This is a genomic window from Nitratireductor lacus (assembly GCF_056431025.1).
On the sequence record NZ_JBWKMB010000018.1, the window covers coordinates 1 to 88,949 of the forward strand.

At 61.4% G+C, this 88,949-nt stretch carries 78 protein-coding genes, 1 pseudogene and 1 other annotated feature; of the genes and pseudogenes, 53 read left to right on the plus strand and 26 right to left on the minus strand.

Annotated features, from left to right (window positions below; genetic code table 11):
• Nucleotides 1-734 precede the first annotated feature (734 nt).
• Both AC07E3_RS15755 and AC07E3_RS15760 read left to right on the plus strand, forming a co-directional pair.
• Nucleotides 735-1,457 (plus strand): hypothetical protein, encoded by a 723-nt coding sequence (locus AC07E3_RS15755; protein WP_478363202.1) that lies wholly within the window; start codon nt 735-737, stop codon nt 1,455-1,457.
• A 2-nt stretch (nt 1,458-1,459) separates the two neighbouring features.
• On the plus strand, nt 1,460-2,701 hold the full coding sequence (locus AC07E3_RS15760) for a radical SAM protein (protein ID WP_478363318.1): 1,242 nt from the start codon (nt 1,460-1,462) through the stop codon (nt 2,699-2,701).
• A gap of 147 nt (nt 2,702-2,848) precedes the next feature.
• Here the strand turns inward: AC07E3_RS15760 and AC07E3_RS15765 are convergent, their stop codons facing one another.
• Nucleotides 2,849-3,283 (minus strand): RrF2 family transcriptional regulator, encoded by a 435-nt coding sequence (locus AC07E3_RS15765; protein ID WP_478363204.1) that lies wholly within the window; start codon nt 3,281-3,283, stop codon nt 2,849-2,851.
• An 89-nt stretch (nt 3,284-3,372) separates the two neighbouring features.
• Here AC07E3_RS15765 and AC07E3_RS15770 point away from each other — a divergent pair, with 89 nt between their 5' ends.
• Nucleotides 3,373-4,428, plus strand: coding sequence for an alpha/beta fold hydrolase (locus AC07E3_RS15770; protein WP_478363206.1), 1,056 nt, complete (start codon nt 3,373-3,375; stop codon nt 4,426-4,428).
• A 188-nt stretch (nt 4,429-4,616) separates the two neighbouring features.
• Here the strand turns inward: AC07E3_RS15770 and AC07E3_RS15775 are convergent, their stop codons facing one another.
• Nucleotides 4,617-5,198 (minus strand): SHOCT domain-containing protein, encoded by a 582-nt coding sequence (locus AC07E3_RS15775; protein ID WP_478363208.1) that lies wholly within the window; start codon nt 5,196-5,198, stop codon nt 4,617-4,619.
• A 121-nt stretch (nt 5,199-5,319) separates the two neighbouring features.
• Here AC07E3_RS15775 and AC07E3_RS15780 point away from each other — a divergent pair, with 121 nt between their 5' ends.
• Nucleotides 5,320-5,673 (plus strand): helix-turn-helix domain-containing protein, encoded by a 354-nt coding sequence (locus tag AC07E3_RS15780; RefSeq protein WP_478363210.1) that lies wholly within the window; start codon nt 5,320-5,322, stop codon nt 5,671-5,673.
• A 351-nt stretch (nt 5,674-6,024) separates the two neighbouring features.
• Nucleotides 6,025-6,537: a hypothetical protein gene (locus AC07E3_RS15785; RefSeq protein WP_478363211.1), complete on the plus strand. Its 513-nt coding sequence runs from the start codon at nt 6,025-6,027 to the stop codon at nt 6,535-6,537.
• A gap of 119 nt (nt 6,538-6,656) precedes the next feature.
• Here AC07E3_RS15785 and AC07E3_RS15790 read toward each other — a convergent pair whose 3' ends face one another.
• Nucleotides 6,657-7,187, minus strand: coding sequence for a PRC-barrel domain-containing protein (locus AC07E3_RS15790; protein ID WP_478363213.1), 531 nt, complete (start codon nt 7,185-7,187; stop codon nt 6,657-6,659).
• A gap of 337 nt (nt 7,188-7,524) precedes the next feature.
• Here AC07E3_RS15790 and AC07E3_RS15795 point away from each other — a divergent pair.
• Nucleotides 7,525-8,755: pseudogene (locus AC07E3_RS15795) on the plus strand (IS3 family transposase).
• Nucleotides 7,806-7,922 (plus strand) — a sequence feature (AL1L pseudoknot). Its footprint overlaps the pseudogene before it by 117 nt.
• A 456-nt stretch (nt 8,756-9,211) precedes the next feature.
• On the opposite strand, the gene AC07E3_RS15800 reads toward AC07E3_RS15795, so the two are convergent.
• Nucleotides 9,212-9,493: a DUF3862 domain-containing protein gene (locus tag AC07E3_RS15800; protein ID WP_478363215.1), complete on the minus strand. Its 282-nt coding sequence runs from the start codon at nt 9,491-9,493 to the stop codon at nt 9,212-9,214.
• Between the two features lie 336 nt (nt 9,494-9,829).
• Between AC07E3_RS15800 and AC07E3_RS15805 the strand changes: the two genes are divergently transcribed.
• The 4 genes from AC07E3_RS15805 (at nt 9,830) to AC07E3_RS15820 (ending at nt 13,515) form a co-directional block, all read left to right on the plus strand.
• Complete coding sequence (locus tag AC07E3_RS15805) at nt 9,830-10,342, plus strand: hypothetical protein (RefSeq protein WP_478363217.1); 513 nt, start codon at nt 9,830-9,832, stop codon at nt 10,340-10,342.
• A gap of 525 nt (nt 10,343-10,867) precedes the next feature.
• Nucleotides 10,868-11,491, plus strand: coding sequence for a glutathione S-transferase family protein (locus tag AC07E3_RS15810; protein ID WP_336070611.1), 624 nt, complete (start codon nt 10,868-10,870; stop codon nt 11,489-11,491).
• A gap of 187 nt (nt 11,492-11,678) precedes the next feature.
• Complete coding sequence (locus tag AC07E3_RS15815; RefSeq protein WP_336070609.1) at nt 11,679-12,383, plus strand: GntR family transcriptional regulator; 705 nt, start codon at nt 11,679-11,681, stop codon at nt 12,381-12,383.
• Nucleotides 12,384-12,552: 169 nt separating this feature from the next.
• Nucleotides 12,553-13,515, plus strand: a complete 963-nt coding sequence (locus tag AC07E3_RS15820; protein ID WP_322340082.1) for a dihydrodipicolinate synthase family protein — start codon at nt 12,553-12,555, stop codon at nt 13,513-13,515.
• A 41-nt stretch (nt 13,516-13,556) separates the two neighbouring features.
• On the opposite strand, the gene AC07E3_RS15825 is transcribed toward AC07E3_RS15820, so the two are convergent.
• Entirely contained in the window at nt 13,557-14,585 is a 1,029-nt protein-coding gene (locus tag AC07E3_RS15825) for an Ldh family oxidoreductase (protein ID WP_090329028.1), read from the minus strand.
• Between the two features lie 145 nt (nt 14,586-14,730).
• On the opposite strand from AC07E3_RS15825, the gene AC07E3_RS15830 reads away from it, so the two are divergent.
• The 9 genes from AC07E3_RS15830 (at nt 14,731) to AC07E3_RS15870 (ending at nt 23,197) form a co-directional block, all read left to right on the plus strand.
• Nucleotides 14,731-16,248, plus strand: coding sequence for an aldehyde dehydrogenase (NADP(+)) (locus tag AC07E3_RS15830; protein WP_478363222.1), 1,518 nt, complete (start codon nt 14,731-14,733; stop codon nt 16,246-16,248).
• A gap of 222 nt (nt 16,249-16,470) precedes the next feature.
• Nucleotides 16,471-17,532 carry a TRAP transporter substrate-binding protein DctP gene (gene dctP / locus AC07E3_RS15835; RefSeq protein ID WP_090329030.1) on the plus strand — a complete coding sequence of 354 codons (1,062 nt, stop codon included), beginning with the start codon at nt 16,471-16,473 and terminating at the stop codon, nt 17,530-17,532.
• A gap of 17 nt (nt 17,533-17,549) precedes the next feature.
• A complete protein-coding gene (locus AC07E3_RS15840) occupies nt 17,550-18,071 on the plus strand; it encodes a TRAP transporter small permease subunit (RefSeq protein WP_336070600.1) in 522 nt (173 codons plus the stop codon).
• A gap of 1 nt (nt 18,072) precedes the next feature.
• The gene (locus tag AC07E3_RS15845; RefSeq protein ID WP_478363225.1) at nt 18,073-19,386 is read left to right on the plus strand and encodes a TRAP transporter large permease; all 1,314 of its coding nucleotides are present in this window, start codon (nt 18,073-18,075) and stop codon (nt 19,384-19,386) included.
• Between the two features lie 319 nt (nt 19,387-19,705).
• On the plus strand, nt 19,706-20,218 hold the full coding sequence (locus AC07E3_RS15850) for a RidA family protein (protein WP_336070596.1): 513 nt from the start codon (nt 19,706-19,708) through the stop codon (nt 20,216-20,218).
• Nucleotides 20,205-21,407, plus strand: coding sequence for an aminotransferase class V-fold PLP-dependent enzyme (locus AC07E3_RS15855; RefSeq protein WP_478363228.1), 1,203 nt, complete (start codon nt 20,205-20,207; stop codon nt 21,405-21,407). The genes AC07E3_RS15850 and AC07E3_RS15855 overlap by 14 nt, the downstream gene beginning before the upstream one ends.
• A gap of 53 nt (nt 21,408-21,460) precedes the next feature.
• On the plus strand, nt 21,461-22,249 hold the full coding sequence (locus AC07E3_RS15860; RefSeq protein WP_478363230.1) for an IclR family transcriptional regulator: 789 nt from the start codon (nt 21,461-21,463) through the stop codon (nt 22,247-22,249).
• 55 nt (nt 22,250-22,304) lie between these two features.
• Complete coding sequence (locus tag AC07E3_RS15865; protein ID WP_478363232.1) at nt 22,305-22,628, plus strand: hypothetical protein; 324 nt, start codon at nt 22,305-22,307, stop codon at nt 22,626-22,628.
• 92 nt (nt 22,629-22,720) lie between these two features.
• On the plus strand, nt 22,721-23,197 hold the full coding sequence (locus AC07E3_RS15870; protein WP_478363234.1) for a DUF411 domain-containing protein: 477 nt from the start codon (nt 22,721-22,723) through the stop codon (nt 23,195-23,197).
• Nucleotides 23,198-23,278: 81 nt separating this feature from the next.
• Here the strand turns inward: AC07E3_RS15870 and AC07E3_RS15875 are convergent, their stop codons facing one another.
• Entirely contained in the window at nt 23,279-23,935 is a 657-nt protein-coding gene (locus AC07E3_RS15875) for a response regulator transcription factor (protein ID WP_336070587.1), read from the minus strand.
• A gap of 342 nt (nt 23,936-24,277) precedes the next feature.
• Here AC07E3_RS15875 and AC07E3_RS15880 point away from each other — a divergent pair, with 342 nt between their 5' ends.
• Together AC07E3_RS15880 and AC07E3_RS15885 are read left to right on the plus strand one after the other, a co-directional pair.
• The gene (locus AC07E3_RS15880; protein ID WP_336070585.1) at nt 24,278-26,056 is read left to right on the plus strand and encodes an adenylate/guanylate cyclase domain-containing protein; all 1,779 of its coding nucleotides are present in this window, start codon (nt 24,278-24,280) and stop codon (nt 26,054-26,056) included.
• 60 nt (nt 26,057-26,116) lie between these two features.
• Nucleotides 26,117-30,280, plus strand: a complete 4,164-nt coding sequence (locus tag AC07E3_RS15885; RefSeq protein WP_478363237.1) for a cytochrome P450 — start codon at nt 26,117-26,119, stop codon at nt 30,278-30,280.
• Here the strand turns inward: AC07E3_RS15885 and AC07E3_RS15890 are convergent, their stop codons facing one another.
• Nucleotides 30,281-30,976 carry a Crp/Fnr family transcriptional regulator gene (locus AC07E3_RS15890; protein WP_478363239.1) on the minus strand — a complete coding sequence of 232 codons (696 nt, stop codon included), beginning with the start codon at nt 30,974-30,976 and terminating at the stop codon, nt 30,281-30,283.
• Between the two features lie 392 nt (nt 30,977-31,368).
• Here AC07E3_RS15890 and AC07E3_RS15895 point away from each other — a divergent pair, with 392 nt between their 5' ends.
• The 8 genes from AC07E3_RS15895 to AC07E3_RS15930 all read left to right on the plus strand — a co-directional run bounded on the left by AC07E3_RS15895 (nt 31,369) and on the right by AC07E3_RS15930 (nt 40,800).
• Complete coding sequence (locus tag AC07E3_RS15895; protein ID WP_336070581.1) at nt 31,369-32,955, plus strand: peptide ABC transporter substrate-binding protein; 1,587 nt, start codon at nt 31,369-31,371, stop codon at nt 32,953-32,955.
• 74 nt (nt 32,956-33,029) lie between these two features.
• Nucleotides 33,030-33,947 carry an oligopeptide ABC transporter permease OppB gene (gene oppB / locus AC07E3_RS15900; RefSeq protein WP_336070579.1) on the plus strand — a complete coding sequence of 306 codons (918 nt, stop codon included), beginning with the start codon at nt 33,030-33,032 and terminating at the stop codon, nt 33,945-33,947.
• Nucleotides 33,940-35,082 (plus strand): ABC transporter permease, encoded by a 1,143-nt coding sequence (locus tag AC07E3_RS15905; protein ID WP_336070578.1) that lies wholly within the window; start codon nt 33,940-33,942, stop codon nt 35,080-35,082. Before oppB ends, AC07E3_RS15905 begins: the two co-directional genes overlap by 8 nt.
• A gap of 1 nt (nt 35,083) precedes the next feature.
• Complete coding sequence (locus AC07E3_RS15910; protein ID WP_336070576.1) at nt 35,084-36,724, plus strand: ABC transporter ATP-binding protein; 1,641 nt, start codon at nt 35,084-35,086, stop codon at nt 36,722-36,724.
• A 636-nt stretch (nt 36,725-37,360) separates the two neighbouring features.
• Nucleotides 37,361-38,380 (plus strand): TRAP transporter substrate-binding protein, encoded by a 1,020-nt coding sequence (locus AC07E3_RS15915; protein WP_065816615.1) that lies wholly within the window; start codon nt 37,361-37,363, stop codon nt 38,378-38,380.
• An 83-nt stretch (nt 38,381-38,463) separates the two neighbouring features.
• Complete coding sequence (locus AC07E3_RS15920; protein WP_478363244.1) at nt 38,464-39,054, plus strand: TRAP transporter small permease; 591 nt, start codon at nt 38,464-38,466, stop codon at nt 39,052-39,054.
• Nucleotides 39,055-39,068: 14 nt separating this feature from the next.
• Nucleotides 39,069-40,352 carry a TRAP transporter large permease gene (locus AC07E3_RS15925; protein ID WP_478363246.1) on the plus strand — a complete coding sequence of 428 codons (1,284 nt, stop codon included), beginning with the start codon at nt 39,069-39,071 and terminating at the stop codon, nt 40,350-40,352.
• 10 nt (nt 40,353-40,362) lie between these two features.
• Nucleotides 40,363-40,800 carry a universal stress protein gene (locus AC07E3_RS15930; protein ID WP_478363248.1) on the plus strand — a complete coding sequence of 146 codons (438 nt, stop codon included), beginning with the start codon at nt 40,363-40,365 and terminating at the stop codon, nt 40,798-40,800.
• Between the two features lie 101 nt (nt 40,801-40,901).
• Here AC07E3_RS15930 and AC07E3_RS15935 read toward each other — a convergent pair whose 3' ends face one another.
• Entirely contained in the window at nt 40,902-41,081 is a 180-nt protein-coding gene (locus AC07E3_RS15935) for a hypothetical protein (RefSeq protein WP_336070568.1), read from the minus strand.
• A gap of 162 nt (nt 41,082-41,243) precedes the next feature.
• Here AC07E3_RS15935 and AC07E3_RS15940 point away from each other — a divergent pair, with 162 nt between their 5' ends.
• The gene (locus AC07E3_RS15940; protein ID WP_336070566.1) at nt 41,244-42,164 is read left to right on the plus strand and encodes a LysR family transcriptional regulator; all 921 of its coding nucleotides are present in this window, start codon (nt 41,244-41,246) and stop codon (nt 42,162-42,164) included.
• A gap of 244 nt (nt 42,165-42,408) precedes the next feature.
• Here the strand turns inward: AC07E3_RS15940 and AC07E3_RS15945 are convergent, their stop codons facing one another.
• Genes AC07E3_RS15945 through AC07E3_RS15965 form a run of 5 tightly spaced genes read right to left on the minus strand, consistent with a single transcriptional unit; the run spans nt 42,409 to nt 47,692 of the window.
• On the minus strand, nt 42,409-43,236 hold the full coding sequence (locus tag AC07E3_RS15945; protein ID WP_336070564.1) for an ABC transporter ATP-binding protein: 828 nt from the start codon (nt 43,234-43,236) through the stop codon (nt 42,409-42,411).
• Nucleotides 43,233-44,093: an ABC transporter ATP-binding protein gene (locus AC07E3_RS15950; protein ID WP_336070562.1), complete on the minus strand. Its 861-nt coding sequence runs from the start codon at nt 44,091-44,093 to the stop codon at nt 43,233-43,235. Before AC07E3_RS15950 ends, AC07E3_RS15945 begins: the two co-directional genes overlap by 4 nt.
• A gap of 1 nt (nt 44,094) precedes the next feature.
• The gene (locus AC07E3_RS15955) at nt 44,095-45,030 is read right to left on the minus strand and encodes an ABC transporter permease subunit (RefSeq protein WP_478363253.1); all 936 of its coding nucleotides are present in this window, start codon (nt 45,028-45,030) and stop codon (nt 44,095-44,097) included.
• A 2-nt stretch (nt 45,031-45,032) separates the two neighbouring features.
• Nucleotides 45,033-46,037 (minus strand): ABC transporter permease subunit, encoded by a 1,005-nt coding sequence (locus tag AC07E3_RS15960; RefSeq protein ID WP_336070559.1) that lies wholly within the window; start codon nt 46,035-46,037, stop codon nt 45,033-45,035.
• A 59-nt stretch (nt 46,038-46,096) separates the two neighbouring features.
• Nucleotides 46,097-47,692, minus strand: coding sequence for an ABC transporter substrate-binding protein (locus AC07E3_RS15965; RefSeq protein WP_478363255.1), 1,596 nt, complete (start codon nt 47,690-47,692; stop codon nt 46,097-46,099).
• A 228-nt stretch (nt 47,693-47,920) separates the two neighbouring features.
• Between AC07E3_RS15965 and AC07E3_RS15970 the strand changes: the two genes are divergently transcribed.
• Nucleotides 47,921-48,472: a DUF924 family protein gene (locus AC07E3_RS15970; protein WP_478363257.1), complete on the plus strand. Its 552-nt coding sequence runs from the start codon at nt 47,921-47,923 to the stop codon at nt 48,470-48,472.
• 369 nt (nt 48,473-48,841) lie between these two features.
• A complete protein-coding gene (locus tag AC07E3_RS15975; RefSeq protein ID WP_478363259.1) occupies nt 48,842-50,716 on the plus strand; it encodes a long-chain-fatty-acid--CoA ligase in 1,875 nt (624 codons plus the stop codon).
• 205 nt (nt 50,717-50,921) lie between these two features.
• On the opposite strand, the gene AC07E3_RS15980 is transcribed toward AC07E3_RS15975, so the two are convergent.
• Nucleotides 50,922-51,815 carry a glucosamine kinase nucleotide-binding domain-containing protein gene (locus tag AC07E3_RS15980; protein ID WP_478363261.1) on the minus strand — a complete coding sequence of 298 codons (894 nt, stop codon included), beginning with the start codon at nt 51,813-51,815 and terminating at the stop codon, nt 50,922-50,924.
• Entirely contained in the window at nt 51,812-53,068 is a 1,257-nt protein-coding gene (murA, locus tag AC07E3_RS15985; protein ID WP_478363263.1) for a UDP-N-acetylglucosamine 1-carboxyvinyltransferase, read from the minus strand. Before murA ends, AC07E3_RS15980 begins: the two co-directional genes overlap by 4 nt.
• 165 nt (nt 53,069-53,233) lie before the next feature.
• On the opposite strand from murA, the gene AC07E3_RS15990 reads away from it, so the two are divergent.
• Nucleotides 53,234-54,094 carry a MurR/RpiR family transcriptional regulator gene (locus AC07E3_RS15990; RefSeq protein ID WP_336070548.1) on the plus strand — a complete coding sequence of 287 codons (861 nt, stop codon included), beginning with the start codon at nt 53,234-53,236 and terminating at the stop codon, nt 54,092-54,094.
• Between the two features lie 4 nt (nt 54,095-54,098).
• Here AC07E3_RS15990 and AC07E3_RS15995 read toward each other — a convergent pair whose 3' ends face one another.
• Nucleotides 54,099-55,055 (minus strand): AraC family transcriptional regulator, encoded by a 957-nt coding sequence (locus AC07E3_RS15995; RefSeq protein WP_478363266.1) that lies wholly within the window; start codon nt 55,053-55,055, stop codon nt 54,099-54,101.
• A gap of 198 nt (nt 55,056-55,253) precedes the next feature.
• Between AC07E3_RS15995 and AC07E3_RS16000 the strand changes: the two genes are divergently transcribed.
• The 3 genes from AC07E3_RS16000 to pyrC all read left to right on the plus strand — a co-directional run bounded on the left by AC07E3_RS16000 (nt 55,254) and on the right by pyrC (nt 58,536).
• The gene (locus AC07E3_RS16000; RefSeq protein ID WP_007008783.1) at nt 55,254-55,706 is read left to right on the plus strand and encodes a cupin domain-containing protein; all 453 of its coding nucleotides are present in this window, start codon (nt 55,254-55,256) and stop codon (nt 55,704-55,706) included.
• 143 nt (nt 55,707-55,849) lie between these two features.
• Nucleotides 55,850-57,340 (plus strand): flavin-containing monooxygenase, encoded by a 1,491-nt coding sequence (locus AC07E3_RS16005; RefSeq protein ID WP_478363268.1) that lies wholly within the window; start codon nt 55,850-55,852, stop codon nt 57,338-57,340.
• Nucleotides 57,341-57,483: 143 nt separating this feature from the next.
• Nucleotides 57,484-58,536, plus strand: coding sequence for a dihydroorotase (gene pyrC, locus AC07E3_RS16010; RefSeq protein ID WP_336070541.1), 1,053 nt, complete (start codon nt 57,484-57,486; stop codon nt 58,534-58,536).
• A 2-nt stretch (nt 58,537-58,538) separates the two neighbouring features.
• On the opposite strand, the gene AC07E3_RS16015 is transcribed toward pyrC, so the two are convergent.
• The 6 genes from AC07E3_RS16015 to AC07E3_RS16040 form a co-directional block, all read right to left on the minus strand.
• The gene (locus AC07E3_RS16015) at nt 58,539-58,784 is read right to left on the minus strand and encodes a formate dehydrogenase subunit delta (protein ID WP_478363271.1); all 246 of its coding nucleotides are present in this window, start codon (nt 58,782-58,784) and stop codon (nt 58,539-58,541) included.
• On the minus strand, nt 58,774-59,598 hold the full coding sequence (gene fdhD, locus AC07E3_RS16020; protein ID WP_478363273.1) for a formate dehydrogenase accessory sulfurtransferase FdhD: 825 nt from the start codon (nt 59,596-59,598) through the stop codon (nt 58,774-58,776). The genes AC07E3_RS16015 and fdhD overlap by 11 nt, the downstream gene beginning before the upstream one ends.
• A gap of 206 nt (nt 59,599-59,804) precedes the next feature.
• A complete protein-coding gene (fdhF, locus tag AC07E3_RS16025) occupies nt 59,805-62,693 on the minus strand; it encodes a formate dehydrogenase subunit alpha (RefSeq protein WP_478363275.1) in 2,889 nt (962 codons plus the stop codon).
• A gap of 9 nt (nt 62,694-62,702) precedes the next feature.
• Nucleotides 62,703-64,259, minus strand: coding sequence for a formate dehydrogenase beta subunit (locus tag AC07E3_RS16030; RefSeq protein WP_478363277.1), 1,557 nt, complete (start codon nt 64,257-64,259; stop codon nt 62,703-62,705).
• A complete protein-coding gene (locus tag AC07E3_RS16035) occupies nt 64,256-64,729 on the minus strand; it encodes a formate dehydrogenase subunit gamma (protein ID WP_065816593.1) in 474 nt (157 codons plus the stop codon). The genes AC07E3_RS16030 and AC07E3_RS16035 overlap by 4 nt, the downstream gene beginning before the upstream one ends.
• 94 nt (nt 64,730-64,823) lie before the next feature.
• Nucleotides 64,824-65,723 carry a LysR family transcriptional regulator gene (locus AC07E3_RS16040; RefSeq protein WP_065816592.1) on the minus strand — a complete coding sequence of 300 codons (900 nt, stop codon included), beginning with the start codon at nt 65,721-65,723 and terminating at the stop codon, nt 64,824-64,826.
• Between the two features lie 130 nt (nt 65,724-65,853).
• Between AC07E3_RS16040 and AC07E3_RS16045 the strand changes: the two genes are divergently transcribed.
• On the plus strand, nt 65,854-67,014 hold the full coding sequence (locus AC07E3_RS16045; RefSeq protein ID WP_223005810.1) for an Mrp/NBP35 family ATP-binding protein: 1,161 nt from the start codon (nt 65,854-65,856) through the stop codon (nt 67,012-67,014).
• A 70-nt stretch (nt 67,015-67,084) separates the two neighbouring features.
• Nucleotides 67,085-67,882 carry a 2-(1,2-epoxy-1,2-dihydrophenyl)acetyl-CoA isomerase PaaG gene (gene paaG, locus AC07E3_RS16050; RefSeq protein WP_478363281.1) on the plus strand — a complete coding sequence of 266 codons (798 nt, stop codon included), beginning with the start codon at nt 67,085-67,087 and terminating at the stop codon, nt 67,880-67,882.
• A 43-nt stretch (nt 67,883-67,925) separates the two neighbouring features.
• Here paaG and AC07E3_RS16055 read toward each other — a convergent pair whose 3' ends face one another.
• Nucleotides 67,926-68,402: an SRPBCC family protein gene (locus tag AC07E3_RS16055; RefSeq protein ID WP_336070527.1), complete on the minus strand. Its 477-nt coding sequence runs from the start codon at nt 68,400-68,402 to the stop codon at nt 67,926-67,928.
• Nucleotides 68,403-68,549: 147 nt separating this feature from the next.
• Between AC07E3_RS16055 and chrA the strand changes: the two genes are divergently transcribed.
• Entirely contained in the window at nt 68,550-69,758 is a 1,209-nt protein-coding gene (chrA, locus tag AC07E3_RS16060; protein ID WP_478363284.1) for a chromate efflux transporter, read from the plus strand.
• Nucleotides 69,759-69,770: 12 nt separating this feature from the next.
• Here the strand turns inward: chrA and pdxR are convergent, their stop codons facing one another.
• Entirely contained in the window at nt 69,771-71,264 is a 1,494-nt protein-coding gene (pdxR, locus tag AC07E3_RS16065) for a MocR-like pyridoxine biosynthesis transcription factor PdxR (RefSeq protein ID WP_478363286.1), read from the minus strand.
• Between the two features lie 163 nt (nt 71,265-71,427).
• Between pdxR and pgi the strand changes: the two genes are divergently transcribed.
• The 8 genes from pgi to AC07E3_RS16105 all read left to right on the plus strand — a co-directional run bounded on the left by pgi (nt 71,428) and on the right by AC07E3_RS16105 (nt 81,702).
• Entirely contained in the window at nt 71,428-73,068 is a 1,641-nt protein-coding gene (pgi, locus tag AC07E3_RS16070) for a glucose-6-phosphate isomerase (RefSeq protein WP_478363288.1), read from the plus strand.
• Between the two features lie 215 nt (nt 73,069-73,283).
• Complete coding sequence (murQ, locus tag AC07E3_RS16075) at nt 73,284-74,222, plus strand: N-acetylmuramic acid 6-phosphate etherase (RefSeq protein ID WP_478363290.1); 939 nt, start codon at nt 73,284-73,286, stop codon at nt 74,220-74,222.
• A 67-nt stretch (nt 74,223-74,289) separates the two neighbouring features.
• Nucleotides 74,290-75,813, plus strand: coding sequence for an ABC transporter substrate-binding protein (locus tag AC07E3_RS16080; protein ID WP_478363292.1), 1,524 nt, complete (start codon nt 74,290-74,292; stop codon nt 75,811-75,813).
• 196 nt (nt 75,814-76,009) lie between these two features.
• On the plus strand, nt 76,010-76,969 hold the full coding sequence (locus tag AC07E3_RS16085) for an ABC transporter permease (protein ID WP_478363294.1): 960 nt from the start codon (nt 76,010-76,012) through the stop codon (nt 76,967-76,969).
• Nucleotides 76,969-77,808, plus strand: a complete 840-nt coding sequence (locus AC07E3_RS16090) for an ABC transporter permease (protein ID WP_478363296.1) — start codon at nt 76,969-76,971, stop codon at nt 77,806-77,808. Before AC07E3_RS16085 ends, AC07E3_RS16090 begins: the two co-directional genes overlap by 1 nt.
• Nucleotides 77,805-79,550 (plus strand): ABC transporter ATP-binding protein, encoded by a 1,746-nt coding sequence (locus AC07E3_RS16095; RefSeq protein ID WP_478363298.1) that lies wholly within the window; start codon nt 77,805-77,807, stop codon nt 79,548-79,550. The genes AC07E3_RS16090 and AC07E3_RS16095 overlap by 4 nt, the downstream gene beginning before the upstream one ends.
• Nucleotides 79,551-79,552: 2 nt before the next feature.
• Nucleotides 79,553-80,566: a serine hydrolase domain-containing protein gene (locus AC07E3_RS16100; protein WP_478363300.1), complete on the plus strand. Its 1,014-nt coding sequence runs from the start codon at nt 79,553-79,555 to the stop codon at nt 80,564-80,566.
• A gap of 8 nt (nt 80,567-80,574) precedes the next feature.
• Complete coding sequence (locus AC07E3_RS16105) at nt 80,575-81,702, plus strand: anhydro-N-acetylmuramic acid kinase (RefSeq protein ID WP_478363302.1); 1,128 nt, start codon at nt 80,575-80,577, stop codon at nt 81,700-81,702.
• Here the strand turns inward: AC07E3_RS16105 and AC07E3_RS16110 are convergent.
• The gene (locus AC07E3_RS16110) at nt 81,699-82,136 is read right to left on the minus strand and encodes a GNAT family N-acetyltransferase (RefSeq protein ID WP_478363304.1); all 438 of its coding nucleotides are present in this window, start codon (nt 82,134-82,136) and stop codon (nt 81,699-81,701) included. The genes AC07E3_RS16105 and AC07E3_RS16110 overlap by 4 nt on opposite strands.
• Nucleotides 82,137-82,216: 80 nt before the next feature.
• Entirely contained in the window at nt 82,217-83,113 is an 897-nt protein-coding gene (locus tag AC07E3_RS16115) for a dihydrodipicolinate synthase family protein (RefSeq protein ID WP_478363307.1), read from the minus strand.
• Nucleotides 83,114-83,306: 193 nt separating this feature from the next.
• On the opposite strand from AC07E3_RS16115, the gene AC07E3_RS16120 reads away from it, so the two are divergent.
• The 6 genes from AC07E3_RS16120 to AC07E3_RS16145 all read left to right on the plus strand — a co-directional run bounded on the left by AC07E3_RS16120 (nt 83,307) and on the right by AC07E3_RS16145 (nt 88,572).
• A complete protein-coding gene (locus tag AC07E3_RS16120; protein ID WP_255606427.1) occupies nt 83,307-84,062 on the plus strand; it encodes an FCD domain-containing protein in 756 nt (251 codons plus the stop codon).
• Nucleotides 84,063-84,107: 45 nt separating this feature from the next.
• Nucleotides 84,108-85,070, plus strand: a complete 963-nt coding sequence (locus AC07E3_RS16125; RefSeq protein WP_478363309.1) for a sialic acid TRAP transporter substrate-binding protein SiaP — start codon at nt 84,108-84,110, stop codon at nt 85,068-85,070.
• Between the two features lie 56 nt (nt 85,071-85,126).
• Complete coding sequence (locus AC07E3_RS16130) at nt 85,127-85,606, plus strand: TRAP transporter small permease (RefSeq protein ID WP_478363311.1); 480 nt, start codon at nt 85,127-85,129, stop codon at nt 85,604-85,606.
• Nucleotides 85,603-86,877, plus strand: coding sequence for a TRAP transporter large permease (locus AC07E3_RS16135; protein ID WP_478363313.1), 1,275 nt, complete (start codon nt 85,603-85,605; stop codon nt 86,875-86,877). Before AC07E3_RS16130 ends, AC07E3_RS16135 begins: the two co-directional genes overlap by 4 nt.
• 103 nt (nt 86,878-86,980) lie before the next feature.
• Nucleotides 86,981-87,346 carry a YciI family protein gene (locus AC07E3_RS16140; protein WP_007010531.1) on the plus strand — a complete coding sequence of 122 codons (366 nt, stop codon included), beginning with the start codon at nt 86,981-86,983 and terminating at the stop codon, nt 87,344-87,346.
• A complete protein-coding gene (locus tag AC07E3_RS16145; protein ID WP_478363316.1) occupies nt 87,343-88,572 on the plus strand; it encodes an RNA polymerase sigma factor in 1,230 nt (409 codons plus the stop codon). The genes AC07E3_RS16140 and AC07E3_RS16145 overlap by 4 nt, the downstream gene beginning before the upstream one ends.
• Nucleotides 88,573-88,949 lie beyond the last annotated feature (377 nt).

An 88,949-nucleotide genomic window follows, 5' to 3' on the forward strand; every position in this document is an offset into this window, starting at 1 on the left:
GCTTGAACTCGCGGCTAAACTTCCTTCTCTGCATTCACAAACTCCGGTTTCGTCAAAAACACCTTATCTCGGTGTCCACGAAACCGGCAGCAGGCCAGTGCGATGGGGCAGGCGTGGAAGGGTATCAGTGGCGTTCGGATCGAGCGCCGTCTTGTTGGGCAATCTTTTCCGCTACACAGCTTGGCGGAGCTGGCCAATCCATTCTCCAGTCTGAAGCTTGTCGAGGACCTACCTTCGCCACCTGGTGGAGAAGCCCCAGCCAAAGCCCCATGGCAGTGGCTTATGTTTTGCGACAGCGTTCAGGTGCGTGGTTTAAGCAATGCTCTGTCGCTGCTGCCAAAGGAGCGTAGGCAGCGTTACAAGAAGCATCTCGCTGCTCACGGCAAGCCATGGTGGCAACCAGATCAGATTTGGAGCGATTGGCCGGCTGTCGCCAAAAAACTCCTGGAAGTTTAGTTTGTAGTTAGGGTATGGATTGTCGACCTTATTCCGGCGGAATTTCCCGGAAAATAAGTATCTGAAAACACGTGAAAAATTCTTTGCTTCGACGCATGGGGTGCAGCGTCCAGGCGCATTGGATGCTCTTTTAGGAAAGGGTTGGAGTGGTGCTGTTGTCGGTGCAATTAATTGCACACAGTAAGCGACATTTGTCAGTAGACAGGAAACTAATCCATATACAGTTTGACCCCAGCGTGCTTTACCCGTCGTATTGATGTTCGTATGCGAGGAATGCAGTGATCATCAGCTTGTTCAAGAATTGGTGGCTGACTTGGCGAGAGGTAGCCGGGCATTGGCAGAACCTGCGACACTATTTTAAACCGGCTGTTGTCAAAGCATTCATCGGTTGGTTTGCCCTGGCCCCGATCGCACTAAGCATAATCGAGGATTTTCCCGAAACAGTCCCAATTCAGTTGGGGAAGCAGTCTTACGTCCTACAGTTGGCGCTCCCGTTCAATTGGTATCTGCTTTGGTTCGCTTCACTGGCGTATTTTATCGCATTCGTGACATACCAAATAGCTTGCCCACGCTTCGTTCGTGAGTTTCCTAATTTCGCTGAGTTTCTGAAACAATCCCACTCACCCCGTTTTCTTACCTGGGAGTTGAGCCGCGTCTGGCGAGCAGAACTTGATCGTAAACGCATTGCGCAGCGTCTTATAGAAAAGAAAATTGCGACTAGAGTGGAGGGGCCTGCGCCCAAGCACAATCCCAGTGTGTTGGAACGTGGCACTGTTTTCGTGTTTGAGTGGGATGATGTATTTTGGGAGGTTGTCGCTCACGACGACGATAACGAAAATCGTCAGAGAGAATTATTTTGGGAGATATTCGGCCCTGCCGCGAGATACGGTATGATGCGGCGGAACATTACGTGGGCTGCATTAACCGTTTCGTTTTTTTTGGTATTTATAGTCGTTTTCCAGCAAATCTACTTCGTATTAAAGTTCCTTCTATTCGGCTAAACGTGAGAAATTACAAGTACGCACTAAGCATTACGAGCCAAGTCCCTTTCTGTAGCGTACCTATCCGCCTGGACGCGTTTGACCGCTGCCAGTTCGCGTGCGCCTACTGTTTCGCTAAAGCCAGGGGAGGGGCCAGGGGAATGAGCGCAGCATCAGCTGCATCCCCTACAGCAATTCGAAACCGTTTAAAGCGGGTGGCGGAAAATCAAATCGCAAGCGCACTCGATGAGATGCTTGCCAAAGGGGTTCCGATCCAGTTCGGAGGTATGACCGATCCATTCTCGCCATTGGAGCAAAAGCATGGTGTAGGGCTGAGAATTCTTCAGACCCTGGCCGAGTACGACTATCCTACGCTCATCAGCACCAAAAGCACTCTGCTGCAATCTCCCGTGTACCTAGACGTTCTCAAACGAGGGAACTTTTATGTACGAATTTCTTACACTGGCGCACCAGCCGAGTTGGCGAGACAGCTCGAAAAGCAAGTTCCCGCGCAAGAGGAGCGGTTGCACCTTGTGACTTCTCTTGCAGAGCAAGGAATACCTGTCTCATGCAGACTGCAACCGTTACTGATAGGGGCAGAAGAGGATGCGGTATCTCTGATAAAGAAATTGGGTCAGCGAGGTGCTCGGCACGTTTCCGTGGAATATCTTAAGTGGCCAGTAGAGCACACCGGTCATCATAGCAAGTTGCTCGACCGGCTGCTTCCTGGAATGCGAAGTGCATATCAAAACTTCGGGGCCTCTCGTGTCGGGCGTGAGTATGTACTGCCTGCTGAGATTAAGCTGGCAAATCTGCTCAAAATTCGTGCTGTAACGAAAAACAGCGGGATGCTCTTCGGGTTTGCAGATAATGATCTCTTACACCTGAACGACTTCAGGGCGTGTTGCAACGCCTCAGATATATTCTTGCGTGACGCTCACTTTTTTGACGCCACCATCTTAGGCGCGATAAAACGCGGATTGCCCAATGGAGAAATTCGCTTCTCCGATGTTCACAATAGCTGGTGTCCGGTCAAAAGTATCAATAACTATTTAAACTCCAGGTCGAGGCCAAGCCCGCGTAAAAAAGCGGTAAAGTCTGAATGGGAGGATTACCTTCGCGAAAAATGGAACGGTCCCCCCATCAGAGGTGGGCCCTCATCATTCTGGGGAATTAAGTTGGCTGGCCAGAAAGACCAATCAGGCGACTCGATCTACGTGCCATCCACATCACTGATGGATGTGATGAACTGCACTTCTGATTGAAATGCAGAATGCATGCTGTCGAGTAGCGCACCATAATTAGATAGCAGCGCCCCTTGTGCAATGTAAGCGGTGCCTCTTGCACACTGACGAAACATCTGTTCGCGCCAGGGTCATCGCCTATTCGACAAAGCGCTTGCAGCAATCAGCCTAGTGAGAGGTCCCTGACGCCTCATGTTTGGCATCGTTCGCTATCTGCGCCAGTGTCGTGGCGGCGTACTTCGCAATAAGATGGGCCTCTGCAGCAGCATGCGCGTTTTCCAGCACAGAATTCGATGCGCGCTCGACTGGGCAGGTTGGGTGATCTCGTGAGATGGGAGCGGCGAGGATAGGGCCCTTTGTTAGAGCGAGCTGGACGTCAAGCACAGTGACCTCATCAAGCGATCGGGTCAGTTTCCAACCGCCTCCTCGGCCACCTTCGGACTCGACGATCCCATCGTCGCGGAGTGCTCCAAGCGTGCGGCGCACAACAACAGGATTTGTGTTGAGCATTAACGCAATTCGTTCTGACGTTTCCCTGCCACCGAGTAGTCCCATGTGAACCAGCACATGCAGCATTCTGGCCAGCCGACCGTCGGTCGTCATTCCGCACCTTTCTGCAACAATAATAGTTACGGTATGTTGACATTCGCTCTAAGCGTAACACATATTGTTACGCGATAGAAGGAGCGCAAATGCAACGCCGCCAGTTTCTGATTTTCTCGCCGGTCGTGTTTGCCTTTCCCTCAATCGCCCTGCCAGCAATTCAGGAGGCGTCCGTGAAAGAGACACTTATCAAGACCCGCACGATCAACATGAGCATCCTCGATGCCGGTGAAGGCCTGTTGGTTCTCTTCTGCCACGGTTTCCCTGAGACCAAATACGCATGGCGACACCAGATTGATGCACTCGCAAAAGCTGGTTACCGCGCTGTTGCGCCGGATATGCGAGGCTATGGCAGTTCCGACGCGCCGGAACATACGGATCAATACACGGTATTTCACGCGGTTGGCGACCTGGTGGCACTGCTTGATGCGCTTGGTGAGCAACAGGCCGTCGTCGTCGGTCATGATTGGGGTGCTACAATTGCATGGCAAGCCGCGCTGATGCGGCCAGATCGGTTCCGTGCTGTCGTCGCACTCAGCGTGCCGATGATGGGACAGCCGCCGGTGCCGCCATCGAAGATTTTCCCGCGGACCGAAGATGCACTTTTCTACACGCTGTATTTTCAAGAACCCAAGCTCGCCGATGAGGAGTTTAACCGCGATGTGAGCTTGACTCTCCGCAAGCTCATTTTCGCAGCGAGCGGGGAAGCAGGCCGACGTGAGCCAGGCGACGGAACACCCAATCCATTCGGAATGGTCGCGAAGAGCACCGGGTTGCTGGCGAGCCTCCCAACTCCCGCCAAGCTGCCGGACTGGCTCCCCAGCCGCGAATTCGAACAAATGGTCAGAGCCTTCGAGTTGACAAGCTTCACCGGAGGATTGAACTACTATCGCAACCTTGATCGCAACTGGGAACTGCAGCAAGCCTACGTCGGCCAGCAGGTCCAGGTGCCGGCGCTTTTCATGATCGGCGAACGCGATACTGGCCTCGCCATACCCGGCATGGATCAGATTATTGCTGCAATGCCGAACCTGGTTCCTGGCTTACGAGGCTCCCATGTTCTTCGAGGCGCGGGCCATTGGCTTCAGCAAGAGCGAGCGAAGGAAGTATCGGAGTTAGCGATCAAGTTTCTGGGCGAGCTGTAGACCTCCCGGATCGGATTGCCTCTCGTCTGGCCGAAACTCCCTTTGCTCATCCATGGAAAGCCGATCACAGATCAGCGATGACAGGGCATCGTGGGGGCAGAACACCGCTTACTTGTGCAATTAATTGCACAAGGGATTTCCTCCAGCTTTGTGGTGAACCGGACCCCAGCGCAAAGTCTTGGCAAGCTTCATTGGGCGCATTTCTTCAGCCCACGCGATATCCATTCATTGGGGACTCCGGCTTTGATATGCTCATACTCGTCGCGGACGACAAAGGGACGAGGGTCTGGAAATCCACCTGCGCCCATAGCGGCTCCATTCAAGCCATACACAACTCCGCCGCCGTCATATTGGATTGTCACCATCGGCCTCCCCGTCTCGCTGTCGACAAAGCAGCGAACGATGGCTGACTCAAACCGGTAATAGGGCCAACGTTCCCCGTACTCATCGCGGGACACACGAAATCCAGGCCCATACTCGCTCACATCAAGGAGGTCATTGCTGCCAAGCTGGGTGAGGTCGAGAATCTTCGCCGATGGCTGGACGCTTTCCCCTCTCTTGGAGGTGACATACCCCAATGCCGTCAGCGCAACCAGTAAAGTCACCCACAGCTGCCATTTCGGAGTGGTAGCCTTGTCGGATTTCAAGCGTTGAAAGACCCCCTGCTGCGGTTTGCTGGCTTCTTCCTCCAGAAGTTTCTTGGCAAGCTCATACTCTTCGGCGGAAATCTCTCCGCTGGCTCTCATGCTGCGCAGTTTAACTAAGCTCATGGCACCCTTACTCCGCATTAAGTCCGGTCGGACATTCAAATCCGTATAGTTATCCGTACTCCAGAAAACTTTCGGAGAAGTATCTGTTTAAAGTTGCCAACCCGTATTTCACTACGGGTGAATGGACACCAAGCAGAAACTGGGCCTTCGCCTCCGAGCTATCCGCAAGGAACGGCATCTGACCCAAGAAGAGCTGGCTTCACGAATGGGGCGCTCGGTTGACGCATTGTCAAATATTGAACGTGGGAAAAGCCTGCCGAGCTTCGGTACGATAGAACAGCTTTGCAGGGTCCTCGATGTCCCGCTCAAGACGCTGTTCGACTTTGAAAGCACACCAATGTCGCATCGCAAAACCCAGATGCTCGAGGAACTCCAGACGATCGCACGCGGTTTGACCGAAGCAGACCTACAACTGGCGCTTGATCAGATTAAGGTGCTCAGCCGTCGAAGGGGGATACAGCGATCCAAGGTTTAGCTGAACACACCCCAGTGTTTTTGATGCTCTGGGCCATGGCTTTGCGGCTGCTGCTTTTCCAAGCTTGGTCATCATGATCGGCAGGGGGCGTCAAATCAGGGTCTACAAGGATGGCCTCTCCTCGCGCAGGTAAAGGAATGAGGCTGCCGCGCATCTGTTGGGATCTCCACATGCTCATTCTATCGTATCTCGGTCACGATCATTGGTGAGACGGTGAGCGGCGCCCGTAGATCATACCCTGTTCGCCCCTGCCGGTTTCGCTGGTAGGGGCGTTTTTTGCATTGCGGCAGAATGATGATATCCAGCGGACTGTGATCGATGGCGGCGAGGTACTCAGCTAAGGAACGCTCAATGATCGTTTGGCAGTGGAACATCTTCGGTTCTTCCAATCAGGGTGGGGCAACGTGGACGCACATGCTCACTGTATTTGTGCTGTTGAGCGCGGTGTCTCCGAATACCTTATTGTTCGCGCAGGGCTTGGATAGCGATGAAGCGATCGACACCATCGTCGGGTCGGACGTTAAGACCGAACGGACGCAGGCAAAAGCCGATGCAGCGCGAATTGTGGCGGCGATTTCCAACACGCATGAGAATGCGGAGCGTGTTCGGAAGACATTTAACCTCGACGAATTGGACATCGTTTTCGTACCCGACATTGATGAGGAGAAGACGCCGATAGACGACGCGCTACTGAAACACGAAACTGAAATCGCCGTTTTGCGAGAGTCAATCGAAGGCAGTGCTCTTTTCTATCACGCCGTGGACTCCCGTTCGATCTTGCTGCGCGACATCATTGCGATGGAGTATGGCGACGGTGGTAAGGTAACGATATTTGTGCGCGGAGAGCCCACGGGCCGCAACTGATGACTCAGTCAGCCTTTTATTCGAATAGAGACGTGAATTGCCGACCTACGGACGAAGGCTCGCGTTGCCGCCTGGCGGAGACAACGCGTGTGAACTAGTCTTGGTCGAGTAAAGGCAGGCTATTGCTCTTGCTGAGCTTCAACTTGCTCGGCTCGGGCCTTTTCCTCCGCAGCTTTGATTTCCTCTGCCGTTGCAGGCTTTGGTTCGGCAATATCTGCATCAGCCGGCATTGGCTGGTAAGCTGATCGATCAAAGTCATCCAGGGCTTTCAACGCTTCGGCATTGGTTTCAATGACCAGCCACCGGTTACCGTCCAACTCGGCCCAACTTGCCACATCGTATTGTAGTGCGACTTCTTTCTGGCCGATGCCTAAAAATCCGCCGACGCCAACAATGACTGCATCAACCTCACCATCTTCACTGATCACGAGGTCGTTCACCTTTCCGATGTTCTGCGCATCCTCTCCCTGGCCGCTGTACACGGATTTGCCGATTATGTTAGATGCAAGAAATCCAGATGCACGCACAACCATTTCGACTTCAGGCTGAACCGGAACAGGTTCCGTTGGGGCAGGGTTGGTCGTCTGAGCGATTGAATTGCTCGCCAACAGGCCGACAGCTGCGCTGGTTATCAGCAGTTTCCTGATCATGCTCAATTCTCCTACTGTCATGGGCGTGCCCGGCGGGAATAGATTTGCGGGCAATCGTACCCACCCACTCAACTCAGATGGTCTGGATCGAGTTCCATATAGCCATTCACAACTTGTTCTGGCTCGTCTGGGCAAGAGATTGACGAACCCCTGAAACGAATACCCCGCCTAGCAGTACGGGGGGCAAGGCGGGGCTTCAAAAATGGCGCGTACTCAGAACCAATCGCGCAATGAGGATATTGGCCCTGGCATGGTAAACGATTGATGAACCATCATAAGAATACTGAACCGCGCCGGGTTTGCCGGAGGCTCCAACTCCTGAGTAGGATGGAGCACGATGAGCAAAACGACGAACAAGTTTTCCCTTGAAGTCCGCGAACGGGCGATTCGCCTTGTGCTGGACAATGAAGGCCAGCACGGCTCTCGCTGGCAGGCGATCGTATCAATTGCGGTGAAGATCGGCTGCTCAGCGCACACGCTGTACGAATGGGTCAAGAGATCCGAGGTTGATAGTGGTGCGCGGGCCGGTATCCCGGCGGAAATGGCCGAGAAGATGAAGGCCCTGGAGCGGGAGAACCGTGAGCTTCGTCAGGTCAACGATATCCTGCGCAAGGCATCAGCATATTTTGCCCAGGCGGAGCTCGACCGCCCATTGAAGCGATGATTTCCTTCATCGATGAACATCGCCCGGTGTTCGGGGTCGAGCCGATTTGCAGAGTTCTGCCAATTGCCCCGTCGACTTTTTACGAGAATATCGCCAAGCGGGTGGACGTGGATCGTCTGTCGTCCCGCGCTCGCCGCGATATCGCTCTGAAGATCGAGATACGCCGTGTCTTTGAGGAGAACTTCCGGGTCTATGGTGTGCGCAAGGTCTGGCGGCAATTGCAGCGGGAGGGTTTCGATGTTGCCCGCTGCGCGGTGGCACGGCTTATGAGGGCTATGGGGCTTCAGGGGATCATTCGTGGCAAACCGGTCAAAACGACGTTCCCGGACAAGTCGGCCCCCCAGTCCGCTCGACCGTGTGAACCGCCAATTCAAGGTACCGGCGCCGGACAGGCTCTGGGTTTCGGACTTCACGTATGTTGGCCACTTGGCAGGGCTTCGTCTACGTCGCCTTCGTCATCGACGCATTTGCCCGGCGTATCGTCGGCTGGCGCGTCAGCCGGACGGCGCATGCGACCTTCGTTCTCGATGCCCTGGAGCAGGCGCTTCATGATCGGCGTCCCGCCTACGGCGGCGGCCTCGTGCACCACTCCGACAGGGGAGTTCAATACGTGTCCATTCGCTATTCCGCGCGACTGGCCGAGGCCGGGATCGAACCGTCGGTCGGCAGCGTCGGTGATTCTTATGACAATGCCCTCGCCGAAACGATCAACGGTCTCTTCAAGGCCGAGGTCATTCATCGGCGCGGGCTGTGGCGAAGCTTCGAAGCCGTCGAGTTCGCAACACTCGAATGGGTCGACTGGTTCAATCACCGGCGCTTGCTGGAGCCCATAGGAAACATCCCTCCGGCTGAAGCTGAGGAACAATATTTCGCCATGCTGGATCAAACGGCCGTGGCCGCATAACTTAAACCAAATGGCTCCGGCAAACCCGGCGCGGTTCAATACCGATGGAGAGTGGCTGGCAGCTCAGGGAAGACTTCGGAACTAATCGGTAAAGAAACGGCGTATCAATCATTCCCCTGGCACTATTCACATTCACCTGAACAGCAATTCGAACACGCCATAGATAATGGCGACGGTCGCGAAGGATGTAGCGATGCAGACCAAAAGCAGCGGCCAGTTCATCTTGTGACGCCTCAATTCCGAAAATTCCTGTCTCACTTCTACCCCGTCAAATAAATCGCTACAGCGTAGATCGATGCGATCATTACGACGGCGAACAGTGCGCTGACGAAAACCACCTTCCATTCCCTCGATTTGTAGCCCTCCTGCCGGTTATTACGTGCCGGAAACGAAACATCGGTCTTGAGGGAACGCCGACAGCATTGAATGTATCTTGGATAGAACCCAGGCGTGATCTCATTTCAAGCCGAATTGCGCCTTCTGGATAAGCCTATCGTTCTGGAACATCGCATTCACGTTCCCGCCCAGGCTATTTCCCTCCCACATCATCATGATGGTTTTGAAGCTGCCCATTTCGGAACTGCTCATTTCCTCTCCTTCGCAGCCGAGGACATCTACCGCTTGTCGGTATCTCATCCCCGTTTCGAGGGCATCATACTGGGCCTTTGTGACTGTGCAGTCGGAAGCAAATGCGGGGCTGGATAGGACCGCGAGCAAGAGTGAAATGATGATGCGCATGAGTTCCCCCTCTAATCGTCTTCCTCTGCCAAATCTTTGATTTCGATTTCGCCGGCGTCAAAGCCTCGTTGCTCTCGGGCGGTAATATTTCTGCCCGGTACCTGAAGCGCAAGCCAACCGGTGGCTGGCAGCGCTGCATTCACCAGATCATTATGGGTTGCAGAGGACTGTAACGCATCTCAATTGCGGCCTTCGAATAGCCGCGAATTCTCCGGTCTCCCATTTTTGAAGGCTAATGCAGCAAGGGGCTAGGATCAGTGGCGTCGCACTAGGATATTGATATTAAGTGATAATTTGTCAGGCTTAGATATGTATCCCATGTAGTCGGAGTTCGTTGTGCCAGATAAATCGTCCGAGTTTGAACAGAAGGTGGAGTTCATAGCCAATTTCCTTGGCGACAACTTTTTGAGGGCGGCCAGAGGATTGCGGGAACTGCAGGACGAGCGTCCTGATATCTTCCTGAAGGTCGCCCAACTCGCGGGGCTCAGCAACCGCAAGGCATATGCTCTTGCCCGGATCGCTCGACAGTTTGAGAATGTGCCGGAGCAACGATTGTTCGTCATCGGCTGGACGAAGCTACAGATCATCGGTCGCTACCTGACAGAGAACAATTCTGAGTATCTGCTTCAACTGGCTGAGCAATTCACGGCACACGATCTTGAAGTCCAGTTGCGAGGAGAGACACCGGTCCAGGACGCTCGTGTGGTTCAGCTCTATCTATCGCAAGGTGACTACGCTCGGCTTCGAGAGATGTTGATCTCGTTCGGGGCCATGCCGAGCGGCAATGGGCTTGCGAAGATGGAGGACGCGCTGATGAAGCTGGTAGAGAAAGTCGCGCCGCAGGGTTGATGTCAAGCGCGCGTAAGATGGTCGGCTGCGCGCGCATGTGGCACGCTGGGAGGCGGGAGGTACTCAATTTATGAAGGAGGCCATGATGTGTGGCTGGCGATGCCGAAGTCGGCGACTAAATTCTGAAGGGCGATCCAGACAAGGCATTGAGCTGGACGACGAGCTCCGTCGGGTCCAGCATGACCTGACTGTCATCAAGTGGCTGACAGTATTCTCACTGGGGTTGACGGTAATTCTTCTAGCAGCAGATTTCTAGGGCACAGCCGGCATCTGATGCTTCCATCGGGAACACGAGCGTGGTATACACGTGATTGACTCAGGCTGCGTAAGTGACTGAATTTCTTTATGATGGGTGCCCGAGGATGATCATCCCCTTGGCTCCACCAATTCTCCTCTGAAATTCCGACAGATCGACCGCTCCTTCGGGGCGCCCCTTCGCGCACCTTGATCCGCAGGGAAAATCGGGCAATCGTGCCGGCGGCACCATGCCGCCTGGGGAGCACCGGTTGAACTGGATTGGATGTCATGAGTGATCTGATTGTCTGGACGTATGACTGGGTTCCTGAGGGTCCCCGCGGTTTTGTGCGCGACTTAAGGCTGAGATGGGCATGCGAGGAGGCCGGATTGGCCTACGCCGTTCGCACCGTCCCCTTCAAAGATCGCGGACCGGAACATTTCGCGCACCAGCCCTTCGGTCAGGTTCCGTTTCTGAGTGACGGTGAACTTGAACTGTTCGAGAGCGGCGCATGCCTGCTGCATCTGGCCCGGAAAAGCGAAAAGCTGATGCCGCGCGACCCCGCCGGGGAAGCGCAGACCCTGCAATGGCTGGTTGCCGCGCTCAACTCGGTCGAAATGGTTTCGGTCCCCTGGTGGTTTCTGGAAGTGAGGGGCGCAGAGCAGAATCATCTGACCGGCTGGCTGGAAAGCCGCCTTGGCCATATGGAAAACGTACTCGCTGAACGGGAATGGCTGGCAGCCGACCGTTTCACGGTCGCCGATCTGCTTATGGCTGATGTCCTGCGCATCGCCAAGGTCCGGTCATTCGGTGAGCGCCCGGCAACGGAAGCCTATGTAACGCGGATCACGGACCGGCCCGCTTTTAAAAAAGCCCATGCGGACCAGATGGCGCATTTCGCAAAAGCCGATTGAGCAAAGGGGCGAACCGGTCGGATGGTCGGTCGTCGGCGCAGACTGACGACCGTCGAGCATCTTCTGAGCGGTTTGACCCCGGCCCGGCCCCTGTCCGGTCAAGTACAGCGGACAGACTTCGTGCGCACTTGACGATCACGCCCTTTCATTCCTAACAGTATTTTTCTTGTACACATGAGGATCAGACATGTCCGAAGCCGCCACGCGCAAACCCGCCGAACGCAAGCGCGGTTCCGGCGTACAGTTCGTCTACAACGTGCTGCGTGACGAAATACTGGACCTCGCGCTGGCGCCGGGTACACCGATCGACGAAATCCAGCTTGCGCAGCGTCTTTCCATGTCGCGCACGCCCATTCGTGAGGCGCTGGTGCGTCTGGCCGGTGAGGGGCTGGTCACGACCCTGCCGAACCGTTCGACCGTGGTCGCCAATATCGACTTCCTGAACCTGCACACATTCTTCGATGCGCTGACCTTGATGTATCGCGTGACGACGCGGCTCGCCGCCCTCAATCATCAGGCGGACGATCTCGTCACGATCCGCGCCCGTCAGGCCGAGTTTGCCAAAGCCGTCGAGGAACAGGACGCGCTGGCGATGATCGCCACCAATCGCGAATTCCATGCGGCCATCGCCGCGGCGGCCCGCAACCCCTATTATGAAAGCCTGTTTCTGCGCCTGCTCGATGAGGGGCGCCGGCTGCTTCGGCTTTATTATTCCTCGTTCAACGATCAATTGCCAAAACGCTACGTTGTCGAGCATGAGGACATGATCGCGGCCATTGAGGCGCGCGATGTGGAAAAGGCCGATGCGCTGGCCAATGAACACGCCGACCAGATCGTTGAGCAGATTCGCAACATGATCGCCCGCGACCATCGCCAGAAGATCGCGCTTTAGCATCAAAACCCAGGAAAACGCTCCGCCTCTGAAATACAGCAGTGCTGTTGCGCGAAAATTTGTGTCGACAAAAAAAATACAAGTGATATTTTGCCGATGATCCAAACTGTGAGCGGCCGGCTGCGGATGCATTGCGGCGCACGAGATCAGGCATTTGAAGGAGATCGGCATGACCAATCATATTTTCTCGGGATGCATTCCCGCCCTGATGACCCCCTGCAAGGCTGATCGCAGCCCGGACTTCGATGCGCTGGTGCGCAAGGGCAGGGAGCTGATCGCAGCCGGCATGCGCGCCGTGGTCTATTGCGGTTCCATGGGCGATTGGCCGCTTCTGACTGACGCGCAGCGCATGGAAGGTGTTGCCCGGCTGGTTGAGGCCGGCGTGCCGGTCATCGTCGGCACGGGTGCGGTGAACACGGCAAGCGCCGTGGCCCATGCGGCGCACGCGGCCGAGGTCGGTGCCGAGGGTCTCATGGTCATCCCGCGTGTCCTGTCGCGCGGCAGCTCGCCGGCCGCGCAGCGGAACCACTTCAAGGCCATTCTTTCGGCTGCGCCCGATCTGCCGGCGGTGATCTATAACAGCCCCTATTACGGGTTTGCCACCCGGGCGGACCTCTTCTTCGCCCTGCGTGCCGAGCATCCCAACCTGGTCGGCTTCAAGGAGTTCGGCGGCGCAGCCGATCTGCGCTATGCAGCGGAGAACATCACCAGCGGCGACCCTGACATCAAGCTGATGATCGGTGTCGACACCACGGTCTATCACGGCTTCGTCAACTGCGGCGCCGATGGTGCCATCACCGGCATCGGCAATGTGCTTCCCCGCGAAGTCCTGCATCTCGTCGCGCTGAGCCAGGCCGCTGCGGCCGGTGATGCGGATGCGCGTCAGCGGGCTTCCGAGCTCGATGCAGCGCTTGCAGTGCTCTCCTCTTTCGATGAGGGGGCGGATCTCGTTCTCTACTACAAATACCTTATGGTGCTGAACGGAGACGAGGAATACCGCCTGCACTTCAATGAGACGGATGAACTCTCGGAGAGCCAGCGTGGCTATGCCGAAGCCCAGTACAAATTGTTCCGCGACTGGTACGCGAACTGGAGCAAGCTGCCGGGCGCAGTGGCAAAATACGCAGCTTGACCCTGTGGAAGAGCCCTCCCGGACCGGGAGGGCTCCTGTGTTTAAACGGCGTCGAGCCCTTTTTCGCGCAGGCGCTCGAGCAGCGCCATTTCTTCGGCAGTGAGGCGGATGCCTTCGGCAAGCGCCTTCTCCCGAGCGGCAAACCGGCGCTGAGAGGGCAGTCGCGCGCCCTGGCCGACCATGGCCTCGAACAGGGTCTCGGCTCGCGCCATCGGATCGCCCGCCCGTCCCTGTGCGAAACGGGCCGGGTCGAAGGCGAGGATCAATTCGCCATGGGCCGGTGCCAGAGCGGTGGTGCCGAGCGCTTCCAGCGCTTCCGGGCTCGTCAGATCGCCGATCATCACCCCGGCCAGCAGCTCGATCATGGTCGAGATGGCCGATCCCTTGTGCCCGCCAAACGGTAGCATCGCACCATTGAGCGCGGCTTCCGGGTCTGTCGTGGGTTTTCCGTCCGTGTCGATCGCCCAGCCTTCCGGCAGGGGCTTGCCGGCACGGCGATAAAGCTCGATCTCGCCGCGTGCCGCAACGCTGGTGGCGAAGTCGAACACATAGGGGGTCCTGCCGGGCCGTGGCCACCCAAAGGCGAACGGGTTGGTGCCCAGAAGCGGGCCGCTGCCGCCGGAAGGGGCAACGCTGGCATAGCTCGGGCACATGGCCATCGCGGCAAGCCCATGCGCGGTCAGCGCCTCGATCTCGGGCCAGAGAGCCGAAAAATGTGTGCAGTCGTTGATGACCAGGGCCGCGAGCCCGAACTGCCGGGCCTTTTCGGCCAGCACCGGGGCGCCGAGCTCGAAAGCGGCATTGGCAAAGCCGCCCTTCGCAGCAACGCGCACAATGGCGCTGTCATCGCTGGTCAGTTCAGGCTCGGCATCCGGCACGACCTTGCCGGCCTTGATGGTGCGCAGGCAGCCCTCGACACGGTAGACGCCGTGGGATTTGCAGGCGTCGCGCTCTCCCGCCACGATTGCCCGTGTGAGCGCGCCCGCATGGAGCGGCGACAAGCCTCCCTTGCGCATGATCGCCTCGACAATGTGCTCGAGGTCGCCGATGGCCAGCGTGGTCTCGGTCATAAAATATCCTTTCCTCCGGTTGCCGGGTTGCAATCTTGCATACATTTTGTATGCAGATGGCAGCCTATGCAAGATGCAGGAGTCATAACCCAGCGCTTCCTGCCTGCGCCAGATGATCCGAAACTCAAATTGAAGGAGGGGACCGATGCCCTTCATCCCACACGGAAAGCACCTGATAGCCGGCGAGTGGACCGCTGGCGGCGACACATTCGCATCGTCCCCGGCGCATGGTCCGGCGCATCGCTTTGCGATGGGCACGGTCGACCTCGTGGATCGTGCGGTTCAGGCGGCTGAAGCTGCTTTCGAGGCCTATTCGCGTCGCACGCGTCAGGAACGTGCTGCGTTTTTGGAGGCCATCGCCGATGAGATTGAAGCCCGTGGCGCCGAAATCACCGAGATCGGCACGCAGGAAACCGGTCTCCCCGCCGCGCGTCTCGAAGGAGAGCGCGGCCGCACATCCGGCCAGCTTCGCCTCTTCGCAGCCCACATCCGCAAGGGGGATTATCTCGACCGTCGCCACGACGAGGCTCTGCCGGATCGCCAGCCCGCGCCGAGGCCTGAACTGGTGATGGTGCAGCGTCCAATCGGCCCGGTTGCCGTTTTCGGCGCATCCAATTTCCCGCTCGCATTTTCGACGGCGGGCGGCGATACGGCCGCCGCGCTGGCGGCTGGCTGCCCGGTCGTGGTGAAAGGGCATGAAGCGCATCCGGGAACCGGTGAGATCGTCGCCGAGGCGATCAGGGCAGCCATCGAGAAATGCGGCATGCCGGCTGGCGTGTTCTCGCTCATCCAGGGTGGCGACCGCAGCGTCGGCCAGGCGCTGGTGCTGCACCCGCTGATCAAGGCCGTTGGCTTCACGGGCAGCCTGGCGGGCGGCCGTGCGCTGTTCGACCTGTGTGCGGCACGACCGGAGCCCATTCCGTTTTTCGGCGAACTGGGATCGATCAATCCGATGTTCGTTCTTCCGCACGCTCTCGAAGCGCGGAGCGAGGAGATCGGGCGTGGCTGGGCTACATCCCTGACCATGGGCGCGGGACAGTTCTGCACCAACCCCGGCATTGCGATTGTGATGGATGGCAAGGCAGCCGACCGTTTCGCGGACGCTGCGGCAGACGGGCTGAAGCAGGTGGATGCACAGGTGATGCTGACCGACGGCATCGCGAAGGCGTTCAATGCGGGACGTGATCAGGTTGCGCAAAGCGGTGCGGCGCGCCCGGTGATGGTGGCCGAAGCGGAGGGGCGCAAGGCTTCGCCGGCGCTCTTTGAGACCACGGCAGCGGAGTTCCTTGCAAACCCGCAGCTTCATCACGAGGTCTTTGGCCCGCTCGGACTGGTGGTGCGCGCTGGCACTGCCGAAGAGGTGGAGGCTATCGCCCGCGCTCTGGAAGGGCAGCTGACCGTGACGCTGCACCTCGACGAAGGCGACGTCGCTGCGGCCCGGGCGCTTCGCCCCGTTCTTGAGCGCAAGGCGGGACGGCTGCTCGTCAACGGGTTCCCGACCGGCGTAGAGGTGGTCGATTCCATGGTTCATGGCGGCCCCTATCCGGCCAGCACCAATTTCGGCGCCACCAGCGTCGGGACGCTTTCCATCAGGCGCTTCCTGCGCCCGGTCTGCTACCAGAACATGCCAGCGGCCCTTTTGCCGGAGGATGCGCTGGGCTGACCCCGCGGGACTGTCATTGCAACGATGGCGAGGCGTGGCACACGGCGATGTGTGCCGCGCCTTCTTGTTTCTGGTAGAGCGATCCGACAGTGCGGAAGGGTGCAAAGCCGCTTAAAAAATTTAATTATTTTTTTTGTCGACATGGAGAATTGGAGATGTATAAATTTTGAGTGCATCCCGGACGGGTTCACCGGGTCTAAAAATAACAATGGAGGAGTTGAGATGTTTCTCAGCCTTAAGCGATTGGCCCTTGCAGGGGCCGTGGCGTTTGCGACGTTTGGCGCGCAGGCGCAGGAAGTGACCTGGCGCGTTCCGACGTCTGTGCCAGAGGGGTCGCCTTTCTACGTGAACTTTCTCGAGCGTTTTGCCGACAATGTGGGTCTCCTGACCGATGGTGCTGTCGAAATCCAGCCTTTTGGTGCAGGCATTCTGGTGCCGGCGCTGCAGGTCTATGACGGCGTCAAGGACGGCATTGTCGAAGCAGGTCACTCGACACCGAGCTATCTGGTCAATCAGGATCCGGTGAACGCGATTTTTGCCGGTTTCCCCGGCGGCATGGGCCCCGAAGCCTATTCCACCTGGATCTTTGAAGAGGGCGGCAAGGAAAAGCTCGCCGAGATCCGTGCGGAAGAAGGCCTGAAGTCGCTCGTCGTGGGCATCGGCTCCTCCGAGATCATGGCGCATGCCAACAAGCCGATCAAAAGCGCGGCCGATCTCAAGGGCCTGAAATACCGCACCTCCGGCCCCTGGGCCGAGGTGATGCGCGACTATTTCGACGCGGTGCCGACCGTTGTGCCCCCGGGTGAAATCTACACCCTGCTGGAGCGCAAGGGCGTCGATGCCATCGAATGGGGTCCGCCATCGGGCAACCTGCCGGAGGGCTTCCACGAGGCCGCACCCTATATCGTCGTGCCGGGCGTCCATCAGCCCACCTTCCTCTGGGAAGTCGTGGTCAAGCAGGAAACCTGGGATGCGCTTGACGAGGCGCTCAGGGCGAAGATCGAAGCGGCCGCCGAGCTGACCACGCTTCAGTCGCTGGTCCACTTCTACGATCAGGACATGAAGGCGATGGAGACGCTTCGCGCCAGCAAGGCCGAGGTGATCGAGCTCGATGCTGCCTTCCAGAAAGAGCTATCCGATGCGGGCCGTGACTGGATCAAGAAAACCGCCGAAGCCCAGAAGGCCGAAGGCAAGCCCCGCATGGCCGAAATCCTTGAAGGCTACCTCGCCTATGAGGACCGCTGGGCCGAACAGAGCGGCTATCTGATCCGCAACGAAAAGTAAGCCGGCGGGAGGCGATCTTGAAACATGCTCTTCTCGCGGTCGCGGATCGAATTTCGGCAAGTCTGAACATCGTCGCGCAGGCGATGGTGCTGATCCTGATCGCCTCCATGCTCTACGAAGTGGTGGCGCGCTACATATTCGGCGCGCCAACGCTATGGGCCTTCGACATCGCTTATATGAGCACCGGCGTGCTCTTCGTTCTGGGCGCGGCGCAGGCCCTGCGCGAAGACGCTCATGTGCGGATCGATTTTCTGTCGTCGCGCATGCCCAAACGGGTGCGCGGCGCGATCGATGGCCTGGCCTTTCTTGTCGTCCTTTTTCCGGTCTTCGTGTGGCTTGCATCCATCGCCGGCCAGCGCGCCTGGCGCGCCTGGATGACCGGCGAGGTGGAGCATGTCAGCCCCTGGGCGCCATTGATGTGGCCCTTCTACAGTGCGCTGGCGATCGGGCTTTCCGCGCTGGCGCTCCAGCTCTTCGCCGAAGGGCTGCGGGCTCTCACTGACCCGCGCGACGACGACAGCTTCAAGATCGAGACCTGACATGCTCATTGCAGGACTGATGTTTCCGGCGCTGTTCGCGCTGATCCTTCTGGGATTGCCGATCGCGTTTTCACTCACCATCGTTGCGGTTGGCGCGGGGCTGGCGGCTTTTGGGTCCGTCGCGTTCAACCAGCTCTATGGCTCCTTCTATTCGGCCTCGACGAATTTCATTCTCTCGGCGATCCCGATGTTCATCCTGATGGGTGCGCTGCTCGAACGTTCCGGCATTGCCGAGCGCCTGTTCCGGGTGATGAATCTCTGGCTTTCGCGCCTGCCCGGCGGTCTTGCGCTGGCGACCATCGCCATGGGCGCGATCTTCGCCGCCGCCGCCGGTGTGGTCGGCGCCGTGGAGGTGATGATTGGCATGATGGCCATTCCCGCGATGCAGAAGGCGCGCTACGGCAACACGCTGATTGCCGGCACGATCTGCGCCGGCGGGTCGCTGGGCACGATGATCCCGCCCTCCGTCATTGCCGTCATGTATGCCTCGCTTGCGCAGATGTCGGTGGGCAAGCTTCTGGCGGGCATGATGCTGCCCGGCCTGCTGATGGTTGTGCTGTTTCTGGCCTATATCTTCATCCATGGCCTTCTCTATCCGGCCAAACCGGCTGATGATGATCCGGTCGACGAGCCCGTGGAGCTTGCCGAGAAACTGCGGCTGACGGCCACGGTCCTTCTGCCGGTCGTGCTCCTGATCGTCGCCGTCCTCGGCTCGATCCTGGCGGGCATCGCCTCGCCGACGGAGGCAGCCGCGGTGGGCGCCGCCGGTGCGCTCGCCCTCTGCATCGTCAATCAGCGCTTTTCGATCGCAATGCTGCGGGAATCGCTGGCGATCACCGTGCGGATTTCAGCGATGATCCTTTTGATCGTCGCCGCCGGCACCATGTTCATGGGAGCATTCGCCGCCAATGGCGGGGCGCGGCTGATCCGCGAGGTGATCGACGGTGCCGGGCTCGGCCCCACGGGCATGATCGTGTTCTTCCTGGCGGTGGTCTTCATCCTCGGCTTCGTGCTCGACTGGACAGCCAATGTGCTCATCTGCGTGCCGCTGTTCACACCGTTCATCCGCGCTGCCGGCATTGACCCGGTGTGGTTCGCAACGCTGGTGCTCATAGTCATCCAGACAGGCTATCTGACGCCGCCCATGGCCTCGTCGATCTTCTATCTGAAGTCGATTGCTCCCCCGAACATGACCTATGGCGAGATGTGCCGCGGTGTTCTGCCATTCATTCTGCTGCAGGTTCTGACGCTCCTTCTGGTGGTGGCGTTCCCTGCGCTCGCAACCTGGCTTCCTGAGCGAATCGTCGGCTTCTGACATCCGTTCCGGGCTGTTCGGCCCGTTCCGAAAATAACTGCCCTGTTTGCAGGCGCGTGGAAACACGCGCCTGCTTGACACTGTGCGCGCATCGCTTATCCTTCTTTTATAGAGAATTATATTTCATAATAATGAAATATTCAGGAGAGAACGAATGTCAGGCTCGAAGCCTTGTCCTGCATGAGATGCAGCCGCGTGCATCGGAGTGTCCGGGAAAGTGCGGAGGCTGAAGGCAACCATACCCTGTTCTGCATTTCTCGTCGCGCCCGCCAGTCACCCTGACCGGGCAACAAGACACTCGAACCTTTGGAGTTCCCGCATGAGTTTTTCCGAGCTTGCCAAACGCCCGGAAACGACGCCCTACAATCGTCTCGAGGCACTGGGGATCGTTCTTCCCCCTCCGCCGCCGCCAGTGGCCAATTTCGTGACCCATGTGCAGGAGGGGAGCCTGCTGTTTCTCTCCGGCCAGGGGCCGACAGAGCCCGATGGCAGCCAGCACACCGGCAAGGTCGGCGCCGACGTATCTGCGGAAGAGGCCTACCGGCACGCCCGCCTGACGGGCATCAACCTGATCGCCGTGATGCAGGCCGCGCTCGGGGACCTTTCGCGCGTCAGGCGCGTGGTAAAGCTCCTTGGCATGGTCAATGCCGATCCCGAGTTCGCAGAGCACCCGGCCGTGATAAACGGGTGTTCAGACCTGCTCATCGATGTTTTCGGCGAGCGCGGCGTTCATGCGCGTTCCGCTGTCGGATTCGGGTCGCTGCCGGGCAGGATCACCGTCGAGATCGAAGCTGTTATTGCGATAGAGGACAATGAAAATGCTGCCCAATGACGACATTCGCGCCAGGCTCGGCCTGCGCCCGGTCATCAACGTGTCCGGCACGATGACCTCGCTCGGCGCTTCCATCGTCGTGCCGCAGGCCATCGAAACGGTCGCCTCCGTGCTTGGTCAGTGGACGGAAATGTCCGACCTGCAGCGCATGGCGAGCAGGACCATCGCGCGGCTGACCGGTTCTGAAGCCGGATGTGTCACCGCGTCCTGTTCGGCGGGCATCACGCTCGCGGTTGCCGCCGCCATGACCGGAAGCGATCTTGCGGTCATCGAGCGATTGCCGGACACCAGCGGCCTCCGCAACGAGGTGGTGGTGCAGGCCGGGCATCTGGTGAGCTATGGAGCGCCCATCGATCAGGCGATCCGGCTTTCCGGCGCAAAAGTCGTGCCGGTGGGGCAGGCGACGAGCGCCTATGCCTATCAGCTTGCCGGTGCCATCACCGAGAACACGGCGGCTGCCGTCTATGTGGTGTCGCATCACGTTGTCGAATACGGACAGATCCCACTGGCCAACTTCATCGCCACGGCACACGCAAAAGGCGTTCCGGTGATCGTCGATGCCGCTTCGGAATATGACCTGACGGGCTTTCTGGCCGCTGGCGCCGATGTGGTGCTCTATTCGGGTCACAAGTTCCTTGGCGGACCGACTTCCGGCATCATTGCAGGCAGCAGGGCGCTTGTCCGGGCCGCCTATCTGCAGAACCTCGGCATCGGCCGTGGCATGAAGGTCGGCAAGGAGGGTATAGCGGGCGTCATCGCCGCGCTCGAAGCCTGGGAGAACCGCGATCATGCCGGCATTCGGGCGCGCGAGCGGAAGGCGCTTGATCTTTGGGCAAAGACGCTTCAGGGACGGCCCGGCATTGCTGCGCGCATCACGCCGGACCCGACCGGCAACCCGCTCGATCGCCTGCGGATCGACATCGACCCGAACATCGCACGCATTACGGCGTGGGATCTGGCAGACCGGCTGGCAGCGGGCGATCCTCCGATCATCGTCCGCGATCATGAGGCCGAGCACAACTATCTCTTCCTCGATCCGTGCAACCTGCATCCGGACGAGGAGACCGTTGTTGCCCGCCGCATCGCCGAAGAGCTCGACCATGCCGCAGCCGCGCCGGAGCCGCTGGTGAGTTCTTTTGCCGAGCGTGCCATGCGGCTGGAGGCCGGGCTGCTGAATTGGCCGGACTGAAAGCAGGTGCTATAGACGGCCGGTTGACCAACGGGACAGGCGATACGGTGAATATGCAGCCCACCACGGACGGACCGCGCGAAAAGCGCACGCGAACGAGCGCACTCGACCGAATCCTGCAGATTCTGGATTTTCTCCAGCAGTCCGACCGGCCGGCCACTGCCTATGAGATCGCGCGCGCCGTCGGCGCGCCGGCATCGACCATTTACGGCCTGGTTGAAGACATGGTCGGCAAGGAAATCCTCGACCGGCAGGACAATGGCGCCCTGTGGTTCGGACCGCGCTTCTATCACTACGGCCTGACCTACGCCCGCCGGCTGGACCTGCTCTCCGCAGCCAATCAGGAGATGTTGGATCTGGCGCTTGCGTCCAGAGAGACAGTGCAGATCTGCGGTCGTGACGGCGATCAGATGGTGGTTCTTGCCATGGTCGATGGTCCCGACCATTTTCAGGTTTCATCGCGCGTCGGCTCCCGCACACCGCTCAACTGGTCCGCATCGGGCCGTCTTCTGATCGGTCATCTGCCGGAAGATGAGCGTCAGGCCGTGCTCTCGGCGGCGATCCGCCCGTCACCCACCGGAAATGCGGAAACCGATGTGGCGGCCCTCTCGCAGGCCGCACGCCGGGCCTATAAGGAGGGGCTTTCGATCCAGGCCGGAGAATCGGACTTTTCCGTCGCATGCATCGCAGCCCCCATCATTGATGGAGAAGGGGCCTGCCGGGCGACGATCTCGATCGTGGTTCCCGATCACAAGGTCGATCAGGACGAACCCGACCTGAAAGATCTAGTCCAGAAGAGCGCACGCAGGATCGAGGCGCGGCTTGGGTGGAGGCGCAGATAGCCGCACTGGCGGTCTGCGCTTTTCATGGATTTTCTCCTCGCCGCAGGCTAAAAGCATGGCCATGCGCTCGGCTTTGACCCTTTTGCTGCTGGCTGTCTTCATCCTCGCGGGATCGATTCCCGCGATGCAGGCGGCTGTGGGCGATGGTTCGCCCACCGCGATGGCGCAGTCCGCGGACATGGGACAGATGCGCTGTTGTTCAGGTTCGGATGATGGCGGTGCCTCCGCGTCTTCTGGCTGTGTGATGGACTGTCACTATCTTCCACCGATCCACGCAGTGCTCGTTCAGCCGACACCTGCCCCCCTGACCGAGCCGGCGGGTTACGCGCCCCACCCGCCCCTGGCCTTCGGATTGTTCCGCCCACCGATCGTCTCCTGATCTGTTCCAGATCCGTTTCGAACAACATTCTTGCCTGCCTTGCAGCGTGTCACGCGCAAAGGCGGCGAACCTGGAATCGAAAGTGAAAGACGATGAAGAATCACGCAAACCGAGTAACAGCCGGCGCAGCGCTGGCATTTTTTCTGGCCCCGGGCCTTGCCCATGCCGCTCCGGCCGATACGGCGATCACGGTTTTCAAGACGCCATGGTGCGGCTGCTGCGAGCTGTGGGTCGAGGCCATGAAGGAGGCCGGATACCCGGTCACGACGACCGACCTTGAAGACCTGTCGAGCATCAAGAAACAGGCCAGCGTGCCGGGTGATCTCGAAGCCTGCCACACGGCGGTGGTCGATGGTGAGCGCAAATATGTCCTTGAAGGGCACGTGCCGATTGAGGCTGTCGAAAAACTCCTTGAGGAGCAGCCCGATATCAAGGGTATCGCCGTTCCCGGCATGCCGTCAGGCTCGCTCGGCATGGGATACGACCCGAATGCGCGCTACACGGTCTATTCCTTCGAGGGGGTTTCGGACGAAGCGCCGGCGGTCTTCCTTGAAACCGGCGTGAAATAGCCGGTTCAGCGCCCGATCGTGCATGGCCGTCTCCCGGGGCGGCCATGCGCACAGCGCCCGCCGAAGGCCAGGGTACAAGGGTTACAGAAAGTCGACACCGTTGCTTGTAAAAAGGGCCGACACCTTGTAGGCGGCCTCCGTCCGGTTGGTCGCCTTGAGCTTCTGCATGATGTTCCGGATGTGCACCTTGACCGTGCTCTCGCACATGTTCAGCTCGTAGGCGATGATCTTGTTGGGCTTGCCCTGCCAGATGGCCTCAGCCACCTGAATCTGGCGCGGGGTGAACATTTCGGTGAGGCGCTGGTCATGCGTCGGATCGCTGTTGATGACCTCGCGCATCGCAAAGACGGTACTGGCGGGGACGAATACCCCGCCGGCGAGCGCGAGGTTTATGGCTTCGACACAAACCTCGACACTCACCGACGAAGGTATATAGCCCCGCACGCCATAATCGAGTGCATTGACGATCTGCACCACGTCATCCCGGTCTGCCAGGATGATCAGCGGTGCCGATGCAGAAATCCTGATGGCCTGTCTGATCAGCTCCTCCATGTGGGAATCCGTGATGTTGGCGGATCCCACATGGAGGAGCACAGCGGCCAGTGGAGGATGCCGGTCCGCTTCATTCTGCCATTCTTCGATCGTGCTGCAGGCGACCACATCCCAGGGGGCAGGGTGTGCGGCAAGGCTGCTGCGGAGGCACTCACGTGCCAGGATGCGGTTGTCGACGAGGACCACCGAGCCTTTCTGCGCCTGGAGGCGGCTGGAGTTTCTTCCGATCGAGCTGCGGCGGGCCCCTTCTGGCGGCACACCCGGTCCGTGGGAGGATGCGGTACAAACTGATAAGGCCGTCATGTCGAAACCCGCTGTTTTTCGTCGAGATTGCTCTGCTAACGGGCACCAGACTAATCGTGACAGCATGTGGCTTCTGTGAAATTGGCTACACTCCATGTTCCGGGCGATATGCAGCCGCATAAGAAACCGCAAATATGCCGGCAAACCGGTTCATGCTCTTCATGGTTGCCCGATCCGGTGTGCGGGGATACGCTGGGGTCATTGAGGGGCACCAACTGAAAAACAATGTCCGAGGGGCAATACACCCGACAGGTCACGACCATCGCTTCAATCGATGCAGTCGGATTTTCCCGGCTGATGGGGATCGATGACGAGTTCGCGGTGGCCGCGTTCGAAGAGCGGCGGTCAATCATCGCCGAAAGCTGCGACGCTGCAGGCGGGCGCACATTCGGTGCTGCCGGGGACAGCATCATGGCGGAGTTCGGCACGCCCATCGACGCGTTGCGCGCCGCCTTCGACTTTCAGCAGCGCATCGTCGATCTGAATGGTCGTGTGCCCGGCGACCGCCGCATGCCGTTCCGGGTCGGCATCAACACCGGCAATGTGATCGTTCGCGGCGCGAGCCTTTATGGGGATGACGTCAACATCGCCGCGCGTATCCAGGAGCTAGCTCCCACGGACGGGCTGGCGATCTCGGAAACGACCTGGAACCATGTCAGGGACAAGGTTGCTGCCAGCTTCACCGACCTCGGAGAGCGGCAACTCAAGAACATCGCGCTTCCGGTCCGCATTTTTGTGGCAAACCGGGGTGATGACGAGCGCGCAGAAGCAGTCCCGCGACGCGCTGCCGATCCCGCAGCCCCTCCGGCAGTTGCCGTGCTCCCGTTCCAGAACGAGGCGGGCGCACAGGAATTCGACTATGTCGCCGATGGTGTCGCCGAAGACATAATCCAGGGTCTGTGCAGCACGCGCTGGCTGCCGGTGATCGCGCGGGAATCGAGCTTCCAGTTCCGTGACAAGGCGCTCGGCCCGCGTATGACCGGCAGCGCGCTTGGCGCGCGCTATCTTGTCGATGGCAGGCTTGCACGCGGAAGCGGTTATTTCGATCTTGTCATCACGCTGACCGACGCTGCCAATGAGCGGCTGGTATGGTCGCGTGGCTTTCGCCGCCCGCTCGACGAAGTATCGCTGGTCAATGACGAGATCGGCGGTCAGATCGTTTCCATGCTGGAAAAAGAGGTGGAGCGCGTCGAGCAGGCGCGTACCTTTCAGGTGCCGTGGGAAAGCCTCGAGACATGGCAGCTCGTGCGGCGCGCCCGCTGGCACATGCAGCGTCGCACGCGTGAGGACACCATGCTGGCGCTCGACTGTCTCGAGGAAGCGCGCCGGAAAGCGCCCAACGCCAGCGCGGTGCTCAATGAACTGGCGTGGTGGTATTTCTGGCGCGGCTGGCTGCAGGCGGGTGCGGGTGACGATCTCGACAGGGTGACGGACTTCTCGCGCAAATCGCTTCTGATGGACAGCCAGGATGCCCGGCCCCACGCGCATCTTGGCGCCGTGGCGATCATGCGAGGGCAGCCGAAGGCGGCTATCGAGCACCTGCACGAGGCACTGCAGATCAATCCCAGCTTCGCCTTTGCCCATTCGGCGATGGGCAGCGCGCATCTGTTGCTCGGAGATGCGGCAACGGCCATTCCGATGTTCAGGACGGCACGGCGGCTGAGCCCGTTTGACATTTACGGATTCCACAATCTCGGGGAACTCGCTGCCGCCTGCTGTTTCGACCGGCGCTGGGACGACGCCATTGCAGCGGCGGAGGCGTCGCTCGACCTGTCGCCACGCTATTTCTACGCGCGCTTTCTCAAGATCGGGGCACTGGCGCGCAGTGATCGCATGGAAGAGGCGCGCCGGGAGAAGGCGCTCTTCCACGCCTATCATCCCGATTTCTCGCTTGAACGCGTTGCATGGATCCCGTTTGCGGAGAAATCCGCCACAGCGTTTCTCATTGATGGTTTCAACCTCGCCGATCAGGACGGAGGTGCGATCGAATTCGGCCCTGCGTGAACTGCTTCACACACGTTCCGCGCATTCACGCGTAGGCCTTTGCCGTCCGAGGGGAACGCAATGGCGACGACAAAGTATTTCGACGGAGTGCGCGAGGCGCAGCGCACCCAGGGGCCGGTGGCCGACATGCCGCCGTTCGATATCGAGCGGATTCGTGCGAAGGGCTGGCGCGCGAAACTCACCAGCTACGTTCTGGAGAACCCGCGCTGGGCGCTCGGCCTGTTGCGGCGATTTCATCCCGTACTCAAACTCGGCGGTTTCGTTCTCGTTACGCGCAGCGAGGACGTACGCGAGGTACTGGAGCGGCAGGACGTGTTCCAGACCCCCTACGGCCTGGAAATGGCAGAGATCGCCGGCGGAACCAACTTCATTCTCGGCATGCAGGACGGGCCGGACTACCGGCGTATGAAGTCGACCGTGTTGTCCGCTTTCCCCGTAGACGAGGTGGAAAGCTTGGCGCGCCCGCTCGCGGCACGGCACGCCGAGCTTATCATGCGCCGCGCTGCGCCCCGTTTCGATGCGGTGGATGCGCTTTTGCGTGTTGTTCCGGTGCGCATCTGCCGTGATTATTTCGGTATTCTGATCGATGATGAGGACGCGTTCTCCGACTGGGCCAATGCCCTGAGCGGGCTGTTCTTCGCCGATCCCGGCGCGGACCCGGTGACGCGGGAACTGGCGGTGGTTGCCGCAGACCGTGTACGGCGTGCAATCGACCGTTCCATCGCGGCGGTGCGCGAGGGGGCGGTGGGCGGCTCCACGCCGCTTGGCCGCCTCGTCGGGATGCTCGACGCGGAAGACCCGCAGGTCAGCCTCGGCGATATCCATGCCATCATGCTGGGCATGATTGCCGGCTTCACGCCGACCAATCTTCTGGCGAGCGGCAATTGCCTTGATGTCGTGCTTTCCAAACCCGAGGCGCGGCGGGCGGTGGAAGAGGCAATCGCAGCCGGCGACAATGCGCGTCTCGAACGCGCCATCCTTGAGGCAATGCGCTTCAAGCCCATCTGGGTCGGCCCGTTCCGTTACACGGCGCGCGATGCGGTGATCGCCAAAGGGACGCGGCGGGAGCGGAAGATCAAGGCTGGCACAACGGTGATGCCGGCGACACTCTCGGCCATGTTCGACCCCGCGGCGGTGCGCGAACCGGAGCGCTTCGACATGGAGCGGCCCGCGCGGGACTACATGGTGTTCGGTCACGGCATTCACCAGTGCATCGGTGCGGCGATAGCCCGGATTCAGATTGCCGAGTGCTTTCGCGCGCTGTTCTCAAAGCCCGGGCTGCAGCGTGCCGGCGGGAAAGACGGGCGCCTGAAGCGGCTCGGAGCCTATCCCGAAAGCCTCATGGTCTGTTTTGATCCGGCCCCGCTTTCAAGGACGGTCGAACACACCATGGTGACGGCGGTGATCCCCTGCGCCAGGGATACACCGATGGATGCCTTGCGCGCGAAAGTCGACGCGCTCGGCAATCCGGCGGGCGAGGCAATGAAGAGCGCGCTGGACGAAAGCGGCGTGATTCACTTCGCCAGCATCGCCGTGATCGACGGGCAGGGCGATGAGGCGGCGAGGAGCGCCGGCCATCTGGTCATTGAACTGTCGGGCGACGGCACGAAGGACGATGTCGTGGATGCCTTTGTGAACGCCACCGAACCCGTGTTGCGCGATCTCCTTGCCATGGCATGCGGAACGACCGGGCACCGGCCTGCCGGCGTGCTCATCCGTGAGCGCGCGCTGGATATCTCTCCGACCTTCGGCAGCGATGCCGGGCTCGTGTTCTCGGGCACGCCCGGTCATTCGGTCCGGCGCATCCGGGCAGAGGCGGAACTGGAGGAGGCCGCGCGTGCGGAAATCGCAGCGGCGCCTGACGGTGCCGAGGCTGGTGCAATTCTTGATCGGGTAAGGCAGAAGCTCACGGGCGAAGGGCGCTTCGACTGGGCATTCGAGCCCGCCGAAACGCTTCTGGAAAAGCCGGCAGGCAGTGTTGCCAGCGCGGTGAAGCGAACATTGCGCGCGCCGAAGGTTCTGATGACGGTCACCGTCACGCTCCTGATCTGCCTTGCCATCACCTATTCGCTGGTGTTCGGCTATGCACCCGGCTTCTTTCGCAATCTGCTGATCGTCGGCACATCCATCGTGCTCACCCTGATCGGTGTCACCATGCTGCTTGCCTTCATGGGCGGGCTTCTGATCCTCTATCTGCGGCACCTTGAAAAACGCGATGTTCCGAGCGACCGGAACGCGGACCTGGCGCGTCTGGAAGAGATCGCAAAGCGCGAGAACCACCTGGCGCAAAATCATCTTACGGCCGTATCGACGCTGAAGGGAGGCTGGCTGAGGCGTCTTTCGCTCCGGCTCTCCTTCTACCTGATCTCGATCATGGCGCGGCAGGTGTTCCGGCCCGGATATCTCGCCGACATCAACACGATCCACTTCGCCCGCTGGGTGCTCCTGCCGGCAACGAAACAGCTTGTCTTCCTGAGCAATTACGGTGGCAGCTGGGAGAGTTATCTGGAGGATTTCATCACCAAGGCCCATGCCGGCCTGACCGGGGTCTGGAGCAATACGGCAGGCTTTCCGAAAACGCGCATGCTGTTCCGTGACGGGGCGACCGATGGCGACCGTTTCAAGCGCTGGGCGCGGGCACAGCAGGTGCCGACGCTCTTCTGGTATGCGGCCTATCCCGGCCTCACCACCAGCCGCATCCGCATCAATTCGCTGATCCGCAGTGGGATAGCGAAAGCGGAAACCGAAAGCGAAGCGCGCGACTGGCTGCGGCTCTTCGGTTCGCAACCGCGCCCGCGCGATACACTTGAAACCGAAGAGATCCAGTCGATCTTCTTCGGCCCCCTTGGCCCGCTCGCGAAAGCGGAAATGCTCGCCTTCCATATCCCGGCGGACCTGCCGCGCGCTGCGCGGCGGGAGTGGTTGGCATTTTTGCTGGAACGCACCAGTTTCGGCAATCAGCTTCCGCCCGAGCGGGCCATGATCACCCTTCTTGGGCCGGGTGGACTGAGACGGCTGGGCCTGGGGGAGCGCCCGGGCGATGACCGTCTGGACGGATTTCCGGCCGCCTTTCGGCAGGGCATGGCGACTGAGGCGCGCAGCCGCGTTCTCGACGATATCGGCAAGAGCGCGCCGGAGCGCTGGGTCTGGGGCTCGCAGGAGAAGCCGGTCGATGTGGCTGTCGTCTGCTATGCGGGCAGCTATGAAACGCTCGATACGGACATCCAGTCCCTGCTGCATGCAACGGACAGGGCCGGCGTGCAGCGCGTTGCGCAGCTCCCCCTCGAGATCAGGAGAGAGGGCAGGCACGCGGTCGAGCATTTCGGGTTCGCCGACGGCATATCCCAGCCCATCGTGCGTGGCACGCCGCGTGCAAACGGGAGCACATCGTCCATGCATCTCATAGCACCTGGCGAGTTCGTGCTTGGCTATCCGGATGAGAACGGGTTCTATCCGCCCTCTCCGACCGTCGCCGAAGCCGAGGACAGCGAGGGCATACTCCCGGCGCTGGAGACTGGAGATGAAGCGCCGCTCTTCGGCAGGAAGGCGACCATGCGCGATCTCGGGCGCAATGGCAGTTTCATGGTGATCCGCCAGCTCGAGCAGCATGTTTCGACCTTCAACGCCTATTGCCGGCATGCGGCCGAGGCGCTGCGCACCGAGACGGGCAACGCCGCGGTCGATTCGAAGTGGATTGCGGCCAAGATGGTCGGGCGCTGGCAAGACGGCACCTCGCTGGTGCGCAATCCCAATGGCCGCCCGGACCGTGAACCCGACAACGACTTCACCTTCGCCACCGAAGATCCGCAGGGGCTCCATTGCCCGCTTGGCTCCCATGTGCGCCGCTCGAACCCCAGAGACTCGCTGGGTGACGATCCCGAAACCCAGCTCAGGATCAACAACCGCCACCGCATCCTGCGCTGCGGCCGCACCTATAAAAACGGTCAGGAAGCGGGGCTGCTCTTCATGTGTCTCAATGCCGATATCGAGCGGCAGTACGAGTTCATGCAGCAGAGCTGGGTGTCGTCATCCTTCTTTCAGGGGCTGACGGACGAGAAGGATCCGACCATCGGCGCCAATGAAGGCAAGGGGCGTTTTTCCATTCCGATGGACGAGGGGCGGCTGGTGCTCCGTGATCTGCCAGGCTTCGTGACCACGCGCGGCGGCGGCTATTTCTTTATGCCGAGCCGGTCGAGCCTGCGTTATCTCCTGTCCAGATTGTGATCAATCGTCGTCCAGATGGACGATCTCCTGAAGGCCCGCCTGCGAGACCAGCCTGATGGCGCCGCGCCTGATGGCAATCAGGTCTTCGTTGCGCCAGGCATTGAGCATCTTGTTCACGGATTCGCGCGTTGCGCCGAGAAAGGCGGCGAGCTCGGACTGGGAAATCCTGATCCAGCCGCCCTCGTCGGCGAGCCTGTCGCCGAGCAGGAGAAGGCGTTTGGCAAGCCGTGCCTCCACCTTGAGCAGCGCCTGGTCATTGCGTTCATTGCTGATCCAGCGCAGGCGTGCGCACAGGAGTTCGATCATCGTCAGCGCCAGCGAGGCATCTTCTGCGAGCTTTCGCATCAGCTGCGCTCGGCTCAGCGACACCAGTTCGCAATCGGTCAGGCAGATGGCGCTTGCCGTCCGTGCTCCACCGTCGAGCGCGCCGATCTCGCCGATGAGGCTGCGCGAAAGCTCGATATTGGCGACGAGCTTGCGGCCGCTGATGGAATAGGTGGAAATCTCCACCGTCCCCGATACGACGCCGTAGATACGGTCTGCCGGGTCTTCATGCATGAAGAGATAGTCGCCTGCCCTGTAGCGCTCGGGGCGGCAGTGGCTGAACAGCGTCTCGAAGTGCGTCGGACACAGATTGGCCGCCTCCCTGGGCGGCGTGCTCTCCCGTGCGATTTGCGGTGTGTCCGAGTTTTCCAAGAGATCCCACGCAGGCTTGCGATTGTTATGCTTGATAATGATTTGCGTTGCCGCGTCCGTCAACGCAGCACGCATGCGCCGCGAGGCCCGGCTGGCGTCCTTCTGCACCTGCAAGCCCGCCGTGGGGACGCGGCGTGCGATGCACTCTATGCATACACACCGTTGGGTGGCCGACCGTCGGGATACCCTGATGCTTCGGGTGGATTGCCTCGGCTTTTAGGTAATTTTGTTTCTAAGGATAGTGCATCCTCGCGGGGATTGTTGCGCATTTCTTGCAACCTTTGGGAAATGCACCCAAAAGCGTTTGACGTATACGGCATTTCGTTGCCAAATGCCGCCTCTCTCATCCTTTGGTTGGATGACAAGCAAGCAAGAAAATGGGAGTGCGGGAAATGTTGAAATCCCTGGTACGGCCGCTGCTCGCGGGCACAATTCTGGTGTCGTCGGTGATGGCAGCCTCTGCCGTTACATATGTGCGCGGCAATGATGGCGATCCGGAAACGCTGGACCAGCACAAGACGTCGCTGGTGGCTGAAGCCCACCTGATGCGCGATCTCTACGAAGGCCTGGTTGTCTATGATGCCAGCGCCAAGATTATTCCAGGCGTGGCCGAGGAATGGAGCGTTTCCGACGACGGAACGGTCTACACCTTCAACCTGCGCGAAGACGCGAAATGGTCGAATGGTGACCCGGTGGTGGCCGAGGATTTTGTCTTCTCCCTGCGCCGCATCATGGCGCCGGACACGGGCGCGAAATACGCAAACATTCTCTACCCGATCAAGAACGCAGAGGCGATCAACAAGGGTGAGATGGAGCCCGATCAGATGGGTGTGAAGGCGGTCGACGACCGCACGCTCGAAATCACGCTCGAGCAGCCGACCCCGTTCTTCCTTGAGCTTCTCACGCACCAGACCGGCCTGCCGGTGAACCCGAAGGCTGTCGAGGCGCATGGCACGGATTTCGTGCAGCCCGAGAACATCGTCACCAACGGCGCCTATAAGCTCGTTTCCTTCACGCCGGGCGACAAGATCGTCATGGAGAAGAACGAGAACTTCCATGATGCCGACAGCGTTCAGATTGACCGCATCGAATATATTCCGTTCGAGGACCGCGCCACCTGTGTGCGCCGTTTCGAAGCGGGAGAGGTTATGAGCTGCTCCGATCTGCCGACCGAGCAGATCAAGTCCATGAAGGAGCGCCTGGGCGATCAGGTCCGCATTTCGCCCTATCTCGGCACCTATTACTACTCGCTCAACATGAAGCGCGAAGTGATGTCGGATCCGAAGGTGCGTCAGGCGCTTGCCATGGTCATCGACCGCGAGTTCCTGGGCGACGAGATCTGGGCCGGCGCGATGCTGCCCGCCTATTCGCTGGTTCCGCCCGGCATCGGCAACTATGAGGGCGGCGGTTCGCAGGCTGACTGGGCGGACATGTCCCTGCTCGACCGCGAAGACAAGGCCATCGAACTCATGAAGGAAGCAGGCTACGGTCCGGACAACCCGGTCACGGTCGAGCTTGCCTACAACAACTCCGAGAACCACAAGAACACGGCGACCGCGATTGCCGACATGTGGAAGCCGCTCGGCGTCAATGTCGAATTCAATGTCCGCGACCTGTCCGCTCACTATGCGAACCTGCGCGACCAGAAGGACTTCGACGTGGCGCGCGCCGGCTGGATCGGCGACTACTCCGACCCGCAGAACTTCCTGTTCCTGGTCGAGAGCGACAACACCGGCTTCAACTACGCCCAGTATGAGAACCCGGACTATGACGCACTGATGGACAAGGCCGCCGCCGAGACCGATCTGGTCAAGCGCGCCGAGATCCTGCGTGAAGCCGAAGCGATGTTCATGGCAGACATGCCCTACATCCCGCTTCTCTTCTACTCGTCCCTGTCTCTGGTGTCGCCCAAGCTCAAGGGCTGGGAAGACAACATCCAGAACGTCCATGGGACGCGCTTCATGAGCATCAGCGAATAACAACAGCGTTCGATATCCCCGTCCGGTCCTTCAGAGGGCCGGGCGGCATCGAACCGACATGAGAGTTGGTAGCGATGCTCGGTTATGCCGTGCGCCGTCTTCTCGGCGCGATTCCGACCCTGTTCCTGATTGTCACTTTCGCCTTCTTCCTGATGCGTGTGGCGCCGGGCGGTCCCTTCGACCGCGAGCGCACGCTGGAAGCGAAGGTCCTGGAAAACCTGAACCGTGTTTTCCACCTCGATAAGCCTGTCTGGGAACAGTATTTCTATTATCTCGGCAATCTCGCCCGTGGCGATCTGGGGCCGAGTTTCATCTATCGCGATTTCTCCGTTCAGCAACTGCTCGGCAATGGCCTGCCCGTGTCCATCCAGCTCGGAGGCATGGCCCTGCTCGTCGCGCTGCTGATCGGCTGCGTGCTCGGCAGTATCGCCGCGCTGCGCCAGAATTCATGGATCGACTATTCGGTCATCGCGGTTGCCACATTCGGCATCACCGTGCCGAACTTTGTGGTCGCCCCGCTTCTGTCGCTCATTTTCGGCGTGTGGCTCAGCCTGTTGCCGGCCGGCGGCTGGAACAGTCCTGAATCCATGGTGCTTCCCGTCATCACGCTCGCCCTGCCGCAGGTGGCCATCATCGCCCGCCTGATACGCGGCTCCATGATCGAGGCGCTTCGCTCCGACCATGTGCGCACCGCGCGTGCCTATGGCCTGCCGACGCGCATGATCGTGGTCGTTCATGCGCTGCGGGCGGCCTGTCTGCCGGTGATTTCCTATCTGGGGCCTGCCGCAGCCGCGCTTCTGACCGGTTCCGTGGTGGTGGAAACCATCTTCGGCCTGCCGGGCATCGGCCGTTACTTCGTTCAGGGCGCCCTGAACCGCGATTACACGCTGGTCATGGGCACCGTCATCATCATCGCCGTCTTCGTGGTGGTCTTCAATCTGATCGTCGACCTCCTCTATGCGGCGCTGGATCCGAGAGTGCGTTATGACTGACATCGCCACCGGCCAACTGCCGCCCGAGGGCGAGCTGCCGACCACCAGGAGCCGCTCGCTCTGGGAAACGGCCTTCATGCGGCTGCGCAGAAACCGCGCCGCCATGGCCAGCCTGTTCATCCTCATCCTGTTCGTGTTTGCGGGCATTTTCGGCCCCATGCTGGCGCCGCATCCCTATGCGCGCGTCTATTCGGACTTCGTCAAGGTGCCGGCCAGCCTCGAGCCCTATCCGCGTCAGGCGGAGATCGTGCCGCTGGCCGAATCCGCACTGTCGCGGGCGCGGCTTGAAACCAGTTCCATCGAGCTTGATGGCAACACGCTGCGCATCGAAGCAACATCCAGCCGCGAGATCGATCCGCGCGTGACGCGCTATCTCGACCGTTCGGATCTGTTCTCGAACGCACGCGTGGTCGAGCAGGCGGGCGACAACAAGTCGATCGTCATGGAGGCGGACGTCCAGCGTCTGCGCTTTATCTTCGGCACGGATGCGAATGGGCGCGACCTGTTCGCACGCGTGCTGATCTCGATCCGCATATCGCTGATGATCGGGGCGCTCGCCACCGGCGTGGCGCTGCTGATCGGCGTGATCTACGGGGCCACCGCCGGCTTCCTGGGCGGGCGTGTCGACAACATCATGATGCGCATCGTCGACATATTGTACTCGCTGCCCTTCACCTTCTTCGCCATTCTTCTCGTGGTGTTCTTCGGACGAAACGTTGTCCTGATGTTCATTGCCGTCGGCGCGGTCGAGTGGCTGGACATGGCGCGCATTGTGCGTGGGCAGACCATCGCGCTGAGAAGGCGTGAGTTCGTGCAGGCGGCCGAGGCGCTGGGCGTGGGCTCTCGTGGCATCCTGAAGCGCCACATCATCCCCAACACGCTCGGCCCGGTGATCATCTACATGACGCTGCTGGTGCCCAAGGTCATTCTTCTGGAGAGCTTCCTCTCCTTCCTCGGCCTTGGCGTGCAGGAGCCGCTCACCAGTCTGGGTGTGCTGATCTCCGAAGGCGCGCGCAACATGCGCGGGGCGGCCTATATGCTGCTCTATCCGTCGCTGGCGCTGACTGCGCTCCTGTTTGCGCTCAACTTCCTGGGCGATGGCCTGCGCGATGCGCTCGATCCGAAGGACCGGTGACATGATGAAGCAGAACGAGGAACGCATCTTCGATATCCGCGACATCCGCGTCACCTTCGACACGCCCGATGGCGCAGTCGAAGCGGTGCGTGGCGTGGACATGCATGTGAACGCCGGCGAAACGGTCGCTGTGGTGGGCGAATCGGGCTCTGGCAAGAGCCAGATCATGATGGCGTCGATGGGGCTTCTCGCCAACAATGGCACGGTCTCCGGTTCCGTCACCTATCGCGGGCAGGAACTCATCGGCCTGCCGCGCGCGAAGCTCAACAGGATCCGTGGCGCCAAGATCACCATGATCTTCCAGGAGCCGATGACCTCGCTCGATCCGCTCTACACGATCGAGCGGCAGATATGCGAGCCGATCCGGGTTCATGGCGGGCTTTCAGCAGGGGCGGCGCGCCAGCGCGCGCTGGAGCTTCTTAAACTCGTCCACATTCCCGATCCCGAACGCCGGCTGAAATCCTATCCGCACGAGCTTTCGGGCGGTCAGCGCCAGCGCGTGATGATCGCCATGGCACTCGCCAACGATCCGGATCTGCTGATCGCCGATGAGCCGACAACCGCACTTGACGTGACCATCCAGGCCGAGATTCTCGGCCTGCTGGCCGAACTGCAGAAGAAGCTCGGCATGGCCATCCTCTTCATCACCCACGATCTCGGCATCGTCGAGGCCTTTGCCGACCGCGTCTATGTGATGCAGAACGGGCTCGTGGTGGAGACCGGCGGGACGGAAGACATTTTCCAGCGACCGCAGAAGGATTACACGAAAATGCTGCTGGCCGCCGAACCGGAGGGCCACAAGCCGCCGGTGGGCGATGATCAGCCGATCCTGCTCGATGCCAGGGATATGCGCGTGACCTTCACCATCAAGGGCGGCTTCCTGTCCGGTCCGGGCTACGAAGTGAAGGCGGTGCAGAATGTCGGGCTGACATTGCGGGCCGGCCAGACCATCGGCATCGTCGGCGAATCGGGCTCGGGCAAGTCCACGCTCGGCCGGGCGCTTCTGCAGCTTCTGCCGTCCGAGGGGCGGGTGGTTTATCAGGGCACGTCCATTCAGGGGTTTGACCGCGCGGCCATGCGACCGTTCCGGCGCAATCTGCAGATGGTGTTTCAGGACCCCTATGGTTCGCTCAGCCCCCGCATGACCGTGGGCGAGATCATCACCGAGGGGCTTCTGGTGCATGAGCCGAGCCTGTCCGGGCGCGAGCGCGACAGGCGCGCCATTCAGGCGCTGGAAGAGGTTGGGCTCGATCCATCCATGCGCAACCGCTTCCCGCACGAGTTTTCAGGCGGTCAGCGCCAGCGCATCGCCATCGCCCGCGCGGTGATCCTCAAGCCCACCGTGATCGTGCTCGATGAGCCAACCTCGGCACTCGACCGGTCAGTGCAGAAGCAGATTATCACCCTGCTCAGGCGCATCCAGGAGAGCCACAACCTGTCCTTCATCTTCATCAGTCACGACCTGGCTGTTGTGAAGGCGCTTTCCGACTATGCGATCGTGATGCGATCCGGGAAGGTCGTGGAGGAAGGGCCGACCAGCGAGGTCTTCGATAATCCACAGAGCGATTACACGAAGGACCTGATGGAAGCAGCCTTCAATCTTCGGGAAGTCTTGAACCGGCAGGCGGCTGCCCGCGTCTAGAGCATTTTTGCAGTCAGGTAGAATCACCTGACGTCCGCATACATGCGGAAAAACAGACAGATAGAGCGGAGCGGCGTTTCGGTGAAACGCTCTAGTATTTGAGCCGGATTGTCCACGCCTTTGCGGGCAATCCGGCGGTTCTTTCCCCACGTTTCCTTGCAGTGGAAAACAATAAGTTTCGCCATGCGTGGAACTTTGTTGGTCGCTGCTCGTTTTGACCATGGAAACAATCGATTTAACAATCGATTGACTCTGCCGCGCGTCTGTTTCACGCTGGCCGGGTCGAACGACGACAGGGAGCAGGGAGGGGCGTTTGAACGCACTCCAAATGATCGGCTTGAACGTTGGGACCACACCGGCGCGGTGTGGTCGCTTGCGTGCGTTGTGCCGACACCGGGCGATCATCGCTCCGGATCTGGCGAGTGCCAGTTCGTTCCCCCTGCTTCTCGGGCGCAGCAAGAAGCGGCGTCGCAAGTTCCCGGCAAAAGCACGTCTACGCGGTATCGCGACAGTGCCTGGCTGGTTCCCGGCCAGCTGACGACGCTCATTTAAGAACGTCTGCCCGTGCCGCAGCGTCGGCGGGGGATTGAGTATTTTTTGCCTGACCAGTTTGTTAAAAGACCAGAGGAGAACAGAATGCGTTCCATCAAATCCCGCTTAATGGCAGGTCTCGCCAGCACCGCGATTGTGCTGGCCGGTGCCGTCGCAGCTCAGGCGGAGACCTGGAAATACGCCTTCGAAGAAGCGATGACGGACGTTCAGGGCGTTTACGCCCAGAAGTTCAAGGAAGAGGTCGAGGCCAATTCGGACCACGAGATTCAGCTCTTCCCGTTCGGCACGCTGGGCGAATCCGCTGACATCATGGAGCAGGCGCAGGCCGGCATCCTGCAGTTCGTCGACCAGTCGCCCGGCTTCACCGGCGCGCTTATCCCCGAGGCGCAGGTCTTCTTCGTTCCCTACCTGCTTCCGGCCAAATCGGAAGACCTGGGTGAGTTCTTCCGCAACTCCAAGGCCATCAACGAGATGTTCCCGGAGCTCTATGCAGAGCAGGGCCTCGAGCTTCTCAAGATGTTCCCCGAGGGCGAAGTGGTGATGAACACCAAGGACCCGGTGGAGAAGCCAGAAGACCTCAACGAGGTGAAGTTCCGCGTCATGACCAATCCGCTTCTGGTGGAGAGCTACAAGGCATTCGGCGCGACGCCGACGCCGCTTCCCTGGGGCGAGGTCTATGGCGGTCTCCAGACCAACATCATTCAGGGACAGGAAAACCCGCTCTTCTGGGTCGAGTCCACGAAGATGTATGAGGTGACCGGCGCCATCACGCTCACCGGCCACAACAACTTCACCACCGCCGTGATGGCCAACAAAGACTTCTATGATGGCCTCAGCGACGAGGACAAGAAGGTCGTTCAGGACGCTGCCGATGCGGCATTCGAGCATATTCTCGAATACCAGAAGGGTCTGAGCGAAGAGTCGCTCGCCAAGATCAAGGAAGCCAAGCCCGAGATGACGATCAGCGACCTCACCGAAGAGCAGCGCGCTCCCTTCAAGGAAGCGGCCGCCCAGGTGGAAGCCAAGTTCATCGAGATGACCGGTGACAGCGGCAAGAAGATCCTTGACCAGATGAAGGAAGACCTGAAGGCGGCGACACAATAATCCGCTGCCTTGAGCAATAATAAGCTGGGCCCTGCGACCTTTTCCGGTCGCGGGGTTCCGTCATCTCATTGAGGGGAATGAAGATGGGCAGTGAAGACCAGAAATCTGAACCGCACAGCGAACACTACGAATCCACACTGCCCGGCGTGATCGGCATGTTCGACAATGCCATCAGTCGCATAGAATCGGTCATGCTTGCGCTCGGCGTTATGCTCATGGCGATCAACACGATCGCCAATGTGGTCAGCCGCGCCATCGGCAGCACGATCTTCTTTTCCGAGGAGCTCAACCGCATCCTCATCATCCTGATCACCTTCGCCGGCATCGGCTATGCCGCGCGTCACGGCCGTCACATCCGCATGTCGGCGCTCTACGACGCCTTGCCGGCAAAGACGCGCAAGGTGCTGATGATTGTCATCACGGTGATCACCGCGCTCACCATGTTCGCGCTCTGCTATTTCGCCATCGGCTACATCGCCAAGGTGGCCAAGTCCGGCCGGGTTCTTTCGGCCATGCAGATCCCGGTCTACTGGATCTACCTCTGGGTCCCCGTCGGGTTCTTCATCACCGGTGTGCAATATGCCCTCACCGCACTGAAGAACGTCGTCCAGAAAGACATCTATCTCTCCACCCATGTTCTGGAGGGGTATGAGGAAGATGAAATCGAGATCTGAGCGGGGCCACGACCATGACACTCAAAATTTCCACCATCATGATCGTGCTGCTGCTGTTCGGCTTCCCGATGATGATTCCGCTCATCCTGGGCGCGGCCTACGGCTTTTACGGTCTTTTCGGCGGTTTCGACCGTATGGACTTCATGGTTCAGCAGATGCTGGCGGGCATTCGCCCGGCCTCGTTGATCGCCGTGCCCATGTTCATTCTCGCCGCCGATATCATGACGCGCGGCCAGTCCGCCGACCGGCTGATCGATATGGTCATGAAGTTCATCGGCCACATCAAGGGTGGCCTCGCAGTCTCCGCCGCTACCGCCTGTACGCTGTTCGGTGCGGTGTCGGGCTCTACCCAGGCCACGGTGGTCGCCGTCGGCTCGCCGCTGCGCCCGCGCATGCTCAAGGCCGGCTATAACGATTCCTTCGTTCTGGCGCTGATCATCAACGCCAGTGACATCGCCTTTCTGATCCCGCCTTCCATCGGCATGATCATCTATGGCGTCGTCTCAAAGACCTCGATTGCCGAGCTCTTCATCGCCGGCATCGGGCCGGGGCTTCTGCTGCTGGTTCTCTTTTCCGCCTATTGCATCGTCTATGCGATCGTGAAGGGCGTGCCGACCGAGCCGAAAGCGCCCTGGGGCGAGCGCGTGGCAGCCGTGCGCGCGGCCATCTGGCCGCTGTTCTTTCCGGTCATCATCGTTGGCGGCATCTATGGCGGCATTGTCAGCCCCACCGAGGCGGCGGCCATCTGCGTGGCCTATGCGCTGTTCCTGGAACTGGTGATCTTCCGCTCGCTGAGCCTGGCCGACATCTACAAGATCTCCAAGTCCACCGGCCTCATCACCGCCGTGGTGTTCATTCTCGTCGCTGCCGGCACGGCCTTCTCCTGGGTGATCTCCTTCGCGCAGATCCCGCAGCAGATTCTCGGCGCCATCGGCATTGATGAAATGGGCCCGAAAATGGTGCTCGCCGTCATCTCGATCGCCTTCTTCGTCGGCTGCATGTTCGTCGATCCGATCGTGGTCATCCTCGTGCTGGTGCCGATCTTCGCGCCGGTGGTGGATGCGGTCGGTCTCGACAAGGTTCTGGTCGGCACGATCATCACGCTGCAGGTGGCCATCGGCTCCGCCACACCGCCATTCGGGTGTGACATCTTCACGGCAATCGCCATCTTCAAGCGACCATACATGGATGTGATACGGGGCATTCCGCCCTTCACGCTCATCCTGCTTGGTGTTTCGGCAGCACTGATCTTCTTCCCGCAGATCGCCCTGTTCCTGCCCAGCCTGGCATTCGATTAGGAGGCGCCCAATGTTCAAAAGGATACTCGTCCCGGTCGATGGTTCGGAAAATTCACTGAAGGCGCTTGAGATGGGCGTCAAGATGCAGAAGACCACTGGCGCCGAACTCATGATGCTGACTGTATTCCGGCATCACAGCCTGCTTGAGGCGTCCATGTCCATGGTGCGGCCCGACGATCCGCAGAACCTAGACGATGTCATGCGTGAGCACGCCAGGGAAATCGCCGATGCCGCCAAGAAGGCGGCAGTGGAAATGGGCGCCGAAAGCCCACGTGCTTTCGTGAAGAACGGCCAGCCGGCACGCACCATCGTGAAGTTCGCCAAGGAGCGTGAGGCAGATCTGATCGTGCTCGGCAGCCGAGGTCTGGGAGATCTGGAAGGCTATCTTCTTGGCAGCGTGTCCCACAAGGTCACCAGCCTCGCCAATTGCCCGGTCATGGTGGTGTGATCGAAGCGAAAGTCCAGATGCAATAAGGGCCGGATCCGCTTTCGGGCCCGGCCCTTATCTTTGGTGTTCCAGAAGCGTTTCGGCGCTCTTTCCTGGCAGGGTCAAACCGGGTCCGCTCCACCAATAGGCGGCGTGCCGGTCGGCTTGCGCCAGATGTGCCCGATCCGCGTACCAATTGCGGTCAGGGCGTGCTTCAGCGCCGTGGAACGGGCCTTGTTCGCCTGCCGCGCATAGCGCTGCAATTCAGGGCTGGAACCAACGCCCACCGTGTAGTGCGACATCAGAACCTCCTTGAGAGGGTTGGCAATGTAGAGAGTCTGCTGCGATGTGCTGCCGGTCTTGATCGGTCAACCCATCGCTACAGTTCCTATTTGGGGTCTACGGCCGCTTTACACAATAGAAATTATTCTTCCCGTTGTGTGCGTTTATGTTACGCTAAAGCGATGAGGCATCGCCTGCCCAATCTCAACGCCGTCAGGGCATTCGACGCGGCGGCCCGTCACCAGAGCTTTTCGCGCGCCGCTGCCGAGCTCGGCGTCACCCATGCGTCGGTCAGCCGATACATCAAGAATCTCGAAGCCGAGCTCGGCATGCCATTGTTCGAGCGCCGACACCGGCAGGTGGCACTCACACCAGGTGGCGCGCGCTACGCGGAGATTGTCGCCGATGCGCTGATGCTCATTTCGCTCGACACGGGCACGCGCGCAACGCGCAACGCAAAGGGGCGCGTGGTTCTGGAGTCAGATTCCGACCTGGCTGCACTCTGGCTCATGCCGTTGCTGACCGATGAGGTGCTGGAGGACCTTGGCATCGAGCTCGAACTGCGCTCCTATCCCGAGCCGCCGCGAACCATCGCGCCCGACACGGACCTTGCCCTCACCTGGGGCCGGCTCGATGTGCCGGGTTACTCGCGCGAACCTTTTCTGGATTTCACGATCTTCCCCGTCTGCGCGCCGGAGCGCGCCGAGCATGTGCGAAGCCGCGGCCTGATCGCCAACAAGCTGATCTACGACCGCGGCGTGAACACGTGGGACGAGCTCCTGCGGCGGCAGGGCACGAACCTCAGCGCCGCATCGGGCCATCTCATCTTTCACCGCACGCAGCTCTGTCTTGAGGCGGCTGCGCGCGGGCTTGGCGTGGCTCTTGGCGATGACGTCTCGGCGGCCGCCATGCTGCGCGACGGTCGGCTGGTATGTCCGTGCGGCCCCTCCGTCGCCGGGCGCAACAGCTATTACCTGTCCTCCGTATCGCGGGGGCCGGTCAGCCCTTCGGCAATGGCCATGCGCGCATGGCTTCTGGAAAAGGCAGCCGAGCATGTGCAATGGGCGGAAAAGGCCGGTTATGCGCTGCCCAAAGAGGGGTGATGGAACGCGCGCGGGATTGTGAGGCAGCGCAATCGTCATCCCGGCCGCGCGCAGAGAGAGCTGGGACCTATTGAGAGGCGCGGCCGATCTCCATAGAAGGAGCCAATGGTCCAACGCGCGCCCGAAGCGCATCCGGGCCGCGCTTCATGGCATTCTTCCAATAGGTCCCGGATAGCCCTTCGGGCTTCCGGGATGACGCTGCATGGCTTTCAGCGCAGCGCGTTCACGCTACCAGCTGAAAGATCTATGCAGCCTTCTCCGCCAGTCTCTTCCTGATGCTGTCCACGTCGGCGCGCGGCGTCGCGGCGAAGAGCGTGCGCGTGTATTCGTGCTGCGGGTCGGAGAACACCGCATCGCGGGTGCCGTATTCGACCGCCTCACCGAAATACATCACCATCACCTCGTCGGCGATATAGCGCACCACCGAAAGATCGTGGCTGATGAAGACATAGGTGAGCCCGAACTCTTCCTGCAGATCCGCCAGAAGGTTCAGCACCTGCGCCTGCACCGAGAGATCGAGCGCGGAAACCGGCTCGTCCAGCACCAGCAGGCGGGGCCTCAGCATCAGCGCGCGCGCGATGGCGATGCGCTGGCGCTGGCCGCCGGAGAACATGTGCGGATAGCGATTGAAGTGCTCGGCCTGCAGACCGACCTTCAAAAGCATTTCCATGGCGCGTTCGCGCCGCTCCTTCACGGGAACCTTCTCGTTGATGATCAGCGGCTCCATCAGGACGTCGCCGATCTTCTGGCGCGGATTCAGTGAACCATAGGGGTTCTGGAAGACGATCTGCACCTTGCGGCGCATTTCGGGCTCCACACCCTTCTTGCTGATCTCGACCGGTTTCCCGTCGATCAGGAGTTCGCCGGAGGTGGGTGCGTCGATCATCGTCATGATGCGGGCGAGGGTGGATTTCCCGCAGCCCGATTCGCCGACGATGGCCAGCGTTTTGCCCTTCTCAACCTTGAGGTCGATGCCTTTCAGCGCGTTGATGATGCGGCCCTTTCCGAAAAAGCCGCCGCCGATGTGATAGTCGCGCGTGATGCCGCGTGTTTCCAGGACGATCTCGCTCATGGGCGGGCTCCTGTCAGCGGCGCTTCATCGAACACGAAGTCGGAGACGGTCGGCAGGCGGTCGCCTGTCGCGTTCTCCGGCAGGGCCGAAAGCAGCGCCTTGGTATAGGGGTGCTGGGGCTTTTCGAAGAGCGAAAGCACGTCGGCTTCCTCCATCTTCTTGCCCTTGTACTGCACGATCACGCGATCGGCCGTTTCCGCCACCACGCCCATGTCATGGGTGATCATGATCATGCCCATGTTCTTCTCGGCCTGGATCGACACCAGAAGATCGAGAATCTGCTTCTGGATCGTCACGTCGAGCGCGGTTGTCGGCTCGTCGGCGATCAGGAGCTTGGGATTGCAGGCAATCGCCATGGCGATCATCACGCGCTGGCACTGGCCACCCGACATCTGGTGCGGGTAGGCGTTCACCCGGTCCGCCGCGTTGGGCAGGCCCACCGCCTCGAAGAGCTCCACCGTCCGGTCGCGCCGCTGGCGCGCCGAAAGATCGGTGTGCATCTTCAGCGTCTCGTCGATCTGGAAACCGACGGTGAAGCACGGGTTGAGGCTGGCGATTGGCTCCTGGAAGATCATGGCAATGTCCTTGCCGACGATCTTGCGCCGTTCGGATGGCGACAGATTGAGGATGTCGCGGCCCTGAAAGGTCATGGCATCCGCCGTCACCTTGGCGGTCCAGGGCAGAAGCCCCATCACCGCCAGCATGGACACGGATTTGCCCGAGCCCGATTCGCCGACGATGGCCAGAACCTCGCGCGCCTCGACGGACAGCGAAACGCCATCCACCGCGCGCAGCGTGCCGCCCGCCGTCTCGAATTCGACGCTCAGATTGCGGATGTCGAGAAGAGCATCACTCATGTCACGACCTCTTCAGCTTGGGATCGAGCGCATCGCGAAGACCGTCGCCCATCAGGTTGATGGCAAGAACGGTGATCAGGATGGCGAGACCGGGGAAGGTGACGACCCACCACGCACGCAGGATGAACTCGCGCGCTTCGGCCAGCATCGTGCCCCATTCGGGTGTGGGCGGCTGTGCGCCCATGCCGAGGAAGCCAAGCGCCGCCGCATCGAGGATCGCGGTCGAGAAGGAGAGCGCCGCCTGCACGATCAGCGGTGCGGTACAGTTCGGCAGAATGGTCTTGAACATCAGCCTTATGTTGCCCGCGCCGGCAACGCGTGCCGCCGTCACATAGTCGCGCCCCTTCTCCGACATCACGGCAGCGCGCGTGAGGCGCACATAGTGCGGCTGCTGCACGAGGGCGATGGCTATCATCGCGTTGACGAGGCCCGGCCCCAGAATGGCGACCAGAACCAGCGCCAGAAGCAGCGACGGGAAAGCGAGGATGATGTCCATCACGCGCATGATGACCGTGTCCACCACGCCGCGGAAATAACCGGCGATGAGGCCGACCAGAATGCCCACGGAGACGGCGACCGAGACCACCACCACGCCGATGAAGAGCGAGAAGCGCGCGCCGTAGATCAGGCGTGAGAGCACGTCTCGTCCCACCGCATCGGTGCCGAGAATGAACGACCAGTTGCCGCCTTCCTGCCAGACCGGAGGCAGAAGGAAGAAGCCGCGATTCTGCAGGCTCGGACTGTGCGGTGCGATCACGGGCGCCAGAAGCGCGATGACGACGATTGCGAGGAAAACGTAAAGGCCGATCACGGCGCCGCGGTTCTGGCTGAAATAGTACCAGAATTCCGCAAGGCGGGCGCGCCGCGTGACCGCGATGACCGTGCCGCCTTCGAGACCGACGGCGGCATTCGGATCTTTTGTGTTTGTCGAGCTCATGGTCAGTGCCTGATTCTCGGATTGATCAGACCGTAGAGAACGTCCACGATCAGGTTCACGATCATGATGATGGCGGCAATGAGCAGAAGCCCGCCCTGCACCACCGCATAATCGCGCTTGAACACGCTGTCGACCATCCACTTGCCGATGCCCGGCCAGGAGAAGATCGTCTCGGTGAGGATCGCGCCGGCCAGAAGCACGCCCACCTGGAGACCGATGGTGGTCACCACGGGGATGAGCGCGTTGCGCAGCGCATGCAGGCCGATCACCCGGCGTGGCGGCAGGCCCTTGGAGCGCGCCGTGCGCACATAATCTTCGCCCAGCACTTCAAGCATGGCCGAACGGGTCTGGCGGGCGATCACCGCAAGCGGGATCGTAGCCAGCACGATGGTCGGCAGGATGAGATGCGAAAGCGCCGATTTGAACGCGCCTGCCTGGCCCGATAGAAGACTGTCGATCAGCATGAAGCCGGTGACCGGCGGGAAGAAGTAGAGCAGCGAGATGCGACCTGAGACCGGCGTCCAGCCAAGAATGCCGGAGAACAGAATGATCAGGAGCAGGCCCCACCAGAAGATCGGCATGGAATAGCCGACAAGGGCCGCGCCCATCACCGTCTGATCAAGCCACGAACCGCGACGGACGGCCGCGATCACGCCGAGCGGAACGCCAATGGCAACCGCCACGATGATCGCGCACAGCGAGAGCTCGATCGTCGCCGGAAACAGCGTCAGGAACTCCTGAAGCACCGGCCTCTTGGTGACGATGGAGGTGCCGAAATCGCCCTGCAGCAGATCCGTCATGTAGTTGAAATACTGCACGAACAGCGGCTGGTCGAAGCCATAGAGCGCCTGGAGCTGCTGGTAGCGCTCCTCGCTCATGCCGCGCTCGCCGGCCAGAAGCATGATCGGATCGCCCGGCAGAAGGCGAATGAAGGAAAAGGCGACGATGGACACCCCGATGAAGGTGGGGATCAACAGCGCCAGCCTGGAGAGAAAGAAACGGAACATCTAATACACGACCGGCGACAGCTCGCGCCGCCGCCGGTTCCTGTTTCTGGTGAAGGGGCCTATTCGGCGATATCGACGCCTTCAAAGGCGTGGCCGCCAAGCGGGTCCATCTTGTAGCCGGTCACTTCCTTGCGCATCGGCATGTGGACGACCGAGTGAGCGATGGTTGCCCACGGAGCCTCACGCTTGAAGACCACCTGGGCCTCTTCGTAGAGTTTTGTACGCTCCTCCTGCGAAGAGAGCGTCTTGGCCTTCTGAATCAGACCCTCGAACTCCTCATTGCACCACTGGGCGCGGTTGGAGCCGCCGACACCGTCACAGCCGAGCAGAACGGCGAGGAAGTTGTCCGGGTCGCCATTGTCGCCGGTCCAGCCAAGCAGCACCGCGCCATCGCGGTCTTCCGCCTTGGAGCGCTCGAGATACTCACCCCATTCGTAGGAGACGATCTCGACATTGACGCCGACCTTGGAGAAATCCTCCTGGATCAGCTCGGCCATGCGGCGCGCGTTCGGGTTGTAGGGACGCTGCACAGGCATCGCCCAGACCTTCATGGAAAGGTCCGAAACGCCCTCTTCCTCAAGCATCTTCTTGGCTGCTTCCGGATCGTAGGCATCGTCCTCGACCGCGTCGTTATACGACCACATTGTCGGCGGGATCGGGTTCTTGGCTGCCTGGCCGGCACCCTGGAACACGGCGTCGAGAATGGCTTCCTTGTTGATCGCCATGTTCAGCGCCTTGCGGACCTTCGCGTTGTCGAACGGGGCAACCTTGGTGTTGTAAGCGAGGTAACCGACGTTCAGGCCTTCCTGCTCGTCAACCTTCAGCGCATCGTTCGCCTTCAGGCTCTCGATGTCGGCCGGGTTCGGGTAAGGCGTGATGTGGCACTCGCCGGCGATCAGCTTCTGCTGGCGCACCGAAGCCTCGGTGGTGATGGCGAACACCAGATCGTCGATCGGCTGCTTGCCGTTCCAGTAATCGGGATGCGCCTTGTAGCGGATCACAGCGTCAGGCTGATAAGCCACGAACTGGAAGGGGCCGGTGCCGACCGGCTTCTGGTTCAGGTCCGAAAGATTGCCGGATTCAGCGAGCTTGTCAGCATATTCCTTCGAGAAGATGGAGGCAAAATCCATGGCCAGGTTGGCAATGAACGGGGCCTCCGGGCGGTTCAGCACAAACTTCACCGTGTAATCATCGACCTTCTCGATGGACTTCACGAGGTCCGGCATGGACATGCCGTTGAAATACTCCCACGAAGCGCCTTCCACATAGGCGTGGTAAGGATGGTCTTCCTGAAGCTGGCGGTTGAAGGAGAACAGCACGTCGTCGGCGTTGAAGTCGCGGCTTGGCGTGAAGAAGTCGGTCGTGTGGAACTTCACACCCTGACGCAGCTTGAAGGTGACCTCGAGACCATCGTCCGAAATCTCCCAGCTCTCTGCCAGGCCCGGAATGGTCTTGGTTGTGCCCGGCTCGAACTGGACAAGGCGGTTGTAGACCGGCTTCGACGATGCGTCGAATGTGGTGCCCGCGGTATAGAGCGCCGGGTCGAAGCCTTCCGGGCTTCCTTCCGAGCAATAGACAAGCGTCTTTGCGCCTGCCGCGCCGCTCAGCACCGTGGCGGCCAGCAGCGCAGCCGCGAAGGTCAGTTTGTTTTTCATTGAGGTCTCCCTGATTCTCACATGGGCCCACTCCCGAGGCCCTGGAAGCTGGCATATAAGCAAAGTTCGAATAGGGAGGGAACTCCCTCGAACACTTTACCGCCTTAAATGCAATTATTTGTCGAATCCGAGTTAATGGATGCAACAAAACTCCATTCGCGCTCTTGTAGTATGGCTATGAGAGAAACCATATCCGCAACAGTGTCGACGTTTCGAGGAGAATAACGCATGAGCGATAACTGGCAGAAGGAGGTTCTGGACTTCTGGTTTGAGACGCTGACGCCCAGGGAATGGTTTGCGGTGAGCGAGGAGACGGACACTCTGATCCGCGAGCGGTTTTCCCGGCTCCATGAGCGGTTGATGCGTGATCTTCCGGAAAGCGTTTTCACCGATCCCGGGGCGGCTCTCGCCGCTGTCATCGTGCTCGATCAGTTCCCGCGCAACATCCACCGCCGCCAGCCGGGCGCTTTCGCCTCGGATGAGCTCGCCATGCGGGTTGCCAGTCATGCCGTCGACAAGGGCCTCGATGAGGGAATGAGCGAGCGCGAGCGCCAGTTCCTCTATATGCCGTTCATGCATTCGGAAGTGCTGGCCGATCAGGAGCGCGCCGTCATGCTGTTCAAGTCGCTCGGCCAGGAAGAGGCGCTGAAATACGCGATCGAACATCGGGACATCGTGGCCCGCTTTGGGCGCTTTCCGCATCGCAACCGTGTTCTTGGCCGGGACAGCAGCCCGGAGGAACTTGCCTTCCTGGAAGGACACGCAGGCTACGGCCAGTGAGGCAACGCACACTTTATGGTGTCATCGCACCAGTGCCCTCAATTCGAAATCCACCCCCTCCATCCGGAGGGTGCGCGCATCTCGGGTTCGATCCGGACACACGCAAATTCATGTTTCCTGTGTGGTTTTCGGATTTGAGGTTCGCAAAGCGACCTCGACCCGGGAACAAAGCGGTCTTCAAATCCACCACGCCAGCGGGGAGGCGCAATCGCACTTGTGAAACCCCGTACTGTCGCCATACACTCCCCTTTTGAGGGGAGATCGTCATGATGCCGCGCGCTTGCCCAATCGTCATATGACGGTTTGTGTTGCGTTTGGTATTACGTGAACGTAAACGTTATAGCTGGTTTTTCTTTCTGGGAGGAGCAGTTGGCAAAAAGCGCAAAGACGCCCGCCAAGGGTGAAGAGAAAGCCGCACGCACCGCAAAGGGCGGAACGGGCGGCAAGACGGTGGCAAAAAAGGCGGCATCGACCACGGCGAAGAAGCCGGCCGCGAAATCCGCAGCCGGTTCATCGAAGAAGTCGGCGACTTCTGCCGGCAAGGCTGCGCCGAAAAAAGCCCAGGCGTCCCGCAAGGCCGGGATCGCCCGGCCGTGGGTGGAGCATTATCCCAAGGGCATTCCCGCAGAGATGGGAGACTTCCCCAACAATTCGCTTGGCGAATTGCTCGTGGATGCCTGCAAGACCTATGGCGACCGGCCCGCATTCACCTGCATGGGCAAATCGCTCAGCTATCGTGACCTTGAGGAGATGTCGCAGCACTTCGCGGGTTATCTGCAGTCGCTCGGGCTTGAACGCGGCGCGCGTGTTGCGTTGATGATGCCCAATGTCCTGCAATATCCTGTCGCCATGATGGCGGTGCTGCGTGCAGGCTATGTGGTGGTCAACGTCAATCCGCTCTACACGCCGCGCGAGCTGGAACACCAGCTCAACGATGCGGGTGCGGAAGCCATCGTCATACTGGAAAACTTCGCCCACACGCTCGAGGCCGTCGCCTCGAAGACTTCGGTGAAACACGTGGTCGTTGCCTCGATGGGCGAGCTTCTGGGGCTCAAGGGTCATATTGTCAATTTCGTGGTTCGCCGCGTCAAGAAGATGGTGCCCGCCTGGTCTTTGCCGGGGCATGTCTCCTTCAGGGAGGCGGTCAAGAAGGGCGCGGCCCATGGGTTCAGGCCGGTTGACATCGCACTGTCGGACAATGCCTTCCTGCAATATACGGGCGGCACGACCGGCGTTTCCAAGGGCGCAACGCTGCTGCACAGCAATGTGCTCGCCAATGTGATCCAGAACGAACTCTGGTTCCGCAGCGCCTATATAGGCAAGCCGAAGCCCGGTGCGCCGGTGCTGATCTGCGCCCTGCCGCTCTATCACATCTACGCGCTCACGGTGAACGCGCTGATGGGCATGAAGCTCGGTGGCAACAACGTGTTGATTCCCAATCCGCGCGACATTCCCGCTTTCGTGAAGGAGCTGCAGAAATACGACTTCCACATTTTCCCGGGGCTCAACACGCTGTTCAACGCGCTCCTGAACAATGAGGATTTCTGCAAGCTTCCCTTCAAGAGCCTGCTTGTCACCTTCGGCGGCGGCATGGCAGTGCAGCGCGCGGTCGCAGAACGCTGGCAGAAGCTCACTGGCTGCGTGATCTCGCAGGGCTATGGTCTCTCGGAAACCTCGCCCGTGGCCACGGTGAACAGCTTTGCGGCGAAGGAGTTTACCGGCACGATCGGCTATCCGATTTCGTCCACCGACGTCGTCATCCGCGACGATCAGGGCAAGAACCTGCCCTTTGGCAAGGTTGGCGAGATCTGCATTCGCGGTCCGCAGGTGATGGCCGGCTACTGGAATCGGCCGGACGAGACCGCCAAGGTCATGACCGAGGACGGGTTCTTCCGTTCCGGCGACATGGGCACGATGGATGAGACCGGCCAGGTCACCATCGTCGACCGCAAGAAGGACATGATCGTGGTGTCGGGCTTCAAGGTCTTCCCCAACGAGGTGGAAGACGTGATTGCCAATCACCCGGGTGTTCTGGAAGCAGCGATTGTCGGCGTCGAGGACGAGCATTCAGGCGAGGTGCCGAAGCTCTTCGTGGTCCGCAAGGACGCGAACCTGACGGAAGAGGACCTCAAGGCGTTCTGCAAGGAGAACCTCACCGGTTACAAGCGCCCGAAATATATCGAGTTCCGCGACGATCTGCCGAAATCCAATGTCGGCAAGATCCTGCGCAAGGAATTGCGCTGAAACGGAAAGGCCCGCGCCGGGTTTGAATTGACCCTTAAGGTTGCGCGGGCCATTGTTTTCGAAGCTCTGGCGTTGTGCGTGGTTCGACAGGCTCACCATGAGGAATGGAATGGCTGGCACGACGGGTTGTGCAATCAAAGCCCTCCCTCATGGTGAGCCTGTCGAACCACGCACCGCGTTGATGCAACGCGGTTGTCCCGTTCATTTAAAGCGTCACCCGCCCCCCCGCCGCCCGCCGGGCGAGGATGATCGCGCCGTCCACCGCATCGCCGTCGGCGGGCTTCAGGCGCCGGCGCACATCGGGCGAGAGCCAGGGCTCCAGAGGGCCTGAAAGTCCGCCAAGCAGTGTCACGCGCGGCGCGTTCTGATCAAACAGCGTGCGCACCAGCATGTCGATCTGCGCAGCCGCGTCCTGCACGATGCGCCGCGCGGCGGCGTCGCCCTGGTCGGCATGGCGCAGCACCATGGGCGCGAAGGTGGCATAGTCCGTGGCGCTTGCCCGGTCCATCCAGGCCACCACTTCGGCCGGGTCATCGTCGAAGCGGCGCATGACTTCGGTCAGAAGCGCGCTTTGCGGAATGCGGCCGTCATGGCCCTGCAATGCGGCACGCACGGCATTGAGGCCGATATCGGCACCGCTTCCCTCATCGGAAATCGGAAAGCCGTAGCCGCCGATGCGCAGATGCCTGCCCTCCACGATGCCGAGCCCCACCGAGCCGGTGCCGGCGATGGCGATGGCGCCATCGAGACCCGAATGCGCGCCAAGGCAGGCAGTGTCGCTGTCGCTGGCAAAGACGATGCTGGCGAAGGGGTGCGATAGCGCCTGAAACGCCTCGACGGCACCCTTGCGGCGCATGCCGGCAAGGCCGATCCCGGCATGAATGCGGGCGATCTCTGCCTCGCCGAAACCCGCTTCTTCAATTGCAGCGTCCACTGCGCGCAGGACCGACGCCCATGCGGCCTCAACGCCGAGCCTCGTGGTGGCCGGGCCGGAAAGGCCCTGACCGAGCACTGCACCTGCTGCATCCTCGATGCGGGCCCGGCAACCCGTACCACCGCCATCGACGCCGAGATAAAAATGGCTCTCCGCGTCGCTCATTTCTGCAACCGCTCGATTGTTGCGCCGCATTGCGCCAGTTTTCGGTCGAGCTGCTCATAGCCGCGGTCGATGTGGTAGACGCGGTTGATGACGGTTTCGCCTTCCGCGGCAAGGGCGGCGAGCACAAGGCAGACCGAAGCGCGCAGATCCGTTGCCATCACCTGCGCGCCCTTCAGGGGTTTGCCACCCCGGACCACGGCAGTCGTGCCCTGTAGCGTGATATCGGCGCCGAGCCGCGCCAGTTCCGGCACATGCATGAAACGGTTCTCGAAAATCGTCTCGCGGATGAGCGATGTTCCGTCGGCGCAGCAGGCGAGCGCCATGAACTGCGCCTGAAGGTCTGTCGGAAAGCCCGGATAGGGTTCTGTGGTGAGGTCGGTCGTACGCAGGGCGCCGTTCCTTGAAACCACCAGACCCCGGTCGCTCGGCCACACATTCACGCCCATCACCTCCAGCGCCTGGATCACGGCGGCGAGGTTTTCCATGCGCGCGTTCACCAGTTCCAGCGCGCCACCGGTGATGGCCGCAGCCACCGCATAGGTCCCGGCCTCGATGCGGTCGGGGATGACATGATGCGCAGCAGCCTTCCACTCGGTGCCGCCCTCGATGATGATGCGATGCGTTCCCGCTCCCTCGATCTTCGCGCCCATGGCGTTGAGGCAGGCGGCGAGGTCCGCCACTTCCGGTTCGCGCGCCGCATTCAGGATTTCGGTCTCGCCGTGCGCTGCAGTGGCCGCCATCATGGCCGTCTCCGTCGCGCCCACCGAAGGCGAACTCAGGATCACCCGTGTGCCTTTGAGCCCATCGGTTGCGCGGGCGACGATCAGCCCGCCTTCGATGCCGATGTCTGCACCCAGCATTTCGAGCGCCTTCAAATGCATGTCCACCGGCCGCGCGCCGATGGCACATCCCCCGGGCAGCGATACCCGCGCCTCGCCGAACCGCGCAAGCAATGGCCCGAGAAACAGGACCGTGGCCCGCATCCGCCGCACCGTTTCATAGGAGACTTCGCATGAAACCATCGCGCTGGCGTCGATCACCGCCGTGTGGGCGTTGCGCGTCACCGACGCCCCGTAAAGCTCGGCGACCTGGAGCATGTTCTCCACATCGGAGACCAGCGGCAGGTTCGACAGTTCAAGCGGATGCGGGCTCAAAAGTGCGGCGGCAATCTGCGGCAGCGCGGCATTCTTTGCCCCGGCAATGGTGACGGCGCCCTGAAGCGGCTGGCCCCCTGTTATTCTCAGTCTGTCCATGATTGCGGTTCCGGAAACACCGATAGGCGAAGCCCCAGTCTCTATTGGTGAATTCCTTTGATCAAGCCCTGTTGGGAATATATTATTCCATTTTGTAATTCCTGCGGGATTCCCCTGGCGGCGAAACTCATTTAGTTTCGCTATCCCATTCCTCGAAAGGAAGCCATGTCTGTCCTGAAGATCATCGACGCGCAGCTTGAGACCATGGCGCCGGCCGACCGGCAGATCGGCCAGTTCATCGTCGACAATCCCGACCGCGTGCTCAGGCTTTCCTCCGCGGCCTTGGCGGAAGAGACAGGCCGTAGCCAGTCGAGCGTGGTGAAGTTCAGCCAGAAACTCGGCTTCTCGGGCTATCAGGATCTGAAGCTGGCGGTCAGCAAGGCCAGGGCGCAGGAATGGCATGTGCCGCCAGGCATGATCCACTCCACCATCGAGATCGGCGACAGCCACGCCACGATTTCGCAAAAGCTGATCTCAAGCAAGCTTCTCTCCATGCAGCAGACCATCGCCGCCAATCACGAGCCTGAGATAGCCCGAGCTCTTGAGGCGCTTGACGGCGCGCGCCGCATACACATTGCAGGGGTTGGCGCATCCTCGCTGGTGGCGCGCGACTTTTCCTACAAGCTGCAGAAGCTTGGCCGCAACGCACTGCATGACAGCGACAGCCATGTGCAGATGGCCAATGTCTCCTCTCTGGGCGAAGAGGATGTGCTCTTTGCACTGTCTTACTCCGGCACCAGCATCGAGACGGTGCGCATTGCCGAGCTTGCAAAGGCGCGGGGCGCGACTGTCATCTCCGTTACCGGCTTGCAGCAGAATCCGCTGATGCGCGTTGCCGACATTCGCCTGCACACGGTCGCAGACGAGGAACGGGTGCGCTCCTCCGCCATCACGTCGCGCGATGCGCAGCTCACTTTGATGGACTTCCTGTTCATCCTGATCCTGCAGCGCCAGCCGGATGCCAATGACTATGTCCACAACAGCGAAGCGTCGGTGTCCGCACTGAAGATGCCGGCGGCAAAATGACGGGTCAGTAGATGGCTTTGCGGGCGGTCTCGCTTGGGCGCTCACCGAAGGTCTTGCGGTAGTCGGCGGCAAAGCGCCCGAGATGGCTGAAGCCCCAGCGCAGCGCTGTTTCCGTTACCGAAATTTCCCCTTGGGCATTTTCCAGATCGAACCGCACGCGACGCAGACGCTCAAGGGTCAGCGCGTGCATGGGCGAAAGACCGTGCGTGCGTTTGTAGGCAAGCTGCAGCGCCCGCGCGCCGACACCCGATGCCGCCGCGATGTCGGTCAGGGTGATCGGGCGGTGCGCATTCTCCCTGATGAACGCGTCGGCCCGCTTCACCTGCCGCGGTGCCGCCTCCTGCTTTGTGTCAAAGAAAGCGGAGAGGTTGTGCGGCTGGAGTCTCAGAAGCGCCTCGAGAATGCGCTGCTCGTGGAACGCGGCGCAAAGGTTCAGCACCTGCTTTTCGGGCTTGTTGGCGGCGCGGAACATCGCATTGACCAGATTGCGCCATGAAGCAAGCTCCGGCCGGGTGAAATCGATCACCGGATCGAACACCACAGGTCCCGGCAGCGGGCGCTCGCAGAGCTGCTCGGCGAAACCCATGAACGAGGCTTTGGGGATCTGCACCAGAACCTGCTCGCAACCGGCCCACCAGCGCATGGAGGTTTCGCGGTCGGCATTGAGCAGCGCCGCCCTGTCGCCATCGCTCAGGAATTCCTTCCGGTTGTGTTTGATCGTCGCGCAGCCGGAAATCGGAATCTGTATGAGATAGAAGGTTTCGAGCGCGCCGGGGTCGATCAGAACATCGGCGCCGTAGCTGATATAGTTGAGGGAAACGAGGAGGCCCGGCTGGTGGTTTTGCACCGCGCGAAACCGTCCGCCACCGACCACTTCCAGCCGGTGGTTGCAGAATTTCCGGGCAACCTTCTCCCGTGCACAGTCCAGATCGTCCGTCTGAAAAAGGGCGTGGCTGGACAACGGGCGGTCGCCCCACTCCTCCCGGGCGATCACCATTCCCCGAGTTTAGCAGGTGTTTTGGTTTCTCCAAGATTTGTCCTGGTTTCTCGCCAAAACCGGTCTGTTTTTTTCGTTTTTCGGATATTTGGTTCAGTTTCCGGATATTTTTCCGGATCGCTTCCAGGCACCATGAAACTCCGTGATAAAGGGAGGAAAATCATGGAAAAGGAACTCGAAAAAGGCGTCACCGCAAACGGTGAGGGCTATGCCGGCAAGGAATGGAACATTCTCGGTCAGGTCTATTTTCCCAAGGCCACCTGCGATTCCACCTTCGCCTTTGAAACCAACAGCGACCCCGGCCAGTTCGTGCCGGTTCATGTTCATCCCACGCAGGAAGAGTTCATTCTGGTGCAGGAAGGCGAGCTGGATCTGAAGCTCGACGGCAAGTGGATGAAGGCGAAGGCGGGCGATCTGGTGCGTATGCCGCGCGGCGTTCCGCATGGCTATTTCAACAAGTCCGACAAACCGGCCCGCGCGCTCTTTTGGGTTTCGCCGGCGCGCAAGCTCGAAGCGCTGTTCGAGACGCTGCACAACATGACCGACCCGGAAGAGGTGGTGAAGGTCTCGGCCCTTCACGAAGTGGATTTCCTGCCACCGGAAGCGAACGACTAGCGCCAGGCGCTTTGGCCGGGTCCTGAAGGGAGCCGGCCCGAACCCGATAACAATCAAGGCCGGCAAGGGACCTTTGGCGACGTGGCAACACGCGGCGCGGGGAGGCGCGCGTCCAGAATTTGCCGGACGGGAGGAACAACGTCATGACAAAACGAAAGCATGTCTGCGTGATCGGCGCCGGCGTCAGCGGTCTTGCCGCCGCCCGCTCCTTCAAGAAGCGTGGGCACCGGGTAACCGTTCTTGAGCGCAGTCACGAACTGGGCGGTGTCTGGGAGCCCTCACGCTCCTATCCGGATGTCCAGACGCAGAGCCCGAAGGATCTCTATCGGTACACCGACAAGGCGATGCCGAAGGATTTTCCCGAATGGCCGAAGGGCCCGCAGGTTTTCTCCTATCTGTCGGACTACGCAGACGACCACGGTCTGCGCCCGTTGATCCGCTTCAACACCTCCGTTACTGCCATGCGCCGGCGCGACGATGGCAAACCCGGCTGGGAGCTTGATCTCGAAACGGCGAATGGCGAGAAGACCAGCGAAACCTTCGATTTTGTCGCTGTCTGCACCGGCCAGTTCAGCGAGAAGAACATTCTCACCCATCCCGGGCAGGAAGAGTTCGAGGCAGAAGGCGGCACGGTGATCCATTCTTCCGAATACACCGACCCGGCCATGGTGAAGGGCAGGAACGTCACGGTTCTCGGCTTCTCGAAATCGGCGACCGACATTGCCGTGAGCGCGGTGAAATCGGGTGCTCGCTCCGTCACCATCGTCTATCTGGAATCGGTCTGGCGCATTCCCTACTTCGTCGGCGGGCTGATCAACTTCAAGCGCATCCTCTACATCCGCGCGCAGGAAAAGATGTTTCCGGGCTGGAGCCGGAGCGGCTTCGCCCGCTTCAACCATGCCGTTGCCCGTCCCTTCATCTGGGCCCACTGGCGCGCGCTGGAAGCGCTTCTGACCGTGCAGCTCAAGCTCAACAAGACCGGGCTGAAGCCGAAAGAGCCCATCGAGGGAGGCGTGAACTGCTCGGTTCCCATCGCCACGCCGGGCTTTTTCGAGATGGTGGCAGACGGGCGCATCAAGGCCGTGCAGGGTACCTTTGCGAACTATGAGCCCGGCGCGATAAGACTGACCGGGGGGGAGTGCATCAAATCCGACATGGCGATCCTCGCCGTTGGCTGGAAACTCGGCGTTCCCTACCTGCCGGCGGAATACCGCGAAAAGCTGGTGGAGCCGGACGGGCAGTACCGGCTCTATCGCCTGATTGCCAATCCGGACATTCCCGATCTTGGCTTTGTCGGTTTCAACTCGTCTTTCTGCACCGTTCTGTGCGCCGATCTCGCCGCCGAATGGCTGGTGCGCTACGCGGACGGAAAACTGGCGAAACAACCGACCCCGGACGAAATGCGCACCAACATGGACATGATGCTCCACTGGCGACGCAACGAGCGACCGGCCGCGAAGATCTATGGCGGCCTGTGCGTGGCGCCCTATCACTTCAAGCATTTCGACGAGTTGATCGACGACATGGGCGCGCGCGTGAAACGCCGCAACCCGCTGGCGGAAAATCTCTCGCCTCCGGATGCTGATGCCTATGCACGCTATCTGCGCTCCGCGCCTGATTATCAGGTGGCGTGAGGCAGCGCCGCGCCGGCCTCCTCCCCGGCGCGGCCCGGCGCCTGTCTCTTTTGACACACCCTTGAAATCCATGGCGGCATGGGCGAAGGAAAAGGAAGCGCAGACCGTGCGCACCGATTTTTCCTGTCCGGAGTAGACGTTCCGTGAAAACCCTGACCATCCGCCGCCCCGATGACTGGCATCTGCATCTGCGCGACGGCGCGGTTCTGGAGGCGGTTCTGCCGCATTCTTCCGCCGATTTCGCCCGCGCGATCATCATGCCCAATCTGGTGCCGCCGGTGGTGACGGTGAAGGATGCGCTCGCCTACCGCGACCGCATCATGGCGGCAAAGCCCGAGGGGCATGATTTCACGCCGCTGATGACGCTCTACCTGACCGAGCAGACCGATGCGGATGACGTCGCCGCCGGCCACCGGGACGGGCACATCACGGCGGTGAAGCTCTATCCGGCGGGTGCGACCACCAATTCCCAGAGCGGCGTGCGCGATCTCATGAAGGTGCAGCCGGTATTGGAGCGCATGGCCGAGATTGGCCTGCCGCTGTGCGTGCATGGCGAGGTGACGGACGCCTCCATCGACATTTTCGACCGCGAGGCCGTCTTCATCGAGCGGGTGCTCAATCCGCTGCGTGAACGTCTGCCGGAGCTGAAGGTGATCATGGAGCATGTGACCACGAAGAACGGGGTCGACTATGTTCAGAGCGCGAAGAAAAACCTCGCTGCCTCACTCACCACGCATCATCTGATCATCAACCGGAACGCCATTCTGGCTGGCGGCATTCGCCCGCACTACTACTGCCTGCCAGTCGCCAAGCGCGAGGAGCACAGGCTGGCGCTGCGCAAGGCGGCAACATCGGGCGACAGCCGTTTTTTTCTGGGCACCGATTCGGCACCGCATCTCGACCCGGCCAAGGAGTCGGCCTGCGGCTGTGCCGGCATCTTCACGTCCATCAACACGATGTCGTGCCTGGCGCATGTGTTCGAGGAAGAGGGCGCGCTGGACCAGCTTGAGGCCTTCGCCTCCCTCAACGGCCCTGCCTATTACGGTCTGCCTGCCAATGAAGACACGATTACGCTGGTGCGCCGTGATGAAACGGTGGAGTTCCCCAAATCCGTCTACAGCTCAGACGGTACGATCACCGTGTTTGATCCCATGTTCCCGTTGCATTGGGCGGTAGAGAAACAGCCGGTCGGCTGACATCAGGCGGCCTTGGGCCGATTGATCGTTTGCGATGCTTCCAGAACGAGCGGGGAAAGCCCATCGCCGCCCATCTCGATGATTTCGAAAAGGCGCCCGCGCATGCGCGGCTCCCAGAACTTGTTGATGTGATCGGCAACGCCTGCCACACGCTCGGTTTCCGGTTGCGAGGTGAAGAACGTGGCAATCTGGTTGGCCATGTAGACGAGATGCTCGTCGCCGGATTTGAACTTTTCGTCATGCGACATGTCTGGCCGCTCCAATGATCACGCGTTCGGGATGGGTGAAAATGTCGAACTCCTCGCCGCGCACGAGGGCGACGAGGGTCATGCCGGCGGTTTCCGCCGTACGGATGGCAAGGGCTGTCGGTGCGGAAACGGCGGCAATGAGCGGCGCGCCGATGGCGGCGGTTTTCTGCACCATCTCGACCGAAACGCGCGAGGTAACGATCACCGCGCCGGTGTCGCGTTTGATACCGGCCTTGACGAGAGCGCCTGCCAGCTTGTCGAGCGCATTGTGCCGGCCCACATCCTCACGTGCGGCAACAACGCCTTTGCCGGGTATGTAGAAACCGGCTGCGTGGACGGCACCAGTGGCCTTGTGGAGTTCCTGAAATTCATAAAGCTCGCTGATGGCACCGGTGATCTCGGCAGCCGAAAAATTCTGATCGGACGCCGTTTCCGGTACGGAGCGCATCGCCTCTTCGATGCTCTCGATCCCGCAAAGGCCGCAGCCGACGGGACCGGCAAGCCGCCTGCGGCGCGCCTCGAAACGCCTGTTGGCGGTGTCGCGCAGACGGATCTGCAGGTCGATGCCGGGACCGAGCTCCTGAACGGTGATGGCCTCGATTTCTTCGGCGCTGGAAACGATCCCTTCCGTAACGCTGAAACCGAGCGCAAAGTCTTCCAGATCGGCAGGTGTCGCCATCATCACGGCATGGGTGGTGCCGCCATAGGAAAGCGCGACGGGCGTTTCCTCGGGCACGGTTCGCGGGGTGACTTTCGTTCCGCCGGTGCGGCGGGCCGTTCTTGAAACGCGGGCTGTGGCGGGAGGGTGGGTCATGGCGCTACACATTCGTCATCCCGGCCGAGCAAAGCGAGAGCCGGGACCCATTGAGAGGCGCGGCCGGTGTCCGCAATAGGCAGTGGGGTGAATGCCCGGTTGAGAACCGGGTTGGGGCCGTCATGCGCTTCCAATAGGTCCCGGATAAGCCTGCGGCTTTCCGGGATGACGGGTTGGGGGTGAGGACACCGCCAGCAAACATCACACTACTCCGCCGCCTCGACATGCACGATGCGGCGGCTCTGGCGGGCGTGTTCTTCGTAGTCTTCCTGCCACTCGGTCGGGCCGTTGGAGGGCGAAACCTGCACCGCCGTGACCTTGTATTCGGGGCAGTTGGTGGCCCAGTCGGAATATTCGGTCGTCACCACATTGGCCTGTGTGGCCGGGTGGTGGAAAGTGGTGTAGACGACGCCCGGCGCAACGCGCTCGGTGATGGTGGCGCGCAGGCTCGTCTCGCCGGAGCGGCTCTTGAGCTTCACCCAGTCGCCCTCGCGGATGCCGCGTGTCTCGGCGTCGAAGGGATGGATCTCCAGAAGATCCTCGTCGTGCCAGACGACATTCTCCGTGCGGCGCGTTTGGGCCCCGACATTGTATTGCGAGAGGATGCGCCCGGTGGTGAGCAGCAGCGGGAAGCGCGGGCCGGCTTTCTCGTCGGTGGCCACATAGGCGGTGCGCACGAACTTGCCCTTGCCGCGCACGAAGCCGTCGATATGCATGACGGGCGTGCCGGTGGGAGCCTTTTCGTTGCACGGCCACTGGACCGAACCTTCCTTTTCCAGAAGCTCATAGGTCACGCCGGCGAAGCTTGGCGTGGTGGCCGCGATCTCGGCCATGATCTCGGAAGGATGCGTGTAGTTCCAGTCCTGACCCAGCGCACGGGCCATGTCCTGCGTGACCTCCCAGTCGGCATAGCCGTTCTTGGGCTCCATCACCTTGCGGACGCGATTGATGCGGCGCTCGGCATTGGTGAAGGTACCGTCCTTCTCAAGGAAGGTCGAACCCGGCAGGAATATATGGGCGTAGTTGGCGGTCTCGTTCAGGAAGAGATCGTGAACGATGACGCATTCCATCGCTTCCAGACCGGCCGCCACATGATGCGTGTTGGGGTCGGACTGGAGAATGTCCTCGCCCTGCACGTAAAGCGCCTTGAAGGAGCCATCGACGGCAGCATCGAGCATGTTGGGAATGCGCAGGCCCGGCTCCTTGTCGAGCTTCACGCCCCACAGGCTCTCATAGATGGCGCGGGTCGCATCCTCGGAGATGTGGCGGTAGCCCGGCATCTCGTGCGGGAAGGAGCCCATGTCGCAGGAGCCCTGCACGTTGTTCTGCCCACGCAGCGGGTTCACGCCCACGCCCGGCCGGCCGATATTGCCGGTAGCCATGGCAAGGTTTGCGATGGCCATGACGGTGGTGGAGCCCTGGCTGTGCTCGGTGACGCCGAGACCGTAATAGATTGCGCCGTTACCGCCCGTTGCGTAGAGGCGTGCAGCACCGCGGATCAGCTCCGCCGAAACGCCGGACATTTTTTCCACGGCCTCGGGGCTGTTTTCCGGCTGGAGCACGAAGCTCGCCCAGTCCTGGAACTCGTCCCAGTCGCAGCGCTCGCGGATGAAGGCCTCGTCGAACAGGCCCTCCGACACGATCACATGCGCAAGAGCTGTCAGAACGGCGACATTGGTGCCAGGCTTCAAGGGCAAGTGATAGCTTGCCTCCACATGGGGCGTGCGCACGAGGTCGATGCGGCGTGGGTCGAGGACGATCAGCTTCGCGCCTTCGCGCAGGCGCTTTTTCAGCCGAGAGGCGAACACGGGATGGCCGTCGGTCGGGTTTGCGCCGATCACCAGAACCACATCGGAATGTTCGACCGAATCGAAATCCTGCGTGCCGGCGGAGGTGCCGAACGTGGTCTTCAGGCCATAGCCCGTGGGCGAGTGGCAGACGCGTGCGCAGGTGTCGACATTGTTGTTGCCGAAGACCTGACGCACCAGTTTTTGCACGAGATAGGTCTCTTCATTGGTGCAGCGCGACGAGGTGACGCCGCCGACCGAGCCCCGACCATATTTCTGCTGGATGCGGCCGATCTCGCTGCCGATATGGGCATAGACCTCTTCCCATGAGACCTCGCGCCACGGGTCGGTGATCTTCTCGCGGATCATCGGATTGAGAATGCGGTCCTTGTGGGTGGCGTAGCCATAGGCAAAACGGCCCTTCACGCAGGAATGGCCGCGATTGGCCTTGCCATCCTTGTAGGGAACCATGCGGACGACTTCCTCGCCCTTCATCTCCGCCTTGAACGAGCAGCCGACGCCGCAATAGGCGCAGGTGGTGACGGCGGAACGATCTGGCATGCCCATCTCGATGATGGACTTTTCCTGAAGCGCACCGGTGGGGCAGGCCTGCACGCAGGCGCCACAGGAAACGCATTCCGACTGCAGGAAGGGCTCGTCCATGCCGGCGGTGATGCGGCTTTCAAAGCCACGGCCTTCCACCGTCAGGGCGAAGGTGCCCTGCTGTTCCTCACAGGCGCGAACGCAGAGCGAGCAGACGATGCACTTCGCCGGATCGTAAGCGAAATAGGGGTTGGAAACGTCCAGTTCCTTGAAGTTCACCCCGTGCTCGCCGATTGGCGAGGGTTCGAGGTGGTTTGCCCCTTCATCGCCATAGCGGTTCTGCTTCAGACCGACGCTCTCGGCCATGTTCGCCATCTCGCAATTGCCCATGGCGCAGGCCGCGCAGTCTTCCGGATGGTCGGACATGTAGAGTTCCATCACGCCGCGGCGGATGGTGTTGAGGCGGTCGGTCTGGGTGTTGACGGCAATGCCGTCCATGGCCGGGGTGGTGCACGATGCCGGCGTGCCGCCCTTGCCCTCGATCTCAACCAGGCAGAGACGGCAGGAGCCGAAGCTCTTGACCATGTCGTTGGCGCACAGCTTGGGCACGGCGATGCCGGCCTCGCGCGCGGCGCGCATGATCGACGTGCCTTCCGGAACGGTGACAGACTGGCCGTCGATGGTCAGGGTTACCGTCTTGTCAGAGCGGACAGCGGGTGTGCCGTAGTCGGTTTCTTCTACGAAACGCTTGTCGGTTCCACACATGGTTTCCTCCTATTCCGCCGCTTCGCGCACGGGCGCGGGGCGGAAATCTTCCGGGAAATGGGTCAGCGCGCTCATGACGGGGTAGGGCGTGAAGCCACCCAGCGCGCACAGCGATCCGAACTTCATCGTGTTGCAGAGATCGGTCACAGTCTCGATCTGCTCTTCAGGCGCGATGCCCTGCTTCAGCCGGTCGAGCACCTCGACGCCGCGCGTCGAGCCGATGCGGCAGGGCGTGCACTTGCCGCAGCTTTCCACGGCGCAGAACTCCATGGCGAAGCGCGCCTGCTTCAGGAGGTCGACCGTGTCGTCGAAGACCACAATGCCGGCATGGCCGATCAGACCATCCTTCGCGGCGAAGGCCTCATAGTCGAAGGGCGTGTCGAACAGGTCGCGCGGCCAGTAAGCGCCGAGCGGACCGCCCACCTGCACGGCGCGCACGGGACGGCCCGTGGCAGTGCCGCCGCCGATGTCGTCCACCAGCTCGCCGAGGGTGACGCCGAAGGCGGTCTCGAACAATCCGCCATGCTTCACATTGCCGGTGATCTGGATCGGAATCGTGCCGCGCGAACGGCCCATGCCGAAATCGCGGTAATAGGCTCCGCCCTTGTCGAGAATGATCGGCACGGAGGCGAGCGAGATCACATTGTTGATGACGGTGGGCTTGCCGAACAGACCTTCATGCGCCGGCAGCGGCGGCTTGGCGCGCACCTGGCCGCGCTTGCCTTCCAGACTGTCGAGCAGCGCCGTTTCCTCACCGCAGACATAGGCACCCGCGCCGACGCGCACTTCCATGTCGAAGGCGTATTCCGAGCCGAGCACGCTTTTGCCGAGTATGCCGGCTGCGCGGGCGGCATCGATGGCCTCGTTCAGGATGCGGTGAACATTGGGGTATTCCGAGCGCAGATAGACATAACCTTTGGTCGCGCCCACGGCGATGCCGGCAATCACCATGCCCTCGATCAGAACAAAGGGATCGCCCTCCATGATCATGCGGTCGGAGAACGTGCCCGAATCGCCTTCGTCTGCGTTGCAGACGATGTATTTCTGCGCTGCTTCGGTGTCGTGCACCGTCTTCCATTTGATGCCGGTCGGGAAGCCAGCGCCGCCACGGCCTCGCAGGCCGGATTCGGTGACTTCCTCGACAATGCCGAGCGGCGTTTTTTCCAGCGCGTTGCGCAGGCCACGGAGGCCGCCATGCGCCTCGTAGTCCTCAAGCGATACCGGATCGATGATGCCGCAGCGGGCGAAGGTAAGGCGGGTCTGCTTTGCAAGGAAGGGAATTTCCTCGGGCTTGCCGAGGGAGAGGTCGTGCGCGCCGCCTTCGATCAGGCAGGCGTCGAACAGGCCCGCCACGTCGCCAGGCTTCACCGGACCATAGGCCAGGCGGCCTTCGGCGGTTTCCACCTCGACCATGGGCTCAAGCCAGAACATGCCGCGCGAGCCATTGCGAACGATCTTTGCATCGAGACCGCGTTTTTCGATTTCCTCACGGGCGGCGGCAGCGACCTTTTCGGCGCCCAGCGCCAGCGCACCGGCATCGCGCGGAATGTAGATGTTGATGGTCATGCGCGCACCTCTGCTGCGATTTCCTCGGCCCGCGCCTCATCCAGCCGGCCAATCACCTCGCCGTCGAGCATGGCGGAGGGCGCACAGGCGCACAGACCGAGGCAATAGACGGGCTCCAGCGTCACGGCGCCATCGGCGGAGGTTTCGTGAAACCTGATGCCGAGCAGCTTCTGCAGCTTTTCGGCGACCGCATCGCCGCCCATGGACTGGCAGGCCTCGGCCCGGCACAGTTTCAGCACGTGACGGCCCGCCGGCTTCTCGCGGTAGTCGTGGTAGAACGAGACAACGCCATAAACTTCGGCGCGTGTCAGGTTGAGGGCCTCGGCGATAATGGGCAGGCTTTCACGCGGCACATGGCCAAGTTCCCGTTGAATCCCATTGAGAATGGGAAGTAACGGGCCCTCTTCGCCTTTCCACCGATCAATGATCGGCTCGACGGCGGCCGCAATTTCGGTACGTGCTTGCTGCATCTCGCAGCGCCCTCCCTAACGATGCTCGTTCTGAAGGGGAACAAATCCTTTGTGCAGGATCAATATAGCATATTCGTCGCTTGATAGAAAATATCTATCGTTGTGACTCGTACCGTTCGGCCAGGAGCCTTGCCTCGTAGAGCAGGGCAGAGACAAGCGGCGTGTGCGGCTCGCGCTTGACGGCCACCAGACCGACGAGATGGCTCGCGTCCGGTTCGACAATGGGAATGGCCCGGATCGGCTCGGCAAAACCCAGAACTTCCGCAAGATTAAGCGGCATGATGGAGGCCCATTTGCCGGTGCGGATATGGGAGAAGAGCACGATCATCGAATTGGATTCGAGTGTGGGATGGGCCGTTGCCCCCACCTCCTCCAGATGTTTGTTGATGATGCGCCGGTTCTGCATGTCGGGCGTGAGGAGGCAGAGTGGCAGTTCGGCCACCTCCTTCCATGTCACCGTTTCGCGGTCTGCAAGCCGGTTCGTGGCGGCGGTGATGAGTTGGTAGCGCTCGGAATAGAGCGGCACGGATGCGACATGACCGAGCGGTTCGTTGTCGAGATAGGTGATGCCGATGTCGATCTCGAAGTTCTCAAGAAGCGACAGCACCTCCAGCGAGGTGCGCGAGATGATGGAGAAAGTGACTTCGGGGTGCTTTTCGCGAAAGGGCGTGGTGAGCTCGGGCAGCATGGCAAGTGCGGTCGGGATGGCGGCGATGCGCACATGGCCGGCGAGGCCACGCCGTGCGGCCTTCATCTCGGCGCGCATGGTGCGCGTGTCGCCGACAATGCGACGCGCCCATTCGAGAACGCGCTGGCCCTCCGGTGTCAGACCCTGAAAGCGCGACCCGCGCTGGACCAGCATGACGCCAAGCTGGTCCTCAAGCTGCTTGATGGCGGCAGACAGCGTGGGCTGCGTGATGCCGAGCTCGGCGGCGGCCCGCCCGAAATGCTGCTCCCTGGCAAGCGCGATGAAAAATTCCAGCTTGTCGATCATCGCGCGACGCTACATCGGCGATGCGCGCCCGGCAATGCGCAAGACCTGCCGACGGAAATTGGCCAATCTGCCTCTCTTGGCCCGCGCGCCCATCTGCATTATCTGAGAGAAAACGCAAAGGCACGTGCATATGACTCTCGACAGACAGACCGTCATCGACCGCTTGCGGTCCGTGAAGGGCCCGGATCTGGAAGGCGACATCGTTTCGCTGGGACTGGTTTCCGAGATTTTCATCGCAGACGGCAAGGTTTTCTTCTCGATTACCGTTCCGGCCAGACGCGCGCAGGAGCTGGAGCCACTGCGTCAGGCGGCTGAGAACGCCGTCAAATCGCTGCCGGGCGTCAAGGGCGCAATGGTTGCTCTGACGGCGGAAAAAGCTGGCGGCGGCATGGGCGCGACACCGCCACCACGCCCGAAGCCTGCTCCGCAACGTCCCGCGCCGGGCGGACCTGCCGCACAGGCCGGCCAGCAACCGGCCAAGCAGGATGTGCCGGGCATCAAGGCGATCATCGCCGTGGCGAGCGGCAAGGGCGGCGTCGGCAAGTCGACAACGGCGGTCAATCTGGCACTGGGGTTGAAGGCGCTGGGTCTGAAGGTCGGCATTCTCGATGCGGACATTTACGGCCCTTCCATGCCGCGCCTGCTTGGGCTGAAGGGCAAGCCGGAAACCGCCGATGGAAAGACGCTGAAGCCGATGGAGGCGTTTGGCGTAAAGGTCATGTCCATGGGCTTCCTCGTGGAGGAAGACACGCCAATGATCTGGCGCGGGCCGATGGTCGTCTCGGCGCTTCGCCAGATGCTGCGTGACGTCGCCTGGGGCGAACTCGACGTGCTGGTGGTTGACATGCCGCCCGGCACGGGCGACGCACAGCTCACCATGGCGCAGCAGGTGCCGCTGGCCGGTGCGGTGATTGTTTCCACACCGCAGGACCTGGCGCTGATCGATGCGCGCAAGGGGCTCAACATGTTCAGGCGGGTGGATGTCCCGCTGCTCGGCATTGTCGAGAATATGAGCTATTTCGTGGCCCCGGACACCGGGAAGCGCTATGACATTTTCGGCCATGGCGGCGCGAAGGCCGAGGCAGAAAGGCTGGGGGTGCCGTTCTTGGGCGAAGTGCCCCTGACGATGGATGTGCGCGAAACCTCCGACGCGGGAACCCCGGTCGTGGCATCGAACCCCGATGGCGTTCAGGCCGGGGTCTACAGGGAGATCGCCGGAAGGGTCCACACGCATCTGGCGGCAGCCATGCAGAGCGCCGCGGATGAAGCGCCGGCCATCGTTTTTGAATAAAACTGTTGCTGCAATTGATTGATCGCTCGGCGCGTGCAAAAAGCGCTGCATCCAGTTAAGGGGGATTTCCATGAGCGCCGCGACATCGCAGACCGTGCTTCACGAACGCCATGATGGATGGCACCGCATCACGCTCAACCGGCCGGAGAAGCTGAATTCCTTCAACGAGGAACAGCACACTGCACTGCGCGAGGCGCTCGAAGCGTGCTCGGCCGACGGTACATGTCGCGCGGTTCTCCTGACCGGGGCAGGGCGCGGCTTCTGCGCCGGACAGGACCTGGGTGACCGCGACCCCGCCAAACTCGAAGACAAGCCAGACCTCGGCTATACGATCGAGAATTTCTATAATCCGCTGGTGCGCAAGCTGCGGGGCATGAACAAGCCCATTGTCTGCGCGGTGAATGGCGTGGCGGCGGGTGCCGGTGCCAACATCGCGCTGGCCTGCGACATCGTTCTGGCGGCAAAGTCGGCGAAGTTCATTCAGGCCTTTGCGAAGATCGCGCTGGTGCCGGATTCCGGCGGCACCTGGTTCCTGACGCGCATTCTGGGTGAGCCGCGCGCCAAGGCGCTGGCGCTAACGGGCGAGCCGCTCTCGGCGGAGGATGCAGCCAACTGGGGCCTGATCTGGCGTGCCGTCGAGGACGAAGCCCTGATGAGCGAGGCGGAGGCGCTGGTGGAGAAGCTGGCCAGCGGACCGACCCACGCCTATGGGCTGATCAAGAAGGCGATCCACGCCGCACCCGGAAGCTCGCTCGATGCGCAGCTTGAGCTGGAGCGCGAATTGCAGCACGAAGCCGGCCGCTCGGACGACTACCGCGAGGGCGTCGCCGCGTTTCTCGAAAAGCGCAAGCCGGTCTTCAAGGGGTAAGCGCAGGGTTTTTAGCCACCCACCCCCTTTTGGGCCGCCAATGTCAGGACGCTGCGGCTTCCCCGGCATCGCCACCGGTAACGCGGGCGTTGAAATCGGAGAAGAACTGGCCGGCAAGTTTCTTGGAGGTCGACTGAATGAGACGGCTGCCGAGCTGGGCCATCTTGCCGCCGACATCCGCCTTGGCGCTGTAGCTCAGGATCGTGGCGTCCGGCCCGTCTTCCTTCAGCGAGACGTCTGCTCCGCCCTTGGCAAAGCCGGCAACGCCACCCTTGCCTTCGCCCGTGATCGTGTAGGAGTGCGGGGGGTTGAGATTGGTCAGTTCGACCGCGCCGTTGAACTTGGCCTTGATCGGTCCGATCTTGAGCGTGACGACGGCTTCAAACTCGGTGTCCGACGTCTTGGTGAGTTCCTGGCAGCCGGGAATGCAATCCTTCAGAACCTCGGGATCGTTCAGCGCCTGCCAGACGGTGTCCACCGGCGCTTCGATGCGTTCTTCACCTTCAATGAGCATGGCCATGGCGCGTTCCTCCTGAGACGGTGTTTCCGATCTGGCTAACCCACCGGATACGTCTTGTCCATCCGTGTGACGACCGCCGCTGTTGTCTTGTGCCTGACATGTGGCGCAATTATTCGACAGCGAATCGGCTGAAGGGTGAGGCGGGCAATGAAGGGGAGCGAAACGCACGATGGCGGAAGGGCGGGGACGGCTGCGGAAGTTTTCGGCGCGTTCCTCAGGCTCGGTCTGACCTCCTTCGGAGGCCCTATAGCGCATCTAGGCTATTTCCGCGACGCGCTCGTGCTGCGGCGAAAATGGCTCGATGAAAAGGCCTATGCCGATCTGGTGGCGCTGTGTCAGTTTCTGCCGGGGCCGGCAAGCAGTCAGGTGGGCTTTGCGCTTGGCTATATGCGCGCGGGGCCGGTGGGTGCTGCAGCGGCATGGACGGCGTTTACACTGCCATCCGCGTTTCTGCTCTTCGCTTTTGCGCTGTTTGCTTCCGCACTCGACAATTCGCTCGGTCAGGGGCTGCTGCACGGGCTGAAGCTCGTGGCCGTGGCGGTGGTGGCGCAGGCGGTCTGGGGCATGGCCCGCTCGCTATGCCCGGATCGCGAGCGCGCCGGCATTGCCCTTGCCGCGCTTGTGCTCGTTACGGTCTCAGCAAGCGCGTTTGCGCAGATCGGTGCCATCGCGATCGGTGCGCTGCTTGGCTGGTTGCTCTGTCGCGGAAAGGCAGGCGGCGATGGGGCAGTCGTCGCGTTTGGCCTGTCGAAACGCGCCGGTGCCACCTGCCTAATCCTCTTTACAATTCTGCTCTTCGGTCTTCCGCTTGTCGCGCCCATGGCGCAGGGGCTTTCCGTGTTCGACACGTTCTACCGTGCCGGCGCGCTGGTGTTTGGCGGCGGGCATGTGGTGCTGCCGCTCCTTGAAGCGGGTGTCGTTGAGCCCGGCTGGGCGACGCGCGACGCGTTTCTGGCAGGCTATGGCGCGGCACAGGCCGTGCCCGGTCCGCTCTTCACCTTCGCGGCCTATCTGGGGGCGGTTCTGGGCCCTGTGCCGAACGGGCTTGCCGGCGCTGCGATTGCGCTGCTCGCGGTGTTCCTGCCGGGGTTTCTTTTGCTACTGGGCATCGCGCCGTTCTGGGATCGGTTCCGGCAGTTCGACGCCGCGCGGGCGCTGATGATGGGCACCAATGCCGCCGTGGTCGGCATATTGGGGGCGGCCCTTTATGACCCGCTGTGGACGACCGCCATTCTTGCGCCGGCTGACTTTGCCGTGGCGGCGGTCTGCTTCATCCTGCTCACCATGTGGAAAGCGCCACCATGGGTGGTGGTGGCGCTCTGTGCAGTGGCGGGAATGGGGCTGGCTGCTCTTTGACGCTGCCTGCTTTTATGCCGCCACGCGCCGGTATTCGGATGCTGCTGCCGCAAGCTCGCGGATGCCGGGCTCGATCTGCTGCGCGGCGATGGATGAAATGCCAAGCCGCATGAATGGTGTCGGCTGGGTGCGTCCGAGGAAGAAGCGCGCGCCTGGCTCGATCAGAACGCTGCGCCGCGCCGCCGATTTTGCAAGCACCGCCGAATCGAGACCGGGCGGGCCTTCAAGCCAGAGCGACGTGCCGCCACGAATGTCGGCCGCATTCCAGTCCGGCAGGATGTTGCCCACGGCCTGAAAGAGCTTTTCGCGCCGCTCCTCGAAAGCTGCCGAGATGCGGCGAACGAGGGTGTCGTGATGCCCAAGCGACAGGAACAGCGCAACGGCGCGCTGGTTGTTCGCCGGCGGATGGCGCAGCATGAAACGGCGCAGCGCGCGAAGTTCGGCGATCAGGTCTGCAGGCGCCACGATGTAGCCCATGCGCAGGCCGGGTGCCAGCGTCTTGGACATGGAGCCCAGATGCACCACGCGGCCATTGCGGTCGAGCCCCTTGAGAGCGGCCTGCGGGCGCTCGTCGGCGAGCTGGCTGTCATAGTCGTCTTCGATAACGATCCAGTCATGGCGCTCGGCCGCCTCCAGCAGCGCCTCGCGCCGCGCCTGGCTGAGCGGCACCATGGTCGGGCAGTGATGGCTGGGCGTGGCAAAGACGAAATCGGCGTCGGCGGGGATCTGCGCGACATCGATGCCCTGCCGGTCAACGGGAACGGGAGCGATCTGCGCGCCAGCAAGCTGGAAGATGGAACGTGCATCCGGATAGCCGGGGTTTTCCACCGCGACCTTCTTGCCACGGGCCATGAGGAGCGTGGCGAGCATGTAGAGCGCGTGCTGCGAACCGAGCGTGACGAGGATCTCATCGGGATTGGCGAAGATGCCGCGCCGGGGCAGGAGCCGTGCCTGGATCTGCTCGACAAGCAGCGGGTCGTCACGATCGACCATGTCTGCCGCCCAGTTGCGGATTTCCAGAACGGCCAGCGCCATGCGGTTGCACTCGCGCCATTCGGCGGTGGGGAAGAGCGAGGGGTCGAACTGGCCGTAGACGAAGGGGTAGGAAGCCTTCATCCAGTCTTCGTTCTTGCGCGGTTCCGGCATTTCGCTCGCCAGAACCTGAAACCGGCTGTTCCAGTTCACACCGTTGACGTGATCCTGCTTGCGGGGCGGGCGCGGAGGTGCGGCCAGCACTTCGGGATTGACGAAATGACCGCGGCGTTCGCGGGCAATCAGAAACCCCTGATCAACGAGCTGCTGGAAGGCGAGCACCACCGTGCCGCGCGCGACGCCAAGCTTTTCCGCGAGAATACGGCAGGATGGAAGCGGCATGGACGGGGCGATCTGGCGATCGAGAATCGCAGACACGATGGCCTGACGGATCTGTGCCTGAAGGGTCTGACCCGATTCGGGGGAAATCTTGAACAGGCCCGTCCACAGGGCGGTATCATTTCTGGCTGGCATTTGGCTTTCCTCTCCGGCGGGGGAGCCTACCCTTGGGTCAATGCATGTCAACCCTGGTACAATTGATTGTTCCAACAAGAAAATTGATGAATGCCAGCAAACCCCTGTTTCACTTCGTTTTGTTTGATAAAAGAACGACGTTTCTTTTTGCAGGAGGCTCCCTTTGGACACGGCATTTAAGACTGCACTCGCTGCCCTTCGGGAGCATCGCGCGAAAACCGCACCCATGGACATGCGTGCGGCCTTCGCTTCTGATTCCGGGCGGTTTGCCCGTTTCTCGCTCTCCCTTGAGGACCTGACGCTCGATTTTTCGCGCGCTGCGGTGGACCAGAAGGCTGTCGACCTGCTTTTGAAGCTCTCGGAAGCGGCGGGGCTGGAAGCCGCGCGCGACAAGATGTTCTCCGGCAGTCACATCAACACGACGGAAGACCGGGCCGTACTGCACACCGCATTGCGGGCGCTCTCGGGCGGGGCCATCGAGAATGACGGCTACGATGTCATGCCCGAGGTGCGAGAGGTGCTGGAGGCGATGGATGCTTTCGCCGATGGCGTGCGTCGCGGCACGATTCGCGGCGCGACCGGCAGGGCCTTCACCGATGTGGTGAACATCGGCATTGGGGGTTCCGATCTCGGCCCGGTGATGGTCACGCGGGCGCTCTCGCCCTATCGTGACGGCCCGCGCCTGCACTATGTCTCCAACGTGGATGGCGCGCATATCGCCGACACGCTGGCCGGGCTCGATCCCGAGACCACGCTCTTCATCATCGCATCGAAAACCTTCACCACCATCGAGACGATGACCAATGCGCGCACAGCGCAGAAATGGATCGCACAGAAGCTTGGCCAGTCGGCGACGGGTGACCATTTCGCAGCCGTTTCCACAGCGCTCGAAAAGGTTGCGGCTTTCGGCATCGACGAGAAACGCGTGTTCGGTTTCTGGGACTGGGTCGGCGGGCGCTATTCGCTCTGGTCTGCGATCGGTCTGCCGATCATGATCGCCATCGGTCCTGACGATTTCCGCCGGCTGCTCGCGGGCGCTGAGGTCATGGACCGGCATTTCAAATCGGCGCCGTTGAGAGAGAATTTGCCGGCTATGCTCGGCCTGATCGGATACTGGCACCGTGTAGTCTGTGATTATCCCGCCCGGGCCATCATCCCCTACGACCAGCGGTTGGAGCGGCTGCCCGCCTATCTGCAGCAGCTCGACATGGAATCGAACGGCAAGGGCGTGCAGCTTGACGGATCGCCGGTGTTGACACCCACGGGCCCGCTGGTCTGGGGCGAGCCGGGCACGAACGGGCAGCACGCCTTCTTCCAGCTTCTGCATCAGGGCACCGACATCATCCCCGTCGAATTCATGCTGGCGGCGGAAGGGCATGAGCCGGGGCTTCAGCATCATCACGATCTGCTCGTCGCCAATTGTCTGGCGCAGGCGGAAGCCTTGATGAAAGGCCGTACGCTGGAAGAAGCCGAGGCGCAGCTTCTCGAGAAGGGCGTGCCCGAAGAAGAGGCAAAGCGTCTGGCGCCGCATCGCGTTTTCACCGGAAACCGGCCCTCGCTCACCATTCTTTATCGCAGGCTCGACCCGTTCGCGCTTGGCCGGCTGATCGCGCTTTATGAGCATCGTGTTTTTGTGGAAGCGCAGCTCTTCGGCATCAATGCCTTCGACCAATGGGGCGTGGAGCTGGGGAAGGAACTGGCGACCGAGCTTCTGCCCGTGGTGGAAGGCAAGGCCAGTGCGGACAGTCGTGATGCATCGACCGGCGGCATGGTGAAGCGCATCATGGAGCTTCGCGGAAGCTGAGGCGCAGGTCGCCGCTTTCCTCGTAACACTCCGGAAGGCCGGCAGATTATCGGGCGGGCACGGCCCCGCCCCGGCTGCTGCTACGGGCGAGAAGGAATATATTATTCTCAATTCTAATTGACTCTTGGAATTATCAATTTTAACACTCTGGTAAGGTGCTGAGCCGGCGAAGCGCGGGTTTTGCCAGCGCCAGGCAGGTGATTTCGGGAGATTTCATGAACGCGCAGACGCTGATGTCGGAGCTTGAAAAGCTTGTGTCGGAGGGTCGCAACTCGGACACGATGCAGATCGATCTGCAGCCGACAACCGAAATTCTGAAACTCATCAATGCCGCCGACAGGGACGTGCCGCTGGCTGTCGAAAAGGTGATCCCGCAGATCGCCGAGGCGGTCGACCGGATTGTCGACGCGTTTCAGAATGGCGGAAGGCTCATCTATATGGGCGCGGGCACGAGCGGACGGCTCGGTGTGCTCGACGCTTCGGAATGCCCGCCCACCTTCAGCGTTCCAGAAGACATGGTGACCGGTGTGATCGCTGGCGGCGATCACGCGTTGCGTCACGCTGTGGAAGGGGCAGAAGATGACCCGGCGCAGGGCCGGCAGGCGCTCGAAGAACGCGGTCTGACGGCGAAGGATGTTGTGGTTGGCATCGCTGTGAGCGGCCGCACGCCCTATGTGATCGGTGGGCTGAATTACGCCAAAGAGATTGGCGCGACGACCGTCTCGCTGTCCTGCAATCCGGATTCGGCCATCGGCGCCATTGCCGACATCGCCATCGCGCCCGTGGTGGGACCGGAAATCCTGACCGGCTCGACGCGAATGAAATCGGGCACGGCACAGAAGCTCATCCTCAACATGCTCTCCACGGCAAGCATGATCCGCATGGGCAAGATCTATCAGAACCTTATGGTGGACGTTAACATCAGCAACCAGAAGCTCATGGCGCGCGCCTCGCGCATCGTCATGGAGGCAACGGGGTGTTCTGCCGATGAGGCCGAGACTTTGCTTGAACGCAGCGGCAATGATGTGAAGCTCGCCATCTTCATCGCGCTGACGGATCTGGACACGGAGGAAGCACGCGCCGCCCTTGCAAGGGCTGGCGGGTTTCTGCGCAAGGCAATAAACGAAAGGCAGCAGCAAGCTGCAAACAGGTGAAGCAGCCATTCATGCGACCGTTCATTGGGCGGTTGCAGGCATCAAACGCTCTCGGAGGGAGAAGATCATGGGACAGTCTTTGATGAAGAAGTTCGCCACCTCGGTGGCATTCGCAGCCGCGCTTGGCGCGGCCACGGCGGTGGTGCCCGCATCGGCGGAGACGCTGCGCATGGCCTGGTCGCAGGATGCGACCGGCCTTGACCCGCACAAGCAGACGGCGTTTTCCTCGCTGCGTCTTCTGGAGCTGGTTTATGAGCCGCTGGTGCGTCTCAATGCCGATCTGGAGATCATTCCTGCTATTGCCGAATCCTGGGAGTTCTCCGAGGATGGCAAGACGCTGACCTTCAAGCTCGATGCTGACGCAAAATTCCAGAACGGCGAAAAGGTGACGCCGGCGGATGTGAAGGCGTCGTTCGAGCGCGTTCTGGATGAGGCCACGGGTGCAGCCGCACGCGCCAACTTCACCTCCATCGAGAGCATCGACACACCGGATGAGACCACCGTTGTCTTCAACCTGTCGCAGCCGGACGTTCCGATGCTGACGGCGATGACGGGCATCAACGCGGCAGTCGTTCCGGCGAGCGAGATCGAGGCCGGCACGATCGGCACGAAGGCGATCGGCTCCGGCCCGTTCAAGCTGGACAGCTGGGAGCCGAACCAGAAAGAGGTTCTGAGCGCCAATCCGGACTGGGCCGGCGGCGAGGTGAAGGTGGACGGCATCGATATTTCCGTTCTGCCGGACGAGACCGCCATTCTGGCGGCTCTGCGCACCAAGCAGGTGGATTTCGCGCTGATCAACGATCCGCTCGTGGCCACGCTGGTGCCGAACGAGGCAAGCCTGGAACTCAGCCGCACGCCGGTTCTGGCCTATCATGTGCTGCAGCTGAACCCGTCGCGCGAGCCGATGACGGAACTGGCCGTGCGTCAGGCGATCTCCTGCGCCATCGACCGCCAGGACGTGCTCGACACCGCGCTTCTTGGCGAGGGTGCGGTGACCGGCCCGCTGACCATGCCGGCTTACCGCTCTGATCCGGGCGCGCTGTTCTGCTATGAGCGCGACGTGGAAAAGGCCAAGCAGCTCATGGCCGAAGCCGGCTATGAAGACGGCTTCTCCGCGACGGTGATCGCCGCCACGGGCGAGCCGCCCACAGCGGCAGCCGAGGCGCAGGTCATCCAGTCGCAACTTGCCGAGATCGGCATCAAGCTCGACATCAAGATGATGGAGCTCAACGTCTATGTGGACACCTGGTTGAAGGGTGATTTCGACATGGCGGTGGCGTTGAACGGCGGCCGCGCCGACCCCTATTCCATGTACAACCGCTACTGGACCAAGGACGGCAATCTCCAGCATGTCGCCAATTATATCGACGACACGCTGGACAGCCTGATGCAGGAAGGCCGCGTGGAGACCGACTTCGACAAGCGCAAGGAAATCTTCGCGAAATTCGAGACGCATCTTGCCGAGGTTTCGCCGTGGATCTGGCTCTACACGGGCTACACCTACACCGTGCAGCAGAAGAACGTGAAAGGCTTTGTGCCTTCCCCGACCGGCACGCTGTTTGGCCTGACCGAGGTGAGTGTGGGCGAGTGATTGTGATGTGGGGTCGCACGTTCATGTGTGGCCCCGTTTGCGCCCAGCGCCCCCGTGGTTCGACAAGCTCACCATGAGGGGTGTCGGCGCTAGCCCTCATGGTGAGCTTGTCGAACCACGGGGGCGGCATGAAGGGCTCGACCCTTAACAACCGCGCAAGACGATTGCAGTTAGAAGGACACGGAGTGAAAGCTTCATGAATTACCTGGCCCGACGGCTGATGACCTTTCCATTGGTCATGCTCGGGGTGTCCGTCCTCGTCTTCGTCTCGATCCGGCTGGTGCCGGGCGACGCCATCACCGCCATGCTGGGAACCGAGGCCGGGCTTCTGACGCCCGATCAGCGCGCGGCGCTCGAGGCCTATTTCGGCATCGATCAGGGCTGGTTCACCCAGTACTGGCGCTGGCTTGCGGGTGCGGTTCAGGGCGATCTCGGCGTGTCCGTGACCTTCGGCAAGTCGGTGCTCGACGTGATCCTCGAACGCTTTCCGCTGACGCTGGAACTCGCCCTTCTTTCCATGCTGATTGCGCTCGCCATCGGCCTGCCGGCGGGCATCTTTGCCGCCACGCGCAATGAAAAGCCGTCGGACCTCGCCGTGCGCATCTTCGCGATGATCGGCCAGTCGACGCCGAACTTCGTGTTCGCGCTTCTGGCGATCTATGTGCTGTCGGTCGGGTTCGGGGTGCTGCCGACCATGGGCGAGTTTACGCCCTTCCTTGAAAATCCGCTGCGCAATCTGGGGCAAATGATCCTGCCGGCGCTGACGCTGGGCTTTGCCTTCGCCGCCGCCGTGACGCGCATTTCGCGCTCGGCCATGCTCGACATTCTGAGCGATGATTACATCCGCACCGCGCGCGCCAAGGGCGTGCCGGCGCGCAAGGTGATCTGGCGGCATGCGCTGCCCAACGCGCTGATCCCGGTGGTGACGCTGAGCGGCGTCGAGTTTGGCTATCTCCTGGGCGGCGCGGTGATCGTGGAACAGATCTTCGCGCTGCCGGGCCTCGGTCGCATGGTGCTCGACGCCATCCTGCAGCGCGACTACGCGCTGGTGCAGGGCTCGGTCCTGTTCATCGCGCTCAACTTCATGATCGTGAATCTTCTGGTCGATCTCGCCTATGCGGTGCTCGACCCACGCATTCGGCTGGGGGGCAAGTGATGCAGTTGCTGCGCGCCATTTTCAGCCATTCGAGCGGCCGCATCGGCGGCGCCATCGTTGGCCTTTACATCATCATCGCCATTCTCGGGCTTCTCGGCATCACGCCGCATGATCCGCTGATGCAGTTCCGTGTCGACCGCCTGCATGCGCCCGACGCGACCTACTGGATGGGAACGGACCTGTTCGGTCGCGATGTGGCGAGCCGGTTGATGCTGGGCATCAGCCAGTCCTTCATCGTCGCCTTCGCCTCGGTGGCGCTGGCCGCCGTGGCGGGCATTGTGCTCGGTCTTGCGGCCGCATGGTTCGGCGGCTGGTGGGACGGCACGATCATGCGTTTCATGGACGTGCTTCTGGCCTTCCCGGCGATCCTTCTGGCGCTGCTCATCATCGCAATCGTGGGGCCGGGAACCTGGACCAGTGTGATGGCAATCGCCATCGTCTACACGCTGATCTTCACCCGCGTGGTGCGCGGGCCGGCGCTCTCCCTGAAGACGCGCGACTTCGTCGACGCCGCGCGCACTTTCGGTTCGAGCCGCAACTACATTCTGACCCGCCATCTGATGCTGAACCTCGTTGCGCCGCTGACGGTGCAGGTGACGCTGGCGCTCGCATGGGGCCTTCTGACGGAGGCAGGCCTGAGCTTTCTCGGTCTCGGCACACAGCCACCGGCCTCGTCGCTCGGCCTGATGCTGGCCGACAGCCGCAATCTGATGGAGATGGCGCCCTGGCTCCTGATCTTCCCGGGCATCGCGATCATGATCGGCATTCTCGGCTTCAACCTTCTGGGGGATGCGCTGCGCGACATTCTCGACCCCAGGACGCGGAGGTCAGCCGCATGACATCGCTTCTGTCCGTTTCAAACCTGCGCGTCGGTTTTGGCCGCAAGCCCGAAGACAATGAAATCGTCCATGGCGTGAGCTTCGATCTCGCAGCCGGCGAGACGCTCGCCATTGTCGGCGAAAGCGGCTCGGGCAAATCCGTCACCGCGCTTTCGATCAACCGGCTGGTGGATTTCGGCGGTGGGCGCATTCTCGATGGTTCCATCCAATTCACCCGCGAGAACGGCAGCACGCTGGATCTGGCAGCAGCCGGCGAGCAGGAGCTGACGAAGATCCGCGGCGGCGAAATCGGCATGATCTTCCAGGAACCGATGACCTCGCTCAACCCGGTTCTGACCATTGGCGAGCAGATCGAGGAATCGTTCCGCCTGCATCGTGGCCTGACCGGCCGGCAGGCGCGGGAAGCGGCGAAGGATGCGCTCGACCGGGTACGCATACCCGATGCCGCGCGACGCCTGAAATACTGTCCGCACCAGCTTTCCGGCGGCATGCTTCAGCGCGTGATGATCGCCACGGCGCTGTCGTGCAATCCGCGTCTTCTGATTGCGGATGAGCCCACCACGGCGCTCGACGTGACGGTGCAGGCGCAGATCATGGCGCTTCTCGCCGAGCTGAAGCGCGAGACCGGCATGGGCATGATCTTCATCACCCATGACATCGGGCTGGTGGCCGGCATCGCCGACAAGGTGATGGTGATGCAGAACGGCGAGGCGGTGGAGCAGGGGCCGCTCGACGCGGTGCTCGATGCGCCACAGCATCCCTATACGAAACATCTTCTGAGCGCCGTGCCGCATTTCGAGGCCGGGCGCGCCACGCGCACCGACTATCGCCGGGCAGATGCGCCAAGCGCTGCGCCGGCGCTTAAAGTGGAAGGGCTGACGGTTCGCTTTCCGGTGACCGGCGGTCTCCTGCGCCGGCAGACCGGTGCGGTGCATGCGGTGGACGGGGTCGATTTCGATCTGATGCCGGGTGAGACGCTGGGCATTGTCGGCGAAAGCGGCTCGGGCAAATCGACCACGGCGCGCGCCATTCTGGGACTGGTCGAGCCGACGCGCGGCACGTTCTCCGCCAACACGAATGGCGCGGCGCGGCAGAGCGGCAAGCCGGTGCAGATGGTGTTTCAGAACCCCTATGCCTCGCTCAATCCGCGGCTTCGGGTGGACAGCATTCTGGCCGAGCCGGTGATTGCCGCCGGCGGCGGGCTGAACGGTGAAACGCATGCGCGCATGCGCATGCTGCTCGACCGGGTGGGCCTGCCGGAGAATGCGCTGGAGCGCTATCCGCACGAGTTTTCCGGCGGCCAGCGGCAGCGCCTGTGCATCGCCCGCGCGCTGATGCTCAACCCGTCCGTGGTGGTGCTGGACGAGGCCGTCTCGGCGCTCGACGTTTCTGTGCAGGCCAAGGTGCTGGAACTCCTGGTGGACCTGCAGCGCGAGTTCGGCCTTGCCTATCTCTTCGTCTCGCACGACATGGCGGTGGTGGAGCGCATCGCGCACCGCATCGCAGTGGTCTATGCGGGGCAGATCGTCGAGATCGGCGATGCGGCATCGGTTCTTTCCGATCCGAAACACGCCTATACGAAACGGCTGATCTCGGCGGTGCCGAGCGTCGACCGGCGCAAGGAGACCTTCGAGGTGGACACGCGGCAGGTGCCGTCGCTGGTGCGGCCGCTGGGCTTTGAGCCGGAGCCGGCCAACTGGCAGAGTTTTGGTCCCGATCACATGGCGCGGGCGGAGGCATGAGCATGACGGATATGCCTGCCTTTGCGCCGCGCTTCGAGCGCGCCTTTGAGCTGCTGAAGGATTCGGTGGGGGCGGGGCGCATTCCCGGCGGGGTGCTCGGTGTGATCGACCGGGATGGCGGGCGCATGGTGCGCGCCACCGGCTTTGCGCAGCGCGTGCCGCATGAGCGCGAAATGGGCACCGATACCTGGTTCGATCTTGCATCGCTGACCAAGGTTATCTTCACCACCACGCGCATTCTGGAACTGGCGAAAGAGGGCGTGATCGATCTCGATGCGCCGCTCACCACGCTTCTGCCGGATCTGCGCCAGTATGATCCGGGCGCATGGGAACGGCAGGTGACGTTTCGCCAGTGCCTCGGCCACCAGACGCCGTTTCCGGCGGTGGAGCCGATCTACACCTATGGCCGCGATGCGGACCTGCTGCGCGCCTTCATCCTCCAGCGGCGCTGGGAAAAAGGCTCGCCTGTCTATTCCGACATCAATTTCATTCTGCTCGGCTTCGCGCTGGAGCGGCTTGAAGGCAAAAGGCTGCGCGATTTCGATCCGGGGCCGGGCTTCGCCTTTGCCGCCGATCCGGAAAAGACGGCGGCGACCGAGGACTGCACATGGCGGCACCGGGTGCTTTGCGGCGAGGTGCATGACGACAATTGTTCAGCGCTTGAGGGCGCGGGGCATGCCGGGCTTTTCGGAACGGCGGATGCCGTGCTCGATTTCGCGGCAAGGCTTTTTGCGGGTGACACGGAAGGTGATGAGACGGTGGCGCTGATGCGCACGCCGGTTTCCGAAAAACGCACCCACGGCTGGGAACGGCCATATGACAACTGGCCCGGCGGGGCGCTGGCCAGCGCCGGCACCATCGGCCATACGGGTTTCACGGGAACAGGGCTGTGGGTCGATTTCGACAATAGCCTTGCATGGACCCTTCTCACCAACCGCATACATCCGACCCGGCATTTCGACAGCGGCATCGCTGCGCTGCGACAGGCGGTCGGCGATTGCATGAACGCAGGATAGGAACGCACATGGCTGAAGGATTTGAGCCTGTCTGGGCCGTCGGCCTGATGACCGGCACCGTACTTGACGGAAACATCGACGTGGCGCTTCTGAAAACGGATGGCGAGCGCATCGAAGCGTTCGGCGCCTACACGCTGGCGCCCTATCCGCAATCGACGCGCGACCTTCTGGAAGAAACGCTGCAGCAGGCGCGGGCCTGGAATTTTAAGGGCGATGGACCGGCGATCTTCGCCGAGGCGGAAGAGGTTTTGACGCGCGCGCAGTCAGAGGCTGTGCGTGCGCTGGTGGAAAGCCATGGCCTCACCATGGCCGATATCGGCGCGGTCGGCTTTCACGGGCAGACGGTTCTGCACCGTGCGCCGCAGGAAGGGCGTCTCGGCGAGACGCGGCAGCTCGGCGACGGCGACCTGATGCACGCTATTCTGGGCTGTCCGGTGGTCTATGATTTTCGCTCGGCGGACATGCGCGCCGGCGGGCAGGGCGCGCCGCTTTCGGCAGCCTACCACGCGGCTCTTCTGCGTGACGTGGATACGAGCGGCGAGACAGCGGTGCTCAATCTGGGCGGCGTGGCCAATGTAACCTGGTGGGATGGTGCGGACCGGGTGATCGCGTTCGACACCGGCCCGGCAAACGCGCCGATCAACGATTTCGTCAAGGCACACGGGCTTGGCGAGATGGACCGTAACGGCGCGCTTGCCGCTTCCGGCACGGTGGACGAGGCGCGTCTGGCGGAGCTTTTGAAGCATCCCTACCTCACCGCGCCCTATCCGAAATCGCTCGACCGGTTCGACTTCGGCGCCTCCATGGCGGATGGGCTCGATGCCAAGACGGGTGCGGCGACGCTGACGGCCTTCACCGCATCGGCGGTCGGCAAGGCGCTCGATCTTCTGCCGGTTCGGCCCAAGCGGCTTCTTGTATGCGGCGGTGGCCGGCACAACCCGACCATTATGAAGATGCTGGGGGAACGCGCCGGCGTGGAAGCAGCCCCCGCCGAAACCGTGGGCTGGCGTGGCGACGCCATCGAGGCCGAGTGCTTTGCCTTTCTGGCTGTGCGCGTGCTGCGCGATATGCCGATCAGCTTCCCGACGACGACGGGCGCGCCCGAGCCGCTGCGCGGCGGAAAGATCGCCCGTTAATCGCTGGCCGTTGGGCCAAGCCGCTTCTGGAGGAAGATGCGGCTGCGACCTTTCGGAAAGTCATCCATCCGGCCGAACTCTTTATAGCCCTGGCGCGTATAGGCCTTTTCCGCGCCAGGATTGAATGTGTCGATGAAGGCACCATGGCAGCCGCGCCGCTCTGCCTCTTCTTCCGCCGCGGCCAGCATGCGCCCGGCCATGCCCTGCCCGCGCAGGCTTTCATCCACCCACAGTTTCTGAACGTAGAGCCAGCCCCATGCGGTGTAGCCGGAAATGCCGGCGACCACCGCACCGCGTTCATCGCGCACGAGGATGGCAAGTGTGGCCTTTTCCGAAGGGCCGACATCGGCGTCGTTGAATGCGGCAAGTTCGGTTTCCACCCGTGCGAGCGCCACCTCATCCGGCGTATCGGTGATTTCGATTGTCACGCTCATGGGAATCTCGCCTCTTCGCACATTGCGCTGACTGTTCTAGCCGTCAGGCTGGAAACGGCAAGTCGCGGAGAGAGCGAAAATCAGCCCACCCAAGCGGCGATTTCCGGATCGGCCAGAATGGCACTCATGCGCGCTTCGCAATCGTCAACCAGCGGGGCCAGCGGCAGTCGCGTCGGCCCGCAGTCGACCCCGCGTTGGCGGAGTGCTGCCTTCATGCCCGGCAGCACGCCGGTCTCCATCAGGGTTTCCACGAAACGCTGAGAGACTGTCTGCAGTTCCTGTGCACGTTCCAGCGAACCTTTCTTCACCGCCTCTTTGAGCGCGGCATAGAGCCTGCCGAGCAGATTGTAGGTGGTGCCGATGCCGCCATGCGCGCCCATGACCGCGCCAGACAGGTAGACTTCGTCAAAACCGAAGAAAAAGGTCTTTTCGGGAAACCGCCGCCGCAGCGTGGCGAACTTGAAGAGGTCCATAGACGTGAACTTGATGCCACCGACACCGGGCAGCGCGAGAATGCGGCCGAGCAGGTCTAGACTGAACGGACGCCCCGTGCGGACCGGCACCTCATAGACAATGAGCGGCAGGTCGGTGGCGGCTGACAGCGCTTCGTAATAGGCGAAAATCTCGCGATCCGAAAAAGGGTAGGAATGCGGCGGCAGGGCCGAAAGGCCATGATAGCCGAGTTTTTGGGCGTTCTGTGCGAGCCGGATCGAATCGCGAAGATTGGGAACGCCCACATGCGCGATCAGTGTTGCGGCGGAGTCTCGCACATCTTCAGCGACGACCGCCTGCTGCGCCAGAAGTTCATCAACGCCCAGAAGCCCCGATTCGCCGCTGCTGCCGCCGACATAAAGCCCGTCGAGACCCTGCCCCAGCACATAGGCATCGATCGCCTTCTGGCGCCCGGAATCGAAATCGCCCGTATCGCTGAGGCCGGTGAGGAGGGCGGCATACATGCCCGCCAGCGGATTGGTCATGCGGTTGTTCCTTGCATTCTGGAAGCGGCGTTCGGGTCCTGCCTGCCGTTGAATCGTCCCTTTGGCAGGCTGCATCAGCATAGAAGGGGATTTTTGTTTGACAAGAATTATGTTTGGTAATACCAAAATATCAGTTTGGACAAGCAGCTCTGCCGCACAGGCGTGAAGGCGGGGCCCAGCCGGAGTGAGAAACGTGTCCGCTGCCCAGCCGGAAGAAATGGTGGAAACACGGCGTGTGTCCGATGAGATCGCCGAGGCATTGATCGAGGAAGCGCGCGAGGGCCGTCTGGAAACCGGGACGTTTCTCCCGACCGAGCGGGAGCTTTGTGAGCGCTTCTCCGCATCGCGCCCTACGGTGCGTGCAGCGCTGCAGCAGATGCAGGCGCGCGGCTATGCGGAGGCCGGTGCGGGGCGCCGCCCGCGTGTGGCGCGACCCTCCCTGCAGACGGTGCTGCAACTGGCCGGCGATCATATCCGTGACATTTTCGGCGATGCGGAAAGCGGCGCGCATCTCGAGCAGATGCGTCAGTTCATTGAAGCGGGCGCAGCACGCGAGGCCACCAAGCGTGCCGACAATGTGCAGATCGCCAAGCTGCGTGCGGCGCTGGAGGAAAACTTCGAGGCGATCGGAACTCCTGAATTCGCCCGCACCGATATCGCCTTTCACCGCGTACTCGTGTCGGTGGTCGGCAATCCGGTGATACTCAGCCTGCATGACATGTTCGTCAGCGCCATGCTCGCGCAGCGGCCGCCAACGGATGACCCGGCCAAGCACGACACGGTCGCCTATGAAGAACACCGGGCGATCTATCAGGCCATCATCGATGGCGACATGATCACCGCGACGGATGTCATGGACCGACACCTGGCGCGCTCCTATCGCGCGCGGCTGAAAAGCCCGCGGAAGGTCTCCGACTACTTCCAGAAAGAAGAAGACAAAACTGACTGACTTGGCAGGCCGGGAAGCCTGTTCAACATTCCAAGGGAGGATTGCATGAAACTGATTTCGAAACTGATGCTCGGCGCGGCAGCGCTCGCCCTCAGCTCCGCTGCACTGCACGCGAAGGAACTGACCTTCGGCATGCAGGACAACGAGGTGTCGAATGTCTACCGCGGCGCGCAGGCGTTTCAGGAAAAGCTTGCCGAGATTTCGGGCGGCGAAATGACGGTAAAAATCTTCCCGTCCTCGCAGCTGGGCGACTTCAAGGCCATGGTGGCGCAGGTGCAGGCCGGCGAGCTCGACATGGTCATGACCGGCTATCCGGACATGAGTTATGTGATCCCCGAGCTGAAGCTGATCGGCGCGCCTTATGTCGTGCGCGATTTCGATCATCTGCAAAAGATCGTCGCCGGGCCCTGGGGTCAGAAGATGGACGAAAAGTTCGCCGACCAGGGCATCGAGCTGCTCGACACCTGGTACTACGGCACACGCCAGACCACCTCGAACAAGGCGATCGAATCCATGGACGACATGAAGGGCCTGCGCATGCGCACGCCGAATGTGCCGTTCCTCATCGCCTATGCCGAGAATGTGGGCGCGACGCCGGCGCCGGTGGCGTTCCAGGAGGTCTATCTCGCACTCCAGACCAACCAGGTGGATGCCGAAGAAAACCCCCTGCCGACCATCGAGGCGATGAAGTTCTACGAGGTGCAGAGCCACATCGCGCTCACCAATCACTTCGTGGCGTCCTCGGCGGTGCAGATCTCCAAATCGGTCTGGGATGGCCTGTCCGATCAGGAGAAGGAATGGGTGCAGACGGCCGTCGAGGCTGGCGGCGACGTCTCCGACGAACTGACCTTCAAAGCGGAGAAGGACTTGCTGGAGACGTTCAAGGAGCGTGGCCTGACCATTACCGAACCTGATCTCGAGCCCTTCCGCGCCGCCATGAAGCCCTATTATGACGAGCTCGAAGCCGAGTTCGGCGAAGGGTCGATTGCCGAAGTCATCGGCGACTGAAACATGGGGCGGGGCGTCGGCCCCGCCGCCTTTCCCTCGATAGCTGGGGTCATCGCATGTCGTTTCTGCGCAGATACAGCCTTGAAGGCTGTGTCGCTTCCATTCTCTTCATTGTTCTGTTTGGCGTGCTCCTGATCCAGATCTTTGGCCGCACGCCGCTGTTCACCGGGCCGGTCTGGACCGAGGAAGCGGCGCGCTGGCTCTGGGTGTGGATGGCGTTCATCGGCATTGCCGAGGTGGAGCGGCAGAACGGCCAGTTGCGCATGGGGTTTATCGCAGACGCATTGCCACTCTCCTGGCGCCGCCTGCTCTTTATCCTGATTGACGTGGTCTATCTGGCGATCGTCGCCCACCTCGTCTGGATCTCCTACAAGACCGTGCTGCGCACCTGGAACAATGAAGCGGTGACACTGCCCATGAGCGACGCGGTTCTCTACGCATCCGGGCTGGTGGCCTCGGTCCTCATTCTGCATCGCATTGCGCGGCGGCTTGCCATGCTTCTGCGCGGTGGTGACGCCGGGGAGTTCCACCAATGATCCTTGCAACGATTGGAGCCGCCTGGCTCGGCATGGTGCTGGTGGGGGTGCCCATCGGTGTGGCCATGATCTTCGTATCGATGGGCTATTTCTATTATTCGGGCATGGGCATTTCCTTTGCCATGCAGCGCATGGTGGATGGGCTGAACAGCTTCCCGCTGCTCGCCGTTCCGCTCTTCATCCTGGCGGCGGCAATCCTCAACTCGGCAGGCATCACCCGCCACCTCTTCGGTTTTGCGCGTGCGCTGGTGGGGCACATCACGGGTGGGCTCGGCCATGTGAACGTGCTCGCCTCGCTCTTTTTCTCCGGCATGTCCGGCTCGGCGCTTGCCGATGCAGGCGGGCTTGGAAAGATGGAAATCGAATCGATGCGCGAGGCCGGCTATGACGACGACTTCTCCGGAGCCGTCACCGCCGCCTCGTCTATGATCGGCCCACTGGTGCCGCCGTCCATCACCATGGTGCTTTACGGCGTGGTGTCGAACACCTCGATCGGGCGGCTGTTTCTGGGCGGCATCGTGCCCGGCGTCCTGTGCGCGGCCTCGCTCATGGTTATGGTCTATGTGCTGGCCAGGCAGCGCAACTACCCGCGTGACGCATGGCAGGGCATGGGCAATGTCGGCGTGCTGTTCGTGAAGTCGTTCCCGGCGCTGGCCACGCCCTTCGTGATCGTCGGCGGCATTTTCAGTGGTCTGTTCTCGCCCACGGAAGCAGCGGCGGTGACCGTGCTCTATGCCATCCTGATCGATCTTGTCTTCTACCGCGAGCTGACCCTGAAGCGGCTGTGGGATGCAATCTACGAGACGACAACCACGTCCGCCTCCATCGCAACGATCATTGCGGGCGTGGGGCTGCTCGGATTCATTCTCGCGCGCGAGCAGGCGCCGCAGCAGATAACCCAGCTTTTCCTGACGCTGACCGATGGGCCGCTCAGCTTCCTCATCGCCGTCAATCTGATGATCTTCCTGCTCGGCTGCTTCATCGAATCGCTGGTGATCCTGCTGATCGTGGTGCCGATCCTCGTGCCTGTGGCAATGGGCTATGGCATCGACCCGATCCATTTCGGCATCATCGTGGTGCTGAACCTGATGATCTCGATCCTCACCCCGCCCATGGGCATGGCGCTGTTCGTGGTGGCGCAGGTGGGCAATGTGCCCTACCACCGGCTGGCCCGGGCGATCCTGCCCTGGCTCATCCCGCCGTTTGCGGTGCTTATTCTGGTTTGCGCGTTCCCCATTCTGGCAACCGGACTGCCGAGCCTGATGGATTGAGGTTCGTTTCGACAGGTCGCAAAAAATTTCGCATGGTGGTGTCGAATCCGGTCGTACGAAAACGACCATGGGCGTTCGAAGCGCTCATCAAAGGAGAGACACCATGCGCTATGCCTGCCTTATCTACTACGATCCGAAGGTGCTTTTCGGCGGCAGCCCGGAAGCGAATGCAGCACTGGGCCAATGCGCCGGCTATGACGAGAAGCTGAAGGAAACGGGCCATTTCGTCATGGGCGAGGCACTGGAACTGCCCGAGACGGCCATGACCGTTCAGATTCGTGACGGTAAGATGTCGGCGGTGGACGGTCCTTTCATGGAAACGCGGGACATGCTTGGCGGCATCGTGCTCGTGGAGGCACCGGATCTGAATGACGCCGTGCGCGCCATCAGCGGCCATCCGCTGGCGAAGATCGGTTCCATCGAAGTCCGCCCGCTCGTGGACTTCTCGAGCCCGCCGCCGCAGCTGTGACCGAGGTGGAGGCACGCGCCGCCCTTGAAGCGGCTTACAGCAATGAGAAGCGGCGCGTGCTTGCCACGCTCATTCGCCTGCTCGGCAGCTTCGACGCGGCGGAAGAGGCGCTCCAAGAGGCCTTTGCCGCCGCGGCGAAGAGATGGCCAGGCGAGGGTGTGCCGGCCAATCCCTATTCCTGGCTGGTCTCCACCGGCCGTTTCAAGACCGTGGATCGCTGGCGGCGACAGGCGCGGCTTGCAAACGCCCTGCCGCAGCTTGCCCTTCTGGCCGACCCGGCATCCGAACCAGCCATTCCCGAGCATATCCGCGACGACGAATTGCGGCTGATCTTCATCTGTTGCCATCCGGATCTTCCAGCCGACGCCCGCGTCGCGCTGACACTGCGGGAGGTGGGCGGGCTGACGACTGAGGAGATTGCCCGCGCCTACCTCACCCGCGCCCCGACGATCGCGCAGCGGATCGTGCGCGCCAAGGCGAAACTCCGCGATGAGGCCATACCCTTCGAAATCCCGGCTCCAGCCGAACTGCCCACGCGGATCGAGAGCGTTCTTCGCGTGATCTATCTCATCTTCAATGAAGGCTATGCGGCTACGGCTGGGGCGGAACTGACGCGCGCAGACCTCTCTGCGGAAGCAATCAGGCTTGGCTGGCTGATGGCAGGGCTTATGGACGACCCCGAGGTGAAGGGTCTTCTCGCGCTCATGCTCCTTCATGAAGCACGGCGCGAAAGCCGGGTCGATGCGGCGGGAGACATCATTCTCCTGGAAGAACAGGACCGTTCGCGCTGGGATCGTGCCATGATCGATGAGGCGCGGGCGCTGATCAACCAGGCGCTCGAGGCCGGGCGGCTCGGCCCCTATCTTCTGCAGGCGGCCATCGCCGGCGAACATGCTGCGGCAGCCAGCACCGAAACGACGGACTGGCGGCAGGTCGTCTCGCTCTACGATATACTGGCACTGGTTGATCCATCTCCCGTTGTGGCGCTCAACCGGGCCGCCGCGATCAGCATGCGCGATGGACCGGAGACGGGCCTCGCCGCCATTGATGCCGCGATGGCTGACGGTGGTCTCGACGCCTATCACCTGGCCCATGCGGCCCGCGCCGACCTGCTGCGCCGCCTGGGTCGGGACGTCGAGGCGAAGAATGCCTACCGTCGCGCATTGGCCCTTGCACGCCAGTCGGCAGAGCGCCGATTTCTGGAAAGGCGGCTGGCCGAGCTTTAATAAAGCCGATTTTGGGCGCGGCTAAGAGGTGTTTCAGCCGGGTATCGGGGAGCCGTGGGCGACCGCGCGGGCCCGCCGTCACAGGACCGGCAGAAATTTTGCCGGCGTGCTCTGGAAAAACCCTGAAAACGAAGGCTTTCAAGCAAAATCGAGCCTGTGAATGAAGGCCTGTAAAGCTTATAAATCAATACCTTGCCATCATATGAGGTGCGTGGTTTCCCGGGTCGGCAAAGAAATTCACAAAACTTGCAAATTCCTCGTTGACAGTGGAACTGGGTCCGGCCTATATACGCCTCACCAACGAGGGCGGCACGCCGCTGGCGGCGCTGAGGTTCGGCCTTGTTGGGGAAATCATAGAGAGCCGCGTGAGCGACACT

What these genes read in the sequence shown, in the direction of transcription:
- AC07E3_RS15765 (WP_478363204.1), bottom strand. Translation starts at nt 3,283, where the DNA reads ATGACGACCGACGGTCGGCTGGCCAGAATGCTGCATGTGCTGGTTCAC.
- AC07E3_RS15770 (WP_478363206.1), top strand. Translation starts at nt 3,373, where the DNA reads ATGCAACGCCGCCAGTTTCTGATTTTCTCGCCGGTCGTGTTTGCCTTT.
- AC07E3_RS15775 (WP_478363208.1), bottom strand. Translation starts at nt 5,198, where the DNA reads ATGAGCTTAGTTAAACTGCGCAGCATGAGAGCCAGCGGAGAGATTTCC.
- AC07E3_RS15780 (WP_478363210.1), top strand. Translation starts at nt 5,320, where the DNA reads ATGGACACCAAGCAGAAACTGGGCCTTCGCCTCCGAGCTATCCGCAAG.
- AC07E3_RS15785 (WP_478363211.1), top strand. Translation starts at nt 6,025, where the DNA reads ATGATCGTTTGGCAGTGGAACATCTTCGGTTCTTCCAATCAGGGTGGG.
- AC07E3_RS15790 (WP_478363213.1), bottom strand. Translation starts at nt 7,187, where the DNA reads ATGATCAGGAAACTGCTGATAACCAGCGCAGCTGTCGGCCTGTTGGCG.
- AC07E3_RS15800 (WP_478363215.1), bottom strand. Translation starts at nt 9,493, where the DNA reads ATGCGCATCATCATTTCACTCTTGCTCGCGGTCCTATCCAGCCCCGCA.
- AC07E3_RS15810 (WP_336070611.1), top strand. Translation starts at nt 10,868, where the DNA reads ATGAGTGATCTGATTGTCTGGACGTATGACTGGGTTCCTGAGGGTCCC.
- AC07E3_RS15815 (WP_336070609.1), top strand. Translation starts at nt 11,679, where the DNA reads ATGTCCGAAGCCGCCACGCGCAAACCCGCCGAACGCAAGCGCGGTTCC.
- AC07E3_RS15820 (WP_322340082.1), top strand. Translation starts at nt 12,553, where the DNA reads ATGACCAATCATATTTTCTCGGGATGCATTCCCGCCCTGATGACCCCC.
- AC07E3_RS15825 (WP_090329028.1), bottom strand. Translation starts at nt 14,585, where the DNA reads ATGACCGAGACCACGCTGGCCATCGGCGACCTCGAGCACATTGTCGAG.
- AC07E3_RS15830 (WP_478363222.1), top strand. Translation starts at nt 14,731, where the DNA reads ATGCCCTTCATCCCACACGGAAAGCACCTGATAGCCGGCGAGTGGACC.
- dctP (WP_090329030.1), top strand. Translation starts at nt 16,471, where the DNA reads ATGTTTCTCAGCCTTAAGCGATTGGCCCTTGCAGGGGCCGTGGCGTTT.
- AC07E3_RS15845 (WP_478363225.1), top strand. Translation starts at nt 18,073, where the DNA reads ATGCTCATTGCAGGACTGATGTTTCCGGCGCTGTTCGCGCTGATCCTT.
- AC07E3_RS15850 (WP_336070596.1), top strand. Translation starts at nt 19,706, where the DNA reads ATGAGTTTTTCCGAGCTTGCCAAACGCCCGGAAACGACGCCCTACAAT.
- AC07E3_RS15855 (WP_478363228.1), top strand. Translation starts at nt 20,205, where the DNA reads ATGCTGCCCAATGACGACATTCGCGCCAGGCTCGGCCTGCGCCCGGTC.
- AC07E3_RS15860 (WP_478363230.1), top strand. Translation starts at nt 21,461, where the DNA reads ATGCAGCCCACCACGGACGGACCGCGCGAAAAGCGCACGCGAACGAGC.
- AC07E3_RS15865 (WP_478363232.1), top strand. Translation starts at nt 22,305, where the DNA reads ATGGCCATGCGCTCGGCTTTGACCCTTTTGCTGCTGGCTGTCTTCATC.
- AC07E3_RS15870 (WP_478363234.1), top strand. Translation starts at nt 22,721, where the DNA reads ATGAAGAATCACGCAAACCGAGTAACAGCCGGCGCAGCGCTGGCATTT.
- AC07E3_RS15880 (WP_336070585.1), top strand. Translation starts at nt 24,278, where the DNA reads ATGTCCGAGGGGCAATACACCCGACAGGTCACGACCATCGCTTCAATC.
- AC07E3_RS15885 (WP_478363237.1), top strand. Translation starts at nt 26,117, where the DNA reads ATGGCGACGACAAAGTATTTCGACGGAGTGCGCGAGGCGCAGCGCACC.
- AC07E3_RS15895 (WP_336070581.1), top strand. Translation starts at nt 31,369, where the DNA reads ATGTTGAAATCCCTGGTACGGCCGCTGCTCGCGGGCACAATTCTGGTG.
- oppB (WP_336070579.1), top strand. Translation starts at nt 33,030, where the DNA reads ATGCTCGGTTATGCCGTGCGCCGTCTTCTCGGCGCGATTCCGACCCTG.
- AC07E3_RS15905 (WP_336070578.1), top strand. Translation starts at nt 33,940, where the DNA reads ATGACTGACATCGCCACCGGCCAACTGCCGCCCGAGGGCGAGCTGCCG.
- AC07E3_RS15910 (WP_336070576.1), top strand. Translation starts at nt 35,084, where the DNA reads ATGATGAAGCAGAACGAGGAACGCATCTTCGATATCCGCGACATCCGC.
- AC07E3_RS15915 (WP_065816615.1), top strand. Translation starts at nt 37,361, where the DNA reads ATGCGTTCCATCAAATCCCGCTTAATGGCAGGTCTCGCCAGCACCGCG.
- AC07E3_RS15920 (WP_478363244.1), top strand. Translation starts at nt 38,464, where the DNA reads ATGGGCAGTGAAGACCAGAAATCTGAACCGCACAGCGAACACTACGAA.
- AC07E3_RS15925 (WP_478363246.1), top strand. Translation starts at nt 39,069, where the DNA reads ATGACACTCAAAATTTCCACCATCATGATCGTGCTGCTGCTGTTCGGC.
- AC07E3_RS15930 (WP_478363248.1), top strand. Translation starts at nt 40,363, where the DNA reads ATGTTCAAAAGGATACTCGTCCCGGTCGATGGTTCGGAAAATTCACTG.
- AC07E3_RS15935 (WP_336070568.1), bottom strand. Translation starts at nt 41,081, where the DNA reads ATGTCGCACTACACGGTGGGCGTTGGTTCCAGCCCTGAATTGCAGCGC.
- AC07E3_RS15940 (WP_336070566.1), top strand. Translation starts at nt 41,244, where the DNA reads ATGAGGCATCGCCTGCCCAATCTCAACGCCGTCAGGGCATTCGACGCG.
- AC07E3_RS15945 (WP_336070564.1), bottom strand. Translation starts at nt 43,236, where the DNA reads ATGAGCGAGATCGTCCTGGAAACACGCGGCATCACGCGCGACTATCAC.
- AC07E3_RS15950 (WP_336070562.1), bottom strand. Translation starts at nt 44,093, where the DNA reads ATGAGTGATGCTCTTCTCGACATCCGCAATCTGAGCGTCGAATTCGAG.
- AC07E3_RS15955 (WP_478363253.1), bottom strand. Translation starts at nt 45,030, where the DNA reads ATGAGCTCGACAAACACAAAAGATCCGAATGCCGCCGTCGGTCTCGAA.
- AC07E3_RS15960 (WP_336070559.1), bottom strand. Translation starts at nt 46,037, where the DNA reads ATGTTCCGTTTCTTTCTCTCCAGGCTGGCGCTGTTGATCCCCACCTTC.
- AC07E3_RS15965 (WP_478363255.1), bottom strand. Translation starts at nt 47,692, where the DNA reads ATGAAAAACAAACTGACCTTCGCGGCTGCGCTGCTGGCCGCCACGGTG.
- AC07E3_RS15970 (WP_478363257.1), top strand. Translation starts at nt 47,921, where the DNA reads ATGAGCGATAACTGGCAGAAGGAGGTTCTGGACTTCTGGTTTGAGACG.
- AC07E3_RS15980 (WP_478363261.1), bottom strand. Translation starts at nt 51,815, where the DNA reads ATGAGCGACGCGGAGAGCCATTTTTATCTCGGCGTCGATGGCGGTGGT.
- murA (WP_478363263.1), bottom strand. Translation starts at nt 53,068, where the DNA reads ATGGACAGACTGAGAATAACAGGGGGCCAGCCGCTTCAGGGCGCCGTC.
- AC07E3_RS15990 (WP_336070548.1), top strand. Translation starts at nt 53,234, where the DNA reads ATGTCTGTCCTGAAGATCATCGACGCGCAGCTTGAGACCATGGCGCCG.
- AC07E3_RS16000 (WP_007008783.1), top strand. Translation starts at nt 55,254, where the DNA reads ATGGAAAAGGAACTCGAAAAAGGCGTCACCGCAAACGGTGAGGGCTAT.
- AC07E3_RS16005 (WP_478363268.1), top strand. Translation starts at nt 55,850, where the DNA reads ATGACAAAACGAAAGCATGTCTGCGTGATCGGCGCCGGCGTCAGCGGT.
- AC07E3_RS16015 (WP_478363271.1), bottom strand. Translation starts at nt 58,784, where the DNA reads ATGTCGCATGACGAAAAGTTCAAATCCGGCGACGAGCATCTCGTCTAC.
- fdhD (WP_478363273.1), bottom strand. Translation starts at nt 59,598, where the DNA reads ATGACCCACCCTCCCGCCACAGCCCGCGTTTCAAGAACGGCCCGCCGC.
- fdhF (WP_478363275.1), bottom strand. Translation starts at nt 62,693, where the DNA reads ATGTGTGGAACCGACAAGCGTTTCGTAGAAGAAACCGACTACGGCACA.
- AC07E3_RS16030 (WP_478363277.1), bottom strand. Translation starts at nt 64,259, where the DNA reads ATGACCATCAACATCTACATTCCGCGCGATGCCGGTGCGCTGGCGCTG.
- AC07E3_RS16035 (WP_065816593.1), bottom strand. Translation starts at nt 64,729, where the DNA reads ATGCAGCAAGCACGTACCGAAATTGCGGCCGCCGTCGAGCCGATCATT.
- AC07E3_RS16040 (WP_065816592.1), bottom strand. Translation starts at nt 65,723, where the DNA reads ATGATCGACAAGCTGGAATTTTTCATCGCGCTTGCCAGGGAGCAGCAT.
- AC07E3_RS16045 (WP_223005810.1), top strand. Translation starts at nt 65,854, where the DNA reads ATGACTCTCGACAGACAGACCGTCATCGACCGCTTGCGGTCCGTGAAG.
- paaG (WP_478363281.1), top strand. Translation starts at nt 67,085, where the DNA reads ATGAGCGCCGCGACATCGCAGACCGTGCTTCACGAACGCCATGATGGA.
- AC07E3_RS16055 (WP_336070527.1), bottom strand. Translation starts at nt 68,402, where the DNA reads ATGGCCATGCTCATTGAAGGTGAAGAACGCATCGAAGCGCCGGTGGAC.
- chrA (WP_478363284.1), top strand. Translation starts at nt 68,550, where the DNA reads ATGAAGGGGAGCGAAACGCACGATGGCGGAAGGGCGGGGACGGCTGCG.
- pdxR (WP_478363286.1), bottom strand. Translation starts at nt 71,264, where the DNA reads ATGCCAGCCAGAAATGATACCGCCCTGTGGACGGGCCTGTTCAAGATT.
- murQ (WP_478363290.1), top strand. Translation starts at nt 73,284, where the DNA reads ATGAACGCGCAGACGCTGATGTCGGAGCTTGAAAAGCTTGTGTCGGAG.
- AC07E3_RS16080 (WP_478363292.1), top strand. Translation starts at nt 74,290, where the DNA reads ATGGGACAGTCTTTGATGAAGAAGTTCGCCACCTCGGTGGCATTCGCA.
- AC07E3_RS16085 (WP_478363294.1), top strand. Translation starts at nt 76,010, where the DNA reads ATGAATTACCTGGCCCGACGGCTGATGACCTTTCCATTGGTCATGCTC.
- AC07E3_RS16090 (WP_478363296.1), top strand. Translation starts at nt 76,969, where the DNA reads ATGCAGTTGCTGCGCGCCATTTTCAGCCATTCGAGCGGCCGCATCGGC.
- AC07E3_RS16095 (WP_478363298.1), top strand. Translation starts at nt 77,805, where the DNA reads ATGACATCGCTTCTGTCCGTTTCAAACCTGCGCGTCGGTTTTGGCCGC.
- AC07E3_RS16100 (WP_478363300.1), top strand. Translation starts at nt 79,553, where the DNA reads ATGACGGATATGCCTGCCTTTGCGCCGCGCTTCGAGCGCGCCTTTGAG.
- AC07E3_RS16105 (WP_478363302.1), top strand. Translation starts at nt 80,575, where the DNA reads ATGGCTGAAGGATTTGAGCCTGTCTGGGCCGTCGGCCTGATGACCGGC.
- AC07E3_RS16110 (WP_478363304.1), bottom strand. Translation starts at nt 82,136, where the DNA reads ATGAGCGTGACAATCGAAATCACCGATACGCCGGATGAGGTGGCGCTC.
- AC07E3_RS16115 (WP_478363307.1), bottom strand. Translation starts at nt 83,113, where the DNA reads ATGACCAATCCGCTGGCGGGCATGTATGCCGCCCTCCTCACCGGCCTC.
- AC07E3_RS16125 (WP_478363309.1), top strand. Translation starts at nt 84,108, where the DNA reads ATGAAACTGATTTCGAAACTGATGCTCGGCGCGGCAGCGCTCGCCCTC.
- AC07E3_RS16130 (WP_478363311.1), top strand. Translation starts at nt 85,127, where the DNA reads ATGTCGTTTCTGCGCAGATACAGCCTTGAAGGCTGTGTCGCTTCCATT.
- AC07E3_RS16135 (WP_478363313.1), top strand. Translation starts at nt 85,603, where the DNA reads ATGATCCTTGCAACGATTGGAGCCGCCTGGCTCGGCATGGTGCTGGTG.
- AC07E3_RS16140 (WP_007010531.1), top strand. Translation starts at nt 86,981, where the DNA reads ATGCGCTATGCCTGCCTTATCTACTACGATCCGAAGGTGCTTTTCGGC.